Origin of the sequence: Ruminococcoides intestinihominis (genome assembly GCF_040096285.1) — a bacterium.
Taxonomy (GTDB): Bacteria; Bacillota; Clostridia; order Oscillospirales; family Acutalibacteraceae; genus Ruminococcoides; species Ruminococcoides intestinihominis.
The window spans coordinates 1-84,903 of sequence record NZ_JBBMEY010000004.1 but is presented as its reverse complement, the minus strand read 5'-3'; the positions used below and the strand labels follow the sequence as shown (position 1 = coordinate 84,903).

The following is an 84,903-nucleotide window of genomic DNA, read 5'->3' as shown; positions in this document are numbered from 1 at the left end:
TTATAATCTGCAAATAGGATAATAATCTCATAGGTATCACACTTTTTAATGGGCGAACACTGTTCGCCCCTACACCTGTGAGCCAAAATTTTGTCCTGTGTAATTACCCTAAATTTGTACATATTCGCTAGTCTCCCTTGTGTAAAGGGATAAGTGAGCATCCAAATTTTATATTTGGCTTTGCGAACTTATGCAGTGGCTGATGTCAGCGATAGCTGACAGAGGGATTGTCTAGTAGGCAGTAATAGATAGATAAAATTTAGATAGGAAAACAAAACCTATTATATATCTATCGAATAAAATTGATATAGCAAAAAGTATATACCATAACAATCCCTCAGTCGCTCTTTAAGAGTAAATTGTCATTCTTCCAATTTACAAGCGACAGCTCCCTTTACACAAGGGAGCCTTATTTGCTAAAATTTAACACTTTACATTTAGCCCCATAAGCCCTAATTTATCTAACTAACCTTAACCCACAATCAAAATTGAAAAAGTTTACTATACTAACAAAAAGGCTAGTTACTATTTAAGCAACTAGCCTTTAATTAGTTATAAAATTTAATTTCTACTATAAATCAACAGAATAAAATTCTAAAATCACTTTACTTCAAAGATAGCGAAAGAACTACCATAAGCAGTAACCTTATTATCCTTTACTTCTGTTTTGCCGATTTGGTATAGAGTTGAAGCAACATCAAAATCGAATGGTACAGTTTCGTCATTTGCAGATGGGTTTACAACAACAACAAACTTACCCCTCTTGTAGATGAAAGGATACTTTTCTTTCTCAGCATAAACAACTTCAAAGTCACCGTCATTGCCTAGGTCTTTGTTATTATGACGAAGTGCAATAACATCAGTTACAACCTTATAAATTGAGTCAGGGTCATTCTTCTGATTTTCAACAGTTGGTGCATCAGCGTTCTTATCAACCGGTAGATAACATTCATCAGCAGTTGAGAAACCTAGGTTCTTTTCACTATTCCACTGCATAGGTGTTCTTGAACCTGTACGAGAATAACCACCTTCCTTAGAAACAAGGTCACCTTGGTATCTCATACCGATTTCATCACCATAATATAGGAATGGTACACCCGGTAAAGTAAACAGAGTTGCAAAAGCAAGTCGGATTGTTTCTTTATCTGCATAGTGAGTCATTCTTGGCATATCGTGGTTATTAGTCATAAAGCTAATGTAACCGTTAGCCTTAGTTTTTTCATAGTTAGGAACATACTCATCCATAGTGGCAGTAATATCGCCCTTACCGTTCTTATGGAAAAATGCTTTGTTTTCACCATCTTTTTCATATCTAAACAGACGGCTATAACCATTGCCGTAATGGTCAAGATAAAAGTCCATATGGAAACCGGCATTGTTGATAGCTCTTTCAGGGTTACACCATTCTGAAACCATAGCAGCCTCAGGGTAATCCTTGTCTAACATTTCTCTGACACCACGCCAAATCTTAGCAGTAGCGATTTTTTCATCATCGTTCTTTACAAGAGAGTCAGCCATATCAACTCTGAAACCATCAGCACCCTTATCTAGCCAAAATCTCATAACATCCTTAATTGCTTCTGCTGTAGCTAAAGCATCAGGATGGTCATATGGTAACTGCCACTCAGGGTGAGTTACTTCGTAGAAACCATAGTTAAGAGCAGGTTGGCTGCTAAAGTAGTTAACCATATAGTTACCGTCACGCTCACATAAACCACACATCATTCTATATTCAGGTGGTGCATCCCATACTGACTTTGTAAAGATATATCTGTTTGTATATTCACTTTCCTTAGCTTTTTTACTTTCTAAGAACCAAGGATGTTGGTCACTTGTATGACCCGGAACTAGATCCAGCAAAATCTTAATGCCCTTTTTGTGAGCCTCATCAAAAAGTCTTACCAAATCTTCATTTGTACCATATCTTGGAGCAACCTTCTTGTAATCTCTTACATCATAACCGGCATCCATAAACGGTGAATCGTAAACAGGGTTTAGCCAAATTGCGTTACAACCAAGACCCTTTACATAATCAAGTTTTTCAATAATACCCTGAATATCACCGATACCATCACCGTTAGTATCGTTAAAAGACTGAGGATAAATTTCGTAAAATACTGCGTCACTTAACCACTGTGGCATATTTCATCTTCCTTTCGTTAGTAAATTTTTGAAATTAATTTAGTGTTTTATTTACTGTAAACAATAATCAGTTGATAACGTCCTTAGTACCATTTATCCTTTATATAAAGGAGGTAATAGTATGACTATTACAAAGATAAATAATACTTCATTTATGTTTGAATTTTTACAAGACGAACTTACCTTTAATACTGAGGACAATTTAATATATCACATTCTGAACATTGTTGCAACTGTTGAAAAGTTAAACACAAAGCACTGTGCATTTGTGTTAGAGGCTGTTAAGTCAAGGAAAAGTTCAATCTTTCTCTTGACCATTAGATATGGCAGAAAAAGATTTAAAGTAAAAAGAAACCTTGACCACACCATATATTCTTTTGAAAATTGTGATGATTACTTAAAATGTATATTTACCTTACACAAATCTTCTTATCCATTATCAAGAAACCATAGTTACATAATGAATAACAAATACTACCTATGTTTTTCCAATTCATTTATCTCTAAAAAGACAAAACTCCTTGTGTGTCAATACGGAGAAAAATGCGAAAACAGTAATATTCTCTTAGCTAGGCTAAAGGAATACGGAAAATATATCGGTGAAAATTGTGTAGAAAATATCAGTAAAAATCTTACTTACAAAGAGCCTTAAGGTTGTTAATAGCCTCAGTAGCTGAGTCAGCCTTAAATACTGCTGTACCTGCAACACAAACATCAACACCGGCATCATATGCCTGTTTAATAGTAGCCTCACCGATACCACCATCAACTTCGATAAGAAGTTCAGGATTTACCTTGTTAGCTTCTTCTCTGATTTCTTTAACCTTTGGTAGCATATCTGCCATAAATGACTGACCACCAAAACCGGGTTCAACTGTCATTACAAGAACCATAAATAAATCTTTTAGATAAGGGAAAACTTCTTCAGCCTTTGTATTAGGCTTAATTACAAGTCCGGGCTTTTTACCACAAGCCTTGATTTTATCAATAGTTTCCTGTACATCACTGTCACTTTCAATATGGAAAGTAATAATATCAGCACCGGCATTCGCAAAGTCTTCAATATACTTTAGTGGTTCAGAAATCATTAAATGTACATCAAAAGGCTTTTCGGTATATTTTCTAACCGTTTTAATTACCGGTGCACCAAATGTAATATTCGGTACAAAGTGACCGTCCATAACATCAAGGTGCATATAGTCTGCTCCTGACTTGTCCATTCTCTCTATTTCTTCACCCATAACTGAAAAGTCACATGATAGTAGTGATGGTGCGATTAACATAATAAAATTCCTCCTAAGGTTTCTTAATCATAGGGACAATCATTGTTGCTATTCCCCAGAAAATTGTATAAAGTAGCATTTCTACTGTACCCAAAATTGAAGTACCGGCATAGAGGGCAATTGTTGACATAATCATAATGCCAAGTGCCACACCGATTAGCTGAATAATTACAGAAATGCTTATATTTGTTCTCATCTGTACACATCCGGAGAGTGCTCTGGCAATCTGAGTAAATTTACCTCTTGTTGCTAAGTATGCTCTGGATTTTTCTTCATGTACACCGGTTACTTCCTTACAAACATTGCCAAGTCCTGTTGGAAGTACCTTTACACTTCTATAGAACACTCCAAAGTCCTCAGAAACTTGTTCTGATGTAATATTACAATCACTTGTGCTGATTAGTAGGCTAATGCCATTGTACTCAGTTCTTTGAAGTTCTCTTGAAATTTCAATACTAGGTCTGTATGTTGTAATTAGCATTGCAACAAGTACACCTGACTGAGCAATAAAAGTTGTTTGCTTATGCTGATGGTGGTATATTTCTTCAATATTTCTTTCAGGCATATTGATACTGTACTTTCTCATAAGTTCTCTGTTACCTACAAGAATTCTGTCACCGTTTACCCAACCAACAAGTCCAAGACCATCTTCATACATTACAGACTCAACATCAGGAAGTACCATTCTGCTCTCTTGAAGTGCTTTATCAAACACATAAGAAAGTGGACTGTTTACTTCTTTTAGTACTGCTGCAGCACATAAACAAGATTCATCAAGTTTCACTTCATTAAATGCTTGAATGTTGTTTAGAATAATTGAGCCTTCAGGATATAGTTCACTGGCATCAACCATAATTGCCGATGTATCACAAAACTGATTTACACCTTGATAACCACAAAGCATTGCACCCTTTTTCAGTAGTGTTTTACAAAGTTTTCTCATAGGCACATTAACTGCCATTAAAGTGCAAATAGGGATACTTACTGTTGTAATAAGTGAAAGTGTACTGATTGCACCTACAAAATCTTTCTTAATTAGCCCAAATAAAATTGCAACAACTATTGCACAAATTGTGGTGTATGGTGCAATTTTACCGGATGCCTCTTCTGATGGATCAGGTGCATAGGAAAGTTGCAAGTAGTTTGTTAAAAAGTCTGTTTTGTGCTGATAAGCAACAATAGGCTTTTCTATAACAGTACCACTCATCATCTTTGAGGCAATATTTTCATCAGTATAAATTTTTGCTGAATACATTTTCTTCTTATCATCAGCAATAAACTTAAAGTTCTTGTCAACTCTGCTAACCATATAATATTTACCAACAGAGTTACACAGTAGCCCTACAATAAGGATAGCTGTATAGTAACTGTACTTACCTATAAAGTAACTTTGGCTGGCAAACAGTCCCACTATACTTGAAAGCACACCACAAACATAACCTACTGCTACTGCCGTATCGGAATTACCCTTAAACTTGATAAGTGAGGATAAGCCATTCTTTAGTGCTACTCTTGAAACTGCACCTGCTACTAAAATAACAATTAAGTTTAACACACCGTAAATTACAGGTGCTACATAACCTGCACCTAAAGTTGATGGCAATGCTCTCTGTAAAAATACAAAGAACAATGTTGCCACAGCTAAAACACCTAAAGCAAAACTTTGGAACTTTAGTTTACTTAGGTTACTGTTAATTTCATCAGCAACACTTTCCTTATCATTTTCGTCATCATAGTCATCAACAGTAACAACCTTTTCTGCAGTTGTTCTGTTTTCTACAGTATCCTTACCCTTTGAAGTAAATAGGTTGATAACTGATTGTGCAAATTTATTTTTATTATTTATTGGTTCTTCTGTAACTACAGTTGAAGTTGGCCTATATGTAGCAGAAATTTCAGGATTCTTGCTTTTTAGATATTCTTCATACTCTTGTCTGACTACAACTGAAAACTTACCTACATTAACATTTAACTGTTCCAAAGGACTTTCAGGCTTATAAATCGGCACTTTAGAAACCTGAGTTGTACCTTGTGGTACAGGCTTTTGCTTTCCGAAAAGTTTTTCATAATGGAAAGCATCAGGTTCTTCTTCATCCTCATGCTTAGGCAGTGGTGGAAGATTTTTTTCCTTAATCAATTCATCAAGGCTGTCTTTCTTGAACTTTTCTTCGTCAAAGTCCTCATTAGCCATAGCGATAGGAAAAGTATCTTCTTCCTTTTTTTCCGGTACATCAGGAATATCAATATCAATAGTATCTATATCTTCAATTTCAATAGGCTTAATGTCAAACTGAGGAACACTCTCAATAACATCGTCAGCTACCAGTGTACCCTCCGGTACATCACTGCTAAGTTCAACATCCTCTTCAACAGGAACAGGAGCATTGAAAAAGTCACCACTATAGTCCGGTAAATCTTCTTCATCATCGGTCACTTTACCGTTTTCGTCACCTTGGCGTTCCATCATAACCTCAGCGTTCATGGTAGTGCCGATTTTCTCTCCTACAATTGTATTATTTTCTTCATCTTCATCATCCACAGGAGCCATTGAGTAAAACATAGTCTTAATATCCTCTGTTACCTCCGGTGGAGCTTGATTTTCTTTCTTAGTTACCTTTTTGACTTCTTTTTTAGGCTTTTTCTTAACCTTATTCTTTAGAAAGTCAGGTTTCTTAAACTCCATTATTTCTCTCCTATTTATCTTTTGTCTGCTATTTCATACATTAAAATACCTGCTGCAACAGAAGCGTTAAGAGAATTGATTTTGCCCTTCATAGGAAGTGAAACAATAACATCACAATCCTTTGCAACAAGTGGACTGATACCCTTACCCTCATTACCGATTACTAGGGCAACTGCACCGTCGAAGTTAACTTTCTTGTAATGCTCACCGTCCATATCAGCACCATAAACCCAAATACCCTTATCCTTTAGCTTTTGGAGTACTGCTGAAATATTCTTAACTCTTACAACCGGCATATACTCTAATGCACCGGCAGAAGTTTTTTCTACTGTATAAGAAAGTCCTGCACTTCTTCTTTCAGGAATAATTACACCGTGAGCACCGGCACATTCTGCAGTACGAATAATAGCACCTAGGTTGTGTGGGTCTTCTATCTTGTCAAGAACAATAATGAAAGGACTTTCCCCTCTCTCTTCTGCTAAAGCAAAAATATCCTCAAGTGTACTGTATTCCTTTACTGCACATTGAGCAACAATACCCTGATGGTTTACACCTTTAGCTAAGAAATCCAGCTTTTTCGAGTCAACATCTTTAACAGGGATATTCTTCTGTTTTGCTTTTGCAATAATCGCAACAACCGAGCCACTTCTCTCTCCCTTTGCTACAAGGATTGACTCAATACTTCTGCCACTACGGATTGCCTCCATAACAGGGTTACGACCTGCAATTATATCATTTCTTTGATTATCTAAATTCTGTTTATTTTGTTCCATAAAAAATTCCTTTTGTTTATACCTTTTCTAGTAATTTGTACAGAATAAGTATAACACAAAAGGAAATTAAGTAAAAGCAAAAACATAAAAAAACTAAAATAATTATGGGGTTTTACAGATTATTTAAAACTGCTGCACCTTTATCTACATAATTCGGCAAAATTCCGTAAAAGCCTGTTGTTTCGTCCTTGAAAAGTCCCATATGTGGTGGAAAAACCGTAAAGGAAAAATATGCAATAAGGAACAGTCCCAACAAAAATAATGACGGTACAAAGTAAGTACTGAAATTTTTATCACTTAAAGTAACCTTATAAGAAATAATCTGAGAAAAAATAACTGCAAAAACGCCCATAGCAATATCAACACCAACCATTTTATCTCCAACAAAAAGTGAAAATAAATAGTGCATAATTATTATGAAAAATCCCATAAAGTAAATGCCAAGGACTTTACCCACTACAAATGGCTTGAAATACACATTGGAAACCAAAAGCTCAACAAGTCCCCAAACGGCATAGGCAATGAGAAATATTTTTGTATTTTCCCACACTGACTCATTAACTGCACCAAAAAGAATCGAAAAAACCGTACCGTCAGTTAGCTGATAAATATAGTGCAACAAAAACGCCAAAGAAAACACAAAGAAAGCACCTACTATTTCAAGGTTACGAAAAAATTTAACTTTCATAACAGCCTCCATATAATTTATATAAAATTATATGAATAGCTTAGGTATAAGATTACATAGAAAGTAATATTATTATAGCAGTAGCCAGTCCACCCATTAAGGCTGAAACACCCAGCCTAATTGACCAATAAATAATCTTAGATTTTATTTTTATTGCTGACGGTGGGTACATTCGCCTTAGCATTAACTTTGCTTCTCTTTCCAAAACATTTTTCTGAGCATCTGTATATTCCGGACGAACCACAAGCAAAGCCTTTTCGTAATACATATTGTTGGTTTCTGTAATCTCCAGAACCTGTCTGTTTATGCCTCTTAACATAGCAAAACCCTCTTTCTATCTATATTTTTGACCTAGTATTTAGTATGTAATCACCAAAAATAAAACAAATTTGATAATTCTTTGTAATAATTAAAATTACAATTATACAGTTAGTAAACTAACATTTTACTAACATTTATGTGGAAAACTATGTTGGCAACTAGGAAAACCCTTGAAGTTATCCACTAATACTCTAAAAATAATGCATTTTTCTACAAGGAAAGTTTTTCACATTAACAATTTCCATATGGTTTTCAACATAATTATATTACAAATAGTAATATCACCTCTGTCAAGGAAGTTACAAAAATAAAACAAAAAATTTAAAAATTCTTACATATACAACAAAAGCACCCCTATTATAGAGGCACTTTTATTGTTACTATTTACTATTGACATTTTAAATGTATCAAATGTGCAACCCCAGGAATACTCTCTCCTTGCTGATTTGCAGTTGGACTCATCAACGCACCTGTAGCTATAAACAGTACATTTCGGTACTTTTCACTTTCCATATCCTTTAATATTTTGCCACAAAGTACCGATGCACCACATCCACAGCCTGAACCACCTGCATGAACATCTTGAGTATCTCTGTCAAAAATCATCAGTCCACAATCCCTATGAACACTATCAATGTTATACCCATCATCATTTAGCAATTGATGCAAAAGCTCCGAACCTACTTGTCCTAAATCACCTGTAAAAATTCTGTCATAGTCATTAGGTGTGGTCTTGGTATCATTAAAGTAGGTCAAAATTGTGTCATAGGCTGCCGGTGCCATTGCAGCACCCATATTGTTTATATCCTTTACCCCTTTATCCACAATTTTTCCTACTGTGGCATTTACCACTTCAACGCCTTTCCCCTCATTACTGACAATTACAGAGCCTGAACCTGTTACTGTCCATTGAGCAGTTTGGGGTCTTACACCACCATATTCAAGTGGATAACGGTACTGCCTTTCTGCTGTACAAAAATGCGATGAGGTTACAACGGCAGTTTCTCTTGCACTTCCACCACCTACTGTAAATGAAGCCATAATTACCCCCTGAGCCATTGTTGAACAAGCCCCATACTGACCAAGGTAAGGGATATTAAAACTTCTCATTGAGTAACTGGAGCCTATAAGCTGATTTAATAAATCCCCTGCAAAAACAAAGTCAATATCCTCCGGATGTGTTTTGCTTTTTGTCATTGCACCAATAAAGGCCTCTTGCTGAAACTTAGCTTCAGCCTTTTCCCAAGTAGGTTGACCAGCCCTTGAGTCGTAAAAAATCTTATCAAAATATTTTCCTAAAGGTCCTTCAGCCTCTTTCTTGCCAACTACTGAACTATAACCTGTTATTACCGGTGGATGTAAAAATTCTACTGTATATGAACCAACTCTTTTTATCATAAGAAAAACCCCTTTTACACTTATTATGTGCAAAAGAGGTTCTTTTATTTTATTAAATTAAAATTATTTCTTTCTGTTTACTGTAAATGTTTTTCCGTAGCCGTTATAAGCCTTTTTGCTTACTGTTGCAGTACCGTAAACTCTGAACTTAGTTTTGCCCTTAGATACTGTTAACTTATAAGAAGTAGAAGAAAGTGTTTTTACATTTTTCCACTTACCCTTAACATTTTTCTGAAGAACATACTTCTTAGCACCCTTTGACTTACTCCAAGATAAAGTAGCTTTGCTACCCTTTACTTTAGAAGTTGCCTTAGTAATCTTGCTAGGTACAATTTTAAATGTTTTTGCAACAGAACCGATTGTAATGCCACTACCTTTAATATAAACTGTTGCAGTACCAACATTCTTGTTATTTCTATAGCTTAGTCTATAACTTGCAGCATCGTAACCTGCCTTTACACTTAGACCACTTTGACCTACATTTCTACCGGTATAATCTTTATTCTTAACGCCAACTACTGTTGCAGTATACTTATTTAGACAAAGAGCATATGTTTCACTAACATAACCGTTTACATCCTTAACCCAAATGCTCATATGTGCATTAGGATCTTGATTTTTGTAGGTATAGTTAAATTCATTCTTTGCATTTAAAGTTATTGCCTGGCCACAAACAGTTATAGTAGTACCTGATGTTCTGCCGTAATTACAAGTATGAACATAAACAGTTTGTGGAGCATCTACGGTATTTAATCTATATGTAACTGTCTTGTCTCTATTAGTTCTTACATAAGAAACTGTAGTGAATTTAGTTTTTTTGCTAACTTGACCTAGTGACATAAAGAAAGTACTGTTTATTTGTTCTTTAGTTTTATTTTTATAGTACACCTTTACATAATAAGTACCTTTGCCTAAGAAACCATACATTGCTTCATTGTTGTTATCGTTTTTAATTACAGTCAAATCTTTCTTATAAAGCAAGTTAGGGTCAGTATAAACTTCAACAAGATATGTTTCATTCCAGCTATACTTTGTATGATTAGTAAAACCAAAGTTAAGCATAAAGTTTGCATCATTCTTTAAAGTAAAAGAATAAACCTTCTCAAAAGTATCAACAAAACTTTCTGATGCTTGAGTTTTACCTGTTCTTACACTGTCCATATAAGCAGTTCTGCTTTTGTATGTAGGAACATCCTTAATAGCATTAGCAGTTACTGCTGATGCTGAAACAGAACCTACCATTAGTACGCTAACAGCAATACTTATTGCCATTAGAATTGAAATTAATCTTTTAGTTTTATTCATAGATATCCTCCTCAATATTATACTACAATTATACTATTATATAAGAAATCTTTTCAATAGTTATAATTTATAAATAAAGACTGAACAAAGTTTACTAAATATACATAAATAACAAAAAGGAAAGAACTGCCTAACGACAGTTCTTTTCTTAAAATATTCTTTTTTCTGGAGAAAAAATTTTAATGAACAAAGTCTATTAACCAAATTACATATTTAATACTGACTTTTGAACAGCTGATGAATCCTTAACATCAATTCTACCATCTTTGTTATAGTCAGCTACTGATAGGTTTTCAGGGGCAATATCTGCCATTAGAACAACATACTTCTGAATTAATGTTGCATCCTTAACGTCTACCTTACCGTCACCATTAGCGTCCCCCAATAGCTTTTCGCTACTAGCTTCACCAACATTATATAGCATTGTTTTCTCTACAGTTTTTCCGTTAGAATCCTTAGCAACAAACTTTAGTGAATAGCTACCATCCTTTGATGGTGTCCACCTAGCAGTATTTGTTGTTGTATTAGTTAGTTTTTCATTATTTACATAGAATTCATAAGAAACATTACCCTTATTGTTATATGCTTCTGACTGTAGAGTAATTGCAGCACCAACACTCTGACCGGAATTTTTATCTGCACCACAGTTAATTTCTAGAGGAGCTTCGTTTACAACTGTATCTGATAGTAAAGCACCCATTCTAGCTAGTGGTACTGTAATATTATCAACATCTTCCTTTTCGTGTGAAGTTGATGGGTCATAGCTATATTCAACATTTGCATTATCTAACATTGATGGGTCGTGTGGTAATGTATCCATACCGGAAGTACCGTATGTTAAAATCTGCATTGCACCAATACCCTTAGTTTCAATATAGTTTCTGTCAATGCCTAGAGTTTTTAGTGGAATAGCTACTTCATAGATGTAACCATATTCTGATTTGTAACCAAGGTCTTTAAAGTCAACCCAGCTTGAGTCAGGGTCAAGATTATCACCAAGTTTACGGTCACCCTTTGCACCGTTTATACCAATAATTGAATCACTCTTTGTACCGTTAGCATGCTTAATCTTGAAACCGTTTCGGTTATCCTGAGCTTGGAATGAATTAACACCGATAGGAACTCTTGTGTCATAGTTGAACATATATGTTCCATCTATATCCTTAGTATCTGCCTTAAAGATTGATGCACCACCGTTAGAGTTGTTTGTATCCATCGCTACAAGTGTATCAATATGTGTTGTGAAAGATACATTACCATCTTTAGCAACACCACCGTCACAACCCCAAACAAATGGATTTGTAAAAGTTGAACCGTCTTTATTTGTGCCTATCGCCTTGCCTGTTGCCTGTTTGTCAGGGTCAACAGAAAGTGCTAGGTACATTGGAATACTGTTTCTCCATGGTCTTGCTTCGTTTGATGTAGCAAAGTCATCACTTGGTGAAACAATATAAGTTGTGTTTGCCATTTCCCACATAAAGTATAGGTTATCATCATCCCATGCACCATATAGTGCGTATGCATCCCAAGGCTGTTCGTGCATTGAAGATGGCATATATACTCTTGGGTCATCGTTTGCAACACCCTGAGCAATAAGCATTGAGCTATCCCAATCATCTGTCTTACCATCAACTGTGACTTTCTTATACTTACCTAATTGCATATTAGGGTTTGTACCATAGTAACCACCCTCTGCCTCAGTTGCGTGACCATCTGACTTAGCAGAGAAAGTTGTCTTTGTTGATGTAAATTTTTTCTTAAATGTATATTCTTGAGTTGTTTCAACAGCATCACTACCCTTAGTTGTAAGAGTTAGTTTAATTGTACTGTTACCGATTTTACCTTCACCGACTCTGATTGTATCACCGTTAGCATAAGTTTTCTTAGCTGAACCATCAATAGAATAAAAACCTGTCTTGCTACCCTTTAGACCAAGTTTTACTTCAATGTAATCTTTGCTGAAAACAGTACCTGATGGTGTGTAAGAAAAACCATAAGCATGGTCGTCCATCTTACCATAATTAACCCACTTAGAATCAGCAGTTAAAAGTTTACATTCCCCTGTCTTTAGGCTAAGGCCTGAATTTTTAGGGAACTGTTCTTTACCTGCATCTTCTTCAAGACCATTGTTGAAAATTACATTCTCAGATTTGTATGTAGCCGGAAAATCAATAGAGTAAAGACCATCTGCACCTTTTTCCATTAACTGACCCGGCCATTTTGCATTTACTTTTGTACCGTAGGCATATACATAGACCTTTTCCCAATTGTATTTTGAGTTATCAAAATATGCCCTAGAACCTTCAGCAGCTGAAACTGAACCCATTGTGATTAATGTACAACTTAGCATAATCGCAAGTGTTAGTAGCACGCTTACATACCTTTTCATATATTTCATAGTTACCCTCCAAAGATTTTCTGTAAATAATTATAGCATATTGAATAAATTTGTACAGTACCTTTCAGTTGTTTTGTATCTTTAAACAAAGAATTGAGGGCTTTATAATGCAAAAAATACAAACTAAATTACAAGACTGTGAACAAACATAATATATTCTGTTAAGTTGTTCATAAAAATAAGGGAGTCTTTGCGACTCCCTTAAAAATTCAACATATTTTATTCTACATGACCACCATGCTTATAGTCTGTACCACCACTATCAGGTGTCTGAACAGAAGCACCGTTCTTTAGACTATAATATGAACTTGGCAATTCTTCTCTGCTGATTTCCTTGCCTTTCTTATTTCTATAAATTCTATACGATCTTGCCCTATAGTAAGATGATTGAATGTCATAGTTCTCACTATATGTATCAATTACATCATAAGAATCATCCTTAATACCATAGAATGTTGCGTGAAGAGTTGTACCCTCCATATAACAAGCCAAGAATACTTGATATTTAGAATCATTCTTTAGCTTTAGGTCAAGATTACCATAGTCAATAGCAGCATCAAAGCCACTCTTAGCATATACTGATGGATAAGTATGAGGTGAACGCTCAGCAATAGTTAGGTTACTTCTTACTGCTGCATTGTAAATTGTTGTACTGGACTGGCAGATACCACCACCAACACCATCAGTAAAGTCACCGTCAACAATAACACCTGCTGATGCATAACCCAGAGAAGTATCGTTACTGTTACCTGTGCAACCATTAAATGACCAAGTTTCACCCGGGTCAATAATACTACCGTTACAAGCCTTTAGAGAAACTTTCATATTCTGATTACCGTTAGCATCATTTGTTGAATATGTTTCCCAAGAAGCAAGTAACTGCATATTTTTCTTTAGGAATGCAACATCATACTTAGGCTGAGTTGCAGTTCTTGTAACTGTAACCGTACCTGTATATGTACCGGAAGCATTGCCTTTTTCGACAATTGAATTTATCTGTGACTGTAAATCATCTTTATCTACCTCAAGACCTGACTTACCTTCTTCATAAGTAAACATAGGACTTGAATCAGGTTTAAACTTAGTTACCCTTGCATTCTTTGCTTTTACATTATATTTTTTGTAAATCTTATTAATTAACTTGTCAACGGATGACTGGTTTAGACTGGCAGAAATCTTCATTACCTGTTCTTTAGCATACTCATTACCGTTGCTATCAGTTGTTGTTGGATAAGTTGTACCGTCAGCCATTCTCTTTGAAATAATCTTTTCATCATCAAGAACAGTAGAAGTATCATACTTAAAAGTAAAGTCATCTTCGGTATAAGTTGTTTCTTCACCGTCAACATTAACTGTAATGTTCATCTTTGGTCTAGACTTAATTTCTTCACTTTTTAGAAGAATTCTAGCCTGTACTACTGTTAAGCCACCAATATCAACACCGGAAACTTTAGTACCTTTTGCAAAAACAAATTCACCTTTGTCATTTGTAATAGCTACAGTTGGCTTTGTTTCTGAAGTAGTTGTTTCTTGCTGTGCATTATTGTTACTAGGAGAAACAACACCTTGAACAACAAATACCAATACAACACAAAGTACAACTGCTACACCAATAATAAAGCCGACAATCGCTTTTTTGTTCTTAGGCTTCTTTGTTTCTTCTTTAACATCATCAACCATTTCCGGATCTTTAGTTATATCAACTAATTCCTCGGTAGGGTTACTGTTAGAAGGCTTTGTTTCTTTCTTTTCTTCTTGTTTTTTATTTTCTTTTTTCTCTTTATGTTCTACTTTTTTCTCTTTGTATTCAGGTTTCTTTTCTTCTTTGTGTTCAGGCTTTGTTGCCTTTTTGCTAATATCTACTTGGTCAGGCTCTTTCTTCTCTGACTTTTCATTTTTAGGCTGTTCATCGTTTTTACCATAAAGAATACGATTTACTTTTTCATTTATATTACGCATATCTTGTGTATTATAGTCAGATGGCTCAAAGTTGTCATCATCTTCTAAATCAGCAAGATAATTTAGTTCATCCAAATCTCTACTCACAGAAAGCTCTCCTTCTTACATATTCTCTTTCTCTTAATCATTTCTTAATAATCGTATAATGTCCTACATATAAGAATACTACAATAAACCGAAAAATTAAAGTGACAACCTTGTAACTTTTTGTCGAATTAATGACAAAGATATATTAGCTAAAACATTAGTTTTTAGGGAAGTTACATATAATGACAAATTATTTATATAAAAAGAAGTATCATTATTGTAGTTTTGTTGAAAAGTCCGATATTTTTTTATATAATTAGTATTAGAAATTTATATGGTGAATAAAATGAAAGTGTTAATATTACTGACCGACACCGGTGGAGGTCATCACAGAGCCAGTCTTGCTCTGAAAAAAACAATAGAAACTGTTGAGGGTAATGAGGTTGTTATTGAAGATGCCTTAATGTACAGTTCTAAATTTTTACATTGGATTGTTACCAAGGGCTACTTGTTCTTTGCAAACAAAACTCCCAGACTTTACGGTAAAATATATAACTCTGCAGACAAGGTGTCTTTCCTAGACAAGGCAGTTCACGGTATCGCTTCTTTTTACTCAAGAAAGTTAGGAAAGTTATTTGATAAATTCAAACCTGATTGTGTAATCAGCTGTCATGCCTTTTGCACAGAGATGGTATCTGCCCTTAAAAAGAAAGGTCGTACAAATGCTCTGTTATTTAGCATTGTTACAGACTATGCTGCTCATGCTGCATATATTAATGACCTTGTAGATGCTTATATTGTAGCTAACAACGATATTGTTCATCAGCTTAGAGACCAATACAATGTTGACTGCTCTATTATCTATCCTTTGGGTATTCCGATTTATGAAGATTTCTACAAGCATTGTGATAAGTATGCTATGAGGGAACAGCTAGGACTTTCCCCTCACAAGAAAACTGTACTGATGATGGCAGGTTCTTTTGGTGTTACTAACATTCTTGAAATCTACAAGAACCTAAACAAGTACCCTAGTGATTATCAACTGATTGTTGTCACCGGTAAAAATGAAAAGTTGTTTAGAACATTCCGTCATATGGTAAGAAGTGGCGTTATTAAGAACAAAAAAGAACCAACAGTTAAAATCACTATTCCTACAAAGCTATGTTACTTTGTTGACAACATTGAGGACTATATGAGTGCCAGTGATTTAATTATCACTAAACCCGGTGGTCTTACTGTTTCGGAAGCTATGGCCAAGGAACTTCCTATGGCAATTTTCCGTTCTTATGACGGTCAAGAAAAAGACAATGCTGAGTTCTTAAAAAGGCATAACCTAGCTTTTACCCTTAGAAAAGGCAGAGAAGGAATACATCAGCTAAATGACTTTATTGCCAATGACCAAGAACTTGAAATGATGCGTAACAACATACATATCTTCAAGAAAGAAAATAGCAGTCAAAACATTTACAGACTACTTGAAGAAAAACTTCATCAATCTAATAACTAACTGTAAAAGTCACATTTTTATGTGGCTTTTATTTTTTAATTAATTATCCTTTAACCTTACTGCAAGTACAGTTATATCATCATCTTTTATACCTTCATTATGTCGCATAGCCTCTTCAACAACTGCCTCGGCAAGTTCCTGACAGCTACCTTTATTCCAAGACTTTATTAAACTTAGTAGCCATTTATCGTCACCCATAATAGCTCCATCACTTAACATAACAATCATATCCTCTCCGGAAAGGGTGGTTTCCTCTTTTGTAAAATACACTTCGTTTAATATACCTGCCGGAATTGATGGTATTTCTTTTCGCATCACCCTACCTTTCTTTTTCACATATGTATAAGGTGCACCGGCTTTTAGAAATTCCGTTCTGCCTGTAAATAGATTGATTGAAGAAACATCAACTGTAGCCAAACTTTCTTCTTGACTTTTTACCATCAATGCTGAATTTGTCAACCCTAAAGCACAATCAAATGAAAGTCCTGATTTTACTAGTTTTTCCATTAGGTTTACTGTCATCATAGAGTCAACTGCTGCTCTGCCACCGGTACCCATACCATCACTGATTAGGGAAACAAAGTTACCTTTATCATCGTTAAAACATACTATACTGTCACCACACATTCTGCCATTGTTTGCAATATGCTGATATGAACCAACTTCGGTTTCGTACAGTGGTCTTTCGTTTAGTACAACTCTCACTCTATCTTGAGCAATAGTAGTTACCGGATCAAGAAATCTTCTGCCACAACATTTTTCCACTTCTCTCCTAAGTACAGACTTTTTAATTGAACCTTTACTTCTTTCGGAAAGTTCCATTTCTACTGTCATTTCACTATCCATAATCCTACAATTGCAAAGTATAGGAATAAGGTTATATTGCCTTAGCATATAGGAAATTTTCTCACTACTGTCTAAATCACACACATCTGTCTTAGAAAATTCATCTGCCATATCTTTTAATATGTCCGAAAGTCCACCAAACTGACCTGCAAGACCACCTCTGATAGTATCAATTCTCCTCATACTTTCCATACTCATAAGGTAGGACTGATAATACCGATTTATTGCAGTACTTAGTTCAGATTTTCTACAACATTTCTTAACAAACAAAGCATCAATATCATCAACAGTTATGTGGCAATTTTTCTTTAAATTTTCTGTTAATCGGTTAAAATCATCCTCAGAAACACCTTTCTCTCTTTCCCAACAAAATACTCTCATTCCACAACTTGAACAAACATTTGCTTTAGCATTTAAGTAAACATCAGGAAAAGAATCAACATTCATTTCTCGCATTTTGTCAGAAACTCTTGTAACACAAGAAGATACATCCTTCAAGGCTTTTGAAGAAAAGTTAAGCCTACTGATAACATTCTCTTTTAAGGCAATGCCACTATTTACATCATCACAAGGAGAAAACAAAGCCGAAACGACATTGCCTACTGCATTAGGTATCATAAAGAATAACCCGGCACCAAATACAGACTCAACTGCTAAGGCAAAAATCAAGTCCTTATCACCTGAAGAAAAAGACATTATTATATTTGACAATATAAATGCAACTGCAGTGCCAATCTTACCTGTAGATGAAAAAAGCCCTGCCATCAGTCCACCAAAACCAAAACCACCACACAAAAAGCTAAGTGAAAGTGAACTTAAAGAAAACACAACACCGGTTGAAATGCCACCGATTGTACCACCGGCAACACCACCAAACTTAGCACAAAGAAGTACAACCACAACTGCTAATGCTCTACCAAAGGAAAATTCACCAATGCCAAGTCCACCAAGTGCAAGTAACAGAATGCAACCTGACATTACTATGCAAGAAAGTTCTTGCTGAGTAAATGAAGTTAAGTTTCTCCTAGAGGAACAAAGGCAAATTGCTCTATCTAAGAAAAATGCACCTGATGCTGAAATTAATGCTTCAACTGTACAAAGTGCAAATGAACTTAACTGAGAAGTATCGGAAAAAAGCAATGCAATGCCTGTTGCAAATACCGGTAAAAAAGCTACCATTGATGGAAAGGCAGTGCTTTTGCTGATATTCTTAATATCATTTGCAACAAACCTAATAGCACCAATGGCAACCACAATTGCTATGTATCTAAAACAATTTTCCGGATCAAGCACAACATATCCGAAGATTGTACCAAGCATTGAAGTTATAAGATTTCTATAAGGAACTGAAGCAACATATGCAGCACCAAATGGAGAAAGTTGCCCAAAAACTGCACCTCTTGAAATTAACACACCACACAAAAAATATATGCTTTGCATCAAAATATTTTTTCCTGTTGAACTTTCTTTAAATTCATTCCACCTACCGGAAAGTAGCTTTTTAACTGCTGTCATTTTTACACATCCTGTCATATTAATAAGGGTAATTTCATATCCTTGATATTGTGTTTTTATTATAGTCAGTTGCCCACAACAGTTTTGTCACAATGTGAATGTACCTTTTTAGTTTGTTTTCCTTTACTTTGTAGAATAAAAAAAGAAAGCTCCCATTGTCGAGAGCTTTCCTCATTTTTACCGTTATATCGGTAGAAAAAATTATTTTGTTGAATGTAAAACGATTGTGCTATAAGCAGGTAAAGTTAGTACATTTTTCTCGATTGATACCTTACCACTCTTTGCACTAAACATACCGGCAATTTTGTAATCATCATCAATCAATTTATCTGTGATTTCAAAATTGTGCTTGTCTATATCTAGGTTGTGAAGTACAAGATACTTTTCGTTTTTGTATGTTAGGTAGTAACCACCTACACCACTACCACCATCAAAATCATCAGGTAAAGCAGAGATTGTACCTCTTGCAATGCCTGGGTGACAGTTTCTAAGTTTAATTAACTTTTTGTAGAAGTTCAGTAGACTATCCTTGTTCTTGTCCTGTTGCTTAACGCCACCACCATCAGTATTGTCTTCAACTCTGTCAATACCGTTAGCAGTAACATTTGGAAGATTGTCGCTATCCCAAATCATAGCAGTTCTCTTTGCCGGGTCATCGCCTTCATCATATGTTTCCATACCAAGTTCTTCACCGTAATAAGTGAAAGCATTACCGGGTGTTGTCATATATAGGGCAGCAGCCATCTTTTTCTGATATAACTCAGTTAGTGAGTCACCAACACGACTCATATCATGGTTAGTTAGGAAGTAAGCATTAATTGTATTTTTATTAGCTTCCTTAGTTTTCTTTTCATAACTTAAAAGTGTATCTGTGTAATCATTAATAGAACCGGAAATAACACTACCTAGGAACTTACCGCTAATATCACCAAATGGGAAAGCAAATAAACTGTCGATACCTGACTTGTACATTGCAGTAACTTCGTTCATATCTGATGACCAGTCTTCACCAACCATATAAATGTCGTTCTTTTCTTTCTTGCAAGTGTCATAGAACCACTTTAGAGTATCTGAACTCTTTTCATAGTCATTGTAATATAGGTATCTAACTGCATCAAGTCTGAAACCTGCTACACCTCTATCAATCCAGAATTTTGCAGCCTTAGCCATTTCCTTCTTTGTACCTTCATAGTCGTAGTTCCATTCAGGCATTGTGTCAGTAAAGTTGCTTTCATAGATAATACTGCTATCATCAGGGTCACAGTTATAACCTGATTCAGTTTCAGAAGATTTCTTAATGTTAAAGTACTTTGCGTAACCGTTAAAGTTGCCTTTTTCAGCTTCTTTAAGAGCTTTTTTAAACCAAGGATGTTCGCTGGAACAATGGTTAGGAACAAAGTCAATAATAACATCAATACCACGCTTATCACATTCCTTGATTAACTGGTCAAAGTCATCAAGTGTACCAAACTGAGGGTCAATGTTGTAATAATCCTTAACATCATACTTGTGATATGATGGTGAAGGCATCATTGGACTTAGCCAAATACCTGTATAACCAAGGTCAGTATCTGTACTGTCATCACCGTCATTAATGTAATCCAGCTTACTGATAATACCTTGAATATCACCGATACCATCGTTATTTGAATCGCAGAATGAGCCAATCCAAATCTGGTAATAAGTGTTGTACTTATCCTTAGGAAGATTTACCTTTGCATTTTCCATTAAATCTTCTGTTGACTTTGTACAACCTGAAAATACTACGGCAGTTGATGCAACTACCAGCACCATAAACAGTGCAACTAATTTTTTCATAGATTTCTCCTTTATCAGAATATTTAATATTAATTTTACCATTTTTCTTAGTCTATATCAATATCACACCCACATATAAAGGGACTGTTTACAGAAAATTAACAACCAAATTTATGCAATATGTACAACTGTCATTTAACGATATTTATACATCTATGGGTATTGCTATAAACTAGAATACAAAAACAAAAAACTCCACAGAAAAATCTGTGGAGTAAATTTTTGTAAAACTAACCCTTAACGCCACCAGCTGTAACGCCTTCAACATAGTAGTTCTGCATCTTCAAGAACAACAATGTAATAGGAATTGCAACAACTGTTGAACCGGCTAAGAATCTCTGATAGTACTTAGAAATGTACTGCTGACTAGCCATCAACTGAAGACCAACAGAAACTGTATAGTTATCACGAGCATCACCCATGATAATCTTAACTAGAATAAAATCTGTCCAAGGTCCAATAAATGCTGTTAGAACTGTGTAAACAACAATTGGCTTTGACATTGGAAGAATAATCTTCCAGAAAATCTGGTTCTTAGTTGCACCATCAATAGTAGCAGCTTCGTCAAGTGCTCTTGGAATTGTATCGAAGAAACCTTTACTAATCTGGAAACCGATACCTGCACCGGCTGAGTAACAGATAACAAGTGCAGGAAGAGTCTGAGTAAGACTCATAGCCTTTAATAGGTAATAAATAGCGATCATTGTCATAAAGCCAGGGAACATACCAATAATCATACCAATGTTGATAAGTGGTTTTCTAGCCTTAAATCTTAAACGGCTGAATGCGTATGCAACCATTAGAACTGACAATGTAGAAATGATACAAGAGAAAATTGCAACTACAAGAGTGTTAAGAAACCATCTTGGGAAATTCAAAATTGTTGTATCAGTAAATAGATTAATGTAATGCTGGAAAGTAAATGTTTGTGGAATTAGGTAATGAACAGCTGATGTACCTTCACCTCTAAATGAATGAAGAACCATCCATACTAGTGGAGATATCCAAATAATACCCATAACTGCAAGGATTAAATATACAGCGGCATTTGAGATATGTCTTCTTAACTTGTAACTTTTTATCATGAGAATGCCTCCTCATCCTTAGCAGATTTTGTCATGTTAAATGTAATTAGTGACAAGGATGCACAAACAACAAATACTAGGATACCGATAGCGGCAGCATAGTTGTAGTCTTGTTCGCTCATTGTCAACTTAAATAGCCATGTAACAAGCAAGTCGGTCTGTCCGGCACCACCGTACAACTTTTCAGTTGTAGGACCACCAGCGGATAACAAGTAAATAACGTTAAAGTTATTGATATTGTTGATAAATGTTGTAATTAGATATGGTGTTGTAACGAATAGCATATATGGAAGAGTAATCTTCACAAAACTCTTAACAGGACCGGCACCATCAATTGTAGCTGATTCATATAGGTCAGCAGGGATATTCATAAGAATACCGGATGTAATTAAGATAGTATATGGAATACCTACCCATAGGTTAACAATGATAACTGTAAGCTTAGCAGTTAAAGCAGTACCGTCTAGGAAGTGAATTCTTGAAAAACCTAGATTCTGTAGTAGGATATTAATAGCACCATCATTAAACTGTAGCATCTGGTTCATAACTAGTAGAGTAACGAACTGAGGTACAGCAACTGTGATAACGAATAGTGTTCTCCAAAGAGACTTTAGCTTAATGCCCTTCTTGTTAATCATTAGAGCAACAATCATACCAAAGATATAGTTTAGGAATGTTGCAAAAATAGCCCAAATAATTGTCCATTCAGTTAGTGTTAGGAATGTTTCACCCATGTTAGCACCGCCAACATTACTGAATACATCTCTAAATGTCTGTAAACCCACCCATGTAAACAAGTGACCTGGAACCTGATGGCTGTGGTCATAGTTTGTAAATGCGATTAGCACCATAAAGATAAGTGGTAGAACAGTAAATATACCAATTAGTAAGCAAGGTAAAGAAAGAAGTGTAATTTGGAACTTCTCGTCACCAAACTGCTTTAATTCTTCCTTAAATGTAGGAATGTGCTTACCTTCAGCCTTTAGTTCTTGAACTTTCATAGCTGACTTAGTATTCATAATATAGAATACTAGGAATACAACTGAAACAACAATTGTTGTAACACCATATAAAAGGATAAGCATTGAGTTATCACCTTCAACATAGCCATAAGCACCTGTTGTCGGATCTACACCAAGTCCACCTTCCTGAGTGCCAAGTGTGCCGAACTGTGATAGTTGGTCGATACCAAAGAAAATTAGGAACATTGCATAAGCAGCTTCAATAACTAAAAATAGTAAACCCTTAATGTACTGTCCCTTGCTAATGTTACCCATACCCATAATAAGGTAAGATAACTTTGTTGCCCAGTCACCTTTAGCAAATCTTTTACCAAAGTTTGCAAATCCGTGACCTATACCTAAGAATACTTTCTTGAAAAAGTTACCAAGCATAATAAAGAACTTAGCAAGATTATGTGGTAAGTTGACAAAGAAATTCTTACTCTTATATCCAAACTTTTGGAAAGAATTTAGCTGGACATAATCTATGTATTTCATGACGTCACTCCTTTATACTTTATTTTCCGTTCATAAATACTGGAGATAACTTTCCGTTATCTCCAGTACTTAAAAATCTTAACAATTAACAGTCTAATTAAATTAGCCGTTGATGTTTGTTAAAGTATCCTTTAGAAGTGTCTTCATTGTAGCTACATCAGTTTTTTCAGTTGGCTTGTAAAGTTTGTTACCTAGGTTAGCCATTGGATCCCAGAATGCCTGGATAATGTTAGCCTGAACAACGTATGTCTTAGCTTCTTCAAGCATTGTTCTAACACCATCATTACCTTCAACTTCAACACCCTTGTTTGTTGGAGTCCAACCTAGCTTTTCTAGTCTTGTTTTCTGGCATTCAGCACTTACTAGGTAGTTAGCTAGTTCTTCAGCTGCGTTAGGGAACTTAGTAACTGACTTAACACCGATGTACTTATAACCAATCATAGCAATTGTCTGTTTGTCTGTACCATTAACATTAATTGTTGGCAGAACTGTAACACCAAGATCCTTTCCTAGTGCATCTTGATTAACAGCTGCGTTCCATGTACCGTCAATACCGGCACCACATGTTCTCTTAGCTGTTGAGAAACCGGCACTGATCTTATCGACTGATGCAGATACAAATGTATTCTTATACTTGTGGAAAAGTTCTGAGAAAGCTGACATTGTCTGTGCAACTTCATCTTCGTCATACTTGTTAAACTTCTGAATATCCTGAGCGTCACCTTTAAGACCGTCTATCTTTAGACCACCTGTGAATGGGAACATACATGCATAATAACCATCACCGGCATTCATAATAAACTGACGGCCAGCCTTCTTACATGCAGCAAGAACGCCTTCCCATGACTTTGCATCTTCATCAGATACAACTGACTTATCATATACTAGATAGTAACCGTTATCTGTTTGTGGAAATGCATATAGAACTTCTTTACCGTTTAGGTCGCCCTTAACTGTTTCAACAGCAGCTTCTGTATGATTCTTCTTAATATCATCAACATAGTTGTCATATACAGGTAGAAGAGCCTTAGCCTGTGTTAGCTTTGAGAGCTGGTCTGAAGGGAATGAAAATACATCGGCAGCAGCTTCAGAGTCGCTAAGTACCTGTGTACCGGAATCGTTTTCTTCCTGTGCTACAACTTCGATTTTAACATTCTTGTCAGCATACTTCTTTTCAAAAGCCTTAGCTTGTTCCTTTAGGATAGAAAGTGAAGCAGCTGAGCCCCATAGCTTTAGTTTTGCGTTCTTTTCAATATCTACTGTTTTTGCAGCGCTTGAAGTCTTAGAACTTGTGTCCTCAGATTTAGTACAGCCTACAAATACAACTGCCATCATAGCAGCTGCGAGAACTAATGATAAAATTCTCTTGATTTTCATTGTAATTTTCCTTCCTTTGTAAAGAGATAAATAATTTGTGTCGGTAACTACTTGTTCCCTCAGGATAGAACTTTCGTTAACCATATCACTTGAATAAATTGTACCACAAAATAGGGGTAAATTTCAACTCCCTTTGTACTTTTTATCTAAAGTTATAAAACTGAGGATTAAATTTATGCAATATAACAATAAAAATATTTGCTAATGTGTATATTGCACAAATTCCCACCTTTTTATTATCTAATTTGCTCATACTTCATTTGTGCAAAGTGTCAATTCGTTTTCTGCTTAATTGAAAAATATGTGAAGACCAAATGTCTTACCGATGAATTCTCCCCTATTTCTACACTATTTTTCGTATCTATAGTATAAAATGACCAAAAATAAAAATAATGACACAATATGTTGTTTGACAAACCTTAAAAAAAGTTGTAAATTTAGCTTATACATTTTATATAGAAAATAAAGATGGAAGTTAGTTCCACAGAAAGGGTATTTTATGCAACTTTCAAAAATTTTACAAAATATAGAGTACACTCTTATTAAAGGAAACACAGAAACCGAAATTTCCGATGTTATTTATGACAGTAGAAAGGTAACTGAGGGTACAGTTTTTGTAGCACTTAAAGGTTACAATGTTGATGGTCACAAGTTTGTACCACAAGCAGTTAAATCCGGTGCAAGTGCAGTTGTTATCTCTGATAATGTAGATATTCCGGAAGATATTACAGTTATCAAGGTTGATGACACAAGAAAAGCTCTCGCATATATGAGTGCAATGCTTTTTGGTGAACCTGAAAAAGAACTGACTACAATTGCTCTGACCGGTACAAAAGGTAAAACAACTACTGTTGCAATGCTAAAAAGCATTTTGGATGCTGAAGGTATCAAGTCCGGTACAATCGGTACGCTTGGTATTATTATAGGAAACAAAATTTACAAAACCAACAACACAACTCCTGAATCATACGAAATTCAACATGCTATGAGAATGATGGTTGATGCAGGTTGTAAAGTTATGATTATTGAGGCATCTTCTCTTGGCTTAAAATGGCACAGAACTGATGCTATTTACTTTGACTATGGTATTTTCACAAACTTTAGCCATGACCATATTGGTGATAGCGAACACAAGGACCTTGAAGAATATCTACAATGCAAGGCTTTACTATTCAAGCAATGCAAGAAAGGTATTTTCAACATTGATGACAAAGCATTTGACAGAATCACAGAAAATGCTACTTGTGATATTACAACATATGGCTTTAGCAAAAAGGCTGACATTGTAGGTTATGACGATAATCTAATCTCAAAACCTGGATATATCGGTGTAAACTTCAAAACAAAAGGTCTTAAGACACTTGATGTTAATGTTGCCATTCCCGGTAGATTCTCAGTATATAATGCCCTAGCTGCTATGACTAATGCAATTGAAATGGGTATTTCTGATGAGGCTATCTTGAAAGGTCTTGATACTGTTAAGGTTAAAGGTAGAGTTGAAGCAGTAAAAGTTCCTGGCAACTATACACTGCTTATTGACTATGCTCACAATGCATTATCAATGGAAAACATCCTTGAAACACTTAGAGAATACAACCCACACAGACTGATTGTACTATTTGGTGCCGGTGGTAACAGACCAAAGGTTAGAAGATATGAAATGGGTGAAACTGCCGGCAGACTTGCTGACCTTTCAGTTTTAACCGAGGACAACAGTCGTGATGAAGATGTAATGGACATTATCAATGACATTATTGAAGGTGGTCTTAAAAAGACTAACGGTAAATATGTTGTTGTACCAAAAAGGCAGGATGCTATTCGTTACTGTATGGAAAATGCAGAAGATGGTGACATTATTGTTCTTGCAGGTAAAGGACATGAAGATTACCTAGAAATCAAGGGTGTTAAATATCACCTTGATGAAAGAGAAGTTATTGCAGATATTATTGCAGATATGAACAAATAATTTTTAGGGAGCAAGAAATTGCTCCCTATTATATAAGAAAGAGGTTTTAGTTTTGGAGAAAGCAGCATTAATTCTTGAGGGTGGAGCTATTAGAGGACTATTTACTGCCGGTGCATTGGACTATTTGCTGGAACAAAATATGCAATTTGAGTATGTTGCCAGTGTATCAGCCGGTACTTGTTGCGCTTTAAGCTACATTGCAGAACAGAAAAACAGAACAAAAGATTGCCTTTTCCCTACAAACAAATCTGATGAATGGATTGGCAAAGGTTCACTAAAAAGAGGCAAAGGTCTTATTGACCTAAAGAAAGCCTTTTATGAATTTCCTTACAAACAATATCCTTTTAGATTTGACAAATATTTTGCCAGTAAAGTGACAAATGAAATTGTTGTTACCAGCCTAGAAACAGGCAAGGCTGAATTTTTAACAGAAAAATCTGATGAAAAAAGATTACTTGACATTGGTGCTGCATCAAGTTCGCTACCTATCATTTCAAAAGCAGTAAAAATTGATGGTAAAAAGTATTATGATGGTGGTGTTTCCGACTCTTTACCATATGAAAGAGCTATGGAACTTGGATATAAGAAAATCGTTGTAATCCAAACCAGACGACTTCATCAATACACATCATCCTCAAAAAGTATGGATTTGCTGTACAAAGCTAAGTTTGCTTTACATAAAGATTTTCTAAACACTATGCTAAGCAGACCTAAAACTTACAAAAAACAAGCTGACCAATTAGCAGAACTTGAAAAAGAAAACAAAGTTTTTGTTATTCGTCCTACAATTCCGGAAATTTCTCGTACCGAAGATGATTATAATAAGAAAATCACTTACTACAATCACGGCTACAGTCAAATGAGAACCGGATTCAACGATTTGCAAGAATATTTGAATTCATAAAAGTATATAATAAAGTATATAATATAGAAAAAGCCAACCAAATTATCGGTTGGCTTTTATCTTATCCTAGAATTTCTTTCTTTTTCTTTTCAAACTCTTCTTCAGTTAACACACCTTTATCAACTAAGTCTTTCAACTTTTTAAGACTGTCAAGTTGTTTGTTGTATTCGTTAATATTTTTCTCTGCATTCTTTTGTTGTAGTGCATCAACACCACTTTGAAGTGACTTTTTCGCAGACTCTTTTATAGTATCGGATTTACCTGATATTTTCTTAGTTCTGCTCTTTTTCTTTCCAATTCCACCAAAAATACTACCGATAACACCATTCTCAATAACACCTTTCACTGTATCCACTGTGCTAAATCCTAAAGTGTCATCCACAAGATTAATGCCATCCTTAACCTTAGCAGCACCTCTTTCTGCCATAGTGTGACCTGTGAGAAGTTCATTTGCAGTATGTACAAATTTATAGGCATCCATTCTTGAGTTGAAAGTTACTGATTTTTCCTGATGTTTAAAGTACATTTCAACTAAAGAACCTTGTTGCTTAATCTGTGGCTTTTCATTATAAAACTTCACATCTTCTTTAGGAATCACCTCAACAACTGCCTCATCACTATGCAGTAACCTTTTATTTATATTTATAAACACAAAATTCAGATTTGTTAAAATGATTTTTAATTCATCAGAACAATCACACTTAAAAAGTGGAGATTCATTTTCTCCTAATTTATAATATTCCATAAACTGCACCCCATTATTATGTTAATCAATGATATAAGTTTATCACTTATTCAACCAAAATCATTATGCTGGTAGGTTACAAATAGAAATTTTTTGACAATTTACAAAATAGCACAATAAATATTATAAAACCACTTGACATATGGTAAATTTAATGATAAAATAACCATTGTTCGAGAATATAGGGGTATAGCTCAGTTGGTAGAGCAGCGGTCTCCAAAACCGCGTGCCGAGGGTTCGAGTCCTTCTGCCCCTGCCAAAATGAAAGCACATCTTTTGATGTGCTTTTTATTTTACAAAAAGCAGAAGGAGTCGAAGGCGACCGTTAAGAAAACAGTCCGGTGGACTGTTTTTAGGGAGAGCGTAGATGCCTCTTTCCTTTCGTATTTGTGCTTTATAAGCGTGGTAGGCACTTTCGCTAAATTAATAGTATTCTGCCCCTGCCAAACAAAACACCTTAAAAACGGCTTAGGTATGCGGTTTTTAAGGTGTTTTTATCTAATTCAACCAAATTTATGTAAAGTCCCTCGGATTGCCGTCCGTTTGCCGTCCAACACTATAAAAAATTATAATAACGCTTGTAATTTACTAACATTAGGATTTAAACTTATCTATTATATTGTTTAGCATAACAGCTTAACATATTGACACTTGCTAATTATTATAATATAATGAAAATGAAGATAGGATTGGCCTATCAGGGGTGTTTTCCTTACCCAGCGAAGTGGGAGTGTTTAAAGATGCGAAGCCTTAGCATATAAAATAATGAGACAAAAATTGATGGAGCTTGAACCATTTTAAAAAATCAGTGAAACGGAACCCAACCGTTGCGAATTAGGACTTTTATTGAAAAGTAAGACAGGTAACATTTTGATTATGTTACCTGTCTTTTTGTTTTTATAATATAGTTTTATTTTTCAAGCACTAACAGAAAGTCCCTTAGTCCTGAGTATAGTATGTTATAGCTTTTTTCTTTAATTGATTAAATAAGTCTATATTTTCCGACTTTATCATTAGATTATCAAAATAATAGATTTCAGAAAAGCCAATTCATCTATATTATCATAATTTGCCAGTATATCGTCTATTGTTTGATTAAGTGTAGTACACATAACACCATCTGAAACAAAATAATCTATCCCATCATACGAATCAACAACATTATATTCAATATTGCTAAACTGACCTTTTTCCTTTGCATATACATGAATTTTTGATTCATCCATATATCCGTTCAAGGTATTCTAATGCAGAAATATGCTCTTCACTAGTAGCTGACTTCATAATCGCCACCATTTAACACATAAAAATCAATCAAAAGCATTCTTTTATTTTCTCCAATATAACTACATCTGCCGGACAGAAGTTATAATTTGGAATTTCATTTTCAGTTATCCACTTTAGGTCTTTATGTTCAAGAAGAGTAGGTTTACCACTTACTATTCTAGAGTTAAAGACAGTTAGGTTTATAGTAATATCAGGATAAGTATGCTTTGTGCTGATAAATTCACTGTCAACTTCAATCTCAATATCCAATTCTTCTTTACACTCTCTTATTAAGGCTCGTTCCTTTGATTCACCTTTTTCAACCTTGCCACCAACAAATTCCCACAACAATCCTCTCTTTTTGTTAACAGGTCGCTGACATATCATAAATTTTTCACCGTTCCAAATTAGAGCTGCTACCACTTCAACTATATTCATCATATTTATACCACCAATTTATTTGTTTTCTTTAAGAATCTTGCAGGTATTGGTTTTTCTAATCTCCATGTAATATTCATAGGTTTTGAGCCGGTATGACTAACATAAGTTGCCTCACCAAGAAATGTATAAGGTGACACATTACCAAAGGAATCATTCTTAAATTCTCTCACAAATAGCAAGACCTTACTGCCCTTTTCTTTGTGATGAATATACCTTTGACCTGTTGGTGAGGTTTCTGAAGTTGTACTTTGGCTTTGCCAATGGAACAATTCCTCATTTATGGAATAATCATTATACATAGTTGTAGGGGAATAGTCCTTATCAGCCTTATTTAATGTTAATAAAAATACATCTATTCCCTTATCTTTTAGCCAAATAACACCTTGTCTCATTGCACTAAAGTTTAGATAATCAAGTCCTGCTAATAACTGTCTTTGAGAATATGTACAGTAAACATCCAAAGGACTATCAAAACCCAAATCAATAGTTTCATCAACAAAATCAATACTGTTGAATTTGTATTCCAGTAGCTCTATAAGTTCACCTTTCATTATTGGGCTGTCAGACAATGAATACAAATTACTTAATACTTCTTCATCACTAAAATCTTCAATTGCCTTGCTCCATACTGTAATATAAAACATTTGTAGCATTCGTTTATCAACTGAGGATAATTTTTCAAAATCTATATTATCTATGTTGTTTAAAAAACCAATTAAAAATTTTATCCATCTTCTAGAGTCAATAGAAGTAAACCTTACAAATGCTTTGGTCATTACTTCTTCTATTGGTTCAGAAAAATCATCTAGTTTTCCGGCTTTAACACACAATCCGGAAAATGTGGAATATTTATAAACTGCTCTAGGGTCTAATCTGTAGTGTTGCAAGAAATTTGATAAGGTTAGTGTTTTGCCGGTATCTTCTTCAAAACTTGCAATTCTTGCAACAAGTCCTGCAGTATTGCCATATGAACTGCGTATATTGTCTAGAATATACTTTTCTGCTTTTCTCTCTAGTTGAATATAGCAACCCTTAGGAACTGACACAAAACCATCCTTAATTTCTCTAGTTATTCCTCTTGTTGTATTTGATAATAAAGCAGAAAATTTATCTTCAAAATTATATTTTTTATTAGCTTGACCGATAAAATCAAGAACAGTAAGACATTCCTTATCTTCTGATAAACGAAGGCCTCTACCTAACTGTTGCAAGAAAACTGTAAGGGACTCTGTAGGACGTAAAAACAAAACTGTATTTACTTCAGGAATATCCACACCTTCATTGTAAATATCCACAACAAAAATAAACTTAACATCACCATTTACAAGTTTATCTTTTGCTGAGTTTCTCTCTTCATCTAACGATTTACCAGTTAAGAAAATTGATGGAATACCACATTTATTGAAGTAATCACTCATAAATTCTGCATGTTCAATAGAAACACAGAACCCAAGACCTTTTACATCATTAATATCAGTTACATATTTTATGAGAGAATTTACAACTAAATCTGCTCTACGGTCAGCTACTGCTCCACTAAATGTGTAAATATTTGAAAGTTCTTTCTTGTCATATCCACCTACTGACCATTTTAGGCCATCCAAATCAACATTATCAGTTACACCAAAATACTGAAAAGGACAAAGTAATTTCCTGTCAATAGACTCAGGTAATCTGATTTCTGCTGCAATTCTGTTATCAAAGTAGGATAAAATACTTTTACCGTCCATTCGTTCAGGTGTAGCGGTTAGTCCTAACAGTACAGTCGGTTTATAATAGTCAAGTAACTTCTGATATGTTTTAGCAGCTGCATGGTGGAATTCATCCACAATTATATAGTCATAAAAGTCATCTGTTGTAACTTCATTGAATTTTTGTGAATTAAAGGTTTGTATTGAAACAAATAAATTATCAATACTATCCGGTTTATTTTTGCCAACAAATAATTCACCAAAATTTGCATCTTTAAGCACTGCCCTAAAGGTATAAAGGCTCTGCTTTAGAATTTCTTCTCTATGTGCAACAAATAGCAATCTACAATGCTTTCCCTTATTATTTCTTCTAAAATTTCTATAATCAAAGGCAGAAATAACTGTCTTACCTGTACCTGTTGCAGCAACAACAAGGTTGCGATAATAGCCTCTAACTTCTCTTTCAGCTTGAAGTTTATCCAGAATTTCTTGCTGATATGAATATGGCAAAATATCAAGGGTATAACTCTGAGACTCTATATTATTATCAAAGTGCTTTTCTGCCCTTAAAGCCCTTGATAATCTTTCTTTTTGGCTTTCTGCATAATATTCAAATTCTTTAGAATTCCAATAACTTTCAAAGGTAGCTTCAATTTTTAATATAGTCTCAGGCAAGTCCTTCTTAGTAACCTTAACATTCCATTCAAGGCCACTTGAAATAGCTGCATTTGAAAGGTTTGATGAACCAACATATGCAGTAGTAAAACCTGTATCTCGATAAAAAACATATGCCTTAGCATGAAGTCTTGTTACCTTTGTGTCATAGCTAACCTTGATTTTTGTATTAGGAAGTTTCCTAAGTTCTTCAATAGCCTTAACATCAGTTGCACCCATATATGAGGTTGTTATTATGCGTAATTCCCCACCATTTTTGGTAAAGTCCTTTAGTTCGTTAATAATTAATCTTAGACCACTCCACTTAACAAATGACACTAACATATCAATTCTATTGGAAGAAACGATTTCCTTTTTCAATTCTGTGTACATTTGTGGTTCGTGAACTGCACCGGTAAAAAGTGAACTTTGTGCAATAGAAGTTTCCGGTCTTATAGTCTTAACTTTATTATTAATTGATTTTACACTATTCTTTTTATCAAAAACCGATAGAAGCTGTTCAGCCTTGCTATTAACTGCAAAACTATCAAAATCTTCATCTTCTGTTTCTTCTTTTATAACAGAAACTATCTTGTTTATTAAAGAAACTCTATCAGCTAAATTATCATCACTAATATAGTTAAGTCCTTTTTCAATAATATCAGCAACATATTGTGACAAAATCTTTGATGACTCAGCCTTGTCAATTTCTTTAATTTCAGAAAATTTATCAACTGACTCATCAATATCCTTTTGTAAAGACTCATTTATAACCTGTTCATATAAACCATCTTTTAACATTTTGTCACCTACTTATTAGTTAATGATTTTAGTGTATCACTTATTATAAAATTAATAAAGCTATTAATTAAAAGTAATACTACCTTTTTTACCATAACTTCTTGTAACCTTAAAAAGTTCATAGGAAGTTACGGCTGAGAAGTAGTCTTGATACTGTTCCTTATAATTTTCTTCAATAGTTTTCACAATATTTTTCAACTGCATAATTACTGCAACAATATGCTTGCAAGCATAGTTACAGTAGCAATCACAAATAAAGTTACTTACTTCACCGTTTTTATATGTAAAGTCAATTTCGTAAATATTTGTACCATCTACAATAGCCTTACCCATATTACCGGCAACTGAAAGATAAATTACCCTACCATCAAGGTAATAATCAATGCCTTTTTCCTTAACATTATAAGGCACTTTCAGTTCTGAAATATCCTTTTCCAGCAAAAAGCCTTCTTCATCTTCACCGGAAACAACAATTTCTTCTTCATCATCAACAGGTGGTTTAAACCAAGTTATAACCTTTTCATAAGGGATAACTGACTCATCAAAAGAAATAAAATAGTCACCTGCAAAGAAAAATTCACCTTTAACAGTAGTATCTGCTAAGGCAACAACCTTTTTATAGTCAGATAGCTTTATCTTGAAGTTATAGTTCACTTCTTCAACAAAGCCTCTTTCACCCTCTAACTTACCATCAACAAAAACAATGTCGCCTTTATGCAAATCGAATTTATCATTGTAATAAGAAAGAACTCTGTTATTCTTCTCAAAACGAACACTAACAAGGGATTTTCTAGCTTTCATCTCAGGCTTTTCTACTGTTATACTTTCAATGTTTTCATTAACTTCATTATTATCATTACAATAAAAACCTATTTTGTTTGTCATCAAAATTCTCCTTTACAAGTTAGTTTTTTCTTTTCTACAATAATATAATACCACATTTACTGTCCCAAAAATGGGACAGTTCTTTTGTAAATTTAAAATTTTATATTACATTTCATCATACTTATTATAAAAAATGCTCTGAAAATTCAGAGCATTTATGTTTCCTATTAATTACTAACTTTCAGCCTTAACGCATTTTAGCTTATAGCCATTTACACAACCTTGAAGAATACCTTTAATAAGTGTTTCGGACTGTTGGTCAGCCATTTCCAGAATACCAGATTTTGCACTTTCTTTTTTAGCATCCTTTTCTGCTAATGCTTGCGCTTTATTAGCGTTTTCTTTTTGATCAACCTTAAACAAAGAGAATGACTCATCATAATATTTAATTGAGCTTGGATCAATTTTAACATCCAAAATTTTTGCTTTTGGAACTGTAATAGTAATAACATTCTTCACATTATCAACATCTGTTTTAACTTCTTTCATATCAATACCTGCTCTTATGGTTGAGTTATAAACCATAGTAAAAGCACCCTTATTGATAAATGTTACACCGTTATCATCATAATCTATTAAACCTGTATATTTTAATTTTACCGATGTTAATTCACTTGACTGTTCAAGTTTGCCACTAATATATGAAGTTGAAACAGTTGGTTCCTTTTTTTCATTCCCACAACTGCCTAATCTAAAACCAACATAAAGTATTGCCAAAATTGCGATAACAACAGCTGTAATATGTAATATTGTTCTAAAAGGAATTTTCTTTTTCTTCTCTGACATCTCACATAAACCCCTTAACGTAAATTAATAAACTATTGCTGCTCTAATAAGCAATAGCAAAAATATTCCTAAAATTACGCAACCGGTAATCAATAAGCCCTTTTTCATTTTACTACCTCGCTAAACAATAATTTACTTTGTAATATATTTTACTACAATATACAAAATAAATCAACATATATTTCTTAATTTTTATTTATTTTGACATATTCTCTATAAATACTGTAGAAACTTCTTTACTGCTTGGGACAAGGTTTTCTTATTTTTTAATGCAATGGCTATATTACGGGTAGCTGATACATCAAGGTGTTTACAAGTGATTTTATAGGGAATTCTGTTTAGAATTAGGCTAGTCGATTTTATAGAAAATTAAGTAAAAAAAGCTAACCATAACGGTTAGCTTTTTTCAGTATTAAAAAGTTTTTGAAATTATTTCTCTTATATTGTTTTCAGCTTCTTTTACTTCTTGATAAAATTCTTGTGATGACACTCTAAGGCAACCGTTACCCATAATAATAAGTTGCTCTAATCCATCAGAAGTAACAACCTTTACCCTATTATTCTTGGCTAATTTTTTAGTTACTTTTTCAATATATGAGTCGGCAGTTTCTGCTTCTTTTGTATAGACAATGTTGATATTATTTAGCTTATCAACTTCGCCTACACCACCCTTAACTTTGTAAGCATCAAAAACTACTATTACTTCACATTTTTTATAACCTTGATAGTTGCAGAGAATATTCAGCAATTTTTCTCTTGCACCGTCAATAGTGGTTTTTGCAAGTTCCTTTAAATCTTCCCATGCAAAAATTACATTATATCCATCAACTAACAAATATTCTTTACCGTCATAGTTAGGAGCTTTTGATGGTTTATACTTAGGGTCTTTCTTTGTAAAATCAAAATGTCTTTTCTCTACATTTGTTTTCTTCTGTTTAATAGGTCCGTAAGTTTGCTCAAAGATTTGCATTAACTCATTATCAAGTGCAAACAAATCTTCTTTACCTTGATAGTTAGAAAATGACCTTTTCTTCTCTGCAATAGTTTCAGTTACTTTAGGCTGAGATAATACACTTGTTAGGTGCATTTGGGACTTAACCTTATCCCACTTAACATTATAACCTGCACCCTTAGAACAAAATACTGAGTCACAAGTGTTATCAACATCACCGTCACAATCATAACCTATACTTTCAATAACCTCTTCACTATTATGACAAAGCTCATAGTCCTTTAGGTTACACACTAATTTACCTTTACCATGGGTATATTGGATAACATCCTTAGTATAATCGTGCATTGTAGATACAGGTGCAGTACCTGTAATTATAGAAAAGTCACCCTCAAGTTCCGGTGGGTTAAACGAACCACTCATATACTGAATATCAGCCATAGCCTTGCCTACATTTTCTGTTGGCACTTCTAATGTAAATTCATAAACCGGTTCTAGCAAAATACTTTTTGCCTCTCTTAAACCTTGCCTTACAGCTCTATAAGTGGCTTGTCTAAAGTCACCACCCTCAGTATGTTTTGGGTGGGCTTTACCGGAAACTAAAGTGATTTTCATATCTGTAATAGGTGAGCCTGTCAGCACACCTATATGAGTTTTCTCGTACAAATGAGTAAGGATAAGCCTTTGCCAGTTTTTATCAAGCAAATCTTCTTTACAATCTGTTGCAAATGTAAGACCACTGTCCCTTTTAGTTGGCTCTAAAAGTAAATGCACTTCTGCATAATGGCGTAATGGTTCAAAGTGACCTACACCCTCAACAGTATTTTCTATTGTTTCTTTATAGATAATATTTCCTTGACCAAATGTTACATCAAAGCCAAATCTCTCTGAAATAATAGACTGTAACACTTCAAGCTGAATATCACCCATTAACTTTACTTGAATTTCCCCTAGTCTACTATTCCATTCTACTTTTAGCTGAGGGTCTTCGTTTTCAAGTATTTTCATTTTTTGCAATGCAGTATGGGCATCAACTTCACTTGGCAAATTGATTTTGTATGTAAGTACCGGTTCTAATACCGGTAAACTTGAATTGTTCTCAACACCTAAACCGTCACCGGAAGAAGTAAAGGTGATACCGGTTATTGCACAAATTGTACCTGCAGTAGCATCTTGGATAGCAGTAAACTTTTCACCGGAATATATTCTAATCTGCTGTACCTTTTCTTGTTCCTTATTCTTAGGACTTTGTAAAATTTCTTTTACTTTTAATGTGCCACCTGTTACCTTTAGGTAAGTTAGCCTTTGACCTTTATCCTCAGCAATTTTATATACTTTACCGGCAAATTCATCACCATAACTATTCATCTCAGAATAATTATAAATACAATCTAAAAATTCCTCAGTACCCTTTAGCTTTAGTGCTGCACCAAACATACAAGGGAAAATCTTTCTATCTTTAATTGCTTTTACTATATGGGATTTTTGTAAGTTACCCTCTTCATATTTAACCAATAAATCTTCATCACATAGTGCAATATTTTCATAAAATTCATCAGTATCTACAGTATCAAAGTCAACACAATTATCACTTAGCTTTGACTTTAACTTAGCCATTGCTATTCCCTTATTAGCACCGGCAAGATCCATTTTGTTAACAAAAATAAAGCAAGGCACATTATATTTTGCAAGAAGTTTCCACAATGTTTTGGTATGACTTTGCACACCCTCAGTACCACTTACTACAAGAATTGCATAGTCAAGAACTTGTAAAGTTCTTTCGGTTTCAGCAGAAAAATCCACATGACCGGGAGTATCAATTAAGGTGAACTGTGTATCCTTATAATTTAGTACTGCTTGTTTAGAAAAGATTGTAATACCTCTTGCTCTTTCAAGAGAAAATGTATCTAAAAAAGAATCTCTGTTGTCAACTCTACCGATTTTGCTTATGTTACCTGATTGATATAACAAAGCCTCAGAAAGTGTTGTTTTTCCTGAGTCAACATGAGCTAAAATTCCCACAACAATTTTCTTCATTTTCTCACTTCCTTAATCTGTCTTTTAATATTCTATCATACCCACATTTGTTATTCAATAACCTTTACAAAAGAAAGAAAACTAACCGGAGAGGGTTAGCTTTCTTCCATTTGAGTGGTCTAAAGTGATTGCACTTGCTGAGTTAGTTTTCTTACTTGTACAGTCAACATTCTTAATGTACTTATAAGTAGTTGTAGTATCAACACCGTTTACATTCTTACCGTTATACTGTAGTTCGTAATCACTGTCACCCTTAGCATATGTATTTGCAGTAGCAGTAACATTGAATATTATTCATATATGAATAATATTCAAAGCTACCGTCTGTGTTTTCAGAATAGTCATACACTTCACCGGTCTTTTCAATAGAAACTGTACCACCTGTATTGGACAATGTAACCAAAAATAAGGCAACTGCAAGTAAAAGTAAACTACTTACAGTTGCTTTTTCACAATAGAAACAGTTTTTCATTGTTAATTATTTACAATCCCCACATAATATGAAATATTCATTGTAAAGTACTAGGAATTGTGGTATCATATAGTGGATAATTTGAAATGAGGTGCCACATTATGGACAAAAAAAGAGGAAGTTTTTCCGGTGGTCTAGGATTTGTCTTTGCGGCAGCCGGTAGTGCAGTTGGTTTAGGTAACCTATGGCGTTTCCCATACCTTGCTGCTCAATACGGTGGCGGTATCTTTCTACTGGTTTATCTAATCTTAGCAGTAACATTTGGTTTTGCCCTATTAACTGCTGAAATTGCTATTGGTAGAAAGACAAAGCTAAGTCCTGTACTTGCCTACAAAAAACTAAACAAAAAGTTTTCTTTCTTAGGGTACATTGCAACCCTTGTACCAATCATCATTATTCCTTACTATTGTGTTATTGGTGGTTGGGTTACAAAATATGTAACAGTTTATGCTCAGGGACTTGTTGCTCCGGTAGCAAAAGATGGTTACTTTAGTGACTTTATCGGTCATCCTGTAGCTCCACTAGTATTCTTCTTAATCTTTATGCTACTCAGCATTGTTGTTATTATGCTTGGTGTAAAGAAAGGTATCGAAAAGTTAAGTAAATTCTTAATGCCACTACTTATTGTACTTACTATTGGTATTGCAATTTACGCACTGACACTTCCAAATGCAATGGAGGGTGTTAAGTATTACTTAATTCCTGACTTTAGCAAATTCTCTATTTTGACAGTAGCAGGTGCTATGAGTCAGCTATTCTACTCAATGAGTATTGCAATGGGTATTATGGTTACTTACGGTTCATATACAAGAGATGATGTTAACCTTACTAAGTCAGTAAACCGTATTGAATTTTTCGATACACTTGTTGCTTTATTAGCAGGTCTAACGATTATTCCTGCAGTTTACATCTTTAGTGGTGAAGAAGGTCTTTCTTCTCAGGGTGCAGGTCTAATGTTTATGACATTACCTAAGGTATTCCAGCAAATGCCGGGTGGTAACATTATAGCTTTACTATTCTTTGTACTTGTATTCTTCGCAGCAATTACAAGTTCCATCTCTGTTATGGAAGCTATTGTTTCTTCGCTAATGGACAAGTTCCACCTAAAGAGAATTCCTAGTTGCTTAATCGTTATCGGTATTTGCCTACTACTTGGTATTCCATCATCACTTGGTAATGGTTTATGGGCTAATATTAAGATTCTTGGTATGGACTTCTTAACATTCTTCGACTACATTAGTAACAGTATTCTAATGCCTATCGTTGCATTCTGTACTTGTATTCTTGTTGGTTGGGTTATTAAGCCAAAGGCTCTTACAGATGAAGTCACTAAGAATGGCGAAAAGTTTGGCAGAAAGAAACTTTTCAATGTTATGATTAAGTACGTTGCTCCAATCTGCTTACTATTTATCTTTGTTACAGGTATTCTAAGTCAACTTGGTATTATTACAATCTAACATAAACAAATTAAGGACTCAACAATAAGTTGAGTCCTTTCTATTTATACAACTTATATATACAAAAACTGCTATGGAGATTAAGTTCCATAGCAGTTTATTTTTTATGTAGTTTTTAGATTACTCTATGCTTTTTCCACTTACCGGACAAGTATCTTGCTAAGTAAGCAACACCTCTTGCATACCAGTCAATGAACATTCCTAGCCATACACCTAGGACACCCCAACCAAGTACCATAACCATTACATAGCTACAAATAATTCTGAATACCCACATTGAAATCATACTAACACCAAGTGAGTAGTTAACATCACCGGCTGCTCGTAATGAGTTTGGAAGTGCAAAACTTAGTGGCCATACAGGTAATGATGCAATACTGAAACATCTCAAAACGAATACTGCAATTTCTGTTGCTGATGGTGAAAGTGAGAATAGACTTACTATATACGGAGCAGTTACAAGTAACAGTAGCTTACATACCCAGTCACTAAGGTAAGTTAGTTTCATTAGCTTTTTGGTGTAAACCTTAGCATCCTCAGCACTACCTGCACCTAAGCATTGACCAATGATAGTTACCATTGAAAGACCTATTGCAGTACCGGGAATATTAGGGAAGTCAATAACCTGAAAAGCAATTGAGTTGGCTGCGATTGCATCCGTACCAAGAGTAGCAACCATACTTACAACAACAATTTTACCGATTTGGAACATACCGTTTTCGATACCACTAGGAATACCGATTTTAAGAATTCTAACAACAAATGCTTTCTTAGGAATATATTTCTTTAGGTTATGTACTGCCATAGGGTTTTTCTTAGATAATGCAAAAATCGTCATTACAACACCGGCAACTACTCTGCTAATCAAAGTAGCAAGTGCAACACCGGCAACACCAATACCTGCACCAAAAACAAATACAGCATTTAGCACAATGTTAATTGCATTCATCAGTAAGCTGATGTTCATACTGATTTTACTGTTACCCACACTTCTGAAAATAGCAGCACCGGCATTATACATACCAAGGAATGGATATGAAAGAGCAGTGATGAATAGATATGTTGTGGCACAGTCCATAACATCCTTTTCAATAGAACCAAAAATCAATGACAAAATCGGACTTGTAAACACACAGAAAATAAGTGCAGCTACAACTGAGAAAATCATCATAATAGTTTCCAGCTGAGCACAGGTGTGTCTTGCTCTAACTCTATCATCACAACCAAAGTACTGACTGGCAATAACAACACCACCGGTAGCAAAAGCAGCCATTATCTGAATGATTAATCTATTTATATTATCAACCAAAGCAACGCCTGATACTGCTACCTGACCAACTATTGATACCATAAATGTATCAACCATACCAACACTAACTGCCAAAAGTTGTTCAAAAATTAGTGGGACTATTAATTTGCAAATGAACTTGTTACTAAACATTAACTACCCTTCTTCAAAAATACTAATAAATACATCAACTTTTCTACATTATAATTCTACATTATAAATAGAAAAGAAGAAGAATATATCTGCCACAAAATTTCTGTAAAATACCACCTCAAATTTATTTCGTAAATATAATATTCCTATTGAGAAAAATTGTCAATGTTTAAATCAATCAAATTTATAGTTAAATTTTTAGGATTTTTATTACATTTTCTTGCTTTTTATTTTGATTTTCCACAAAATCTCCTTTTGTATAATATATACATATAACAAGGTTAGTATTTGTGCAACATCACCAGACTTTTGGAACAAAAGAAAAACACCTACCGGTTTCCCAGTAGGTGAGTTTCCTTTCTAAAGGGGGTTATAGAAAGACTATTTTTTGTCATATACTTCTTTATTTAAGCGTTTTTCTTTAGCATTAACAATAACATTTGTAGCTGCGTCACCAACAACATTTAGTGTAATAACAGCCATACCAGGTAGGTAGTTCATTGCCAAAACCAAAGAATAACCGATTAAGCAAAGTTCTGTGTTGAAACCTAAGCCCATCATAACAACATAAACCATTGTTGTACCGGCAACAGGAACTGCAGGTGTACCGATAGCAGTACAAATTGATAGGAAAGCAGTTAGTGCTAAAGTAGCAGGAGTAACATTAATACCTGCTGCAGTACCGATAAATGTAATAGCAATCATATGCATAGCAGTTGTACCATTCATATTAATTGTCATACCTGTTGGTAGAACGAAACTACTGATTTCTTTTGAACAACCAAGTTCTTCTGTACATGTCTTTGTGTTAAGTGGAAGTGTAGCTGCTGATGAGTTTGTTGCTGCTGCGAACATACCAATCTTAGCAGTTTTCTTTAGGAATGTAATTGGATTTAAACCTGTTGTAATAAATACACCGATAGGATAAATTGTAACAACAAGTAGTAAGCTAACAATGATAGTTGTTGCAATCCAAACAAGTGTTGGTGAGATATATTCTGTACCGTAAACTGCAAATGCTCTAGCAATCATACAGAAAATAGCAATTGGAGCAACCTTGTTGATAATGAAGTTAAGTGCCATCTGTACAATGTCGTTTAGAACTTCAATAACTCTCTTAAGTGGCTGAGCCTTTTCGCCAAGTGCTGTCATACATAGACCAAGCACAATAGCAACAACAACTACTGAAAGAATTGTACTATTGCTTGAAAGTGAACTAACAATGTTAGAAGGAACTGCATTAACAACTGTAACAAGTGGATTATAACCATCCATTGTTACAAGTTCCTGAGCTTCCTTAGCCGGTAGGTTAACATCGAACCAACCCATTGACTTAACAAAGTAGGCTGCTGCACCTGCAAGAGCTGCTGCTACAACATAGAAACATATGTAGCAGATAAATGTTTTACCTGCGATTTTACCAAGTTTCTTTGGATCAGCTAAGCTACATAGTGCCAAGCTAAGTGAACATAAAACCAAAGGAACAATCATCATCTGCAAACCGTGCATAAACAACTGTCCTATAATATAGAAAACACCAATACCTTCAATACTTTTTGTTGCTGTAATATCTTGGAAGAATATTGCATCTACAACATCCCAAACATCGGAACTAATTTGTCCTTTAATAAATAGACAAAGAATACCAACTGCAAAACCGGCAACAACAGCAATCAACATCTTCTTAATGATAGACATCTTTTGCTTCTGAGCTTTCATACCCATCTCTCCTTTATCATCTTAAAATTTTTAATCCGTTATATTAATTGAAAGCACCGGTAAAACCTTTGCCCCCTTAATCGGTGCTTTTCAATAATATCCAAAAATAAAAATAGCCACCTGTAAAACAAGCGGCTTACAATATAAAGTTCTTAGTAAATCAACTTTATATCATTTTCATTACAATAATCAACCCATTTGTCATCCGGCTTTTCATCCGTAATCAGATAATCAAGCTTATCAATACTTAGAAAGTTAACAAACGCTGTTTGGTTAAATTTTGTATGATCTGCAAGTAACACCACTGTGTTAGCTCTTTTTGCCATTTTAGATTTTAGGATAGCTTCACCCTCTGTAGAGTCCATCAAACCACTCTCAAAGCTAAGTCCCTTACAACTTAGAAAGGCAACATCAACATTATATTTTGAGATACTGTCAATAGCCAAGTTACCCTGGAATGAAAGAGTATCTTCGTCATATCTACCACCGGTAGAAATAACTCTCATTTCAGCACCATCAAGTTCTTGGAATATCTGTGCTGAAAAAGTAATTGTAGTAATATTATTCTTATTCTTCAAAAGCTTCATAGCTTCCATAACTGTTGTACTGTTATCTGCCATAAGTGTACGCATTTCAGGCATAGCCTTTACAGCCATTGAAGCAATCTTCCTTTTTTCTTCTATATTAATAGATTTTCTCTTGAAAAAATGAATGTGGTCCTTGTGGTTAACTGTGTTAAGAACTGCACCGCCAAAGGTTCTTGTAACCACACCTTCATTTTTTAACTTTTCAAGGTCACGGCGAATTGTTTCTTCCGTTACATCATATAGTTCACTTAACTCTGTAACAGATACCTCGCCTTCTGTTTCAACTTTATGTCTAATTTTATCAATTCTCTTCTCCATAATTAGGTCTCCCCCTCGTTGTTATAATTATACCAAATATAAATTATAAAGTAAAGAGATTTTTGTATTTTTTATATAATAAATTGTAAGAAAATTGAGAAAATTCATAAATATTGAATATTCATAGAAAAATTATTGCCACCCACTCTGAATGGGAACTCAAAATAGGTGGCAATGTATAAAAGATGATTCGGAAAATCACAAAATGAGCAATTAATTATTTATCAATTTCTTCAACCATATCACGCATCATAGCTACATCTGCTGGATCTAGTTCTAGTTCAGTTGATTTAACATTTTCCTTAATCTGGTCAACTGTTGTTGAACCACTTAGTAGGTTAATGAATTCGCCCTGAGCAAGAATCCAAGCAAGTGCTAGGTTTGCGATTGTACAGTTGTACTTTTCGCATAGTGGCTTCCACTGATCCATAACATCCATAGCCTTCTGCATATTGTCTGGCTGGAACCACTTCTTAGGAATCTGAGCACCAACCGGCTTATAATCTCTTGGCATTGTACCTGAAAGAAGACCCATTTCTAGTGGTGAGTAAGCCTGAATTGTAACACCATTTTCACGACAGCAAGGGATGATTTCATCTTCAATGCCACGGTCTAGAATTGAATACTTAGCCTGAACAATGTCAAGTTCGCCATGCTTTAGATATTCCTGAATTTGCTTAATATCAACATTAGCAGCACCAATAGCCTTAATTTTACCCTGAGCTTTAAGGTCGTTTAGTACTTCCATTGTCTTTTGGATAGGAACATAATATTCGCTACCTTCGATTGACTGCCAGTGAGTCATATATACATCAACATAATCAGTACCCATTCTCTTTAGAGATTCTTCAATTTCTCTCTTGATTGAGTCACTGTTTAGGTTTTTATATAGCTGAATGCCGTTAACCTTATTGAAAAGGTCACCCTTCATTTCTTGGTCCCAAGTAACACCACACTTAGTGATGATCTTAACGTCTTCTCTGTTCATTTTCTGAAGAGCCATACCAAGAATTTTTTCACTGTTACCAAAGTTGTAACCCGGAGCTGTATCAATTAGGTTAACACCTAGCTTTGGGGCTTCAACAATTGTATCAACAACTGTCTGTAAATCGTGGTCGCCACCCCAAGCTGAGCCACCACCGATGGACCATGTACCAAGACCCATTCTTGAAACGTCCATACCTGTTTTACCAAGTTTCATAGTCTTCATTTTAATCACCTTTTTCTAAAAACTATTTATTTTAATGTAGCCTTTAGGTGCCTAAAGGCTACGCCTATTTTAAAGAATATAATCTCTGTGGTACTTTGCTAGCATTTCTTCAACCATTTCCTTGTTCTGAACACCGGATGTTGCACCTGTGTGTTGAACTGAAATAGCAGCAGTACAGTTAGCATATACGCCACATTCACGAATATTTTTGCCCTGAAGAATTGCTGAAATAAAGCCTGATGCAAAGTTGTCACCTGCACCGATTGTATCAATAGCCGTAACACCCTTACAAGCCGGTACAATCATAGCACCGTCAGCGTTACGAATGTAACAACCTCTCTTGCCTATCTTCATAACAACATTCTTAACACCACAGTTATAAAGAACATCTGCAACCTTAGCTTCATCTGTTTCACCTGTCATCAGACAAGCTTCATCAAAGTTAGGGAAGAAATAATCTACATAACTAAGTGCTTCTTTAATATCATCAAGGGTTTCGCCCAGTCTTGGCTTAATCATATCAGCAGTGATAGTCATACCCTCTGCTTTAGCAACCTTGAAGATTTCAACAAGTGCTTTACCGTCTAGTAAAGGACAGTTAAAAATACTTGCAAGAGAAAGAATTTTAGCTTGTTTCATTTTTTCAAAATCAACATGCTCAATATTTTCTTTCCATAGACTACCGTTTCTGTTAGTAACGAAAGTTCTTTCGCCATCTTCAGTAACAAGTCCAATGTTCATTGATGTATCAATGTTAGGATCAATCTTGATACCTTCAACATCAATGTTGTCTTTTTTGCAAGAACGAAGAATGAATTGACCTGCAGCATCATCACCAATACAAGCGATGATACCTGTCTTAAAGCCAAGTCTGCTAATAATAGTAGCTTCGTTCATTGCATCCCCACCAACTGTCATTGCAATTTTGTCAACAGGGTAGGATTCAATATCAAACATATCTCTTGATACAGGTCTTAGAGGAATATCAACTACTGCTGCACCAAGACATATTACATCTAACTTCTTTTCACTCATTATTCATCAGCTCTTCCGTCGTCACCGAACAACTTAATCTTGTACATAGCTCTTTCTTTGATAGCTTTTCTTACTTCTCTCTGCATAGCTAGGAACGGTTCATCCTTGTGAGCATTAACTGCTTCCATAGCTGCCTGGCAAAGTTCTGTATGAATGTTGATCTTAGCAATGCCAAGGGAGATAGCCTTCTTAATATCTTCATCACCGATACCAGATGCACCGTGTAGAACTAGTGGAACATCAACTTCCTTAGCAACTGCTTCAAGTACATCAAAAGCTAGCTTTGGTTCTGATGAATATACACCGTGAACATTACCGATAGCAACAGCTAGTGAGTCACAACCAGTTCTTTCAACAAATTCCTTAGCCTTTGTTGGGTCTGTGTACTGGTATTCTGAAAGAGCTTCTTCATAAACTGTTTCGTTACCAACATGACCAAGTTCAGCTTCAACAGGAATGTTGTATGCGTGGAAATAATCAACACATCTCTTGATTTCTGCAACATTTTCTTCATATGGAAGAGCAGATGCGTCACGCATAACTGAATTCATACAGTGGTTAACAGCATTCTGTAGGATTGTCATATTACGACCGTGATCCCAATGTTCAATAACAGGAACAGTAGCTTTCTTAGCCATTGAATCCATCATATAACAGAAATCTTCAAATGAAGTATTGCCTGTGAAACCTGTACCGAATGAAATAATGATTGGAGCTCTTAGTTCTTCTGCTGCGTCAATAACGCCCATTAGCATTTCAGCATTCCAAACATTAAAGTGAGGAATAGCGTAATGTCCTTCTGTTGCCTTTCTTTCCCAATATCTGATATCTGATAACATAATTAATTCTCCTTATTTTATTTTGTAATTTTACTCAGCTACTTTAACTACGCCCTTAACCATATCTGCCTTCTTAACAGGGTCAATAGCGTCTTCAAATGCCTGTTGTACATCTTTATAATCGTAAATATGAGTAACCATATCCTTAACGTTGAACTTACCACTTGCAATAGCTTCAATTGTCTGTGGGAAGTTGTTGCAATAACGGAAAGAAGTCTGAATTGTAACTTCTCTGTTAATCTTTAGGAAGTCAATTGGTACCGGCTTTGACTGAGTACCAACCATCATAATCTTACCACCACGAGCAACAATCTGAACCGCCTGTTGAGCTGTAAATACAGAACCGGCTGCTTCAAATACTAGGTCAACACCATGGTCACCATATAATTCTTCTGATCTTAATAGAGCAACAGTATCTTCTTCTTTACCGTTGATAACTCTTGAAGCACCTAACTTCTTAGCAAGTTCAAGACGCTTATTAAGAACATCAACAACTGTAATATCTGTTGCACCTAGACTCTTACATGCCTGTAGTACCATCAAACCGATTGTACCACCACCAAGAATAACAATACTCTTACCAAGCATTGCACCACCAAGAATTGCTGCATGCATACCAACTGCTGCCGGTTCTACTAAAGCACCTTCTAGTGTTGACATACCTTCTGGAATATGATATGTCCATTCTTCAGGCTGAGTCATATACTGTGTTAATGCACCCTTGTAGTTAGGCTGTGTTGCCATAAAATCTACACCAGGGCAAATGTTATATCTACCTTCACGACAATATTCGCATGTGTTGTCAGGAACACCCGGTTCAATAAGAACCTTGTCGCCAACTTTAAACTTTGTAACCTTTGAGCCGATCTTTACAACTTCACCGGCAACCTCATGACCTAGACCAATCTTTGTGTTAGGATCTTTAGGTGGGATAAATGGACCAAACTCAAAACCGTGGATGTCAGAACCACACATTCCGACATATTCAACTTTCATTAATATTTCATTATCTTTTGGCTCCGGAACAGGACATTCCTGGATTTCAAACTTCTTTGGAGTTACCAAAATTGCTTCAGAATTTTTCATAATTATTACTCCTTTTCTTTACCGGAGCCTAGTTGCCTAGGCTCCGAACTCATAAAGATTTACTCAACTTGAGCTTTTGCTCAAGACCTGCTTTTTAATATTTTCTCTCTTAATAAATTTTAATTAGTCAACATTACCGATTTCTTCAACAGATTCGCCTCTTGTTTCAACACCTAGGAAGATGATAGAAACTGCGATTACTGCTGCGATAACTGCGATAACGATAAATACATTACCAGGTGTGTTGAATGATGCTGTACCGTCAGCATTACTTACTGTACCTGCGATTGTTGGGATAAGTGATAGGAAGATAACATTACTTACACGACCCATTGCATTACAGAAACCTGAACCTGATAGCTTAGCTGATGTTGGCCACATTTCTGGAACATAAACTGCTGATGCGTAGCAAACATACATATAAATAACTGTGTTTAGGATGAATGTCATAACGATGATACCTGTAACACCTAGAGAAGGAGCTAAAGTACCTGTTGCAATACCTAAACCGGCCATTAATACTAGTAAGGCAACACCGGTAACCTTACGAGGTAGCTTATCCATAATTAGAGAAGCGATGAAGATACCGAATGGAGCACCGAATAGACCAAACATTGTCATAAACTGTGAGTCTTTTGTATCATAGCCCCAGCTTGATAGTAGTGTAGGCATCCAGTTCATTAGTGTGTACTGGATTGTGTTCATACCGATAAGTACAAGTGAACCAACTATAGTTCTCTTTAGAAGTTTGCCCTTGAATAGAGCTGAATAAGGAAGCTTCTTAACTGGCTTTTCTGATACTTCCTGAACCGGAGGAAGAGCCTTGCCTGTTGACTTTTCGATTTCCTTTTCGATCTTTGTCATAATAGCATCTGCTTCTTCTACTCTACCCTGAGATTCTAACCATCTTGGAGATTCTGGGAATTTAACATAGATGATAATTGATGCGATGATTGATAGGATTGATGGAATCATAAACTGGATTCTCCAGTTCATTGCCTGGCTAACGCCTGCTGAAACGATTAGAAGTGCAATACCATTGCAGATTGGGTGAGCCCAGTTACCGATGAATGATGTACGGCTTGACCATGTACCACGGTTCTTACCAGGAACATATTCTGTAAAGCCGGCGAATAGAACAACTAGGAGAGCACCAAGAGCTATACCCTGAATTACTCTGAATACGAATAGTACGTAGACGTTAGGTGAACAAGCACCACCGATCATAGCGATGATATGAATTGCTTCGTAAAGAAGAATACTTTTCTTTCTACCAATCTTATCACCGATTGGGCCACCAATAAGTGCACCAAATAACTGACCAATAGTGTAAGAAGTACCCCACATAGCAAGTAGTCCTGCACTACCTTCAAACCAACCTATTTCGTTCAAAATATTTTGAACTGCGCCACCGATACCGTTTGACCAGCATACTAGAAGTGCGAATGCTGTAACTAGCCACATTTTGATATGCCATTTAGATTGAGGTAAACGGTCTAACCTCGCACCAATGTTTGCATTTGTTTTTTTACCCATTATTTTCTCCTTTTTATTTTTTAAAAGTTTCCGTAACTTTTAATTCCTCATTCAGATTGCATCCCTTTCGACACCCTGAAGTTCCGTTTCAACTTCATTTTCCATAATTTCCCAAGCCTTTGAGAAATCTTCATCCTTGTTCCAAAGAGCAGGAGGTCCAAGAATAACCATATCAGCACCTGCTTTATAAAGTGGAGCATATAGTTCCTTGTTCATTGAACCGTCTGCTTCAATTAAGAAGTTTAGATTTCTTTCTTTTCTAATCTTTGCCAACTTCTTAATCTTAACAAACATCTGAGGATCAACCTTCTGTCCTGAAATGCCGGGATCAACAATCATTATTGTTACCTTATCAAGTAATGGAAGATAAAACTCGATTGCTTCCAGTGGAACTGATGGACTTAAAGCAACACCGGCTTTGCATCCTAACTCTTTAATCTTGTTGATTGTTACGAAAGCATCGCCTTCGATACAATCTGTGTGAGGTGTAATGTAAGTAGCACCTGCTTTAGCGAATGTTTCAAGATACTGTTGAGGATGTTTAACCATTAAGTGAGCATCCATTGGCTTTAGGTTATCAATATGTTTATTAAGATAATCTAAGTAATCAGGTCCAATACCATAACTTGGAACATATACGCCATCTTTAATATCCATATGAAGAAAATCTGATTTTTCATTGATTATCTTCATTTGTTCTTCAACATGAAATAAATCACAACAGCCCACTGAAGGAGCAATCAAAAGTTTTCTCATTTTTATACCCTCTATATAAACCTTATATCAATACCTTTTTAATTAACTATTAGTCGTTGTAATCGTAATGGAAGATAACCTTAATAGCTTTCTTCTTTGCCATTGCATCGAAGCCTTCCTTCCACTGTGAAAGACCAATTCTGTGAGTAATCATTGGCTGAACCTTAATCTGACCTGACTGAAGAAGTCTGATACAGTTTCTCCAAGAAGTTGAGTCATAAGCCATATGACCTATAATGCTCTTGTTCCAAGATGTTACATCGTTGATTGAGAATTCAAGTGGCTTGAAGCCCATACCAACTCTAACGATTTCTGCGTTTGGTCTTGTCATTTCAAGTGCCTGCTTAAGAGCTACATTAGCACCTGAACATTCAATAACTAAACCTAGGTTATCTCTGCCACAGATTTCTGTACATCTAGCAACAACATCTTCCTTAGAACCGTTAACACAATGTGTAGCACCAAGTTCCATAGCAACAGGGAATCTAACTTCTACATCATCGTCAAGACCAACCATAACAATGTTTACAGCACCCATTAGCTTTGCAATCTGTACTGAGAATAGACCAAGTGGACCTGTACCGAATACTACAACGTCCTGACCAGGAATTAGGTGTGACTGCTGAGCAACTGCCTTGTAAGCATTACAGATAGGGTCAAGAACTGCTGCTTCTTCATACTTAACACCTTCTGGGATTTCCCAAATTGCGTGTTTGTGAATTGCTAGGATTTCACCTGGTACTTTACAGTACTTTGAGAAACCGCCACCCCATGTGTTGTTGTCTAGACCAAGGTTAACCTTGTGTTCACAACATAGGAAGTCACCCTGTTCACAAGCCGGACAAACACCACAAACATGAGCACTGTTGTCTGATACAACTCTCTGACCTACGTGCCAGTCTTTTACGTTTTCGCCAACCTTTACGATTTCACCTGCGAATTCATGACCACGAACTGACTGCTGTTGACCTTCACAGTTTGTATCATCATAACCGTTGTCAACACCCCAGTGTTTCATGTCAGCACCACAAATTGCTGCTGCCTTGATCTCAAGGATAATGTCGTCTGGACCACATTCTGGTTCCGGATAGTTTTCCATCATCTTGTAGCCACCAAATGCTGTTCCGAATCTTTTTAAAGCATGCATAAATAAATCTCCTTTATGAATTAATTTTTTGCCCTTTATCGAAGGGCTTTATTTATTTGACACCTATATAATACACCTACTATTTGTTGATTTCAAGCATTATTTTCTTTTTTTTGGACTTTTGTAGACTTGTACAACAAAAGACTCTTTCGTTTGTGCATTGTGCCAATATAAATATAATAATTTCCACATACCTAACTATTTTTATACTATTATGACTATATATAATTCTGTTAATGAATTAATTGTTAATAAGCTTACCCCTATATTACCTACATTTGCTAATTTGGATTTCCCACATTCTACCTTTTATTTTTTGTTTTGCACAGATTAAATGTTGGAAAACAAAAAGCTAACAATTATTTAACATTCATTTATATAATTGAACAGTTTAATTATAAACCCCATAAATACTGACCTATTAATTCTTCTATACAATATTAATGCAAGTTGTGGATTTCCCACATTGTATAAATAAGAACTTTAAATCAAACTTTACTTTGTATATATGTCAATTGAATTTTCATATTAAATGTATTATAATAAAACGGTATTAAAATTTAGCCTAAGATATATAGGAGAGTAAGAAATGAAAATTGTAGTATTAGCCGGTGGACTATGTAGCGAAAGAAATGTATCCATAGTTTCCGGTAAGCAAGTATATAACGCATTAAGAAAGAAAGGTCACAACGTTGTTCTTCTTGATGTATTTATGGGTTACGAGGAATCACCTTGTGATATTGATGAACTATTTGAGAACAACTATTCATTTGCCGGTGATATAACTGTTGATGAGCTTGTACCTGATTTAAAGGCTGTTAAGGCATCAAGAAAAAATCAGAGCGACTGTTTCCTAGGTGACAATGTTGCTGATATTTGCAGAAAAGCAGATATTACATTCTTAGCTTTACATGGTGGTGTTGGCGAGAATGGTCAAATTCAAGCTACACTTGATATGCTTGGAATTAAATATACAGGTCCTAACTACCTTGGTTGTGCAATTGCAATGAACAAGGGTGTTACAAAAAGTGTTCTAAAGCAAAACAGAGTTTCTGTTCCCGAGGGTGAAATTTTCACTCCTGCTGACAAGGAAAACGGTACAATTGATAAGTGGAACAACTTCCCTTGTGTTGTAAAACCTTGTAACGGTGGTTCTTCTGTTGGTGTTTCTATTGTTGAGGACAAGAAAGACTTTGACAAAGCAATGGATGAGGCTTTTGCTTGGGAAGATGAAGTTGTTGTTGAAGAATATATTAAAGGTAGAGAATTTTCTATCGGTTTAATTGAAGGCAAAGCACTTCCTATTATTGAAATTATCCCTGAAAGTGGTTTCTATGATTATGTAAACAAGTATCAGGCAGGTAAAACTAAGGATGTATGTCCTGCCGAATTATCAGAAGAAGTTACAAAGAAAATGCAAAGTGAAGCTGAAAAGGCATTCAAGGCACTTAATTTGGACTCTTATGCAAGAATTGACTTCCTACTAGATAAGGATAACAATACATACTGTCTGGAGGCTAACTCACTACCCGGTATGACACCTACAAGCCTACTACCACAGGAAGCATTAGTTCTCGGTACAAATTATGAAGACCTATGCGAACAGATTATTGAAGTATCATTAAAGAAGTATAAGTAATATGAAAGCTATAACTATAAAAGAAATACTGGATAGCTGTAACGGTAACTTTATCGGTGCAGAAGAAAATCTAAATACTAAGGTAACTTCTATTGTTACCGACTCAAGACAAGCAAAAGAAAATTCTATGTTTGTTGCTATTAAAGGTGAAAAGGTTGATGGTCACAAGTTTGTGCCTATGACATACAGTCAAGGTGCAGTTTGTGCATTAGTTGAAGAAAAAGTAGATTGTGATATTCCACAGATTGTAGTTGAAAGCACATTACAAGCAGTTAAGGATATTGCAGAATACTACAGAAGTCTTTTCACAATTCCTTTCATTGGTGTAACAGGTAGTGTTGGTAAAACTTCCACTAAGGAAATGTTGGCATCAGTATTAAAGGAAAAATTTAAGGTACACAAAACACAAGGTAACTTTAACAATGAACTTGGTGTACCACTTACACTATTTGCTATGGAAGAAGATACAGAAGTAGCTATTATTGAAATGGGTATTTCCGACTTTGGTGAAATGACCAGACTTTCCAAAATAGTTAAGCCTAACATTTGTGTTATCACTAACATTGGTTGTTGTCACCTAGAAAATTTAGGTGACAGAGCCGGTGTACTAAAGGCTAAAACAGAAATGTTTAAAAATATGCAGAAAGACGGCAAAATCTTCTTGTGTGGCGATGATGACAAGTTAAGTACAGTTAAAGAGTACAATGGTATTGCCCCTACTTTCTATGGCCTTAATGATACAAACAAATATTACGGTGAAATTATAGAAAACAACAGTGAAAATGGCATCAAGTGTAATCTGCATTTTGATGGCAAAAGTATTCCTGTTACTGTACCTGCTATCGGTAACCATATGGTAGCAAATGCAATGGCTTCAGTTGCTATAGGTAAATACCTTGGAATGACTGATAAAGAAATTGTCAGAGGTATCGAAAGTTACAGTACAATCGGTGGCAGAAACAATGTTATCAAAACTGACAAATACACAGTAATTGATGACTGTTACAACGCTAACCCTACTTCTACTAAAGCATCTATTGACACAATTGCTAACTTTAGCAACCCTAGAAAAGTATGTATTCTTGGTGATATGAAGGAACTTGGCAAGGACGAAATTGCTTTACACAAGGAAGTTGGTGCTAAAGCTGAAGAATGTAAGATTGATGTGCTGATTACAGTTGGTGACTTAGCAAAAGAAATGCAAAGTCAGCTAAAGAATACTAAGGGTTATCACTTTGATAATAACGAAAGTTTGATTAAAGAATTACCAAACATTTTAAAAACCAATGATGCAATTCTTATTAAAGCCAGTCATTCAATGCACTTTGAAGAAATTGTAAAAGCAATTACAGAATAAATTAACTATCAGCCCTTAGGGCTGATTTTTTTATTACTTTTTACATACATATAATAATAAGCACATTTATATATCAATGTTGTAACAAGTATTGATATTATATATTGTATAGTGGTATAATTCCATTATGGAATTTTGCTAAAATTCAAGGAGGGTAATTTGATAATATGGGTAAAAAATCTAAAATAATACTTTTCTCTATTCTAGGGGTTGTGGTTGTTGCAGCTATTGCAGTAACACTTTATTTTGTATTGAGAAATCCTATGTCACTTAGCGAGTCAAGAATGGTAAAGGATTTACAGAATGATAAAGGCTTAACAAGTCAAAAGATTAGTGGCTTTAACTTCGACTTTAAAGTTGAAAGCATTGACTATGACAAAAACAAAGCAAATTCAGGTGATGAGGAACTTTCTCTAACTGCAAAGGCTGATTTAACAAATGATACTTATGAAGTTAAGGGCTTTCCTGTTGACCTAAAATACACTAAAGAAAAGGACTCTAAAGAGTCTTATAAACTTGATTCCATAAGCTATGACTTAAAAAATATTGAATATACTGCTGTAGGTGGTTTTCCTGAGGATTACGCAAAGGAAGTTGTAAACAAAACTTACAAAAATGCAAAACTAGATTCTCATACTACAGACCTACCAAAGAAAACAGATAAATTCACTTTTAAAATCAGCAATTCCGATATGTCAGGCAAACTGTACTTAAACTACACATTTGACAGTAAAAACGGTTGGCACAACGGTAAGTTCGATACAACAGGTCTTGACATTAAGAGAGGTAAAACTACTACCGTAAAGGTTGATGGTGTTAAGTGCTACACTAACCCTGCAGTTAAGAATATTATTCTGCTAGGTACTGATGCACCTGACAATGGCACTAGCCGTTCAGACTCAATGATTCTTGTATCTATTGACAGCAACAACAAGGAAATCAAGTTTAGTTCATTTATGCGTGACACTTATGTTGATATTGACGGCTACAACAAAGATAAGCTAAATGCTGCATTTGCTTATGGTGGTCCACAGTTAGCAGTAAAAACTATTGAAAAGAATTATGGTATCAAGATTGACAACTACATTTCAGTAGGCTTTGGCAAGTTTAAAGATATTGTAGATGCCCTTGGTGGTGTTAGTGTTCAGCTTGATCAAGATGAATGTGGTTACATTAACTGGCAGTTAAACAAGAACGGTCAGGCCGGTACTTACGGCGAAGTACAGGTTAAGGATGGTTCACAGAAATTAAACGGTCAACAGGCACTTTGGTTCTGTCGTGACAGAGGTTCAGAGCAGTTCTCAGGTTCAGACTTTACAAGAACATCTCGTCAAAGAAGAATGTTAATGGGTCTTATTGAGTCATACAAGAATTCTTCCGTTAAGGAAATCAAAGCTATTACAAACAAGCTAAAGAAATACATCCTAACTGATTTAAGCAAGAATGATTTAAACTGGCTAATCAAATACAGTTACAAGTTCTTCACCTACAAAACCAGTGATAAGTGTTATCCGGAAGAAACTTCAGGTTGGACAGATGGAACTACAGATGCAGGTGCATGGATTATCCAAATGAACAGTTGGAAAGACACAAGGAAAGATATTTCTCACTACATTTACACAGATTTAAAATAAAATCTAAAGAAGTTGCCTGACATCTTGTCGGGCAATTTTTTATATGTTATAATGATATGGATAGTAAATAAAAAAGAAAGTTTTAATATAAAGGTGATTATATGTCATTTCCACAAGACAAAATTAGAAATTTCAGCATAATTGCTCATATCGACCATGGTAAATCCACACTTGCCGACCGTATTCTTGAACAGACAGAATCAGTTGCAAAGAGAGAAATGGAAGACCAAATTCTTGACGATATGGATCTTGAAAGAGAAAGAGGTATCACCATTAAGGCTCACGCAGTAACACTACTGTACAAAGCAGATGATGGTGAAACTTATCAATTCAACTTAATTGACACTCCGGGTCATGTTGACTTTAACTATGAAGTATCTCGTTCACTTGCAGCTTGTGAAGGTGCTGTGCTTGTAGTTGATGCCAGTCAGGGTATTGAGGCTCAAACCCTTGCTAACACATATCTTGCAGTTGACGGTGGTCTTGAGATTGTACCGGTTGTTAACAAAATCGACCTACCAAGTGCCGACCCTGACAGAGTAATTAAAGAAATCGAAGATGTTATCGGTATTCCGGCAGAGGGTTGTCCTTGTGTATCAGCAAAGACAGGACTTAACATTCACGATGTTATGGAAAGAATTGTCAGTGATGTACCTGCCCCTACAGGTGACTACAACGACCCACTAAGAGCATTAATCTTTGATAGTTACTACGATAGCTACAAGGGTGTTATTATTTATGTTAGAGTTAAAGACGGTCAAATTCACCCGGGTGATGAATTTAAGCTAATGGCAACAGGCAGTACATTTCAAGTTGTTGAATGTGGCTATATGAGAGCAACCTCTCTTGAGCAGAGAGATGGTCTTTATGCTGGTGAAGTTGGTTATATTGCAGCATCTATCAAAAGTCTACAGGATGCACAAGTTGGTGATACAGTTACTCTTGTATCTAATCCGGCAGAAGAACCTTTACCGGGTTACAGAGCAGCACAGTCAATGGTATTCTGTGGTATCTATCCTGCTGACGGTGCAAAGTACGGTGACTTACGAGATGCTTTGGAAAAGCTAAAGCTAAATGACGCATCACTAACATTTGATGCAGAAACTTCTGTTGCTTTAGGCTTTGGTTTTAGATGTGGTTTCTTAGGTCTGCTTCATATGGAAATTATCCAAGAAAGACTTGAAAGAGAATACAACCTTGACCTTATTACAACTGCACCATCAGTTAGTTACAGAATTACAAAAACTGACGGTACTGTTGAAATGATTAGTAACCCTACTAATTACCCTGACCCTGCACTTATTGCAAAGGCTGAAGAACCTATGACTGATGCTCATATTTATGCACCATCAGAATATGTAGGTAACATTATGGAGCTTTGTCAGGATAGACGAGGTATCTTTGTGGGTATGGATTATATTGACTCAGATAGAGTTGATATTCACTATGAAATGCCACTTGCTGAAATTATTTATGATTTCTTTGACACACTAAAAAGCAGGACAAGAGGTTATGCATCCTTTGACTATGAACTAAAGGATTACAGAGAAAGTCAGCTGGTTAAACTTGACATTATGCTAAACGGTGAAGTAATTGATGCACTTTCATTTATTATTCACGCAGATAAAGCATATGGCAGAGCAAGAAAAATGGCAGAAAAGCTAAAGGAAAAAATTCCAAGACAGTTATTTGAAGTGCCAATTCAGGCTTGTATCGGTGGTAAGATTATTGCCAGAGAAACTGTTAAAGCTATGCGTAAAGATGTTCTTGCTAAATGTTACGGTGGTGACATTACTCGTAAGAAGAAACTACTTGAAAAGCAAAAAGAAGGTAAGAAGAGAATGCGTCAGCTTGGTTCTGTTGAAGTTCCACAGGAAGCATTTATGGCAGTTCTTAAACTTGATTCAGACTAATTCACAACATTATATACAGCAAAAAGCCTAGGGTTTTATTCCCTAGGCTTTTTTGCTGTAATAGTAGATATATGTTAAATACTTATGCTCTCTTTAATGCACCAACTGTGTCCTTCCTAAAGTCAAGTACAAGTGCAATTAATACACCAACAACAATTGTTACAATAGTTTCAGGTACCATATATGTTGCGTTGTATGTTACGGAATATAACCAAGCAGGTTGTCCCTCAGGTGCCCACATTTTCCATACTGCCCAACCTGAAATAAAGTGACAGATATATCTTAATGCACAAGCAAGAAATGCACCTAAAGCAATTTCAAGTGGTTGGTTGTGGAATTTATCTCTAAACACACCGGCAAAACCAATTACACCAAAAGCTACAAGGTAATCAAACAAAATAATCAGTATAACTGCTAAAACTGATGTACCGTAAGAAAGGTTGTTTGCTCCAAGTACCATTTGTACCAGTCCATAAACAACACCGGTAAGTACTCCCCACTTCCACTTATAACGGTAAGCAATCAGTACAAGTGGTAACATACTGCAAAGTGTTACACTGCCACCAAAAGGTAGGTTTGCAAACTTAATCATACTTAACACAGTAGCAAGTGCAATCATAATAGCACTTTCACACAATCTTAAGATAGTCTTTTTTCTCTTTTCCATTATTGTTCCTCCTCAAATAAAAAAGCACTATGCAAACGCACAGTGCCATAAAAATCCTATCTTAAAGCTCCCTACGTCGGCATTATCCGAATCAGGTTAAGGGTCTAAGGCGCACACCTTACTCTCAGCCACTTTTGTAGCTCCCCTGTTTGATTTGCAATTATAATACCATTAAAAATAATATTTGTCAAATACTTTTTGTAAAAATATATAGGAACACAAAAAGGAACATACCTTATTGGGTATGTTCCTTATGTCCTTCCAAATTAAAATTAAAATTTTATCCGTAAGTATTACATCTTAGTAAGCCACCTATATTTATCACATACGTGACAATGGAATTATAATAAAAGTTAAAACAAATTCTTAATTAATTTTTCGTATTAATTAAATTTAATTTTATTTGTGTAGATGTTTTGAACAATTAAGTTCAAATTTTTAAATATTCAATTGTAATTTACTTGATAAAATTAGGCTTTTTTACCGAACAAAGCCACCATATCAAGGTTTTCAATGTCGGGAATTGGTTGTTTCTTCTTAACATTATCGTTATCTGATTTGCTAATTGTTGGTTTGCTAGATCTATTCATATATAATACAATCCCAACACATGTAGCTAAAAGTAAAGTCATTAAAACCAAAACTACGGCAAGAACTATAATCCCGTGGTACATCGGTAATACCTCCTTGTAATACACTGTACGCTTATATAATAACACTCTAGAATGTTTATATCTTGTTTACTATTTCTTTTCTTCTTCAATTAAATAATACCACATAAATATAAAATGTCAATGGTTTTTTTGAAAAAAGTTAAAAGTTTTTATAACAAATTCACTAAAGATTTATAATAGTAAATTTATTCATAGTAAATCTATATTTTGTTCACAAACTAAGCCTTGCAATGGTAGTTCTTCAACGCCATAAGCAGTTGCAACAAGTTTTCATAACCACAAAACTGATATTCGGTCAGCTTACCCATCTTCTGTAGTCTGATAGCCAAAATCTCTTTAGTTACACCGAACATATCAGCCATTGCGTTAAACTTTATAAAGTTACTTTTATCCACAACAGGATTGATAATATTCAGTTTATCAACACCATAAACCTTGTTAAAAACTAAATTGATAGTTTCTTTTGGCATCAATATTTCTAATGCTAAAGTAGAAGTGATACCTTCAATAATATCATCGCTTGGTGCATCCCTTAAAGTAATAGGCTTTTTACGGTACTTTTCACCATACAAGTCACTATTAATACGGTTAAGAATCCAGAAAGAAATTCCACACATTGTTACAAAGTTTTTTTGACCACTACTGCCCTTTAGCAACTGTTTATTCACATAAACAGTTTGGTTATTAAGGGTTACTTCTCTTTCACCTATCTTATCCTTCACATCACACAAAGTAACTTTGCCCAGAACCTTTTTATCGTTAAAGTCAACATACTCAATGTTAATACCCAGCATATTTGCTACATTCTCAGGGCTAACCTTAAAGACTTCATTACTGCTGATGTTATAAATATTCATATACTGCTGTACAATACTATATGCAATAGTTTCTATATTCTTCTCTGTTAAATAAGCCATAATAATCTCCTTTACAATTTTTACTATATAATAAGTTAATTAATTTCTATATTTTTCTAGCTTGGTTATAGTATAAAGCACCACTTTGTTTTTACTGTTAGTAACGGTTGAATTATAAATGTGCTTTGTGTGAAAAGAAAAAACACATTACAAAAGGCAAAACACCGAACCTAATGTTCGGTGTTTTTGACTTAATGAAAAAATGAGGGGTTTTTCAATGTTTTATTTGAGGAGTTAAAACAATGTATCTAAAGCTCTGTATCTCTTTAGTACGCTTATAGTATATAAAGTCAATATGTTTTCCACTTTACAAATAGTTGAAATATACTTGTAATTTATGTGAAAAGTATTAGAAAAACTTTCTGTAAAAATAACAAAGCACTGAGCTTGTGGATAACTCAGTGCTTTGTGTCTTTCATTAAAAATGAGGGGTACAATGTAAATCTTATTGATTACATTGAGGAGGGTAGAACAATATACTGAAATGGTTGCGGTTCCATTTCTTTAGTACAGTTATAGTGTAACCCTACAATTTGTTTTTACTGTTATAATAATTTGAAATATATCTGTCAGTTATGTGAAAATTATGAGAAAACTTTATTATCCATCTATGCTAACTTAAAAATATCAATTAAGAATATCCATACCATACCGTAGTAAGTTACTACTGCAACAAGGTCATTTATTGTTGTAATCAGTGGACCTGAGGCTACTGCAGGGTCAACCTTAATCTTGCTAAAGAACATAGGCACTAAAGTACCTACCAAACTTGAAATAACCATTGAGGCTAAAAGTGAAAATCCAACACAACCGGATACTAAGAAAGAATATCCGAATGTATTACCTTTAAACAAGAAAATATACAATCCTACAAAAATAAATGACATAGTTCCAAGTAAAAGACCATTAGAAAAACCTACTCTTACTTCTTTAAACATCAGCTTAACTTTATCAGATGCTTTTAAGTTTTCATCCATAAGCACACGAATTGTAACAGCCAGTGACTGTGTACCTACATTACCTGCCATATCAAGGATTAGTGATTGAAAACATATTACAATAGGAATAACTGCAACAACAGTTTCAAACATACCAACAACTGAAGAAACACCCATTCCTAAGAATAACAAGATTATCAGCCAAGGCAATCTTTTCTTTGTACTTTGCAAGGTTGTTTCGTTTAAATCTTCTTCAGCAGTCAAACCACCTAGCTTTGCATAATCTTCACCAAGTTCTTCATCAACAACTTCAACAATATCATGAGCAGTAATTACACCTAGGATATGCTTATTGTCATCAAGTACAGGAATTGAGTCTTCTGCATAGTCCTTTAACTGTTCAATACAATCAACTATTTTTTCATTAGCCTTTACATATGGATAGGACTTTATAATCAATTCATCAAGGGATTGATATTCCCTTGCAACAATCAAGTCCTTTAAGTCAATAGCACCGTAAAAACTATCTTTATCATCAACAACATATATAGTATTAATGTTGTCATTTTCTCCTGCTTGAGTAATTAGCTGATGGGTAGCCTCTTTAATAGTAAGATTTTTCTTTACAACAATATAGTTAGTTGTCATCTCACTACCGATTTCATCATCTTCATATGACAAAATCATACTAACATCTTGTTTTGCATCATTATCAAGTAAAGCAACAATTCTCTTTCTGTCAGCATCACTTAACTTTTCCAGAATATCAACAGCGTCATCTGAGTCCATTTCTGAAATCAAGTTAGCTACTTTATCAGAATTAATTTCTTTGATATATTCTTCTGAGTCCTCAATATAAGAGAATATCTCAGCTACCATTTCAACACCTAACACAGGGTATAGTGACTTTCTTTCTTCCGGTGTCATTTTCTCAAATGCATCGGCAATATCACCCATATGGTAATCAGAAATTTTTTCTATTAATTCTTCCTTAGGAAGATTACTTCTGAAAATCTTTAGTACTTCATCGGAATACATTGGTTTAGTTACTTTATTCATTAATATTACCTCCTACTACCTAAAAATAGGCATAAAAATACCACCACTATCCATAGCAGCTTCACAAATTATCGTTGCGTAGTATTAGGATAAATACGGTGGTACAGAATAATATTAAATTAAAATAAAATATCAAAATCAACAGACAGTGCTACATTTCTAACTTCCATATCACCATAAACAATACACCCACCAAAACTATCACAACTGTCCATTAACTTCACCTCCAATATTTTCTTATATCAATTTAGCACCAAAAGTGCATAAAGTCAAGAAATCACAATACTTTTAACTTAATTTTTACCTAAATTTGTTCTACTGAATTATACTCTATTACACAGCAAAGCACCGAGCCTTGTGGATAGCTCGGTGCTTTGTTTTCATTAAAATGAGGGGTACAATGTAAATCTTTTTGTGGATTAACATTGAGGAGGGTAGAACAATGTACTGAAATGGTTGCGGCTCCATTTCTTTAGTACGCCTATATTATATACCCAAAAATCAGTTTTGTTGTTATAGAAAACTGAAAGGTTTTTGTTGGTTGTGTGAAAACTCACTTTGTTTTTCACCGATAGCACTTAGCCTACCCTCTTTATACATTTCTTCCATAGCTTTATAAGCACCGTAATAGTCACCCATTGGTTGATGAATTAGATATAAGTCAAAGTAATCTGTACCTAGCTTTTTTAGTGAATTTTCTTATCCTGATGGGAGAGTTTTTATCTCTATACTTGACAAAGAAGATAATGTTTCTTTTTACATTGCTATAAAAAATAGCAACAAAGATAAATTTTTAACTGCACTAAAGTGAGATAAGTACAAATAATGGGACTTTGACTAGAATTAATCAAACATTTGTTTGATTTTTTTATAATTATATGTTACAATATGTAAAACAGTTGTGAGGTGATTACTATGAAACCACTAACAAAAAGTCAGCAAAAAGTTTTTGACTATATAAAAGAATGTAGTGAAGAAGGCAGAGTGCCATCTGTTAGAGAGATTTGTGAACACACAGGACTAAAATCTACTTCAACAGTACATCTTCACCTAAAATCCCTTGAAGAAAAGGGTTTAATCGAAAGAGATAAAGGTCTTAACCGTAGTATTAGAATTGCCGGTGAAGAAAAGGTAAACCAAATTCCTATTATGGGTAGAGTTACTGCCGGTTTACCGGTCTTAGCAGTTGAAGATATTGAGGGATATGTACCTGTAACAGAGAATCTAAAAAGAGGCAGAGAGCTTTTTGCCCTAAGAATTGACGGTGAATCTATGATTAATGCCGGTATTCTTGACGGTGACATTGTTATTGTACATAGAACACCTGTAGCAAATAATGGTGACATTGTAATTGCACTTATTGAAGATGAGGCAACTTGCAAAAGATTTTATAAGGAAAACGGTCACTACAGACTTCAACCTGAAAATGAACTATTTGAACCGATTATTGTTGATGAGGTTGTACTGCTGGGTACAGTTATCAGCTTAGTCAGGAATTACGAATAATAGAGGTTCTTATGTTTAGAGAAATGCGAAGAAAAAAGCAACAAATTCCCGATAACGAGGCTATTGCTATTCTTGAAAATGGCAAGGTAGGAATTTTAGCAGTTAACGGTGACAACGGCTATCCATATACTGTTCCACTTAACTATATGTTTTATAATGGAAAAATTTATTTTCACGGTGCAAGTGAAGGTCACAAATTTGACAGTATAAAGAACAACCCTAAGGTAAGTTTCTGTGTGATTTCTCAAGACAAGATTATTCCTGAGAAATATACAACTGCTTATGAAAGTGTTGTTGTTTTCGGTAATGCAAAAATTATGGATGATAAAGAGGAAATCAAAAAAGTTATTTATGACTTTGCAAAGAAATTTCATCCAACAGACACAGAAGAAAACAGAATGTTCAACATTAATTCTGACATTAAAACAATGGCTATGGTTGAGATTACACCGGAACATATTACCGGTAAAGAGGGACTTGAACTTTACAAGAAAAGAATCAAGTAATTTTATAATATAAACATAAAAAAGGTGTTGCATTTGCAACACCTTTTCTTTATGAATTGATTAATTTGTATTTTAATCTCTTTCGTCCATAGGAACATAGTTCTGTCTATCGTGAACATTCTGATATGCAGGACGAATAATCTTACTTGGGTTTACAAGTTCTTCCAGTCTATGAGCAGACCAACCACTAACTCTGGCAATAGCAAAAAGTGGAGTAAACAACTTTGTTGGTAAGTCAAGCATACTGTAAACAAAGCCACTGTAAAAGTCAACATTAGCAGAGATTTTCTTATCTGTCTTTCTTCTCTGCATAATCAGTTCTGCTGCAATTTCTTCAACATTATTATATAGCTGATACTCTGCCTGTCTGCCTTTTTCTTCAGAAAGTGACTTAACAAAGCCCTTGAATACTCTTGCTCTTGGATCGGAAATTGTATAAATAGCATGACCCATACCATATATAAGACCTGACTTATCAAATGCTTCTTTGTTAAGAATTTTGATTAGATAGTCACGAATCTGTTCTTTATCGTTATAGTCTGTTACATGTCTTTTAATATGGTTAAACATTTTTACAACCTTAATGTTTGCACCACCATGCTTAGGACCTTTTAGAGAACAAAGTGCTGCTGCAATAGCTGCATATGTATCTGTACCTGATGATGTTACAACATGAGTTGTGAAAGTTGAGTTGTTACCACCACCATGTTCTGCATGAAGAACAAGTGCCATATCAAGTAGCTTAGCCTCTAACTTTGTATATTGACTGTCAGGTCGTAGCATATACAAAATATTTTCTGCTGTAGATAGGTGAGGCTGTGGTGAATGGATAAACAAACTCTGCTTGTTGTGGAAATAGTTAAATGCCTGATAGCTATATACTGCAAGTACAGGTAAAAGTGCAATTAACTGAATACATTGACGAAGTACATTAGGAACAGAAGTGTCCTCTGCTTTTTCGTCATAACTGTAAAGTGTAAGTACTTCCTTAGACAAAGCATTCATAATATTTCTTGATGGAGCTTTCATAATAATGTCACGAACAAATGTATCAGGCAAAGTTCTGTAGTAACCAAGTAGCTGATTAAATTCTTCAAACTGTTCTTGGTTAGGCAAATCCCCCATCAGTAGCAAATAAGAAACTTCTTCAAATCCATAATGCTTATCATGGATAAAGCCATTTACTAAGTCCTCAATGCTATAACCTCTGTAGAAAAGTTCACCGGGAATAGGAGTTCTGTTTCCGTTTTCATCTTCAATAACAGAGTTAACCTCTGAGATTTCTGTTAAACCTGTAAGAACACCTTTACCGTTAGAGTCTCTAAGCCCTCTCTTAACATCATACTTATCATAGTTGCTAGGGTCAATAAGACTGTTTTTGCAACAAATTTTACTTAGTTCTATAATTTCAGGAGTAAGGTCGCTATATTTACCCATGAAAATCACATCCTTTAAAATGGTATAGTAATCTAATTTTTAATATGTATATCTTTCATTTTATCACAATTTTTTAACTTTAGCAAGATAAATTCCTATTAATTCTATATGATTAACAAATTTAATTTATGACAAAATGACAGAAAGGTGCTTATCATAAGACAAGCACCTTTGCTAATAATAAATTTATATTTAATTAATCCATTGAAGTAACAATTTCGTTTACTGTTTTTCCCGGAGGAATCATTGGTAGTACATTTTCATCAGGACTGATTACACAATCAACAACTACAGGTTCATTCATATCATATGCCTTCTTTAGCACATCATGAATTTCCTCAGGCTTAGTAATTCTTAAGCCCTTAATGCCGTAACCCTGGGCAACCTTTACAAAGTCAGTTGCTCTGTGTGGGTCTGTGTTTGAGAATCTGCAACCGTAGAATAGCTTTTGCCATTGACGAACCATACCAAGAACTGAGTTGTTCATAACAACAACTACAACAGGAATGTTATATGACTTCATTGTTACAAGTTCATTAATGTTCATATGGAAAGAACCGTCACCTGTTACTAAGAAAACTCTCTTGTCCATATTGCCCATACTTGCACCGATAGCAGCACCCATACCAAAGCCCATTGTACCTAAACCACCTGATGTTAGGAATGTTCTTGGTTCAAAGAAATTTGTTCTCTGTGCAACCCACATTTGGTGCTGACCAACATCAGTTGCAACAATGTCTTCACTAGACTTAATCTTGTTAATTTCGTCAAGAATCTGATATGGATGGCAGTAACCTTCTTTGTTAATATCGCTGATAGTGATTTTCTTCTTCCAATCCATAATCTGTTCAATCCAAGTAGGGTTGCTCTTCTGTTCTAATCCATCAACAACCTTAACAAGTGTATCCTTTAAATCGCCGATAACCCAGTTGTCAACCTTAACATTTTTGTGAATTTCGTGAGCATCAATATCAAGCTGAATAATAGTAGCTTGTTGACCAAACTTTTCTCTATCCCCTGCAACTCTGTCAGAAAATCTTGCACCACAAGCAATGATAACATCAGCATTATCTGTTGCCATACCTGTTTCGTAACCACCATGCATACCGATATTACCAACAAATAGTGGGTGGTCGGCAGGCATACAGCCTAGTGCCATTAGTGAACAACATACAGGAGCGTCAATTCTCTCTGCAAACTTAACAAATTCATCACAAGCATTTGCAGAAATAATACCACCACCGGCATAAATCATTGGTCTTTTAGCATTTCTTAAAATTTCTTGAGCTTCCTTAATTGCATCATCCTGAGCCTTAAACTCATTATTAGGAACAAACTTTTCCTTTGGAGTGTATTCACACTTCATAGCAGTAATATCCTTAGGTACATCAACAAGAACAGGACCTTTTCTGCCACTTTGAGCAATTTCAAAAGCCTTACGGATTGTTGGAGCTAAGTCCTCCATTTCCATTACTAGGAAAGAAGCCTTTGTAATTGGCTTAACAACTTCTGAAATATTAACTTCCTGAAAAGCATCTCTGCCAAGTAAATCTCTCTGTACATTACCACAGATAGCAACCATAGGAATTGAGTCGATATTCGCAGTTGCAATACCTGTTACAAGGTTAGTAGCCCCAGGACCTGATGTTGAAAATACAACACCAACCTTGCCGGTTGAACGAGCATAACCATCAGCAGCATGAGCAGCACCCTGTTCATGAGCAGTTAGGATATGAGTGATTTTGTCGCTATACTTGTAAAGAGCATCATATGTATTTAGTGCTGCACCACCGGGATAACCAAATACTGTGTCAACACCCTGTTCAAGTAAACATTCGCATATAATTTCTGCACCTGTTAATTGCATATTCTTTTCCCCTATCTCTTTATTTTTCAAAATAACTAAAAGTTTCGGAAATAAAAAAACACCCCGTCTCATAAGAGACGAAGCTAATAAACCCCGTGGTACCACTCTACTTCGCTTATAAAAATAAGCCTTACACATCAGGCAACAACCGAATGCTGTTCTGTTAACGGAGAACTACCGTAACACTCTACTGAGTTTCCCTTTGGAATGTTAAGTTCACAGGTTACTTTCACCAGCCGATCATATTGCCTTGCACCATCCGACAACTCTCTGAAAAGATTTTGCTACTTACTTCTCCTGATCATTACTTTTAGTATCATTAAATTATTTAGAAAAAGCCTTGGTCTTCTGTATAATATTCTACTTTAAAAATATCAACTTGTCAAGTCGTTTCATTTTATATATAATGATTATACATATATTTTTTATTGGGAGTAACTAATGGAACGAAAATTATCCAAAAATGCAAAGAAAGTTTGGCGTACAAGATGTGCTATGGTTTGTTTACTTTTTGCATTTATTAGTGGTGGCATATATATTTTTTCACCTTTAATAGCTTTTATTGTTGCCGGAGTGGATTTGTTAACATTCTTAATTATATACCTTATTGCCGTACCTCTTGTTTATCATGTTACAACACTTGTTGTAAGGAAAGACGGTATCACCATAACCAAAGGTATATTGATGAGAAAAAGAATGAACATAATGGCAAAGAAAATTCAGTATGTTGAACTTATCCAAACACCGATACAAAGGCTTTTCAAGGTTTATACTGTAGCATTCCATACTGCAGGTGCTACTACTTATGTCAGTCAGGTTGATGCCGACTTAGGAAGATTATTTAGGTCATACAAAGAATAAAGAAAGGATATAGTTGTGAAATTTAGGAACAGAAAGCTATACAAGAAAGCTCACTTCTATACAATTTTATATGATTTAACAAGGCTATTTCCTTTGCTTGTTGTTCCGGTATTACAAAACCTTTTGTATAAGCCAACAACAACTGCTGCTTTTATCACTAACTTTTCTATTTCTGCTTTGTGTGTTGTTTTTCTATTTGCGTATATTATTCTTGAATACAGAAGTACAATGTACCTGGAGAAGGAGAAAAGTGTCTATACAAAGAAAGGATTTTTCTTTAAAAAAAGAGCTGATATTCCCTACAACTGTATTCAGTCTGTTTATGTTGAAAGGGCATTTATGTACAGAATTTTCAGAGCAAGGAAGGTTATTATAAACACACCCGGTTCTTATACTTCTAAAGGTGACTACAATCTTTTTCTAAGTAAAAAGAACGACCTTGCACTAAAGACTGAAATTTTCGGCAAAGAAGATGTTGACCTAAAGTATAATGGTGGTTTCCTTAGAATAATTCTAATGGCTGCAACATGGAGTAACGCACTTACAGGTTTGCTTATTATAGCACCTGTCCTATATAAAACCTCCGATATTGTTGTGGATATTTTTAAAAACTATTTTGTAAATAGGCTGGATATTTCTTCTTACATTATTAAGATTGGTGTACCTCCTGCTGTATCCGGTCTTGCAACATTACTGATAATTTGTTGGGGTATTGCCTATGTGTATCAGCTTTCAAGCAATGCGTTTTTCTCAACAAAGATAAAAAATAACATAATCCACATTTCAAGAGGATTACTGAACAGATATGAATTTGTTACAACTACAGAAAAGTTAAATGCAATTCAAATAAAGCAAAGTGTACTGATGTTACTTCTTCGTCTAAAAAGTGCCTACATTCAAACAATAGGCAGTGGTGCACAAAAAGGTGACAGAAGTTTGCTTATACCTGCTGACAGAGAAGAAAATATCAACAAAATTCTCAGCAAAATCACAACTCTGCCAACAGAAGAAAACTACAAAGTTAAACCTAAAAAGACAGAATTTATGTCCTACCTATGGTTTCCTTTCTATTGTATATTAGGTACTGTTGCAGCAATGCTAATACTTCACTACCTAGGTTATTTTGCAGAAATTGTTAGATTTCCTTTATTTGCTATACTTGGAGTATTTGTTTACTGGCTATTTTTCAGAATTTATTCCTACACAAAAAGTAGTATAACCATTTGTGACAAGGCAGTACAGATTGATTACTTTGATAAGCTGAACATTACAAGAACTTACATTCCGTATGACAAAATTCAGTATGTACAGATTAGGCAAAGTCCTTTCCAGGTTTTTTACAAAACTGCTCATCTAAGAATTTATGTTTATTCAAACAAAAGAAAATTCTACAAAATCAAGTACCTAAAATACAAGAAGGTTCTTGAAGCTGTAGATATAATAGAAACAAAAATGAAATATAGATACTAAAGTAAGAGCCTTACAGAACTCTGTAAGGCTTTCTTAGTGTAATGATTATTTTAAAAATTCTTTCATAACTTTAATTGAATGTTCAGCAGCCAGAACCTTAAACTTCTCAAAATCTAAGAATTCATTGTGGTTCATATCGTCACTAATTGAACGAAGAACTGCATATGGCACTTTGTTTCTGTAACAAACATGGCCAACTGCTCCACCTTCCATTTCACAACATAAAGCACCGAATTTGTCTGCAATAAACTTTCTCTTATCCACATCAGCAATAAAAATATCACCTGTTGCTACTCTGCCAACAACAACATTAATGTCATCAATAGTTTTGCAACATTCATATAACTTTTCATATGTAGCCTTATCTGACGGAATGTCAATTCTTCTTTCATCGGTGTACCAGATTTCGCCTCTAGGATCACCGGTTGCAGTACCGTTCATATCATGTTCAACACAATCCTTAGAAATAACAATGTCGCCAATCTTTAAGTCTTTACTTAAACTACCTGCAATACCTGAATTGATAATTACATCAGGCTTATAGTAGTCAATCATAATCTGAGTACCGATAGCAGCATTTACTTTACCGATGCCACATTCAAGAAGTACAACATCCTTACCGTTGATTTTACCACTGATAAAGTCAAGACCTGCGATTGTTTTCTCTTCGCTACTATCCATTGCTGACTTTAAACCGTCAACTTCAATTTTTAATGCACAAATAATTCCTGTCATTTTTATTACCTCATTCCATATTGTCTGTTTCATACATAATTAAAGTTAATGCAACTAAAGGTGCAGTTTCTGCCCTTAAAATTCTTTTACCTAGGGTAGCTTTTCTGCCACCGTTTTCTGTAACAAGGTTAACTTCCTCAGAACTGAATCCACCTTCACTGCCAATAAACATACTTATTTCACTTGGTTTATCTTTTAGAATAGTTTTTACACTTTCTCCACCAAGTTCATAAAAAATAACTTTATCTCCTTTAGCACTTTTTACTGCATCATTAAAGGAAATACATTCCCTAACTTTAGGTACAATTCCTCTGCCACTTTGCATAGCAGCTTGTTTTGCAATTTTTTGCCATCTGACTGTTTTCTTACTTAATGACTTTTTGTCAGGTCTGCTGACACATCTTGAAGAAATAACAGGCACAATCTCACTTACACCGATTTCAACTGCCTTTTGAATAATAAGCTCCATTTTGTCACCTTTAGGTAGGGCTTGATAAAGTGTTACCTTTACATCAGGTTCAGCTTCGGAAATTTTGCTGGAAAGAACATTTACCTTTACCATATCACCACTTATTTCTTCAACTACACAATTATGGACAGTACCACTGGGTGAACACAAAGTTAGGGATTCACCCTTATTCATTCTAAGACTTTTTGATATATGGCGACCATCTTCACCAAAAAGTGAATATTCCTTTGACTCAATTTCTTCATCAACAAAAAAATGTGGCATAGCTTTGCTCCTTGTATCCTATATTATAAAAGGTAGGGCAAACAATGTTCACCCAAATAAAATTACCGTAAAGTCATTTTAGTCTATAACTAATATAACAAAACACAACTATAATTGCAATAGATAAGGTTTTTTGATAAAATAATAACGAGGTGATAAAATGGCTACTTTAATCACAGACAAAGATTATTATAACTTAATGAAAGATATAGATACTGCTACTTTAGAAAACACCCTTGTAAAGGAACTGACAGACAGAAATTTGAAAATCAGTTCTGCCGAAAGTTGTACCGGTGGTATGATTTCACAGAGGATTACAAATGTCAGTGGTGCAAGTAATGTTTTTGAATTAGGTGTTTGTTCCTATGCAAACAGAATCAAAAACAAAGTCTTAGGTGTTAGTAACGAAATACTAAATACAGTAGGTGCAGTTAGCCAAGAAACTGCTACTCAGATGTGTGAAGGAATCAAGGAACTTTCCTCATCTGATATAGGGGTATCAACAACAGGCATTGCCGGACCTACCGGTGGAACAGCCAAAAAGCCTGTGGGATTAGTTTTTATAGGAATTGCAACAAAAGAAAGTACCACAATATATAGGGCTGAACTTTGCCACTATACACCACATTCTAGGAATGAAGTGCGAACAATGACTACAAACCTATGTATGCTACTTGCAATCAAGGCTACTAGGAACTCAGTAGAATAGAAAATACTTGATTTTTGTCAAGATTTATGGTAAAATTTTAGAAGTTGGTTTTTGCCTAAGTTGTGTAGGCAACCGAAACAAACACAACATTTTTAATATTGGTATTCCATTAAACGGAAAATAGACAACTAAATATTAACGAACGGAGTTGACATTATGGCAAGAGAAGCCGGCATTTTAATGCCTATTACTAGTTTACCTTCTCCTTACGGTATTGGTACACTAGGTAAAGAAGCTCGTGAGTTTGCAGACTTTTTGAAGAAAGCAGGTCAGAAGATCTGGCAGATTCTTCCTGTTGGTCCTACAAGCTACGGCGACTCACCTTATCAGTCTTTTTCAACTTTTGCAGGTAATCCATATATGATCGACCTTGATACTCTCAAGGAAGAAGGTTTACTTACTCAAGAAGATATTGACAAGGGTTACTGGGGCGACTCAGAATTTGAAATCGACTATGCTACTATTTATTGGTACAGATTTGATGTACTAAGAGTTGCATTTGAGAATTTCAAGAAGAATTGCGACAGAAAGCCTTTTACTACTTTCAAGAGAAAGAACAGCAAGTGGCTAAAGAACTATGCCCTTTATATGGCTGTTAAGAAAAACTTTGATATGAAAGCCTGGACAGAATGGCCAGACGAAGAAATCAAGCTTCGTGAGCCTGAGGCTATTAAAAAATACGAAAGAAAGTTCAAGGATGAAATTGACTTCTGGAGTTTTCTACAGTACAAGTTCTATGAACAGTGGGAAGCATTCAGGAAGTATGTAAATGACCTTGGCATCAAGATTCTTGGTGATATGCCAATCTATGTTGCTATGGACTCAGCAGATACTTGGGCAAATCCTGAAATTTTCTGGTTTGACGAAAACAATCAACCTGTAAGAGTAGCTGGATGTCCACCAGACTATTTCTCTGCAACAGGTCAGCTATGGGGCAATCCATTGTACGACTGGGATTATCTAAAAGAAACAGATTATGAATGGTGGTTCAATCGTATTGCTGCTGCATCAAAGCTCTTTGATATTCTAAGAATCGACCACTTTAGAGCTTTTGATACTTATTATGCCATTCCTTATCCGGCCGAAAATGCTATCGGTGGTGACTGGTATGACGGTCCCGGCATTGAATTCTTCAATATGATGAAAGAAAAGTTGGGTGACCTACCAATCGTTGCTGAAGATTTAGGCGACCTTTTTGACAGTGTAAAGGAACTTCTAAAAGAAACCGGTTACCCTGGAATGAAGGTATTGGAGTTTGCTTTTGATAGTGGTGAGGCTAATGATTACTTACCACACAACTACACAGAAAACTGTGTTGTATATTCTGGTACACACGACAACGATACCCTTATGGGTTGGGCAGCAAAAGCTAAGCCTGAAGATGTTGCTTTTGCTAGACAATACTGTAAGATGCCTGAATGGGAAACATTTAACTGGGGTATCATCAGAACAGCATACGAAAGTGTTGCTAACACAGCTATTATCCAGATGCAGGATATTCTTGGTCTTGGTACAGAGGCAAGAATGAATGTTCCATCAACACTTGGTGGTAACTGGGTTTGGAGAATTGACGGCAGTGTGCTAACAGATGAACTAGCAGACCAGCTAAAGGAAATGGTAATCAACAGTTCAAGACTGGAGGAAAATTAAAAAATGAGCATTATTGAAAATCTTGAATTAACAGCAAAAAACGACTACTGTAAGACTCTTAAGGAACTTACACCGGCAGAACTTCACCTTTGCCTAGGTAAAGCAATGATGGGTGAAATTGCTGATACTTGGGAAAAGTGTCAGAAGAAGGAAGCTTCTAAGAGAAGAGCATACTACTTCTCAGCTGAATTCCTAATGGGTAGAATGATGTACAACAATCTATACTGCATGGGTATTCTTGACACAACTAAGAAGCTACTAAAGTCTAAAGGTATTGACATCAATGTATTTGAAGATATTGATGATGCAGCTCTTGGTAACGGTGGTCTAGGTAGACTAGCAGCTTGTTTCCTAGATTCAGCAGCTACTCAGGAAGTTCCACTAGACGGTTATGGTATCCGTTATAAGTACGGTCTATTTAAGCAGTTAATCGAAGACGGTTATCAGGTAGAAATTGCTGATAACTGGCAGAGATTTGAAGATCCATGGTGCATCCGTAGAGAAGAAGATGCAGTTGAAGTTAAGTTCCAGGATCAGACAGTTAAGGCTGTACCTTATGATATGGCTGTTATTGGCTATGGTGCAAAGAGCATTAACACTCTTCGTCTATGGCAGGCAGAAGCAGTTGACGAATTCGACTTCCTAGCATTTAACGCATCACACTATGATGAAGCTGTAAAGGCTAAGAACGATGCAGAAAACATTTCTTCTGTTCTATATCCAAACGATGGTACTCACGAAGGTAAGCTACTTCGTCTAAAACAGCAGTATTTCTTCTGTTCAGCTTCCCTACAGGATATTATTAAGAGATATAAGGCTAAGTACGGCAATGACTTCAGCAAGTTCTCAAGTCATGCAGCTATTCAGCTAAACGATACTCATCCTGTTATTTCTATTCCTGAACTAATCAGACTTCTAGGTCTAGAAGGTATTGGTTTTGAAGAAGCTATTGATATTGCACAGAAGACATTTGCTTATACAAACCACACAGTTCTTGGCGAAGCACTTGAAAAGTGGGACAAGAACCTAATTAGAGAAATTCTACCTGAAATTCTTACAATTATCGAAAGAATTGCTATTCACGAATACAACGATATGCACGCTAAGGGTGTTAGCGATGAACAGTTTGCTAAGAAAATGGCTATCATTGACGGCGACCTAGTTCATATGGCTAGACTAGCTTGTTATGTTGGTTCTTATGTAAATGGTGTTGCTTGGATTCATACAGAAATCCTAAAGGACGATGTTCTAAAGGAATGGTATGAACTATATCCTGAAAGATTCCAGAACAAGACTAACGGTATCACACAGAGAAGATGGTTAGGTCTATGTAACCCAGAACTATCTGACTTCATCACAGAAAGAGTTGGCGATGGTTGGTTAAAGGATCTATCAGTTCTTAAGGGTCTGGAAAAGAACATTGACGCTAAGACTGTTCGTGCATTTAACACAATTAAGAAGAAAAAGAAGACTCAGCTTGCTAACTACATCAAGGATACTGAAGGTGTTGAAATCGACCCATCATTCATCTTTGACATTCAGGTTAAGAGACTTCACGAATATAAAAGACAGCTACTAAACGCATTCTCAATTGTTATGATTTATAACAAGCTAAAGAAGGGCGAACTAAAGGATTGGCAGCCAACAGCATTTATCTTTGGTGCTAAGGCAGCTCCTGGTTATGCCAGAGCTAAGGCTATCATTAAGTACATCAACGAAGTTGCTAAACTAGTTAACAACGACCCTGATACTAAGGATAAGCTAAAGGTTCACTTTGTACAGAACTACAATGTTTCTTATGCAGAAAAGATTGTTGTTGCTGCTGATTTCTCAGAACAGATTTCTACAGCAGGTACAGAAGCATCAGGTACAGGTAACATGAAGTTTATGCTAAACGGTGCAGTTACACTTGGTACTTATGACGGTGCTAATGTTGAAATCGCTCAGCAGGCAGGTATCGAAAATGAATACATCTTCGGTGCTAGAGTTGAAGAAATTGACGAACTAAAGGCTAACAAGACTTACAACCCAAGAGAAGTATATGATAACAACCCAGAAATCAAGGCAGTTCTTGATACTTTGGTTGACGGTACATTCTCTGACGGTGGTGCAGTTGGCGAAGGTTCATTTGCTGAACTATACACAGCTATCCTAAATGGTACTGCTTGGCATGACCCAGACCATTACTTCCTACTACTTGATCTTCAGGATTATGTTGATACTAAGATTAAGGGCAACAAGGATTATCAGGATAGAACAGCATTTGGTAAGAAGTGCTTAATCAACATTGCTAATGCAGGTATGTTCTCATCTGACAGAACAATCCTAGAATATGCTAAGGATCTATGGCACGTAAAGTAATTTAAAATTACTTTTCCACTATAAATAAATTATCCCTACTCGAAAGAGTAGGGATTTTGTTTTATGTTATTATACAAATTTTATAAAACTTTCTTATATGCTAACCTTTATGGTTAGCTTTTTCTTTTGTTTTCACATAAAAAGGCACCTACAAAACTGTAAGTGCCTAAAGTTTATTTTAAAAGACTATTAAATTCTTTAACAGTTACATCAGCATAACCACTGACTTCTGTATTCTCATTCTTTGCAAATTCTTTGCCAAGCATATAAACCTTGTTATCAATAATATAAACAAAGAAGTAGTTGTTAGCAAAGTTTTTATTAACTAATTCAACTTCATAAATCTTGTCAGCATCAGATGCCTTAAAGGTCTTTTCCTTTCCTCCACCTGACTTAGTAATAACATTGCTTGTATGTAACATACTGTTGATTACATTAATTTTAGACTTTTCTTTCCACTTAATAGAAACCAGCTTTTTACCTTGTTTCTCACCTGTACCGTCATATACATTAGCTGCAACACTATTTGTATCAGCTGATGATGCAGTTGTTGTCACAGTAGTTGATTGTGTGGTACTTTGGGCTGTAGTAGTTGTTGTACTTGAACCTGTGTCTGTACTATTGCCACAACCTGTCACACCAATCATCATTGTTGCAAGTAGTGCAATAACAATTAATCTCTTCATATTATACATTCCTTTTTAATTTTTTTCTTATTATATCATAGATTTATGAATTTTGTGTGATATTTAAATATCTTTTAATTCATTTTCAATAAAAGATATGTAATCTTTTCTATTTACATCATTTCTATGATTTTTGTACCATTCATAAGATTCTTTTAATCCTTGATACAATGACTTTGTTGTTGGCATTAGCTCTTTCTGCTTTGATACATCTAAACAATAACTATAATTATGAAAAGGAAAATAATCCCTTTGATTGTAGCCTTTATCTACATATTTTTTCTCCAATTCAGAACCAACAACTTTATAACAAGTTTCTACAAATGTATTAATTGTGTCAATTTTTTCGTTACCGACATTAAAAATTCTATCGTCAGGCTTTTTGTCTATTAAGATTTCGATAAACCTACATAAATCTTCAACATCAAAAAATTGCAATTTCATATCGCCATTATTAGGAATATAAAAAGGTTTATTCATCTCAGCACAATCAAATACAAAAGCCTCTCTATACAAATTTTGCATTTTTCCATACAAATAAGGAGGTCTTATTATATAAGCATTTGGAACTTTACTAAGCAATACTTGTTCAGCTTCTATTTTATTACTTCCATAATCTCCCCATATTGAATTATCCCCTACAAGTTGTTCCTCTTTAAAAGGCTGTGGTAAGGTTTCAGGATAAACTGCACTGGAACTAATGAAGACTATATCTTTTATAGTGGACAAAGATGACAACAATTCCTTCATATCATCACCTGTATAAGTATTAACTGCTATCACTAAATCAAAGTCATATTGTTTCAAAGAATCACCGATATTGTTCCTATCTCCAACAATTAACTTTGCTTTTTCCGGTTGTTTGTGTGTATTTCTATTGTACACATAAACATCATCGCCTTTTGCAATAAAATATGTAGCAAGATATTTACTTACAAAGATTGTTCCACCCATAATCAATATTTTTTTCATATATACCTCTTTTCAAAAAACAAAAATATACATCCTGTTGTTTCATTCTAACATAACTATTACTTTATTGCAACAAAATTGACCCTGCATAAGCAAGGTCAATCTGTATGAGTATTTTAATATTAGGAGAAAGCAGTATTATCAATATTATTTAACAACAACTTTGCACTTTAGTACAATGCCATTAGTGTTTACTGTAATGAAAGCAATACCCTTTTTCTTTGCAGTTACTTTACCGTTAGCACTTACAGTAGCTACCTTAGTATTGCTTGACTTAAATTTAGCAGTACCGATTTTGCCTGTAATTTTAAGTGTAAAGGACTTTTTAGCTTTTAGAGTAATTACCTTCTTATTAAGTGTAGGTTTTCTTACAGTGAATTTAACAGCACTTGAAACACCATTGTTAGTTACTGTAACAGTTGCAGTACCTTTCTTCAGTGCAGTTACCTTACCTGTTGAAGATACCTTTACAACCTTACTGTCACTTGACTTATAAGTTGTTGTACCTTTACCGTTACTAACATTAGCTTTAATCTGATAATTACCCTTTACATATACTTTAGCAGATTTATTAACAGTAACGGTTGTAGGAAGTTCCTTATAGCTTGCTACACAATATGTACCACCTGATGTTGTAAATGATAGTTTACCGTCACTATATGTTGTATCAACCTTAGTTAACTTACCATCAACTACTGAATATACTTCTGATGTGCTATCACCTACTACAGATGCAGTAACATTTGATAGTTTCTTATAAATTGAGTCACCATAGAAAGGTGTTGTTAATCCTGTTTCAACATTATATACTTTACTCTCAAGTGAATAACCTGACTTTTCAAGTGTAGAGGCATCTACTATTTCAGTTGACACACTTACAATTGCTGAGTCAGTTGCAGTGATTTCGCTGACATCCTTAGTACCGGCTAATACACCGTACATTGTTGAATAAATGCTTGGGTTAAATCCTGCAATACTAAAGCCAATGCTATATTTTTTAGATGCAGTATTGATTCTGCCAATGCTCATTCCAACATTTTCAGGGTCATATTTTGATGAACCGGCAACATAGTCAACATAACTACTGTTCTTTGCACTTCTTAGAGGAGCAATTACACAACTACCACCGGGGAATGTAGAATGTGCATTACCATCATTATCATACTGAGTACCACATAGGTCAGCAGATACAACAACAAGTTTATCTCTATCAACAATACTTTCAAGTCTTCTGCTATAGTACCAACTCCATCTTGATGCACCACCACGAGAAGTTGCAGTTGGATTCACAATAAACTTACAACCCTTAGCACCATAGTATCTTTCAAGTTCAGGATAGGAATAAGTATCTTTACAAATACTTAAACCAATTCCACCATAAGGAGTTTCAATAATTACCGGATTAGTACCACTCTTACACCATGCACCTTCTACCGGTTGAATCTTTCTATATGTTGTTACTGTACCGTCAGGACTACAACAGAATGCTGAGTTATATGCTTGATCAAGTTCATCAGGATTTTCAGATGCCGGAATTTTTTCTGATGCACCGAAGATTACATACATATCATATTTCTTTGCATATTCAGAAAGTGTCTTAGCATAGTAGCCTTTCTTTGTAATAGCCTTGTCAACTGCAAGTCTATATGTAGCACTTTCAGGGTCATATGCTGAACAGTAGCCTTGTAGCGCCATTTCAGGGAATACAATAATGTCTGCATCACTCTTACTAGCAGTTACAATATAGTTTTCCATCTGTTCTAGGTTTTTATCTAAATCACCCCATACTGCTTGGAAATTAACTGTTGCAATTGTAGGGTCACTTACTGTACCGGAAGAAACTTTATCTTCCTTAGTGTCATCAGCTAAATCTTTATACCATTCTGCATATAGGTTAGGTTGGAAGATTGAACTGTTTACATCACCACCACGAGCTGATGATAAAGTAATTTCTCCTGTATACATTCCCGGTTCTTGAACTGATGCACCACCGGCATAATCCTTTGAATATTTACCTGAGTCACTAGTACCACCCGGACCAATTACAACACTACCACCTGGGAAGTTATATAGCAACTCACCATTTTCATCATATTCTTTACCTGCTAAATCAGCACTTGCAATATACATTCCATCTCTATCAACAATGGACTCAAGTCTGTTTTCATAATACCATTGCCAATTAGTTGTATTTAATGAGCCATCCTTTTCATCATAGCTGCCTCTTGATGTAGCAGTTGGATTTAGAAGGACTCTACAACCCTGAGCATCGTAATATCTTTCAAGCTCAGGAACTGCATATGTATCGTAACAAATACTAACACCAACCTTACCCTCAGCAGTATTTAAAATTGTTGGAGTAGAACCGGCTTTGCACCATATACCCTCAACAGGATGCATCTTCTGATACGTTGTTACTGTACCATCAGGTGAACAAGCAAATACTGAGTTGTAAGCATGTTTGCTATCATTAGGAACAACCTCTGTTGCACCATAAGCAATCCACATGTCATATTCATCAGCTAACTTTGCAATCTTTGTAGCTGTTGGGCCATCTACAGTTTCGGCAGTTTTAACTGCCATTTTACTTTGTGCATCATCAAGGTCATATGAATAACAATAACCACTGACACACATTTCAGGGAAAACTAAAAATTCAACATTGTCTTCCTTTGCCTTTTCAATGTAGTCAACCATTTTTGCTACATTGGCGTTAACATCGCCCCATTTTGAGTCAAAGTTAACTACAGAAATTTTTAACTTTCCATCACCATTAGTTACTTCAGCTGAAACATTAATAACAGCCACACTGCAAACCATCAAAACAGTTAGCAGTACTGAAACACATTTCTTGAGAAATTTACTTTCCACTTTTACTCCCTCTTTCTATCTGAACAAGATTTCTGACACATTCAGATAAGTAAAAAAGAGGTTATGCATATAGCATAACCCCATTGTCAGCAACAATATTCAAGAAAACAGAAAAGGCATCACACTTCAATGTGTGACGCCTTTGTCATTTCAGTTTCTTGATTTGTCCCTATTATATTCGTGTATTTTGGAAATGTCAACTAAAAAATTGTATTTTAGAGACATTTACATAATAGAAAAACAATGTGAAAAATTTATTAGTGGAAATAAATAAATGTAGTTTAATTATAATATTTTACAATTAAATCACTCAACAACCTGCTCAGAAACCTCAGAATTAATTTCAAGTCCCCAACCATAGTACCATTTACCGTCAATAGAAATATAGTATTCATCAGTTGGAACTAACTCAGAATCATCAAGTCTCTTATCAGAATAATTAGTGTATTTGTAAGAAACATTAGCTAGAACTACTTTCTCAATATTAACATCAACATCGTAATAGTCCTTTATTTCTTTAATGCACTTCTTAGCATATTTGTCAGTCATATCTTTAATTGAATTAATCTTATACTCAGTATCACAAGTATAAAAGCCTTTGATAGCTTCCTTTAGGCCTGCATTGCCACCATATTCACCCTTAATAAAGTAATCAGGATACATAGCAGCTCTCTCATTAAATGACTTTGTCTTGTATGCCTTTACAATTGTTTGAATTGCACTGTCAATATCGTTATAATACTTATTGCTTTTTATTGAGTCAACAGTAGTAGTTACTGTTGTTGAAGTTTTTGAACTTGAATTACTTTCTGTTCCACAGCCAACGAAAGTAAAGATTGTAACAATAACAAGTGAAATTATAATCAGTCTTTTCATAAATAACATCCTTTAGTTTTTGTTATATTATATCATAAATTCTTAAATGATAAAATAAAATATAAAAATAAATGTTAAAAAATTATAGTAATAATAAAGAAGTATATATATGTTAGCTGTTCTAATAACATATTTTTCCTTTGGATATGTCTTATCCAGATATTTAAAAATATCTTCTATACATTCGATTGCACTCTTCTGCGTATCATTCAACTTTTCATAGTCTAAAGGCAATCCTTCTTGCTTTAAAATCTTTTTTTGTCTTGCTGTTAAAGAATATTTGTAACTTTCTGTCTTATTATTAAGAATTAAATTTGGAATACTGCAACCACCAAAAACAACTGACATTACGAACAATAAACATAATATAAATACTTTTCTCTTCATATTAATGACCACCCACTCCACCTAATTTACAATGATTAATAAAATACTCGATAAATTCAGCAAAAAGAGGTATATTGTATTTATTTAAGTGGTAAATATCAGAAGCACTCCATATATATTCACCATCACTAAAAGAATTATTAACAATATCCATAACAGCCTTACCGGTAACTTTATCAATTATTCGGGCAGAGGTAATCCACTTAGGTTTGAAAGAAGTTAAGTAAACAAGAATATCGTCCTTTATGTCAAGTGGTGTACCAACATAAATGTTATGTTTTTTATATATTCGCTTTAACCATACTTGATACAATTTAGCACCCATAACACAACAATCCTCATACAAATAATGTAATTTTATCATCATATATATCACTTTCACAATACATTAGCACAATAGCAATTCCAGATAATGTTATAATATCATAATTTAACTTACAATGCAAAATATATCACAAAATAAAATTTCAAAACATAACAAAAAAGGCACACTAAGTAGTGTGCCATAATTTATTCAGTAGTGGTTGCTTGGCAACCTATTTAAAAGGGGTTACACCCTGAAAACTGAATAAAGAATTTCTAGCTTTTACTAGCTGACCAAAAAAGACTCTTGTGGTCAAGCCCTCGACCTATTAGTACTGCCAAGCTGAACATGTCACCATGCTTACACACGCAGCCTATCAACCTCGTAGTCTACAAGGGGTCTTACTCATATTCTGATGGGATATCTAATCTTGGAGTCGGCTTCACGCTTAGATGCTTTCAGCGTTTATCCGTTCCGTACATAGCTGCCCAGCTGTGCCACTGGCGTGACAACTGGTGCACCAGAGGTACGTCCATCCCGGTCCTCTCGTACTAAGGACAGAGCTCCTCAAATATCCTGCGCCCACGACAGATAGGGACCGAACTGTCTCGCGACGTTCTGAACCCAGCTCGCGTACCACTTTAATCGGCGAACAGCCGAACCCTTGGGACCGAATACAGCCCCAGGATGTGATGAGCCGACATCGAGGTGCCAAACCTCCCCGTCGATGTGGACTCTTGGGGGAGATCAGCCTGTTATCCCCAGGGTAGCTTTTATCCGTTGAGCGACGGCATTTCCATTCACATACCGCCGGATCACTAACTCCAACTTTCGTTACTGCTCGGGCCGTCACCCTCGCAGTTAGGCTGGCTTACGCGTTTACACTCTAATGCACGGTTTCCGTCCGTGCTGAGCCAACCTTTGAGCGCCTCCGTTACTCTTTCGGAGGCGACCGCCCCAGTCAAACTGCCCACCTGACAATGTCCCCTGACCAGTTTCATGGCCACAGGTTAGAATTCCAGCAATCTAAGTGTGGTATCCCAACATCGACTCCATTATGGCTGGCGCCATAACTTCCCAGTCTCCCACATATCCTGTACATAAATTACCGAAACCCAATATCAAGCTACAGTAAAGCTCCATGGGGTCTTTCCGTCTTGTCGCAGGTAACCGGCATCTTCACCGGTACTACAATTTCGCCGGGCGGGTAGTTGAGACAGTGCCCAGATCGTTACACCATTCGTGCGGGTCGGAACTTACCCGACAAGGAATTTCGCTACCTTAGGACCGTTATAGTTACGGCCGCCGTTTACTGGGGCTTCAATTCGGAGCTCTCACTCCTCCTCTTAACCTTCCAGCACCGGGCAGGTGTCAGCCCCTATACTTCATCTTTCGATTTGGCAGAGACCTGTGTTTTTGCTAAACAGTCGCCTGGGCCTATTCACTGCGGCTCTCTCTCGAGAGCACTCCTTTTCCCGAAGTTACGGAGTCAATTTGCCGAGTTCCTTAACTACCCTTCTCCCGCTGGCCTTAGAATTCTCTTCCTGTCCACCTGTGTCGGTTTGCGGTACGGGCACCAACATTACATACACAAAACTTTTCTCGCCTCCATCCAAGCTTGCTTCCCTACTAAATTTCGGTCCCTTACGCCCGGGATTACCAGCACCCGGGTCAAGCCCTTCTAAAGTGTCATTTTGTTTAAGTTGTCAGTGGTTACGGAATATCAACCGTATGTGCATCGACTACGCCTTTCGGCCTCGCCTTAGCTCCCGACTTACTTGGAGCGGACGAACCTTCCTCCAAAAACCTTAGACTTTCGGCCATTAAGATTCTCACTTAATTCTCGCTACTCATTCCGGCATTCTCACTCATGTAAAGTCCACCACCGCTTTCGCTATGACTTCACCCCTTACATGACGCTCTCCTACCATACCTTACGGTATCCCAAGCTTCGGTTTATAGTTTAGCCCCGTTAAATTTTCGGCGCGGGATCACTCGACCAGTGAGCTATTACGCACTCTTTTAATGAGTGGCTGCTTCTAAGCCAACATCCTGGTTGTCTATGCAATCCCACATCCTTCTCCACTTAACTATAATTTGGGACCTTAGCTGTGGGTCTGGGCTGTTTCCCTTTTGACGATGAAACTTATCTCCCACCGTCTGACTCCTGAAAAACGATTATCTGGCATTCTGAGTTTGATAAGGTTCAGTAACCTTTCGGCCCCTAGCCAATTCAGTGCTTTACCTCCAGTAATCTATTTCAAGGCTAGCCCTAAAGCTATTTCGGAGAGAACCAGCTATCTCCGGGTTCGATTGGAATTTCTCCGCTACCCACAACTCATCCGCTACCATTTCAACGGGAGTCGGTTCGGCCCTCCATGAAGTTTTACCTTCACTTCAGCCTGGCCATGGGTAGGTCACCCGGTTTCGGGTCGTATACATCTAACTTGTCGCCCTATTCAGACTTGCTTTCGCTTTGGCTTCACACCTTAAGTGCTTAACCTTGCTAGATACATACACTCGCCGGACCATTCTACAAAAGGTACCCGATCGTCCTTTGATGGACTTTCGGTGCTTGTAAACACAAGGTTTCAGGTTCTCTTTCACTCCCCTCCCGGGGTGCTTTTCACCTTTCCTTCACAGTACTTCTTCTCTATCGGTCACTAGGTAGTATTTAGGCTTGGAGGATGGTCCCCCCGTATTCCCACCGGGTTTCACGTGTCCGGCGGTACTCTGGATACAACTGACTGACTCTTCCTTTCGCTTACAGGACTCTCACCTTCTTCGGTTAGCTTTCCCACACTATTCAGCTAGAAATT

General features: G+C 35.4%; 62 protein-coding genes, 1 tRNA gene, 1 rRNA gene, 1 pseudogene, 1 riboswitch and 1 other annotated feature. Of the genes and pseudogenes, 17 read left to right on the top strand and 48 right to left on the bottom strand.

Features of this window, described 5'->3' with window-relative positions; genetic code table 11:
* Positions 1 to 600 precede the first annotated feature (600 nt).
* On the bottom strand, positions 601 to 2,142 hold the full coding sequence (locus WMO18_RS02260) for an alpha-amylase family glycosyl hydrolase (RefSeq protein WP_211147439.1): 1,542 nt from the start codon (positions 2,140 to 2,142) through the stop codon (positions 601 to 603).
* Between the two features lie 121 nt (positions 2,143 to 2,263).
* Here WMO18_RS02260 and WMO18_RS02255 point away from each other — a divergent pair, with 121 nt between their 5' ends.
* Positions 2,264 to 2,794, top strand: coding sequence for a hypothetical protein (locus WMO18_RS02255; protein ID WP_211147440.1), 531 nt, complete (start codon positions 2,264 to 2,266; stop codon positions 2,792 to 2,794).
* On the opposite strand, the gene rpe is transcribed toward WMO18_RS02255, so the two are convergent.
* The 9 genes from rpe to WMO18_RS02210 all read right to left on the bottom strand — a co-directional run bounded on the left by rpe (position 2,775) and on the right by WMO18_RS02210 (position 15,037).
* Positions 2,775 to 3,425 (bottom strand): ribulose-phosphate 3-epimerase, encoded by a 651-nt coding sequence (gene rpe, locus WMO18_RS02250; RefSeq protein ID WP_022504894.1) that lies wholly within the window; start codon positions 3,423 to 3,425, stop codon positions 2,775 to 2,777. The genes WMO18_RS02255 and rpe overlap by 20 nt on opposite strands.
* Positions 3,426 to 3,438: 13 nt before the next feature.
* A complete protein-coding gene (locus WMO18_RS02245; RefSeq protein WP_211147441.1) occupies positions 3,439 to 6,108 on the bottom strand; it encodes a hypothetical protein in 2,670 nt (889 codons plus the stop codon).
* 14 nt (positions 6,109 to 6,122) lie between these two features.
* Entirely contained in the window at positions 6,123 to 6,881 is a 759-nt protein-coding gene (gene rlmB, locus WMO18_RS02240) for a 23S rRNA (guanosine(2251)-2'-O)-methyltransferase RlmB (RefSeq protein WP_022504896.1), read from the bottom strand.
* A gap of 112 nt (positions 6,882 to 6,993) precedes the next feature.
* Positions 6,994 to 7,569 (bottom strand): DUF6512 family protein, encoded by a 576-nt coding sequence (locus tag WMO18_RS02235; RefSeq protein WP_022504897.1) that lies wholly within the window; start codon positions 7,567 to 7,569, stop codon positions 6,994 to 6,996.
* A 52-nt stretch (positions 7,570 to 7,621) separates the two neighbouring features.
* Positions 7,622 to 7,888: a hypothetical protein gene (locus WMO18_RS02230; RefSeq protein ID WP_022504898.1), complete on the bottom strand. Its 267-nt coding sequence runs from the start codon at positions 7,886 to 7,888 to the stop codon at positions 7,622 to 7,624.
* A 389-nt stretch (positions 7,889 to 8,277) separates the two neighbouring features.
* Entirely contained in the window at positions 8,278 to 9,288 is a 1,011-nt protein-coding gene (gene spoVAD, locus WMO18_RS02225; protein WP_022504899.1) for a stage V sporulation protein AD, read from the bottom strand.
* A gap of 63 nt (positions 9,289 to 9,351) precedes the next feature.
* A complete protein-coding gene (locus WMO18_RS02220; RefSeq protein WP_022504900.1) occupies positions 9,352 to 10,593 on the bottom strand; it encodes a hypothetical protein in 1,242 nt (413 codons plus the stop codon).
* Positions 10,594 to 10,798: 205 nt separating this feature from the next.
* Complete coding sequence (locus tag WMO18_RS02215; protein ID WP_022504901.1) at positions 10,799 to 12,991, bottom strand: starch-binding protein; 2,193 nt, start codon at positions 12,989 to 12,991, stop codon at positions 10,799 to 10,801.
* Between the two features lie 219 nt (positions 12,992 to 13,210).
* Positions 13,211 to 15,037 carry a VanW family protein gene (locus tag WMO18_RS02210; protein ID WP_022504902.1) on the bottom strand — a complete coding sequence of 609 codons (1,827 nt, stop codon included), beginning with the start codon at positions 15,035 to 15,037 and terminating at the stop codon, positions 13,211 to 13,213.
* A gap of 286 nt (positions 15,038 to 15,323) precedes the next feature.
* Between WMO18_RS02210 and WMO18_RS02205 the strand changes: the two genes are divergently transcribed.
* Positions 15,324 to 16,484 carry an MGDG synthase family glycosyltransferase gene (locus tag WMO18_RS02205; protein ID WP_367286265.1) on the top strand — a complete coding sequence of 387 codons (1,161 nt, stop codon included), beginning with the start codon at positions 15,324 to 15,326 and terminating at the stop codon, positions 16,482 to 16,484.
* Between the two features lie 39 nt (positions 16,485 to 16,523).
* Here the strand turns inward: WMO18_RS02205 and WMO18_RS02200 are convergent, their stop codons facing one another.
* The 5 genes from WMO18_RS02200 to WMO18_RS02180 all read right to left on the bottom strand — a co-directional run bounded on the left by WMO18_RS02200 (position 16,524) and on the right by WMO18_RS02180 (position 24,624).
* The gene (locus WMO18_RS02200; protein WP_022504904.1) at positions 16,524 to 18,845 is read right to left on the bottom strand and encodes a SpoIIE family protein phosphatase; all 2,322 of its coding nucleotides are present in this window, start codon (positions 18,843 to 18,845) and stop codon (positions 16,524 to 16,526) included.
* Positions 18,846 to 19,046: 201 nt separating this feature from the next.
* Positions 19,047 to 20,663, bottom strand: a complete 1,617-nt coding sequence (locus WMO18_RS02195; RefSeq protein WP_367286264.1) for an alpha-amylase family glycosyl hydrolase — start codon at positions 20,661 to 20,663, stop codon at positions 19,047 to 19,049.
* Positions 20,664 to 20,893: 230 nt separating this feature from the next.
* Positions 20,894 to 21,748 carry a sugar ABC transporter permease gene (locus tag WMO18_RS02190; protein ID WP_329978685.1) on the bottom strand — a complete coding sequence of 285 codons (855 nt, stop codon included), beginning with the start codon at positions 21,746 to 21,748 and terminating at the stop codon, positions 20,894 to 20,896.
* Positions 21,745 to 23,247 (bottom strand): carbohydrate ABC transporter permease, encoded by a 1,503-nt coding sequence (locus WMO18_RS02185; protein ID WP_022504907.1) that lies wholly within the window; start codon positions 23,245 to 23,247, stop codon positions 21,745 to 21,747. The genes WMO18_RS02190 and WMO18_RS02185 overlap by 4 nt, the downstream gene beginning before the upstream one ends.
* Positions 23,248 to 23,349: 102 nt before the next feature.
* A complete protein-coding gene (locus WMO18_RS02180) occupies positions 23,350 to 24,624 on the bottom strand; it encodes an extracellular solute-binding protein (protein ID WP_211147445.1) in 1,275 nt (424 codons plus the stop codon).
* A gap of 499 nt (positions 24,625 to 25,123) precedes the next feature.
* Here WMO18_RS02180 and WMO18_RS02175 point away from each other — a divergent pair, with 499 nt between their 5' ends.
* Both WMO18_RS02175 and WMO18_RS02170 read left to right on the top strand, forming a co-directional pair.
* Positions 25,124 to 26,590 (top strand): UDP-N-acetylmuramoyl-L-alanyl-D-glutamate--2,6-diaminopimelate ligase, encoded by a 1,467-nt coding sequence (locus WMO18_RS02175; protein ID WP_211147446.1) that lies wholly within the window; start codon positions 25,124 to 25,126, stop codon positions 26,588 to 26,590.
* Positions 26,591 to 26,642: 52 nt separating this feature from the next.
* Complete coding sequence (locus WMO18_RS02170) at positions 26,643 to 27,494, top strand: patatin-like phospholipase family protein (RefSeq protein WP_022504910.1); 852 nt, start codon at positions 26,643 to 26,645, stop codon at positions 27,492 to 27,494.
* Positions 27,495 to 27,555: 61 nt separating this feature from the next.
* Here WMO18_RS02170 and WMO18_RS02165 read toward each other — a convergent pair whose 3' ends face one another.
* Entirely contained in the window at positions 27,556 to 28,239 is a 684-nt protein-coding gene (locus WMO18_RS02165; protein WP_211147447.1) for an SHOCT domain-containing protein, read from the bottom strand.
* A 183-nt stretch (positions 28,240 to 28,422) separates the two neighbouring features.
* On the opposite strand from WMO18_RS02165, the gene WMO18_RS02160 reads away from it, so the two are divergent.
* A tRNA-Trp gene (locus WMO18_RS02160) sits at positions 28,423 to 28,498 on the top strand.
* Between the two features lie 754 nt (positions 28,499 to 29,252).
* On the opposite strand, the gene WMO18_RS02155 is transcribed toward WMO18_RS02160, so the two are convergent.
* The 7 genes from WMO18_RS02155 to WMO18_RS02125 all read right to left on the bottom strand — a co-directional run bounded on the left by WMO18_RS02155 (position 29,253) and on the right by WMO18_RS02125 (position 38,224).
* Positions 29,253 to 29,465, bottom strand: a complete 213-nt coding sequence (locus WMO18_RS02155) for a hypothetical protein (RefSeq protein ID WP_211147448.1) — start codon at positions 29,463 to 29,465, stop codon at positions 29,253 to 29,255.
* A gap of 88 nt (positions 29,466 to 29,553) precedes the next feature.
* Positions 29,554 to 29,946 carry a (deoxy)nucleoside triphosphate pyrophosphohydrolase gene (locus WMO18_RS02150; RefSeq protein WP_022504913.1) on the bottom strand — a complete coding sequence of 131 codons (393 nt, stop codon included), beginning with the start codon at positions 29,944 to 29,946 and terminating at the stop codon, positions 29,554 to 29,556.
* Between the two features lie 2 nt (positions 29,947 to 29,948).
* Positions 29,949 to 33,092, bottom strand: a complete 3,144-nt coding sequence (locus tag WMO18_RS02145; RefSeq protein WP_211147449.1) for a DUF3427 domain-containing protein — start codon at positions 33,090 to 33,092, stop codon at positions 29,949 to 29,951.
* A 63-nt stretch (positions 33,093 to 33,155) separates the two neighbouring features.
* Positions 33,156 to 33,977: an SWIM zinc finger family protein gene (locus tag WMO18_RS02140; RefSeq protein ID WP_211147450.1), complete on the bottom strand. Its 822-nt coding sequence runs from the start codon at positions 33,975 to 33,977 to the stop codon at positions 33,156 to 33,158.
* 174 nt (positions 33,978 to 34,151) lie between these two features.
* Entirely contained in the window at positions 34,152 to 34,763 is a 612-nt protein-coding gene (locus tag WMO18_RS02135; RefSeq protein WP_367286263.1) for a DUF4230 domain-containing protein, read from the bottom strand.
* A 412-nt stretch (positions 34,764 to 35,175) separates the two neighbouring features.
* Positions 35,176 to 37,752, bottom strand: a complete 2,577-nt coding sequence (locus WMO18_RS02130; RefSeq protein WP_211147300.1) for a translation factor GTPase family protein — start codon at positions 37,750 to 37,752, stop codon at positions 35,176 to 35,178.
* A gap of 253 nt (positions 37,753 to 38,005) precedes the next feature.
* Positions 38,006 to 38,224 carry a hypothetical protein gene (locus WMO18_RS02125; RefSeq protein WP_211147299.1) on the bottom strand — a complete coding sequence of 73 codons (219 nt, stop codon included), beginning with the start codon at positions 38,222 to 38,224 and terminating at the stop codon, positions 38,006 to 38,008.
* Positions 38,225 to 38,325: 101 nt separating this feature from the next.
* Between WMO18_RS02125 and WMO18_RS02120 the strand changes: the two genes are divergently transcribed.
* Positions 38,326 to 39,681: a sodium-dependent transporter gene (locus tag WMO18_RS02120; RefSeq protein ID WP_211147298.1), complete on the top strand. Its 1,356-nt coding sequence runs from the start codon at positions 38,326 to 38,328 to the stop codon at positions 39,679 to 39,681.
* A gap of 115 nt (positions 39,682 to 39,796) precedes the next feature.
* Here WMO18_RS02120 and WMO18_RS02115 read toward each other — a convergent pair whose 3' ends face one another.
* The 10 genes from WMO18_RS02115 to WMO18_RS02070 form a co-directional block, all read right to left on the bottom strand.
* Complete coding sequence (locus tag WMO18_RS02115) at positions 39,797 to 41,122, bottom strand: MATE family efflux transporter (RefSeq protein WP_211147297.1); 1,326 nt, start codon at positions 41,120 to 41,122, stop codon at positions 39,797 to 39,799.
* 381 nt (positions 41,123 to 41,503) lie between these two features.
* Positions 41,504 to 42,841, bottom strand: coding sequence for a dicarboxylate/amino acid:cation symporter (locus tag WMO18_RS02110; protein ID WP_211147296.1), 1,338 nt, complete (start codon positions 42,839 to 42,841; stop codon positions 41,504 to 41,506).
* A 152-nt stretch (positions 42,842 to 42,993) separates the two neighbouring features.
* Positions 42,994 to 43,746, bottom strand: coding sequence for a DeoR/GlpR family DNA-binding transcription regulator (locus WMO18_RS02105; RefSeq protein WP_211147295.1), 753 nt, complete (start codon positions 43,744 to 43,746; stop codon positions 42,994 to 42,996).
* Between the two features lie 217 nt (positions 43,747 to 43,963).
* A complete protein-coding gene (gene ydjG, locus WMO18_RS02100; protein ID WP_211147294.1) occupies positions 43,964 to 44,956 on the bottom strand; it encodes an NADH-dependent methylglyoxal reductase in 993 nt (330 codons plus the stop codon).
* Between the two features lie 69 nt (positions 44,957 to 45,025).
* Positions 45,026 to 45,991 (bottom strand): carbohydrate kinase family protein, encoded by a 966-nt coding sequence (locus WMO18_RS02095; RefSeq protein ID WP_138156847.1) that lies wholly within the window; start codon positions 45,989 to 45,991, stop codon positions 45,026 to 45,028.
* Positions 45,991 to 46,830, bottom strand: coding sequence for a class II fructose-bisphosphate aldolase (locus tag WMO18_RS02090; RefSeq protein WP_022504925.1), 840 nt, complete (start codon positions 46,828 to 46,830; stop codon positions 45,991 to 45,993). The genes WMO18_RS02095 and WMO18_RS02090 overlap by 1 nt, the downstream gene beginning before the upstream one ends.
* Positions 46,831 to 46,860: 30 nt before the next feature.
* Positions 46,861 to 47,916, bottom strand: coding sequence for an NAD(P)-dependent alcohol dehydrogenase (locus WMO18_RS02085; RefSeq protein ID WP_022504926.1), 1,056 nt, complete (start codon positions 47,914 to 47,916; stop codon positions 46,861 to 46,863).
* Between the two features lie 123 nt (positions 47,917 to 48,039).
* Positions 48,040 to 49,452 carry an MFS transporter gene (locus WMO18_RS02080; RefSeq protein WP_211147293.1) on the bottom strand — a complete coding sequence of 471 codons (1,413 nt, stop codon included), beginning with the start codon at positions 49,450 to 49,452 and terminating at the stop codon, positions 48,040 to 48,042.
* Between the two features lie 51 nt (positions 49,453 to 49,503).
* The gene (locus WMO18_RS02075; RefSeq protein WP_211147292.1) at positions 49,504 to 50,208 is read right to left on the bottom strand and encodes a beta/alpha barrel domain-containing protein; all 705 of its coding nucleotides are present in this window, start codon (positions 50,206 to 50,208) and stop codon (positions 49,504 to 49,506) included.
* Between the two features lie 49 nt (positions 50,209 to 50,257).
* Positions 50,258 to 51,355: a zinc-binding dehydrogenase gene (locus WMO18_RS02070; RefSeq protein WP_022504929.1), complete on the bottom strand. Its 1,098-nt coding sequence runs from the start codon at positions 51,353 to 51,355 to the stop codon at positions 50,258 to 50,260.
* Between the two features lie 589 nt (positions 51,356 to 51,944).
* Here WMO18_RS02070 and WMO18_RS02065 point away from each other — a divergent pair.
* From WMO18_RS02065 to lepA, 4 genes are all read left to right on the top strand, one after another.
* Positions 51,945 to 52,994, top strand: a complete 1,050-nt coding sequence (locus WMO18_RS02065; protein ID WP_211147291.1) for a D-alanine--D-alanine ligase family protein — start codon at positions 51,945 to 51,947, stop codon at positions 52,992 to 52,994.
* Position 52,995: 1 nt separating this feature from the next.
* Complete coding sequence (locus tag WMO18_RS02060) at positions 52,996 to 54,351, top strand: UDP-N-acetylmuramoyl-tripeptide--D-alanyl-D-alanine ligase (protein WP_211147290.1); 1,356 nt, start codon at positions 52,996 to 52,998, stop codon at positions 54,349 to 54,351.
* A gap of 167 nt (positions 54,352 to 54,518) precedes the next feature.
* Positions 54,519 to 55,985: an LCP family protein gene (locus WMO18_RS02055; RefSeq protein ID WP_211147289.1), complete on the top strand. Its 1,467-nt coding sequence runs from the start codon at positions 54,519 to 54,521 to the stop codon at positions 55,983 to 55,985.
* Between the two features lie 101 nt (positions 55,986 to 56,086).
* Positions 56,087 to 57,898 (top strand): translation elongation factor 4, encoded by a 1,812-nt coding sequence (lepA, locus tag WMO18_RS02050; protein ID WP_211147288.1) that lies wholly within the window; start codon positions 56,087 to 56,089, stop codon positions 57,896 to 57,898.
* An 82-nt stretch (positions 57,899 to 57,980) separates the two neighbouring features.
* On the opposite strand, the gene thiT is transcribed toward lepA, so the two are convergent.
* From thiT to WMO18_RS02030, 4 genes and pseudogenes are all read right to left on the bottom strand, one after another.
* On the bottom strand, positions 57,981 to 58,565 hold the full coding sequence (thiT, locus tag WMO18_RS02045) for an energy-coupled thiamine transporter ThiT (RefSeq protein WP_211147287.1): 585 nt from the start codon (positions 58,563 to 58,565) through the stop codon (positions 57,981 to 57,983).
* A 51-nt stretch (positions 58,566 to 58,616) separates the two neighbouring features.
* Positions 58,617 to 58,722, bottom strand: a riboswitch (TPP riboswitch).
* A 735-nt stretch (positions 58,723 to 59,457) separates the two neighbouring features.
* Positions 59,458 to 60,156 carry an ImmA/IrrE family metallo-endopeptidase gene (locus WMO18_RS02040; protein ID WP_211147286.1) on the bottom strand — a complete coding sequence of 233 codons (699 nt, stop codon included), beginning with the start codon at positions 60,154 to 60,156 and terminating at the stop codon, positions 59,458 to 59,460.
* 608 nt (positions 60,157 to 60,764) lie between these two features.
* Positions 60,765 to 62,153 (bottom strand): magnesium transporter, encoded by a 1,389-nt coding sequence (gene mgtE / locus WMO18_RS02035; RefSeq protein WP_211147285.1) that lies wholly within the window; start codon positions 62,151 to 62,153, stop codon positions 60,765 to 60,767.
* A gap of 513 nt (positions 62,154 to 62,666) precedes the next feature.
* A pseudogene (locus WMO18_RS02030) lies at positions 62,667 to 62,840 on the bottom strand (aldo/keto reductase); the annotation flags it as partial.
* 228 nt (positions 62,841 to 63,068) lie between these two features.
* Between WMO18_RS02030 and lexA the strand changes: the two are divergent.
* Complete coding sequence (lexA, locus tag WMO18_RS02025; RefSeq protein ID WP_022505243.1) at positions 63,069 to 63,659, top strand: transcriptional repressor LexA; 591 nt, start codon at positions 63,069 to 63,071, stop codon at positions 63,657 to 63,659.
* An 11-nt stretch (positions 63,660 to 63,670) separates the two neighbouring features.
* Positions 63,671 to 64,165, top strand: a complete 495-nt coding sequence (locus tag WMO18_RS02020) for a pyridoxamine 5'-phosphate oxidase family protein (RefSeq protein ID WP_211147284.1) — start codon at positions 63,671 to 63,673, stop codon at positions 64,163 to 64,165.
* Between the two features lie 72 nt (positions 64,166 to 64,237).
* Here the strand turns inward: WMO18_RS02020 and WMO18_RS02015 are convergent, their stop codons facing one another.
* Entirely contained in the window at positions 64,238 to 65,602 is a 1,365-nt protein-coding gene (locus tag WMO18_RS02015; protein ID WP_211147283.1) for a citrate/2-methylcitrate synthase, read from the bottom strand.
* A gap of 196 nt (positions 65,603 to 65,798) precedes the next feature.
* A complete protein-coding gene (gene ilvB, locus WMO18_RS02010; RefSeq protein ID WP_211147282.1) occupies positions 65,799 to 67,469 on the bottom strand; it encodes a biosynthetic-type acetolactate synthase large subunit in 1,671 nt (556 codons plus the stop codon).
* A gap of 70 nt (positions 67,470 to 67,539) precedes the next feature.
* Positions 67,540 to 67,783, bottom strand: a binding site (T-box leader).
* 127 nt (positions 67,784 to 67,910) lie between these two features.
* Between ilvB and WMO18_RS02005 the strand changes: the two genes are divergently transcribed.
* Positions 67,911 to 68,330, top strand: a complete 420-nt coding sequence (locus WMO18_RS02005; RefSeq protein ID WP_211147281.1) for a PH domain-containing protein — start codon at positions 67,911 to 67,913, stop codon at positions 68,328 to 68,330.
* A gap of 15 nt (positions 68,331 to 68,345) precedes the next feature.
* Positions 68,346 to 69,800 carry a PH domain-containing protein gene (locus WMO18_RS02000; protein ID WP_211147280.1) on the top strand — a complete coding sequence of 485 codons (1,455 nt, stop codon included), beginning with the start codon at positions 68,346 to 68,348 and terminating at the stop codon, positions 69,798 to 69,800.
* Positions 69,801 to 69,845: 45 nt separating this feature from the next.
* Here the strand turns inward: WMO18_RS02000 and WMO18_RS01995 are convergent, their stop codons facing one another.
* Together WMO18_RS01995 and WMO18_RS01990 are read right to left on the bottom strand one after the other, a co-directional pair.
* Positions 69,846 to 70,535 carry a 5'-methylthioadenosine/adenosylhomocysteine nucleosidase gene (locus WMO18_RS01995; protein WP_022505237.1) on the bottom strand — a complete coding sequence of 230 codons (690 nt, stop codon included), beginning with the start codon at positions 70,533 to 70,535 and terminating at the stop codon, positions 69,846 to 69,848.
* Positions 70,536 to 70,545: 10 nt separating this feature from the next.
* On the bottom strand, positions 70,546 to 71,268 hold the full coding sequence (locus tag WMO18_RS01990; RefSeq protein WP_211147279.1) for a 16S rRNA (uracil(1498)-N(3))-methyltransferase: 723 nt from the start codon (positions 71,266 to 71,268) through the stop codon (positions 70,546 to 70,548).
* Positions 71,269 to 71,428: 160 nt separating this feature from the next.
* Here WMO18_RS01990 and WMO18_RS01985 point away from each other — a divergent pair, with 160 nt between their 5' ends.
* The 3 genes from WMO18_RS01985 (at position 71,429) to WMO18_RS01975 (ending at position 75,988) form a co-directional block, all read left to right on the top strand.
* The gene (locus WMO18_RS01985) at positions 71,429 to 71,977 is read left to right on the top strand and encodes a CinA family protein (protein WP_211147278.1); all 549 of its coding nucleotides are present in this window, start codon (positions 71,429 to 71,431) and stop codon (positions 71,975 to 71,977) included.
* 156 nt (positions 71,978 to 72,133) lie between these two features.
* Positions 72,134 to 73,627 carry a 4-alpha-glucanotransferase gene (malQ, locus tag WMO18_RS01980; protein WP_211147277.1) on the top strand — a complete coding sequence of 498 codons (1,494 nt, stop codon included), beginning with the start codon at positions 72,134 to 72,136 and terminating at the stop codon, positions 73,625 to 73,627.
* 3 nt (positions 73,628 to 73,630) lie between these two features.
* Positions 73,631 to 75,988 (top strand): glycogen/starch/alpha-glucan phosphorylase, encoded by a 2,358-nt coding sequence (locus WMO18_RS01975; RefSeq protein ID WP_367286262.1) that lies wholly within the window; start codon positions 73,631 to 73,633, stop codon positions 75,986 to 75,988.
* Positions 75,989 to 76,161: 173 nt separating this feature from the next.
* Here WMO18_RS01975 and WMO18_RS01970 read toward each other — a convergent pair whose 3' ends face one another.
* The 7 genes from WMO18_RS01970 to WMO18_RS01940 form a co-directional block, all read right to left on the bottom strand.
* Positions 76,162 to 76,674, bottom strand: a complete 513-nt coding sequence (locus WMO18_RS01970) for a hypothetical protein (protein WP_211147275.1) — start codon at positions 76,672 to 76,674, stop codon at positions 76,162 to 76,164.
* A 63-nt stretch (positions 76,675 to 76,737) separates the two neighbouring features.
* The gene (locus tag WMO18_RS01965; protein ID WP_367286261.1) at positions 76,738 to 77,646 is read right to left on the bottom strand and encodes an NAD-dependent epimerase/dehydratase family protein; all 909 of its coding nucleotides are present in this window, start codon (positions 77,644 to 77,646) and stop codon (positions 76,738 to 76,740) included.
* Positions 77,647 to 77,793: 147 nt separating this feature from the next.
* Positions 77,794 to 80,517, bottom strand: a complete 2,724-nt coding sequence (locus WMO18_RS01960; protein WP_211147274.1) for a nitrilase-related carbon-nitrogen hydrolase — start codon at positions 80,515 to 80,517, stop codon at positions 77,794 to 77,796.
* A gap of 306 nt (positions 80,518 to 80,823) precedes the next feature.
* Positions 80,824 to 81,393, bottom strand: a complete 570-nt coding sequence (locus WMO18_RS01955) for a hypothetical protein (protein WP_329978597.1) — start codon at positions 81,391 to 81,393, stop codon at positions 80,824 to 80,826.
* A 42-nt stretch (positions 81,394 to 81,435) separates the two neighbouring features.
* Positions 81,436 to 81,780: a hypothetical protein gene (locus WMO18_RS01950; RefSeq protein ID WP_329978595.1), complete on the bottom strand. Its 345-nt coding sequence runs from the start codon at positions 81,778 to 81,780 to the stop codon at positions 81,436 to 81,438.
* A 1-nt stretch (position 81,781) separates the two neighbouring features.
* A complete protein-coding gene (locus WMO18_RS01945) occupies positions 81,782 to 82,147 on the bottom strand; it encodes a hypothetical protein (RefSeq protein WP_329978593.1) in 366 nt (121 codons plus the stop codon).
* Between the two features lie 245 nt (positions 82,148 to 82,392).
* A 23S ribosomal RNA gene (locus WMO18_RS01940) occupies positions 82,393 to 84,903 on the bottom strand; the annotation flags it as partial.

Excerpts from the sequence above, each read along its gene's own strand:
- WMO18_RS02150 (WP_022504913.1), bottom strand. The coding sequence starts at position 29,946 with ATGATGAATATAGTTGAAGTGGTAGCAGCTCTAATTTGGAACGGTGAA.
- WMO18_RS02070 (WP_022504929.1), bottom strand. The coding sequence starts at position 51,355 with ATGCATGCTTTAAAAAGATTCGGAACAGCATTTGGTGGCTACAAGATG.
- WMO18_RS02220 (WP_022504900.1), bottom strand. The coding sequence starts at position 10,593 with ATGAATAAAACTAAAAGATTAATTTCAATTCTAATGGCAATAAGTATT.
- WMO18_RS02245 (WP_211147441.1), bottom strand. The coding sequence starts at position 6,108 with ATGGAGTTTAAGAAACCTGACTTTCTAAAGAATAAGGTTAAGAAAAAG.
- WMO18_RS02195 (WP_367286264.1), bottom strand. The coding sequence starts at position 20,663 with ATGAAAAAATTAGTTGCACTGTTTATGGTGCTGGTAGTTGCATCAACT.
- mgtE (WP_211147285.1), bottom strand. The coding sequence starts at position 62,153 with ATGAATAAAGTAACTAAACCAATGTATTCCGATGAAGTACTAAAGATT.
- WMO18_RS02205 (WP_367286265.1), top strand. The coding sequence starts at position 15,324 with ATGAAAGTGTTAATATTACTGACCGACACCGGTGGAGGTCATCACAGA.
- WMO18_RS01970 (WP_211147275.1), bottom strand. The coding sequence starts at position 76,674 with ATGAAGAGATTAATTGTTATTGCACTACTTGCAACAATGATGATTGGT.
- rlmB (WP_022504896.1), bottom strand. The coding sequence starts at position 6,881 with ATGGAACAAAATAAACAGAATTTAGATAATCAAAGAAATGATATAATT.
- WMO18_RS02135 (WP_367286263.1), bottom strand. The coding sequence starts at position 34,763 with ATGTCAGAGAAGAAAAAGAAAATTCCTTTTAGAACAATATTACATATT.
- WMO18_RS02165 (WP_211147447.1), bottom strand. The coding sequence starts at position 28,239 with ATGGAATATTATAAATTAGGAGAAAATGAATCTCCACTTTTTAAGTGT.
- WMO18_RS02190 (WP_329978685.1), bottom strand. The coding sequence starts at position 21,748 with ATGATAAAAAGTTACAAGTTAAGAAGACATATCTCAAATGCCGCTGTA.
- lexA (WP_022505243.1), top strand. The coding sequence starts at position 63,069 with ATGAAACCACTAACAAAAAGTCAGCAAAAAGTTTTTGACTATATAAAA.
- WMO18_RS01975 (WP_367286262.1), top strand. The coding sequence starts at position 73,631 with ATGAGCATTATTGAAAATCTTGAATTAACAGCAAAAAACGACTACTGT.
- WMO18_RS02080 (WP_211147293.1), bottom strand. The coding sequence starts at position 49,452 with ATGGGTAAAAAAACAAATGCAAACATTGGTGCGAGGTTAGACCGTTTA.
- WMO18_RS01990 (WP_211147279.1), bottom strand. The coding sequence starts at position 71,268 with ATGCCACATTTTTTTGTTGATGAAGAAATTGAGTCAAAGGAATATTCA.
- WMO18_RS02255 (WP_211147440.1), top strand. The coding sequence starts at position 2,264 with ATGACTATTACAAAGATAAATAATACTTCATTTATGTTTGAATTTTTA.
- WMO18_RS02015 (WP_211147283.1), bottom strand. The coding sequence starts at position 65,602 with ATGGGTAAATATAGCGACCTTACTCCTGAAATTATAGAACTAAGTAAA.
- WMO18_RS01965 (WP_367286261.1), bottom strand. The coding sequence starts at position 77,646 with ATGAAAAAAATATTGATTATGGGTGGAACAATCTTTGTAAGTAAATAT.
- WMO18_RS02175 (WP_211147446.1), top strand. The coding sequence starts at position 25,124 with ATGCAACTTTCAAAAATTTTACAAAATATAGAGTACACTCTTATTAAA.
- thiT (WP_211147287.1), bottom strand. The coding sequence starts at position 58,565 with ATGGAAAAGAGAAAAAAGACTATCTTAAGATTGTGTGAAAGTGCTATT.
- WMO18_RS01945 (WP_329978593.1), bottom strand. The coding sequence starts at position 82,147 with ATGATGATAAAATTACATTATTTGTATGAGGATTGTTGTGTTATGGGT.
- WMO18_RS02095 (WP_138156847.1), bottom strand. The coding sequence starts at position 45,991 with ATGAGTGAAAAGAAGTTAGATGTAATATGTCTTGGTGCAGCAGTAGTT.
- WMO18_RS02140 (WP_211147450.1), bottom strand. The coding sequence starts at position 33,977 with ATGACAAACAAAATAGGTTTTTATTGTAATGATAATAATGAAGTTAAT.
- WMO18_RS02145 (WP_211147449.1), bottom strand. The coding sequence starts at position 33,092 with ATGTTAAAAGATGGTTTATATGAACAGGTTATAAATGAGTCTTTACAA.
- WMO18_RS02110 (WP_211147296.1), bottom strand. The coding sequence starts at position 42,841 with ATGAAAGCTCAGAAGCAAAAGATGTCTATCATTAAGAAGATGTTGATT.
- WMO18_RS02185 (WP_022504907.1), bottom strand. The coding sequence starts at position 23,247 with ATGAAATACATAGATTATGTCCAGCTAAATTCTTTCCAAAAGTTTGGA.
- WMO18_RS02260 (WP_211147439.1), bottom strand. The coding sequence starts at position 2,142 with ATGCCACAGTGGTTAAGTGACGCAGTATTTTACGAAATTTATCCTCAG.
- WMO18_RS01950 (WP_329978595.1), bottom strand. The coding sequence starts at position 81,780 with ATGAAGAGAAAAGTATTTATATTATGTTTATTGTTCGTAATGTCAGTT.
- WMO18_RS02040 (WP_211147286.1), bottom strand. The coding sequence starts at position 60,156 with ATGGCTTATTTAACAGAGAAGAATATAGAAACTATTGCATATAGTATT.
- spoVAD (WP_022504899.1), bottom strand. The coding sequence starts at position 9,288 with ATGATAAAAAGAGTTGGTTCATATACAGTAGAATTTTTACATCCACCG.
- ydjG (WP_211147294.1), bottom strand. The coding sequence starts at position 44,956 with ATGAAGACTATGAAACTTGGTAAAACAGGTATGGACGTTTCAAGAATG.
- WMO18_RS02060 (WP_211147290.1), top strand. The coding sequence starts at position 52,996 with ATGAAAGCTATAACTATAAAAGAAATACTGGATAGCTGTAACGGTAAC.
- WMO18_RS02125 (WP_211147299.1), bottom strand. The coding sequence starts at position 38,224 with ATGAAAAACTGTTTCTATTGTGAAAAAGCAACTGTAAGTAGTTTACTT.
- WMO18_RS01985 (WP_211147278.1), top strand. The coding sequence starts at position 71,429 with ATGGCTACTTTAATCACAGACAAAGATTATTATAACTTAATGAAAGAT.
- WMO18_RS02130 (WP_211147300.1), bottom strand. The coding sequence starts at position 37,752 with ATGAAGAAAATTGTTGTGGGAATTTTAGCTCATGTTGACTCAGGAAAA.
- WMO18_RS02180 (WP_211147445.1), bottom strand. The coding sequence starts at position 24,624 with ATGAAAATCAAGAGAATTTTATCATTAGTTCTCGCAGCTGCTATGATG.
- WMO18_RS02075 (WP_211147292.1), bottom strand. The coding sequence starts at position 50,208 with ATGAGAAAACTTTTGATTGCTCCTTCAGTGGGCTGTTGTGATTTATTT.
- ilvB (WP_211147282.1), bottom strand. The coding sequence starts at position 67,469 with ATGCAATTAACAGGTGCAGAAATTATATGCGAATGTTTACTTGAACAG.
- WMO18_RS02120 (WP_211147298.1), top strand. The coding sequence starts at position 38,326 with ATGGACAAAAAAAGAGGAAGTTTTTCCGGTGGTCTAGGATTTGTCTTT.
- WMO18_RS02230 (WP_022504898.1), bottom strand. The coding sequence starts at position 7,888 with ATGTTAAGAGGCATAAACAGACAGGTTCTGGAGATTACAGAAACCAAC.
- WMO18_RS02085 (WP_022504926.1), bottom strand. The coding sequence starts at position 47,916 with ATGAAAAATTCTGAAGCAATTTTGGTAACTCCAAAGAAGTTTGAAATC.
- WMO18_RS02065 (WP_211147291.1), top strand. The coding sequence starts at position 51,945 with ATGAAAATTGTAGTATTAGCCGGTGGACTATGTAGCGAAAGAAATGTA.
- malQ (WP_211147277.1), top strand. The coding sequence starts at position 72,134 with ATGGCAAGAGAAGCCGGCATTTTAATGCCTATTACTAGTTTACCTTCT.
- rpe (WP_022504894.1), bottom strand. The coding sequence starts at position 3,425 with ATGTTAATCGCACCATCACTACTATCATGTGACTTTTCAGTTATGGGT.
- WMO18_RS02235 (WP_022504897.1), bottom strand. The coding sequence starts at position 7,569 with ATGAAAGTTAAATTTTTTCGTAACCTTGAAATAGTAGGTGCTTTCTTT.
- WMO18_RS02055 (WP_211147289.1), top strand. The coding sequence starts at position 54,519 with ATGGGTAAAAAATCTAAAATAATACTTTTCTCTATTCTAGGGGTTGTG.
- WMO18_RS02105 (WP_211147295.1), bottom strand. The coding sequence starts at position 43,746 with ATGGAGAAGAGAATTGATAAAATTAGACATAAAGTTGAAACAGAAGGC.
- WMO18_RS01995 (WP_022505237.1), bottom strand. The coding sequence starts at position 70,535 with ATGACAGGAATTATTTGTGCATTAAAAATTGAAGTTGACGGTTTAAAG.
- WMO18_RS02115 (WP_211147297.1), bottom strand. The coding sequence starts at position 41,122 with ATGTTTAGTAACAAGTTCATTTGCAAATTAATAGTCCCACTAATTTTT.
- WMO18_RS01955 (WP_329978597.1), bottom strand. The coding sequence starts at position 81,393 with ATGAAAAGACTGATTATAATTTCACTTGTTATTGTTACAATCTTTACT.
- WMO18_RS02215 (WP_022504901.1), bottom strand. The coding sequence starts at position 12,991 with ATGAAATATATGAAAAGGTATGTAAGCGTGCTACTAACACTTGCGATT.
- WMO18_RS02155 (WP_211147448.1), bottom strand. The coding sequence starts at position 29,465 with ATGGATGAATCAAAAATTCATGTATATGCAAAGGAAAAAGGTCAGTTT.
- lepA (WP_211147288.1), top strand. The coding sequence starts at position 56,087 with ATGTCATTTCCACAAGACAAAATTAGAAATTTCAGCATAATTGCTCAT.
- WMO18_RS02020 (WP_211147284.1), top strand. The coding sequence starts at position 63,671 with ATGTTTAGAGAAATGCGAAGAAAAAAGCAACAAATTCCCGATAACGAG.
- WMO18_RS02200 (WP_022504904.1), bottom strand. The coding sequence starts at position 18,845 with ATGACAGCAGTTAAAAAGCTACTTTCCGGTAGGTGGAATGAATTTAAA.
- WMO18_RS02005 (WP_211147281.1), top strand. The coding sequence starts at position 67,911 with ATGGAACGAAAATTATCCAAAAATGCAAAGAAAGTTTGGCGTACAAGA.
- WMO18_RS02090 (WP_022504925.1), bottom strand. The coding sequence starts at position 46,830 with ATGTTATCAGATATCAGATATTGGGAAAGAAAGGCAACAGAAGGACAT.